The organism is Algoriphagus aquimarinus, assembly GCF_007997215.1.
Taxonomy (GTDB): Bacteria; Bacteroidota; Bacteroidia; order Cytophagales; family Cyclobacteriaceae; genus Algoriphagus; species Algoriphagus aquimarinus_A.
Genome location: NZ_VORW01000020.1, coordinates 1 through 81814 on the forward strand (window position 1 = coordinate 1; position 81814 = coordinate 81814).

Genomic DNA, 81814 nt, shown 5'->3' on the forward strand with positions numbered 1-81814 from the left:
TGAAAGCCAACCAAACGGCCCTATTTCCAACCTAGTGGGCTTACATTCCAATTTCACCCAAAAATCTCCTCTGATTAAGTTCTTTTCAACCTCTCTGAGAAATTCTTACTTTAGTCGGACACTAGTGATTTTTTATCTAAATTTAAAGTGTATTAGTACATTTAGAATTTTATGAAAGACGATTTTAACGCTGAAGATATATTGAATAAGCTGTTTCAACCTGTACCAATCAAGGTTGAGGAAAGTTTAGAGGAGATATTCATGGAGAGGATTGATAGTCTAAAAGTAAAAAAGACTACTGCTTTGAAAATGATGGGAATGACTGTTAGGACGCTGGATGGTATATTGTCAGGTGAGCAGAAAAAGCTTGATTACATCCAGTTAATTAGGCTTTCTAATTTTTTAGGTATTCCTGTGGAGAGAGTCGCTAAGCTCTACATAGATAAATTAAGGCAGGTTCATGAAAATGAAATTAATGAAGAAAAGACTGGTGACCTCATAAGTTTCATAAATGAGAATTTCAATTTAGCTGAATTACGAAAAGTAGGGTTAATAGATTCTTTGACAGACTATTCCCAAATTGTCAAATCAATATGTAAGTATTTTGGACTAAAAAAAATTGAGGATTACAAAGAGCCTGAGATGAATATTGCTTTTAGCGCTGGAAAGCAAGCTAAGTCAACTTATGGTTTAAAAAATTGGGTTTTTCTTTGTGAACAAATTTGCATTGAACTGAGGAATCCATATGAATACAATAGAGATAAACTTGTAGAATATTTTCCTAATATAAGATGGTACAGCACTGATGTATCGAATGGATTGGTGACGGTAATTAGTCAATTATTTCAATTAGGAATTACGGTAGTATTTACTCCATCATTTCCTTCAATGCATATAAGGGGGGCGACATTTCAAGTGAACAATAAGCCATGTATTGCGATTACAGATTATAAAGGGTTCTACCCAACACTTTGGTTTGCACTTATCCATGAACTCTACCATGTATTATTTGATTGGGATGAGATTCTCTTATCAGACTACCATTTGTCTCTGGAGAGGGATGAGAAAATCCCAACAATCTCAAAAAATGAAATTGATGCTGATGATTTTGCAAGAGAATATCTATTCTCTAAATCTAAGACTAGGTATATAAGTACTTTTATAGATAACGACAATGCTGTAAAATCATTTTCACTTGAGAATCATATTGACCCTAGTTTCGCATATGTTTTCTCTGCATTTGACAATGGTAAAACTAATAAATATTCATGGGGAAGAGCTCGAAATAAAAACCCAAACATAAATCCAATATTGCATAAATTACAAAACAAGTTTGATACTGGTTGCTCATTTGACAGCCATATTAAGGGGCTTCGAACTAAAATTTATAACTAATGAAAACTAAATACACAGAAGAGGAGCTAAGACAATTGAAAGTCTTACAAGATGAGAAGAATAAGAAATTCTTAAAAGATTTCATCTTACAGAAAACTGATGCTAAAATTGAAGTAAAAGGTTCAGACACAAATCTTGATAAGGAGCTTGAGAAACAGCAACTTCTTGAAATTGTATCACATTATTGGCAAATTGAGAGTATTGGAGAAAGTATTCTTGCTTGGCCCTCAGATTATTTTAAGATCTTCCCACAGGATTATTATAGGGAGATTTATAGATTGCATAAGTGGGAGATTCCTGATGTTATTTCTGATAAACCATGGATCGTAGGAAAGTACACTAATGAAATTATTTACTACCGTTTTTCACATGAAGTGCTACCATTTCTTAGGATAATAAATCCTTATAAGATACCTGGAAAAAGGGAGTATAAACATCATCAGTATTTGACTGACGGTGCTAGGATTAAACTATCACAATTCATTAATGATGCAATTGAGGAAATGAAAAATCATGAGGATTGGAATAGTTTTAGAATTGATTACTGTAAAAAGTATAAAGTCCCATACCAACTAAGGTTGATCTTCGCATAAATTTGTAATTTAATAACCTCTTTTTCTTACTTCTCACTTCTATGTACTTCAGTAAAAACATCTACCTAACTCACGTTCGTTAGACAGGTTTGCATCCTGGCCAAACCCATTTCCAGTAGATGAGAATTCAAGAAGGTACTGTATTCCAGATATTCGTATGCTAAAGTCCTGCCGTATCGATCATATTTCTATACATCTTATTTCAAGATTACCTTCTTTCCCTTAAGGAGATCCTTCACATATTCTGAAGCTGCTTTCCCACCTTGTTGTTCTTCAGTCAATCTTCATAGTTTTTAAATCTGTGCATATAAAAAAACCCTTCCCCAATTCTTGGAGAAAATCACGATAATTACCAAAAACTGATCAAGTTCATTTTTTAAAGTGATGGCTTGGGTAAGGGAATTCATTTCTATCTTTCCTTGATTATTATTGGCTTAAATAGGGTTTGTCTCCTTTAAATCAAATTTTAAAGTTCTATTCCTGTTTCTCGGATTCAGGCATTGGTTGGATTACATCCCCATCTATTAGCTTATTCAAGTTAACAGTAGGGAGGATGAGCCGGTTAAATTCAGTGTTTTTAGTTTCTGAATGAAGAATGCCTCTAGCCGATCCAATAGTCAGGGACATCATGTGGTGGGCTGTACTTTTTGGGAGCGTTATTTGATTAGTTTTCATGTCAATCAAATGATCCCAGGATTCTTCCTCTACTTCAAAATAGACAGCAACTTCAAGAATTAAGAACGGAGATGTTTTACCTTCATATTTAATTAAAGAGGAGCAGCAGATTATTCTTTTTTCTATGTCTGGAAAAGAGAAGTTGATTCCAAAAGAATATTGAAATTTTTCCGCACTTGAGTCATAGGCCTTAGGAAGGATTGCATATTGCAGTGTATCAATTTCTCGAAGACCGAATTTTATATTTTCCATATTAAATTTCTTCAGCGATAAAACTTTCAGGGTCCACCCACGCTACTTTTTTTGGACTGGATTTATGCTTTAAATCAACAATACAAACTTCACTTTCGAAATGGAATTCTTGCTTAAGCATTTCAAACCTTTCATGTGCTCGCTTAATAGCCTTTTGCTTCATTTGCTCGTAATATCCATTAGCAAAAGAAGGGAGTGGAGAATTACTTAATGTACCTCCATAAAATCCTTTTTTAGCATATGATTGATAAGAAGGTTTTTCTAATGCATACCCAATTAAGCCTGTACCTAAGTCTATAGCCATAGAGGAGCTTTTTGGTGCTTTAAAACCCTTGGAATTAAGGTTTTGTTGTGACTCTAGATTGACAGTTTTTATTAAATCAATATTAAGAGCAGACTCAATTTTCTCAATAGTACCTAACGTAAGATTCTCCCTTCCTTTCAGGATTTTGCTGATCTGCTGAGGACTGACACCTACCAGCTTACCCAAATCAGTCTGTGAAACACCGTTGGTCTTCATATAAAAAGCCAATTGAGTTGCTATCATCCCTGATTTCCGTGATTCTTGGCGAGCTGATTTTCTTTCCTCCGCTTCTTTTTCCCACTCCGTATCTTTTTTTGAGTTTTTAAGGATATTTTGAATATGTGGTGTAAGTTTCATAGCACTAGGTTTAACCTTCCAATTTATCTAAGAGATCAGGATCGATCTCAGGGTCGTTAAATAAATAATTGTAAACTTTTTGGAGCTTGATCAATTCAAGATCAAGGTCTTCTGACTCTTGCATTTTCTTTGATAACTTTATTCCACCTCCGGATATGAAGTAAAGATTCTCACTATATCTTATAGCATAAAATCTAAGCCAACTGTTTTCGTAAATACCATAGGCTTTGAATTCGGCATTGTCCGATTCTTTTCGGATTTCTTTATGGAGTGGTTTAAAAATATCATCTAAGGTCTTTCCCTTTTCAGTCCCGCTTGCCAACTTCAAGATTTCCTCTTCGAATTCGCTGGCTTCTTCGATTGTCCAATTTATAGCTTTGGTAATTTCTACGTTAACGGCTGGATCTCCGTTGATTATTTCATTCCAAAAACGGCTTTGTAGCTTTTCTTGGTTTCTTATGAAGTAATCAGCCAGGTATTCTCTATCAGTCCAATGATTAATAAGTCTTCTGAATTCATTGACTCTCTCATAACTGGTCTTATCAAAGACTGCTGCATAAAGAACTCCCTCAAGAATTTCAAATGTATCTATTAACTTCACTATTACAACTTATAGGTTTAAAAAATTGTTCACAAAAGTAACTTTTTTTAAGATAATCCTCATGTTTTAAAGTATTATCGATTCGAAACAGGTAAAATTTAAAGTACCTGAAAATTTACATTTTTAAGAAATCAGAAAGTGAATTACTGAAAACTGATGATTTCTTTCCATGAGGAGTGCCTTTCACGACTTTTGCCTCCTTCGTGAGGAACAAAATTTTGCTATCTAAGGATTTATGGATTTTGTAATAGCCAATCGATTCAAATAAAATAAGTGCGCCTTATATGGTATTTAGGAAAGTGATATTTCTATTTGAAATGAAGATTAATACTCTCCTATAACCTTAACTCTGATTTTGACTATTTGAATTTTTGCAGCTCTTTTTTTAACTCATCATTTTCAATCATTAACTTCTCAACAATCTCTTTGAAGCCGTAGCTGTTATTATAAGTTGTAATAGGTCCACTGTGAGAATTTGCCCCATGATTATAGTTAGTGACAGAAAGTCCCTTCAAAAAGAATAGTGCTGGGTCAACTTTGTAAAAATCTGCCAGTCTTGCGGCTTGTTCTGTTGTTAAAATTTGATCACCAGATTCAATGCGATTATACTCTTCAACTGAAACGTCCAATTCGGCGGCTATATGTTCTGATGCATAATTATGACTTGTTCGAAATGAACCGATTACTGTATAACTCATTTTTTTTGTGTTAGTTCTTGAATGATTGAAGTTAGCCTTTCAACGTGGCTTTCTAATTTTGAAATGCTATTATTTTTATCTTCCAGCATTTTTTCGTACACAGATCTTATAAAATCTACTTCCCCAAAATTATTGTTGTAAGTTTCAAAATTCCCCCCGTGACTATTTGGCCCAGTATTGTAGTTGATCACTGGCAACTCATCAGAAAGGAAATAATCAGGCTTTACATTATAAAGCTCTGCAAGTTTTTGAATACGCTCGACTGTTAATTTTGATTTGCCAGCCTCGAGGTTCGAATAAGTTTTTTGGTTAATGCTTAGGACATCAGCCACATATTCTTGAGAGTAATCTTGTGATTCTCTCAATATTCTCATGATTTTGTGGGATTGTTCCATGGGATTGAATTTACTACTGAATTAGAATCTATACTACTAATCTAGTATTTTTTTACTAGTGAAAACTGGATAATATACCAATATTTGTTTGTAAGCGAGTCTTAGTTCAAGATAGTCAAGATTTCATTTGCTTGTAGTTCAAAAAACATAATTCATATATTATAGATGTCTCAAAATCAAGAAATATTGAATAAAAAGCTTCACCTGAGTGATTTGATGTGCTTTGTCAATATTGGTTTTCAAGATGATATATATTGTGCTCTCGCTTTTAAACTACAAAAAGAGGAACTCGGCATCGCCGCGATAGATCGCCTGTATCCTCTGAAGCCCAAGAATCCGATCTAAGGATTAACCTACTTTTTCTCCCTGATTGCTTCCGCAGGCATTTGTACCCGTCGAAGGAACAACCACATATAATCAGGGAGTAGCGTTTTCTCAAATCTAACTATAGTTGCCCACAGCGGCATGGTGGAAATACACGCTATTTCTTATTTCGTATCGAATTCTTTATTGACTTCACTATAAACCCAAATAGTATGAATTTCATTTTCCCAGCCATGATTTACCACATGCCTTTGAAGATCGGTAGCCGTATATTTCTTACGTTAGGTTTTTCGCTCAAGCAGCTCCAGAAAAACCTGATTAAAAACCCTACCTAACCTACTTTTTCTCTCTGATTGCTGCCGCACGTGCGGCACTACTACACAGATCAGGGAGTGATGTTACACGATGATGGAGATCATCTGCTGCAGCAGGTCATCAGCTCCATTACTATTTATTCTTATTCATTATTTGCTGGTTCGGCAGATTCACCATCAGTGGTTGGTCAGTTTGGACAGGGTGGGAATGGTATGTCTTGTTTAGAGACAAGAATCTAGATTTCGTGATTCTACTTTCAGATTTCAGATTCAAGTTTTCAGGATGCCCCCAGATCTCTTCGAGTACAAGTGTTAATCCGCTTCGACTTCGCTCAGCATGACATGCATCGGACACCGGTCATCCAGCAACAAACATCTAAAAGCATGAAAAAACACATACTTACATGCTTCCTGGGACTGCTATGTCTCATCGGAAGCGAATTAATAGCAAAAAGTAAAGTTGTGGATTCACCCACAGAGCAGGAGGGCGCAAGCACTTCTGCTCACTCGCAGGCCTTGATCTATGGGGAGATAAGCAATCCTGATTCACTGGGGCCATTGATCCTGACTTCTTCTCCCTTCTTTGTGGATGCAAAGTCAAATTTTGGCAAGAGGATCAATGAGCTGGAGACTGAAGGGGGGAATTTCTTTGATGGGATACTAAATCCCAGGGCCCGTAAATTCAGTGCATCGGTTCCGTTGGGGGATCGTGCGGGTTATTTCAGCCTTGCTGTTGGGACGCGGATGTTGCTTGATCAGTTTTTGGTTTTACCGGGTGACAGCCTGAAGATTAACCTGGATCTGGCGGGGTTTGACATCAGTTTCGGTGGGCCGGATGCATGGTTCTATGAAGCACAATATGCGATCCGAAGAGAGCGTGAACGGGTGGTGTTTGATGCTCCCCGACAACTGGTGCTGAGTAGTAAAAGCACCATCATGACCCGTGACTCCAACCTGCAGTTGATGGCTGAGGAAGAGGGGAAGTTTGGGAGTGAACTGTTGGTTCAGACAGGCAGGACTTCCTTGGAGCGGGTGGTGGAGGAGTTGTCTTACGCAGACCGGGAGCTGGCCTCCACATTGGATTTGCTGAATTTCTATTCTCCTTATCTCGATGTTTCGCAGGTGGACTTGCTAAAGTTGGAGCTGTATAGTCAATACTATTTCGGGAAACTGAAGACGATCAGAAACTTCCATTATGAGAAGCTGGATTCCTATTATACTGAAGCTGAGAAAGCTGCCTTTTTGCAACGTCTGGATAGGGCATTGGTACAGATTTCTGATGCTGGGTATACGGACAATTCAAGACTGGTTTCGGCTTTTTTTCTGGAAATGACTGTGGAAAAGATCATGCTGGAATCCCTGATCAAGAGGGTTGGGTTTAAAGCACAGGTGATGGAAAACTATCAGGGTGAACTGGCAGACCGGGTATTGGCTGGTTTCCTGTCCAGCTACCTGGGTCAGTACCCTAACCCGGAGGCCGTGATCGATGATTACCTGAAGTTGATGGAAGAGAATATATGGAGGTCCCGGGTGTTGAGTCTTCGGAATGCCCATGTGCCGGGAGAAGAAATCATGGATATGGAAATGATCAATCTGGATGGGGAGCGTGTGACTTCTTCGGTCTTTGAGGGTAAACCCACGGTGCTGTATGTTTACTTTTCCAGCTGTACCCATAGTTCGGAATACTTCCAGTCCTTTCTATACCCCATGTATGACTCCCTGAAAGCCAAAGGCTACCGCCTGATGGCGCTTTCGGTGGATGAGGATGAAGCACTCTGGCGTTCGCAGATTACCCGCTTTTCAAATCCTGAGCTGACCAACCTGAATATTTCAGGAGCAGGGCGGGAATCCTTTATTCATTACTACGAAATATTTGCCTTTCCCAAGACCATTTTACTGGATGGGGACGGCAAGATTCGCTCGCTTCATTTGGATGGGAAAACTGCCGAAGAGCAGAAATCCATGCTGTTTAACACGCTGGATTCCATGAAAGGGGAGAGTGAAATTTTAAAACCATTAACGGAAACAAAATGAAGAAATTTATATATCTATTGGCAGTTGCCCTGCTGGTTAGTGTAGGCTGTGTATATGCACAGCAGGTAAAAATCATCTCCGGAAGAGTAGTCAGCACCGCTGATGGAGTTGGTATTCCCGGTGTGAACATCATGCTCAAAGGAAGCAGTTCAGGAGTGATTTCCCTGGCGGAAGGAGCTTTTGAATTGGAGGTTACCGAAAGCCCGGTGACATTGATTGTTAGCTTTATTGGGTTTAAGACTCAGGAAATTCAGGTGGAGGCACCCAAGGAAAATATGGTTGTTTCACTGGAGGAAGATGAATTCGCACTGGAAGGGGTTACGGTTCTTTCCACCGGATTTCAGGAGTTGCCCGCGGAACGGGCGACGGGATCTTTTGCAGGACTGGATCAGGACATGGTAGACAGGCGAGTCAGTACCAATATTGTGGACCGGCTGGAAGATGTGACACCGGGTCTGTTATTCAACAGGGATCAGAGTAATGTGGGACCCGGGGAAAGTATATCCATCAGGGGTACGGCTACTTTGCTCTCCTCCCGGGAGCCGCTGATCGTGGTGGACAACCTGGCCTATGACGGTCCGCTTTCGGGCATCAACCCAAATGATGTGGCAAGTGTCACCGTATTGAAGGATGCCGCTGCAGCTTCCATCTGGGGAGCAAGGGCCGGCAACGGGGTGATTGTGATCACGACCAAAAAAGGAACCTATGATTCACCTCTTCGCGTGAACCTGACGGCAAATGTGACTTCATTTCAGGAAGTGGATCCTTTTTACGATCCGAAGATGAAGATCAGCAACCTGGTGGATAAGCAGATTGAGTTGTATGAGGCGGGTTACTATAAAGGGCAGTTGGGGTCACGAAGAAACCCGCTGGTAGCACCTGTAGCAGAATCGCTTTATGCCTTTGATAAAGGGTTTATATCCGAGCAGGAGTTGGCCAGTCAGTTGGAAGCTTACCGGAATTCAGATGTCCGTCAGGACCTGCAAGACCAGGTGAACCGTAGGGCCCTGAACCAGCAATATGCGGTAAACCTAAGTGGAGGCGGACAGCGCAATAAGTATGTTTTTAGTCTGGGTTGGGATGATAACCTGAGCTCCAACGTAGCCAATGACAACTCCCGCCTGACCCTGTCCACCCAGCAAAACTGGAAGCTGGCGAAGGAAAAATTGCAGGTAGGGGTAGGCATGTATTGGGTTCAGGCTAAGTCACATAACGGGTTGCCGAATCTCTCCAATTTCTTTCCATACGACCGCCTGGTCGATGGGCAGGGAAATCACCTGGCAGTACCCAAAGGTTATAGTAACCGATTTAAGGAAAGTGTTTCGGGATTGGGGTTACTTGATTGGGATTATGTTCCCCTGGATGAAATTGGTCTGGTAGAAGTGGATACCAGAAGCAATGACATGCGCATGAATGCCAGTCTGGGTTACCGGATACTCCCCGGCCTGAATGCCTCCCTGAATTATCAGTATTGGACAAACAGCCGTAGAACAGAGGAGTTGGCGCCTGTGGAATCCTTTACTACCCGGGACCTGATAAATAATTATACAGAGATCGGCCAGGATGGGGGGATGACCTATCATGTTCCCCTGGGTGGGGTATTGGATCAGGGTTTTTCGGATTCCTACAGCCATAACCTGCGTGGACAGCTGACCTATGAAGAGCAATGGAACGGCGGACATCAACTGAATCTCTTTGGTGGATTTGAAGTGAAAAGTCAGAAGGGTGGGAGTTACAGTACAAGGAGCTATGGCTACGATGATGTGACAGGCACTTCCCAGCCGGTGGATTACCTGACCCGTAGGGTTCAGTTGGCCAGCGGATACAGTAGGAATATCCCTTTTTCCGAAGGGTTCTCAGGAACCATAAACCGCTTTGTTTCCGGGTTTGCCAATATGGGATATACCTATCAAAACCGATACCTGCTTAATGCCAGCGTGAGAAAGGACGCTTCCAATCTCTTTGGTGTGAACACCAACCAAAAGGCGGTACCGCTTTGGTCTGCAGGATTGGGCTGGATTCTATCTGCGGAAGAGTTTATGAAAAGCAGTCGGGTAGAGTTTTTAAAGCTGAGAGCAAGCTATGGTTTTAACGGCAATACAAATCCTAATGCCACCGCATTGACTACTGCGTACTATTACGGGGCAGGAACAAACACACTTGCAGGGCTTTCTTCATTGAGGATTACCAGTCCTCCCAATCCGCACCTGCGCTGGGAGCGGATCAAGATAGTCAATGTTGGACTGGACTATGAACTGCTTTCCGGGAGATTGTCCGGATCAGTGGAGTATTATTCCAAGCAAGGACTTGATCTGTTGGGAGCCAGACCCTTATTTCCTTCATCCGGTCTGATAGAGGCAACACTGAATTATGCCAGCACCCAGACCAATGGCTGGGATATAGTTTTAAACAGTAAGAATCTGACCGGGGATTTTTCCTGGGAAACGGCCCTTTTTTATAGCGCTGTAAATGAAAAAGTCACCGCCTTTGACAGGGAACCCACCGCCAGTCAGTTGCTGAATTATTCCCCTGATGCACCCACACCTTATCAGGGTAATCCTTTGTTTGGGATCTACAGCTATAGTTTCGCAGGTCTGGATCCGGATACGGGAGATCCGCTGGGTTACCTGGATGGGGAACCCAGTGCAGACTATGCCCAGCTGATTAACCTGGCTACTCCTGAATCCCTCGTATTCCATGGGAGTGGAAGACCTACCGGGTTTGGGGCGATCAGGAACACCTTCCGCTATAGGGGATGGGATCTTTCAGTGAATATCTCTTACAGAATGGGCTACTACATACGAAGGGGAGGGGTGAGTTTCGATGATCTAAACCGGGGAGAACTGGTACATGAAAACTATGAAAAGCGATGGCAGAATCCCGGGGATGAGCAGTTTACCCAGGTTCCTTCCGACTCTGGGGGAGTGAATAGCCTAAGAAGCAGATTTTATCTGCGTAGCTCCTCGCTGGTGATGAAAGGTGACCATGTGCGGCTTCAGGATATCCGGCTGGCCTACAGCTGGGGAAGTACGGGGACTACCGGATTGGTCAAAAATATGGAAGCCTATCTCTATGTGAATAACCTGGGGATTCTCTGGAAGGCTGCTGATGAAGTCAGAGACCCCGATTATCCGAGCAGCCAGGCACTGGGGTCTGCTTCCCTTGGAATCAGAATGTCATTTTAACTATCAATCCATGGTTCATAGGGTAAAAGGATCTCCGAGAATAGACAACGCTTTCTTCATAAGGTATCGGTTTTCCCGGCAGCTGGTTACTGCCACCCTCTGGGCACTTTTAAATCAAATTTTACGATGAAAAAACATATTTTAGTACTTGTAGTGATCTGTACGGCTCTGATGCAGGGTTGTGCTGATTTTCTGGATGAAAAGCCAAGTAAAGACTTGGTTGTTCCCACTACCCTGGATGACTTTCAGGGATTGCTGGATGCAAAATTACAGGGAATGAACTGGTTTCCGCTGGCCGGAAACCTAGGTTCAGATGACCTGTTTATTGGGGATGGGCTAGCCAATTCCCTTAATTACAATCTGAATGCCACCTATTTTTGGCAGAAGGATATGAATCTTCCCGATGTGGTGGATATTAATTGGTATTATGCTTACCTGAAAGTTTTTTATGCCAATGTGGTGCTGGAAGGGTTGAAAGCCTACGAACCGGAAAACCAGATGGAGCAAAGTAGGGTGAAAGAGCTGGAGGCAATGGCTCGGTTTTACAGGGCACAGGGACATTTTGAAGCACTGATTCATTATTCCGAGCCCTTTGATCCATCCAGATCCGATCAGCTGGGGGTACCGATTCGCCTGATTTCCGATGTGACAGTTCCGATTGGTCGATCAAGTATGGTCAATGGCTTTGAGCGGATTCTTGCCGATCTTGAATTTGGCTTGGAGGTATTGCCCGATAAACCGACGGTACCTACCAGACCATCTCGCTGGGCGGCAGAGGCCATGCTCAGCCGGGTGTATCTGAACATGCATGATTATGAGAAAGCCTATGTACACGCCACCGATGGCCTGGGGATTGACAACAGCCTGATGGATTATAAATCTCTGGATTCCACCTTGCCATATTCCTTTGCTATTTTCAATGAGGAGGTTATTTTTTATCAGGAGCTCTTATTCAATGGCTACATGTTCAATGGGCAGACTTACGTCAACCCTGACTTGGTGGCACTGTATGATTCCACAGATTTAAGGCTTCACTACCTTTTTGAATCCAGTGCAGGAGAAGAAGGAAGGATGAATTTCAAAGGAAATTATACCGGTGATTTTTACCTGTTCGGAGGGCTTGCCGTGGATGAGCTACTGCTGGATTTTGCGGAAAGTGCTTTCAGGATAGGTGAGGAGGAGCAGAGTTTGGAAGCGCTGAATTACCTGTTGGAAAACCGATATGATGAAGGATTTACACCGGTGACAGGGTTATTGGGGGAAGCGCTGCTGGAAAAGATTCTGACAGAAAGAAGAAAGGAACTGGTATTTCGGGGTAACCGCTGGATGGATCTTAAACGATTGAACAGCTATCCTGAACTGGCAGTGAATCTTTCCAGGTCAAGGAATGACAGGGAAGCCAATTTGCCTGTCAATGATCCAAGGTATGCCCTTGAGATTCCCCCCTTAGAAATCAGTCTTAATCCCATGGAGCAAAATATCAGGTAGTTGATTAAGCTAAGGGCAAGTGGGGATAAAAAAAAGGAATGCAAACCTTCGGGTCTGCATTCCAACTTATAGAGCAAATGCTTAAGGAGCCGGAGGTAAGGATCCCTTTTTCACAAACTCACCACTCTCTACCTGATTAGCGCTTATAGAAGGCATTTCATGGGAGCAGGTAATGGAAGGGTTGATGTCACAGTTGTAGGTGCTCGAGCCCGGAACAATATCGGTCAGGTCATACCATACTTCGGTGTCCACATCCTGAGCATAGCGCTCTGTTGGATTGTCAGTAAAGTTCATGGCCATGGCCAGTGTTGCTCCGAACACCAATCCCAGTGCAGGGAGCAGATTTTTAAATAATTTCATAGTTGTGTTGGTTTGTGGGAGTTCCCTCCCGGTTAGACATTGAATTGAAACTGTCCCAAGTCTCTCTTATGAATATTTTTCTTCGTGAGAAAGCTATCCTATGGCTTGGTTCAGAGGTTGAACCGTCAGGGTTACCCCTTTTTGGGAGCCGGTTCTGCTCCCTGCGCCGCCGAGTGTTGACTGGCATCTCTACTCCCAGTCTTTAGAGATGGACGGTGCGTAATGATTAATGTATATCGATTGACTAACGGTCTAGGGATATGCAGTTATAGTTATTTTTTGCAGCCCCGCTTTAGATATTTGGGCTGTGGGCGGCGAATCCACCTTCGCCGCCTATTTATTTTATTGCTAATGATCTGTGAAACTTGTTTTGACTGCTTAGTGATTTAGTTTAAATTTGTGGAGTAAAAGCCGTAGGTTTTTGCACTAATTATAGCTTATCAACCTGTTGAAAGCCTGAGGCAAATCATGCCTTGGGCTTTTTTAGTGGAGTTTGATGTAGACCAATGATAGCCACTACAATGAACATCGAGTTGGTTATAAAATGCTCCGCCCAACCCATGCTGTTGATTATTCCTGCACAGTTGCAGGGGACTCTTGGGAAAGCTCCTACCCAGATCAGTCCCACGTAAGTGGTGAAGACGGTGAGTAGGAGGATACTGGAAAGATATCCCCACCATCTGCTGATTGTGAAGAGTAGGAGTCCGGCGATCAGCAACTCTATGATCGGTACCGCATAGGTCAGAATTTCGGCCAATTCTTCCGGGAAGGTTTGGTTGTGAAAAGCCTTTCGGCTGTCCTCCCAGCGGATCAACTTGTCCATACCTGTATAAACCCATAGCAGGATTAATAGGGCTGACGGTATTTTTGAAACTTCGTTCATTATCGTTGTGGTAATTCATGGTAACTGTGATGGGATCTCTGTACCTATTGACTTCTCAAATTAGTTTGGAGTAAACTGTCTGATTATTAAGTCGGTAGAAAATAGTCTGCTGTGCTTGAATAAATGTCAGGAGAAATGGAATTCAAAAACAAGGAAAGGGTGAACACAACGGGATATTGGTGAAATCCGCAGTCAGATGGGTGATATTTGTGAGTTATGATCTCAGATCACTTGGTTTTTCATATAGTTATACATCATCTCAATCAGCTTTTTTGGGTAATTAGGGTGTTTGTAATACGTTGGGGATATGGGGCTTATAAGAAATTGGGATTAATTACTCCAGTATTGCTAAATCAGTTTGAATGATTATCTTAGTTTATTCTAAAGTATTAGTACTTTTTTTTGGCGGGTCATGAAATAGTAAGGTGGACTTCTATGTCGTGATCAGATGGTTCTATTTGAAGTGTTTGGTGTTGTCTGCTGGAATCAACTGTATAGGCAGATAAAGGCTCAAAAATGAAAATCTTTGATAAAGTAATTTTTAGATTTTCCCATGAGGTTCATTAAAAGTGGTGGGCGATTTTAGGCCGAGACTTGAAGGGTTTAAAATCGAGTAAAAAAAAGAACCTGCACACAGGCAGGTTCTTCGCAACCGGAAAATTAGTAGTAATAACGTTTAAAATATCCGGTACAGTTTCCAGACTTCAGCAGAAGTCTTACTAAAATCAGATCAATTGGACCTTACCGATTAAATACGTGTAATGGTAGTTAGGCACTCCCTAAAAAAGCTACCGGTAACCTGGCTTTCCTTGGTGTTGCTCTTTTCTTGATAACTGATTTTTTTGATGGATTGCAGTGCCCGTTGGCATTCCTCCAAAGCTTGCTTATTTATCATATTGTTTAAGTTTTTGTACCATGGAAACTAGTAATTCTTGGAAGGGATTTGACCGTTTTGGTGAAAACCGCAGGGGTTCAGGTGTAATTCACACGCTTGTGAACCCTGCTGAAAAACCTCTTTACCTTCTCTTCCTTATTTTTTTATTGTATGCTTTGGTTGACTTGGTTTCTACCTTTATACAATTCGGTAAAATCGACGGTTGGGAAATGGCACTTTTCCATTTTATAGCTGGGTATCTTATGATTTCGCTCTATTTCACACTGGTTTTACCCGAATATTTTCGCAATAAAAGAAGGTTTCGAGCCGTTTTTTATTTTCTGGTTTTACTATCTGTACTAGTACTTGTGAAGCTGCTGGTCTATAATCTGTTTGTAGGCGAACTTTCCCTTTCCAAGAATTTCCTTGTAAATGAATTTAACAGGGTATTCCACTTTCTGATCATTACCTCTGTGGTATGGACCTACTATAACAACCTTAAATTGGGTCAACGGAAGTATGAAGTAGAAATGGATCATGAGCAGCTAAAGGTGATGCACCGCTCCATGCAACTGAGTTCCCATTTTGTGTTGAATTCATTAAGTGTATATATGGCCAGGATTATCAAATTATCACCGGATTTGGCAACAGAGTTCTCTTACCTGACCTCCCTTCTTAGGTATAGTTTCAAAGAATTTGGGGAGCCTAATTTCCTGAAGGAGGAAGTGAAAGCGGTGGGAAATTACCTTCAAATTCAGGAAATGAGGTTTTCACGCCTTTCCCTAATAGCAGAAATAGAAGTGCCTTTTATAGCAGAAAAACTACCGATGCCCAAGTTATGCCTATTGACCTTAGTTGAAAATGTGTTTTTCCACGGCGCTTACACCGATGCAGACCATCCCTGTATGATTAAGTTCCTGCTTAATCCGGAAGAATCAACAGGAGATTGGGTATTTACGGTTAACATAGCCAATAAAATACAGGGGCTGGGTGTAAAGCCACGTTCAGGATTTGGTGCCTCTTCCGTTTTCCGAGTGCTTAGTAATGAATTCGGTGATGGTTTTCAATATAAGGTTGAATCAGATGAATCTACTTATTCTTTACTAATAATCATACATTATGGAAAAGCGGTACAAAATAGGCCTGATTGACGATGAGGAAAATACCCTGGAATTACTGGCTAGGGAAATTTCCATGCTCCCGGGGTTTGAGGTGGGATTTTCAACTGTCAATCCGGTCATGGGTTTGGAGTACGCCCGGAGCGGTAAGGTGGATATCCTGATTACAGATATTCTGATGCCTGAACTGGGTGGACTTGAATTATCCCGAAAACTGATAGATTCCGGTATTCCGGTGATAATCTGTTCGGGGCATTCCAAATATGCTGTGCAGGGGTATAAGGTGGAGGCCCTTGGCTTTTTGCAAAAGCCAGCTGATCCGATTGAGCTGGCAGAGGCGCTGGAAAAGGCTAGAAAGAAAATGGATTCTCTATACTGGGTCAAAAAAGAGGTAGATGAGGATTATGTGGTGGTGGGGGATAAGTTGGGACATGTGCATCAGGTAGTGAAGCCATCTGAAATCTTATATATGGAACAGCAAAACAAAAAATCCATAGTCAAAATAGATGATGGGAGTGAATTTATTCTGGTGTCCCCTTTTATGGAGAGTTTGAAGAAACTCAAGTCCAGGTATATGGTGAGAGTGCATCAGTCTTTTGCGGTTAACATCCTAAAGGTGAGAAAACTACATTCGGAGGAATGCGAGCTTGTATCCGGGGATAGGATATCCACGAGCAGAACCTATAGAGAAGAATTGAGACGGATTTTTGAAAATAAAAGGATCAATTGATTGACTTAAATTAGTTGCTGGAAATGAATTCGGCTTTTGGCCGGGATGCTGTAGTTGCTCTGGGGATACTATAAATCTGTTTTCCCAGTTCCCTATAGAGCCTGTATCTGATCCTTCGCTCATGATGTTGGGTTTGTAAAGGAAAGAAACGGTTGATCATCATGTGCAAATGGTTTAGTAGGAAATGGATACCTGATTTTCCCAGGGCATTAAAATACTCATGGGAGTGAAAGTTGTTGAGGTATAATGTTATAGGGAAGGATTCTTTGTCAACTTTTGATACATAGTCAAAAACTGCTTTGTAAGTACATACTTTGTTTGAGGGCATACTTTTGACATCATTTTTGAGTTCATCAAAGAGCTGCCTGTAGTTAAGGGACTGGGTTAATAGGGTTGTCCACAGTCTGATAATGAGGTTTTCTTTTTCACTTGGAGAATAATTCATGTGAAGATTACCACGGGTTTTAGACGCCAGGAATTTTGATTCCAGATGGAACAGCCGATGAGAAATTTTCAAGTATTTAACTCCATATTTGGAGTTCTCAGGGAAATAGGAAACTGCTTTCCAATCCAATGCCTCTTGACAAAATAGATTAGAAAATGAGGCCAACAATACATTCTTTTCCGCAGCTGCTATATCCAACAGTCGTAGGCGGATTTCAGAAGCTCCGTTTTTACTATAGTTGAGAAAAAACCAACAGGGAGCGTGTCTGCGAACTTCCGGTTTTTCAAGGTGACTAAACAGATATTCCAAAACTTCCGGGACGTCTGAATCGCACAACGTAAGGGTGAAGCAGAGGCAGTTGTCTTGGGCTTCAGCTATCGGGTTGAACTCTCCTGCTGATTTGGCTACATGCTTGGACCTTGAATATTGGAAAACCAGCTGGGGATAGGCTGCCGTACCATCCGCTGAGCGGAAAATACCGGAAGGGTACCAGGATGGATCACAGAGTGTAAGGGTTTGGGAGCGTTGAAGTTCCTGCCAGAGTATCTGCAGATCTTCCTTGTTAAACCGGTTAAGTAATAGCTCCCTGTCTGCATGTCCAGCAAGAATGTGCTGGGGGATGTCCGTTTTATCCAGTATTTTTTGGAGCTCATGTATATCAGGAAAATTTTCCCTGGCCAATCTCCATCTTCGACTCTGAAGACAGATTTTTCCCCAGTTTAGTTGGGGACAGAAAGGAGCGTTGGAGAGGGTTTCGCTTTGGTAGGGCATGAACCTAAACCTTTCCTGATGTGCAATTTCCCACAACAATCGCAGGATGGGATGGGTGATCTGTTCTCCGTTTAGGGGATGCATGACCACGGGTATCACCCTTTTTCCACTGGCTTTATGGAAGAGATGGATTTGGTTATTGCTGATTCCTATGTACAGTTCATCAAATCCTAGTTGTTTTTTTGTCTTTGGTATGAAGGGTGTTATTTCATATTCAAAGATGTTGCGGACATTGAAAATGTGCTGTTTGGAATCGGATTCCTTTAGCGCTATATGTGCATAGATCACATCCTTATCGGTATAGATTTGGTTTTTGATGGTTTGGCTGTGGGCTTCTATTGCTGGATCTCTGTTGAATCTTCCCGTATATACAAAGGGTCGGTTGCACACGATGTTTTCTAAGACCGGGTTTCCTAAAGAGTCAAGCCGGAAAAGAAGCTGGATATCGTGAATTCTTTTATCCAGTTCTTTTTTAGGGAAAAACCCCTGAAGGTCTAAAGAGTGTTCGGTTTGATTCCCCAGAAGTATCGGAGCAATATCGTTTTTCGTGAAATTGTTAGGCTGCAGGAATTGTCCGGATAGAAAGTCGCTCTGGGATAAGAGGGTCTGTAGCTTAAGGTAGCGGTCATCAACCTGGTTGGTAAACCAGATTTTAAAGTCTCTGATGTAAGTGCTTTCTTCCTTGGTAAACAGAGCTCCTGCTGAATCAATACACTGCTGGAGTTGCAGTCTGGTAGTTTCCGGGATTTCGAGGTGATTATTCACCACCATGTCCTTACCTGAGTTTTGGGATTTTATACCATAATCAGGGGTCAGGAATCCTGTTTCCAGAATCTGTTGCCAAAGGATTATTGCATGCTCCGAATCACTTGTTGATCCCTCTGGATTAAGCAGCTGTTGGAATGCATTGAAGTCAATTGGTTGCTTTGATGCATATTGGATCAGGGTATTAAAGACGCTGTTTACAGGGAGCTTGCATCCTTTCCAGTGTTTGTTTTTAAAATCAAAGATCAACGCATGGTAATACCCTAGTTTTTTATGGATTCCTGGAATCAGCCGGTAGTTGCCGTCCAACGGGTTTTTAGCTGATTCAGTGAGCGTTGAAGAATTAATTCTACTATTAGGGTCAATTTCTTCTGCCTGAAGTGGAAAGCTGAGATCCAATTCAGTTCCCCATTTTCCCAATCCTACTCCGGCAAACTTTCCAAATGGGGTAGGGCGGAAACGGCCGCGAAGCAGGTACTTCCTGAGCTTAATCCTGAGTTTGGAATCCAGTTCCGCAAAAGGTTTTCCTTCCAGTTCCCTGTAGAAAGCTGTGGAAGATAGTTTTATAGCTTCCAAGATGACTTCCCTGTGCTGTTCTAACGTTGCAGGGTCTTCATGATCAAAATGGAATAGGGGGAGTCGGTATAGCAAACACATAGGGATTGTTTTTTCCTTCAATCCTAGCGGTATTTGTGATTGAGATGATGATTCGGGTGTAGCTATGGGGGATTCCGGTGAAATTGACGTCTGGAATTGGATAGCTGGTAGAATTTTCGTTCTAGTTATTCTTTTTGGCTTGGAAATAGGGTGTTTGTAGGAAGATTCAATTGAATTACTGGAAGTTTGACAACTTTTGGCTGTGATTATAGTGGTCTCATTTATTGTTGTCCTAAAAAAAAATAAGGATGAAATTCAGTGATGAGGAACTGTTGGTAACGGGACCAGTTTAGCCACTATTCTATCCTTACGGGCTGAAAAAAGGAAGGAGTTGGCGAAGTCAAAAAAGAGCGACTATTGTTTTTAATAATGTTAACCTGATGAATTAAAGTATACTTATTAAATAAGTTTTTATGGGGTTCACATGCTTGCCATTCTTTGATTTATCATTTATCTGGGATCAAAAGTGAAAAATCATTTTTAATTCTATTTGTTATGAATTCCGGAATTCCCAGTTCGTCTGCTTTATCAATCCAGAACGGTATAGTGGATTGTATTTCAAGAATTATCTGTTTATAGTTTTTAATGGTGAATTCCTCTGCAACTGCCTTTACATCTTCAAAGGTGATTTCATTTTTTTTGCTATTGACCGAAAGGACTCGAAAGGTCTTTGTAAAGTTTATGAGTGGGTTAAGGGAGTATGTAATGTCATAAGCCGGAGCGAGACCCCAGCTATCTTGCAGTTCATCATAAATAAGGCTTTGATTTTTAAAATGGTCGTCTTTGTTGCAGAATATGATGTTAAATACCATCCTTTTAAATAGTTGTACCGAATCTGCATGTGGCACATTAAGGAAAGGTAGTAGTTGAAAAAGATGCTCATAGGAGGACTGTTCGGATGTGGTTTCAGTGTAATCCCAGCCAGTAAGACCTGTAATGGTGAGTACATGTTTCTTTTGGCCATTTACCCTGTCGAATCGTTTGGTTGCGAAATGCTTTCCATCAATCATTTTGGAATCCATCATTACAATTCCGGCTTCTTTTGCGGTTAGGAAATAACAGTATTCAATCAGTTCCCTGTTGTAGGGGACTTCATCTAAGTTGAGTTTAACTAGGTAATGATTGTAGTTGTCAGAATAATTAAGATCACCTGGTGTTATTGTTCGGTCGCCCTTATGTTCGGAAACAAGAATTTTTGGTCTTGCACCTCCGGCTGAGGATCCGATTTTAAATAGGGTTAAGAGGGATTCATGGTTCAGGTTTATGGCTGCTGTTCTTTCTTTGGTGTCCATTACTTTTTTCAGTACCTGGACAATGTCTTCAATTACGATGGTAGCATTTTTCGGGATTTGTTTTTCGGGTCTGAATTCCAAGGCACCCATGCCTCGATTGGATACATAAGCCAGTTGTTCCAACACAGTGATTTTGGAAAAATCGTTATGAGTGCTTTCCAGCCATTCTTTAAAAATGATGTTACCGAACATATCAGGTAGGGAATCTGCTATCATCGGTGGTAAGCTCCTGAAGGTGTTGCCAGAATAGGTCTTAAATACCTGCTTTTGAGGGATTCTTTGGATAATCCTTGTCTGAGGAGGGAAAAGGTTTTTCATCATTCCTGATTCCAGGAAGGACTTGCTGTATTGAAAATAGGAGATACCTCGGTTTTCGTCAAAGCCCAGCCTACCAATTTCCTGCCCAAAGCAGTAAATAGTTATAAGTTCATTTTTAGCCATTAGTATAAGGAATCCAGGTTATCATATTCCTCCGATTTTACTTTAATGTATGTATTGAAACTGTCCAGTTCATTAAAGTGCTGGAGTATTAGCAATAAGACATCAATAGTAAAGTTCTTACCTGACTCCACGTTTTGGATCGTAATTCTGGAGAGGTTTAACAGGTCAGCAAGTTGTTGCTGTGAAAGGCTATTTGTCTTGCGCATTTTACGTAATAATGTGCCTATCTCGTTTTTTATACCGCTGACATTATTTGAAGAGAATGTGAACATGATTTTGTAATTTAGCCTAATAATATATGCAAATATGTCTAATTATTCATTAAATGAATAATATAATATGCTTTTTTATTAATGATCATAGAAAATGTTTTTTTGCAAAGTATAATATTCATTTTTATACTTAATAACGTATTTGCATATTATTTTGTTCAAAAATACGATGATTTATATTCTTAATTCAACGTTTGATCCATTCTTTGAATTTTGCCGCCTTACTCTGGCTGACCGCTATTTCTTCAGGATAGGTGGGGGAAAGTTTCAGCAGGAGTTTGCCATGTCCGTTTGATCGGAAATGCTGGCAGGCCTGGTAATGAATGATCATTTTTCTATTTACTCGGAAAAAGTCGTGTGTGGGCAGTTTTTGCTCCAGTTCATCGAGTGTTTCATTGAGAAAGTAGCTGGTTTGGTTAGCTGTGATCAGGTAGTTGATTCTGTCCTGATGGAATATATAGCGGATATCCTGAAGTTGGAGTGGGATGGTTTTGGTTCCCTGCTGTACCAGTAGGATTTCCCGGTTGGTTAGGTTGGATGTTTTGGCTTCCTGATTTCTTAGAATATGGTAATAGAAAAGGTAGTAGATGTTGAATAGGAATACCGGTAATGCCATTATGGGGAAGGAGCTGTGGGCGCTTGGATTTTCATGGGCTGTATTGATCCCAAAATACCATTGATAGATCGAAAGAAAGAATAAATCGATGATTCCGGGCAATAGTACTCCTAGCGTAAACTGTAAGGCGAGCCGGGCCAGGGGTTTTTCTTTCCAGTCATAGGTCTTGTCCAGTTGGACAGTTACCCTGTGTACAAACTCTATGAAAAAACATGCGATTAAAAAAGCAGCCAGAAGCTTGATGAAAAATGAGCTCTGGGAAAGTGAATCCAGGTAGCGGGCACCTGTGCCATACATAGCCACGAGAATAGCGGCGATGATACATAGCAGTATCCGCAGAACTTGGTCATTGTATCGTACCGGTAACTTCTTTTTAACCAAAACTCAATCATTTACTGCCTGCCACCCGGATTTATTTTGGGATTGAATGGTTTTTGATGGCCTCTGAAAACGGATAATATAGGTAGTTAAGTTAATAAACTCTTCCTAAATTCTAGGATACTGCGGTTTTTCATCGTTTTTTCCTGCCGTTTCATCCCGAAATTCACCTGATTCAAGATTTACAGACCTGTGTTTTTCCACTTTCCATTTTTCAAAATTTATGTTTGTGATGTGCCCTTTCGGGTGCTTAGTCTTATTTTATATTCAGCCCGCGGGCAGTTTTAACCGGGGATATCCCCATTTAAAATTGTCAGATTATGAATTACAATGAACAGTTTAAGGAGCTATTCCTTCAGATGAAAGGAGAGGTGGCAGCTATTGCTTCAGCTTCTTCCAACCGTCTGCGTACCGTGCAGGAATCTTACCTTCTGGTAAGTAACTATTGTGAGCAGGTAAAGGCAGCATCCAAATTTGAATCACCCGAGCAGGAGGTGGAATTCTTTAAAAAGATCAGACCGGGGTTTGAAGCCGAACTGATTTATTTTGGGGAGCTCTATTATATCCTCTCCAGTCTTCCTGAAAGAAGAAGGGATGCCATTCGTTTTTTGTTAAAACAGTATGTGCCGGTACGGATTTACTCCAGGAGGTATCAGTTGCTCTATGAGTATTGGTGTCTGGGTAGGTCTGAATTTGACGGAGACCTGTTTATCCGTTCTGATAAGAATAGGACGTTAATGCTGACTTGCCCATTACCCATAGGAGATCGTCATGCCACTCCTGCGGGAAAGGTATTTGCAAAGTTTCGTGCCTATGATGAGCTGCATGGTTTTCTGGAAAAGGAGATTTCCCGTCTTAAAAACAAGGAGGATAAAGGGAGTTCTGCCATCCAATGGACCGCGACAAAAGCAGCTTTGGTAGAACTCGCTTATGCCCTGAAAGCATCTGGAGCTATTAATAACGGCAATGCAACCATTCGGGATATTGCCACACATCTGGAGCGGGCTTTCCAGCAGGATCTTTCCCAGTTTTACAGAACATTTCAGGAAATCCGAATTCGCAAAAATAGCCGTACCACATTCCTGGACCGATTGAAGGAGAAATTGGAACGTTGGATGGATAATACGGACTTGAACAGCAAAGGGGAGGGAGAATAGCTCAGGGTTTTTTAGGCCACCTTCGGTTTTCAGTGTGAATTTTTTTACGGATTCTGCCCCAGGTTTGTAGCAACAAAATCACACAAACATGCTTGATACGATCTCATGGGGAGAATTTTTGAAAGGTATTGGAACGGTTCTGATTCTCTATTATGGAGTGGTGTTTATCCGGTACTTCCGATCTGATGTTTCCAGTTTTCTAATCAAGGTAAGCAGAAGAGAACAGCCATGTAGCTTCGGCAGAAGTGAAAATGGAACTGGGGCTTCAGCAATGCAGCGGGTAGGAGACTTACTCCTGGAGATTGATCAGGAGATCATTCCCAAAGCTCAGACTAAGCAGGAACTGATCGAACATCTTCGATCCATACTGCTCCGCTCAGAATTACCCGATGATCCTCACATCCGCGGAATACTGATCAGTCATATGCTTCTCGCATCCAAAGTTAGACACTTGGAAATTACCCAGGAGGAGCTGTTGGACTTGCTTAGCAAACCTTAAAACTGATTATCCTAACCAATTTAACTACAACACAATGAACAAGACAACACAATGGATTATTGCAGCCCAACTTTTCCTTGTTGCAGGAATGGTTAATGCTCAGGACGGAAATGCAGGGATCAACGAGGCTACCCAGCAGGTACGGGGATACTTTCAGTCGGGTACTGGATTGATGTATGCAATAGGTGCCATTGTTGGACTCATTGGCGCAGTCAAGGTTTTTAACAAATGGAATAATGGAGAGCCGGATACAGGAAAAGTCGCCGCAGCCTGGTTCGGATCCTGTGTGTTTTTGGTGGTAGTGGCCACAGTCCTTCAGAGTTTCTTTGGAATCTGAAAAGTTGGTTTATATGGACCTACTCGAACAGCGTAAAAAGGGGATACTTCCCCAGATCGACATCGCAGGTCATCGGTATACCGTGGACATCCGACTCAATGAACTTAGAAACTCGGATTTTCCCAACAAAAGGCTCGGGCTGGATGAAATGGTGACTTCTCCGGATGGACGCCACTACCTGTTTTTCTATAACCGGGAAAGCAAGTCCATACTCCATGCTTCTGTTGACATGGTTGAGGTGCCGCAAAAAGCTGTGCTGGTTGAAATACCTGATGAATTGGGGCTTGATCCTGTAGGTATGGCAAGAAAGTACGGGTTGAGAGATGAGTATTTTCTCAAAATGCATCCCTATAAGGAAGGGCTAATGGCCAGAATCACTTCGATTGAAAAATCAGGACTTCCTGAGTATGTGGCTAACAATCAAAAGCTGGAGGGACAACCCCAACAGGGCATGAAATCCAGAAAACTCTGAGAGGTTTTAAGGGATAGGTAGTGTTGATTCTCCCGAGTTCCTTTTTCCGCTTCTTCCCATTAATAAAGACTGATATGATCAAGTACACCATCAATAAAGGGATCAACAAACCCATTGAGTTCAAAGGGCTGAAGGCTCAGTATATCGGATATCTCGCGGCCGGACTGGGGTTTACCCTAATAAGTTTCGCGGTCGCTTATGTTATGGGGGTATCCATGTATTTGTGTTTGGCCATCTCGGTGGTGCTGGCGACAGCCAGTTTTATTACTGTATTCAAGTTGAGTGCTACCTATGGCGAACATGGTTTGATGAAGAAAATAGCCCAAAATCAGGTGCCTGACTGTGTGGTAATGCGTAGCAGAAAAACCTTCTTAAAGCTCCTTAACTACTAATCATGGAACTCGATCAACTATTTCCTATTTACAAAGTGGAGCATCATCTGATCCTTTCCAGACAGGGTGATATGACTATGGCTTTTGAAGTTGACTTGCCTGAGCTATTCTCCCTCAATGCTTCCGGGTTCGAAGCCGTTCATGCAGCATGGAACAAAGCTGTGGGGGTACTGGCAGGAAATACAGTACTCCATAAGCAGGATTGGTTTGTGGATCGTTTGTTTCGTGGTGAATTTGCCGGGAATAGCCATTCTTTCCACTCCATGGCCAGTGAGCGTTTCTTTACCGGGCGAGCTCATCTTGACCACCACTGCCGTTTATTCATTACCAAGCGTCCCAGGGGAAGTAAACTAGGGAGTTCTGCCTTATCTAATCTGCTAAGAAAATCCCCTGTTCCGATAGAACTGCTGGAGCGGGAAACGCTGGAAGAGTTTCAGAATGTAACCGGACAGTTTCGTCAGATTCTCCTGGATGCCAGGATTGAATTACGGCAGCTGACCGGGGATGAAATCGTGGGAACAGCAGTAAAGGCTGGGGTTTTGGAGGAGTACCTGAATCTGGGTACTGCCGGTGTGCTTCAGGATATTCAGTTTACCCCGGAATGGAAGATTGGGAGTAACTATGTTCAACTCTACACCATGGGGGATGTGGAGGATCTGCCTTCCACAGTGAGTCCTCATGCTACTTATGAGCCCTATGGAACTGACCAGACGAATTTCCCTGTCGGTTTTTCTACTCCCGTCTGTGCACTACTTCCCTGCAACCATATTTATAATCAGTTTCTTTTTATTGAGGACCATCAAAAGAAATTAAAGGACCTGGAATCCAAACGGCTCCGACTGGAATCACTTTCCAACTATTCCAGAGAGAATGCCATCGCAAGAGATGCCACGGCTGAATTTCTCAATGAGGCAATTTCAACCGGAAGAAAGGCGGTAAAGGCGCATTTCAATGTGATGACCTGGACGGATCGCAGGGAGTATGTTGGCCAGTTGCGTAATCTTACGGCTGGTGCATTGGCGAAAATGAATGTGGTACCCAAGCAGGAAACGGTAGGGGCTCCTCAGATTTTCTGGGCTGGACTTCCCGGCAATCAGGCGGCCTTCCCCGTGAATGAAACCTTCGATACGTTTATCGCACAGGCAACCTGTTTTTTTAACGTGGAAACTCAGTACAGAACCTCAACCAGTCCCATTGGAATCCGCTTAGGCGACAGAATTACCGGGTATCCTGTCCATGTGGATATTTCAGATGAACCGATGAAGCAGGGCCTGATCACGAACAGAAACAAGTTTGTGTTGGGACCCTCCGGCTCCGGGAAATCTTTTCTGACCAATCATCTGATGCGATCCTATTATCAGCAGGGTACACACGTGGTATTGGTAGACGTCGGGCATTCTTACCGGGGACTATGTGAGCTGGTCGGTGGCTACTATTTTACCTATGAGGAGGATAATCCTATCCGGTTCAACCCCTTTCATGTGGAAGGAAGAAAGCGGCCGGAAACCGAGAAAAAGGAAAGCCTGAAAACTTTGCTTCATGCTTTATGGAAGAAAGAGGATGAAACCTTCAAGCGCTCAGAGTACGTGGCGTTGTCCAATGCCTTGTCAGGATACTTTGACCGCTTGGAAGAGAACCCGCAAATCTTTCCCTGCTTCGATACCTTTTATGAGTATCTGAGGGATGAATTCCGAGATGTCTTAAAGCGCGATGGGGTTAGAGAGCGGGATTTTGACGTGGATAATTTAATGTATGTGCTCCGTCCTTATTACCGTGGAGGAGAATTCGATTACCTGCTGAATGCACGTGATAACCTTGATTTGCTTCACCAGCGGTTTATCGTCTTTGAACTGGATAATATCAAGGATCATCCCATACTCTTTCCGGTAGTTACCCTGATGATCATGGAGATATTCATTTCCAAAATGCGAAAGCTTCAGGGAATCAGAAAGATCATCCTGATTGAGGAAGCCTGGAAAGCTATTGCAAAGGAAGGGATGGCCGAGTACATCAAATACCTGTTCAAAACGGTCAGGAAGTTTTTTGGTGAGGCCATTGTAGTGACCCAGGAGGTAGAGGATATCATCTCCAGCCCGGTTGTCAAAAATGCCATCATCAACAATGCGGATGTCAAGATCCTGCTGGACCAGAGTAAGTATCAAAATAAGTTCAAAGATATACAGGAACTGCTAGGGCTGACCGATCAGGAAAAAGCCATTATTCTATCCATGAATAAGGCAAAGGAGATGGGCAGAAATTACAAGGAGGTATACATCAGCATCTACAAAAAGGTTTACCGGGTGGAGGTGAGTGCGGAAGAATACCTCACCTATACTACCGAGGAGCAGGAAAAAATGAAGGTGGAGGAATACACCAAGAAATTCGGCAACCGCAAAAAGGCCATTGAGGTACTGGCTGAAGAACTCAAAAATCAATACGCATGAAAATCAGAAGAAAAATCCTTACGCTCATTGTATCGCTGACTGTGGGACTGACTGCATTGCCGAGCCAACAGGCTTCTGCCATACCCATCAACGTAATTATTGAGGTCATCAAAGCAGCGGTGAAAAAAGTCATTCAGGCGATTGACTTAAAGATTCAACGCCTGCAAAACCAGACCATCTGGCTCCAGAATGCGCAGAAGGTGCTGGAAAACAAACTAAGCAAACTCAAGCTTCAGGAAATTTCAGAGTGGAGTGAAAATCAGCGGAAACAATACGATGCTCTCTTTGAAGAACTATGGGCAGTGAAAAGCATTATTTCACAGTTTCAACGGGTGCGGGATATTGCCGAACTGCAAAAACAAATAGTCCGGGAGTATCAACAAGCATGGGGCTTGGTCTCTACCTCTTCGGTACTTGGACTGGAAGAAAAGCAGCTTATCAGCGGCGTTTATCAAGGTATACTCGAAGATTCTCTGGAAAACCTTACTCATTTAATGGGAGTGATGACTTCGTTTACCTCCCAGATGACTGATGCAGATAGATTGGCATCACTTCATTTAGCAGAGGCAAGAATCCAAAAGAACCTGAGTGACATTCGGCAATGGAATGTCCAAAACCTTAGCCTGATCAATTCCAGGGAATTACTGCCTCTCAACAACCTAAAGCAGAATTATCATGTGGATTAGGCAGAACAGAGATAGGATGTGGAGCAGTGTAAAATCCCTAGCCGGTGTAGGATTGCTATGTCTGATTTCGGTTGGAGTAAAAGCCCAAACGGCGCAGGAATGGACGAACCAAAAACAACTGCAAACTGCCTATAAAATCAATCAGATTGTTGCGCTTAACGGGTACTTGGAGGTGGCCAAAAAGGGCTACCAGATAGCTCGGGTAGGATGGGGGGTAGTCGGCGGTATTCAGCAGGGAGAGCTTTCACTGCACCAGGATTACTTCGCTTCCCTGTCAGCGGTGCACCCGATTGTATCGGAATATCCCCAAGTACCCCGCATGCTTGAAATCCTTAAGCAGATCAATAGGGAAGTAGCTTGGATGGATGCATACCTAAGGGAGGTTAATGAGTTGGAGAGCTCGGAGAAATTAACTGCTTCTAGGCTTAATCAATTTACGCTTCACTATTCAACCCGTATCGTCAGCCAACTCGAAGTGATTTTGAGCGCTCATTCCTATGAGATGAATGATGGGGAACGATTGGCTGCACTGGATGAACTCCATAGGGAAATGGTCAGCCTATACCAGTCTTTGAAGGCTCATACTAAACGTATCCGATTTTTGAAATGGAATCGGAAAAGGAATGAAATAGCTACCCGTCAATTTAATGCGCTCTATGATGTCAAATAGAATTAAACAAGTCATGTGGATAGGTTTGATGTTGATTGGGCTATTACGGCCAAGTACTTCAAGAGCTCAGGCTCATGAAATCACTCAACTTATTCTCAATTATGAGAAGCTCATGCAACTGGAGAAAATTCTGGAAAACATGTATGAAGGCTACACCATCCTAAATAAGGGGTATAGTTCGGTGAAAAACATAGCAGAGGGTAATTTTAAACTCCACGAGGCCTTTCTAAATGAATTGCTTCAGATAAGTCCTGAAGTCAGAAAATATTACCGGGTTGCCGAAATTATCCAATACCAGCAGCGGATTCTTGGCGAATATAAATCCACTCACACCTGGTTGAAAAAGGAGGAGACTTTCTCCTTGGATGAACTGGCCTATTTGGGGGAAGTGTATGAAGGACTGTTTAAGGCTTCTTTACGGAATCTGAATGAACTGGCCATGATCCTAACCGCAGGAGAATTACGGATGTCGGATTTTGAAAGATTGGAAGCAATAGATCGGCTCCACACGGAAATGTCCGGACTGTTGGTGAATCTAAGGCAGCTGAATGGAAAGGTAACCACCCTGAATAATCAGCGACAGCGTACGGAAAAGGCAGGCGAATTTATCTTGAAACTTAACAGATTAAACCCATGAGTAAACCTACTATTATGCTGTTCACGGTATTTCTTGTGACAGGAAGTGCTCAGGCTCAAACTATCTCTGGAAGTGTGGAAGGATTGCATGAGGTATTGAATCAACTCTATGATGAAATGATCCCATTGGCCAATGAGCTGATCACAGTTGCACGAGCGTTGGCAGGATTTGCAGCCATCTGGTATATCAGCATGCGGGTATGGGGTCATATCGCACGCTCGGAACCGATTGATATGTACCCATTGCTACGCCCTTTTGCAATAGGTTTAGCAATTATGCTTTTCCCGCAGGTATTGGCGGTGATCAACGGAACCATGAACCCAATCATTAGGGCTACCTCTGAAATGGTGGAAGGAACCAATGCAGCTATTGCCAAGCACATCTATGAAATGGAAGCGGAGCAACTCGAACCCTATATCAACCATGTCCTTGAAAGCGGAGAGCAGAAATATCCTGAAAACCTGAAAGATATGGGTGTGTTTGAGCGGATCGCAAACGAAGTTTTCGTCTTTAACCTGAAAGCTATTGTCAGCAAGCTGATTTCGGAATTCTTGCAGATGCTGTTTTTTGCAGCGGCCCTATGCATCAATACCATCCGCACCTTTCAGCTGATAGTGCTATCCATCTTAGGTCCGATAGTGTTTGGTCTGTCTGTCTTTGACGGGTTTCAGCATACTATGGCGGCTTGGTTTGCCCGCTATATCAATATTTCTATGTGGCTTCCTGTTGCCAATATCTTCGGGGCGATCATCGCAAAAATCCAACTCAACATGATGGTACTGGATGGTGATTTTACCTCATCGATTGGTTATTTGGTTTTCATGGTCATTGCCATTATCGGTTATATGACGGTGCCCAATGTAGCGGGATTTATTGTACAGCCCGGAGGTCGGGATGGTCTGCTCAACAACGCCACCAATGCTGCCAAGGCAAGTGCTTCTGGCGGGACCCAGGTTATTCAACAAGTCATTAAATAAGCTCCTATGTTTCAAAACTTAAAGAATTTGGATACGGCTTTTCGCCATGTGAAATACCTCTCTTTTACTGTTGTCTTGGGTTCATTATGCTTTGCTGGATACCTGGGAGTGAAGGCAATTCAGGCAACTCAGGCAGCACAGGAACGCGTCTATATATTGGCTGAGGGCAAAGCATTGGAAGCCTTTTCGGCTACCAAAAAAGATAACATTCCCGTAGAGGCAAGGGATCATGTGAAAATGTTTCATCACTACTTCTTCACGCTAAGTCCGGATGAGAAATTTATCAATGAGCAATTGGTGAAAAGTCTCTACCTCTCTGATGGTTCTGCCAAGAAAGTCTATGATAATCTAAAGGAGAGGGGCTATTTCACGGAAATTGTATCGGCTAATATAAACCAGACCATAGCAATGGACAGTGTGAGCATTTCCATTGATTCCTACCCCTATGAATTCCTTTATTATGGCAAACAGCAAATCATTCGCCCAACATCGGTGGTAACCCGAGGGCTTATTACAAAAGGAAGATTACGCCACATTGATCGCACAGACCAAAACCCACACGGCTTCCTGATTGAACATTGGGAGACGCTTTCCAATGAAAACCTAAACGTGGAGAGCCGATGAGAATACTTGGGATTCCTGTCTATATCCAAATCCGGAAAAGTGCATTAATTGAAAAACATGTAAAGCAGCTTTCCTACCTATTCAACAAAGGCTCCGATCATACCAAAAAGCAAGTGGTGTTTGTATATATCCTGCTTTCTGTCGGGATGTGCAGCGCATTGTTGATTAAGGGGCTCTCAAAAGAACCTATGTCGGTGCTGCAGATTCCTGAATGGGAATCTCCTCTCATCCTTCACGACTCACTATACAATAACTCACAAACTAAACGAGCATATGAAACAGACAACTGAAAAACAGAAGAGGGAACGAAAGTTCCTGATTGCACTACCTCTTTTAACCCTGCCATTCCTGTGCCTGACTTTCTGGGTCTTGGGAGGAGGAAAGGGAGTGCAACAAAGTGAACAGCAAATCGGATTAAATATGATGCTGCCTGAAGCTAGGATTGAAGCTACTTCTCCGGATAAAATGGAATCCTATAAGCAGGCAGAGCGTAAGGCCTCGCAGGTAAGGGAGCAGATTCGCATGGATCCTTTTGCGAATGATCTACCCGTAAAGGTGGATACTTTGTTGAATTTCCCCTTGGGTTCTGAACAAAAGAATACCCTGCTGGAAACAGAAAATGCAGTACAGGAGAAATTGGCTGACCTGCAAAAATTGATTGATCAGCCTGAATTAAATGAAGTGACTGCTGGAAAGGAAAACCAGCCAATACAAAGGGGAATCAGTCGGGAAGCGATTTTGGATGATCCTGATCTTAACAGATTGGAATCCATGATGTCAGCTGTTATGGAACCTGAAATGAAAGATCCTGAAATGGAGCGGATTGATTCCATGCTCGATAAACTGCTGGATGTGCAACATCCCCAACGGGTACAGGAACGGTTGTCCGAAACAAAAGCATTGAAGCGGGAAGCTGTGTTTGCTGTTAGTTTAGATCAGGATGTGCCTCAAGCTGAAGATTTATATGAATCGGACAATCTTCTTGGCGAGCAAAATGGCTTTTATGGTCTTGACAGTGAAAGGAAAACGCCTTTCTCCACTATCCTGCCAGCCATCACTGCACAGGTAACCACCGATCAGGAAGTGGTAAGCGGAGCCTCTATTGAACTGGAACTTACCCAGTCGGTCTTTATCCAAGGGGTCGAGTTCCCAAAAGGCACCAGAGTAACCGGGATTTGTTCCCTGAACGGTGAACGGCTGAATATAGAAGTAGCAAGCATTCGCTTGGATAATTTGATTATTCCAGTAAGTCTACAGGCAGTAGATCTGGATGCACTTGCTGGTATTAAAATTCCCAACGCCATTACCCGGGATGCAGTCAAGCAGGGAGCAGGAGATGGCATCCAGTCTTTAAATACGATGGGCATGTCATCTTCCTGGGAGGCACAGGCTTCCATGGCGGGAATGGAGACTATCAAAGGTATACTTTCAAAAAAAGCGAAGCTGGTCAAAGTAACCGTCAAGGCCGGGCATCCACTGCTCTTGGCAAATCTGTCCGGTAACTAACTATTCACTTTCTAAATCATTCTTTATGAAAATTTCAATGTTGCTGATAGCGCTTGCGCTATCCCGAATTTGCTGTGCCCAATTTGTAGAGGAGGCACAGGTAGAAATCTATCCCATCCAGATTGGTTGGGACAAAACTACGGTCCTTGTCTTTCCTTTTGAAGTGGTCAGCGCGGATTTTGGTAGTCCTGCTGTGTTGTCTCAAAAAGACAAAGCTGCTCCCAACGTGCTGAAGCTAAAAGCCGGACAAAGACACTTTGCGTCAACCAGCATGTACGTCATCACAACTGAGGGTAAGCTGTATCCTTTTTCGGTGGGTTACACCGAATACCCGGATGCCAGACCAATCGACATGGGAAGACAAAAGGAGGTAGAGCATGCCAAAGTAATGCTGAAAGAATCCTCCATGAATCCCGCTTACCTGGCTGCTGTACTGGATGAAATGTCGCAGAGAATTCCTAAAGAACTTTCCTGGGGGAAAAAGAGCGGATTGGTCCGTTTGGGGTTGGGAAAACTGGTTGAAAAAGACGGAGTACTGTTTTTTCAACTGGCAGTTGAAAACAAAAGCTGGGTAGATTACCTACCTGAAAAATGGGTATTCACCATTCAGGACAAGCGACAGGCGAAACGCACGGCGATCAGACAGTTGGCCATGGAGCCGGTTTCCTTTACAACTTTTAAAGGAGTAGGCGGTAGGTCGTCTGCCTTGGGGGTATTTGCATTTCCCAAGTTTACCATCTCCGATGCCAAGGAACTGACCATTCAGGTGTTTGAAAAGAACGGGGATCGAAACCCGGTGCTATTGATCTCCGGAAAGGAATTACTTCAGTCCGATCCAATACTTATTTCTAACCATAATTTGAACAACCATGACTAAAAAGCAAAACATAGAGGAACTGCAAGACCGGATGAAATATTCAGGCTTTGGCGAGACACTCAACCAGGAATTGGAGAAGAAGATTAAAGCAGGAATAAGCGATTTTGAATTGGCAGTAACCAAGGAGGTCGGGGAGAAAAAGCTTGACTATGGACTTCATTTTCGAAAATCAGATGAAGGGAAGTATTATTACAATGGCTTTGATGCCAAGCTGACTAACCCGGACGGAAAGGAGCAGTCTCAACGATTTTACCAAAATCAGGGAATCTCAGCCAAAGAGGCTTTCAATCTATTGGAGGGAAGAGCTGTATTCAAAAGTCTGTTTAACAAGGAAGGGGAAAGATACAATGCTTGGCTACAACTGGATTTGGGGGCGAAGGATGAAAAAGGACAGCATCCGGTAACTCAGTACCACCAGAATTATGGATTTAAACTTGAGGATGCAGTAAAGGAGCTTCCTTTAAGAAACATGAATTCACCGGAACAGCTTGATCTTTTACTTTACAGCTTGAAGAAAGGAAACCGCCACGAGGTTGACATTGAAGGGAATGAGTCGAGAGTTCTGCTGGAGGCCAATCCCAAATATAAAACAATGAATGTATATGATGGAGAGGGGAAGCGCATGAAATCTAGTGTCATGAAAACAGCCCAAGAACAAGTAAAAGCTGAAGCCAAAAAGAATCATCAGGCAAAGAACAGGTCAAAAGGAGTGAAGGTGTAAGCATATGAATAGTGTGTTGGTGAATTTTTTTAATTCTTAACCCGGTGTAAAAGCCGGGTTTTGTTTTGGCAAATGTTTAGAAAACCCAATCAACTTCTTTGCCCCTTTACAAGGATTGAAATCTTTGACTAAGACCGTTTTCGCTCCTGAAACTGATGGTGAGCAGTGTGAAATGGGAAGGATTATTCCACTGTTATTTTTTAAAATCAACGGCAGAAAAGCGCAGCGAATATAGGGCCGGTATAGTTTCGCTTTTACAAAAGGGGGACAAAAGGGACGGCATAAAGCCGCTTGCTTCGCTTTTTATTCCGTTTCCTTTATGTCCCATGTACCGCCCCTGTCTTTCGTGCTTTCTTTTTTGCCGTTTTTTCTTTTAAAAAAATGTTTTGCAGCATCTCGCAGATTTAAGGGCAAATCAGAATTGAATCAAAGTTCAATCCTTAAACACTAACATCATGGGACACAACATTCATTTCAACGAACGAACAGGAAAGCATGCATTCTTTTCTGTTAAACAAGCAGCTTGGCACAAGCTGGGACAGGTAATCGAAAACTATCCATCCAGTGCCGAAGCGCTCAAATTTGCAGGGCTGGATTATCAGGTAATCAAATCCCCGATTTTCACCAAACCGGAGGGTTTGCAGGTATCGGAAAGCGGAGACTTGGATCGGATGGATGAAATCCAAGTCAGTTCTCATTTTGTGACGCTCCGAACTGATCTCAATATCCCCTTGGGCGTAGTGGGGAAGGACTATAAAATTATCCAGAACACGGATGCATTTGCTTTTTTTGACGCAATTGTGGCAGAGGGAAAAGGGATAAACTATGAAACCGCAGGAGCGCTTGGCCACGGTGAGCGGATTTTCATCACAGCGAAGCTTCCCCAAGGAATTACCGTCGGTAAGGAGGATTTGATAGATCAGTATATTTTTCTAACCACCTCCCACGACGGTACAGGAAGTATACTAGCAGCTTTTACGCCAGTTCGTGTGGTCTGTCAGAATACCCTTAATGCTGCCATGGGCAAACTTTCCAATGTGGTGAGAATAAGACATACCTCTGGAGCTGAAGAGCGTCTGAAGCAGGCACACCAACTCATGGGCATGGTTTCCAAATCTACCGAACTGACTTCAGAGATATTCAACCGCTGGGCTAACATCAGGATTTCTGATAAGGAAGTGAAAAAGCTGATTGAAATGGCACTGGCTCCCACTAAGCAAATACTTGAAAAAGTGCAACTGGGTGAATACGAGGAATTGAGTAGCAATTTCAAAAATCAGACGGAACAGGCCTTTGCCTATGCCATGATGAGTGAGACTCAACTGCTCCCGACCACAGAAGGAACATTATTCGGAGCCTATAATGCAGTAACAGGATACTTTCAGAATGTACGAAACTATAGAACAGATGAGGAAAAAATGAAGTCGATTCTGTTTGGCGGCACCGCCCAAACTAAAGGGCAGAATGCATTTGATCTGTGTCAAACTATTGCAGCTGATGGTATGGGCTTATTAAGATGTAACTGATCCATCATAGGCGGGCGTTCTAGTCCGCCTTTTGGTATTTCGCTGAAATCATTTCTCCCTTGCAAACTCGAAGTTGGATTTAAGTGACTGACCTCAAAAATGGATAGTCATCTACTTTTAGGAATAATTTTTTTTAGTTTTTATTATTTCGGTACAAAGCTAGGCGTTCCGGTCGGGGCGATCAGCAGACTACGGCATAAAGCCGCTGCGCTATTTATTCCGTTTCCTGCTTCCTTGCTCCCGAAACACCTGGATTCAGCATCCTAAATAATTTCTAACTTAAATGTATTTATCATGGAAGCTGTAAATCAAGTAATCAACCTTCATCAGGTAGCGGAAATCACGCTGGGTTATCATCCAAAAGTAAAATCAAGCCAACGTCCAAAGGTGGGTTGCTCCAGACAGGTATATGAAGTCCTGTATAATTTTTGGGATAAAGACACGCTGGAACTGGCTGAACATTTTCAGGTGATGCTACTTAACAGAGCCAATAGGGTGCTTGGGATTTGTACGATTTCAAAAGGTGGAACTGCCGGAACAGTGGTAGATGCCAAACTGGTTTTTGCTACAGCACTAAAGGGATGTGCGCAGTCAATAATTGTGAGTCATAACCATCCTTCTGGAAACCTGATGCCGTCTGAACAGGATAAAAGAATGACCAGAAGATTGGTTGAAATAGGTAAGGCTTTGGATCTACCTGTTTTAGATCATGTCATTGTCACTGCAGATGGGTATTATTCTTTTGCTGATGAAGGGGAGCTTTAGGGCTCTCTTTTTTGATGATTATTGTTTAAAAAAGAGTGTTGAAGTGTTCCATTTATTCTCTTAAAACCTGGCGATTATAGTTTTTTTTAAGTCAATAGTTCAAAAGTTTATTTTTAGTATTTTTTACTAAAAACAAACTTTTGAACTAAACTAACTTGAGTTAAGACTTTACTAAGATTTTGGAATTAACATTTGTATAAATTAAAGAAATAGTATTAAGGATGAATTTACTTAAAAAAGTAAATTTTTCTTAATTTTTGGAGCGCCGTTTTACTTAAAATATACAGAATATTGGATTTTGATACTTTGTATTTTTATTACATAACAAAATTATATTTTTCATAACAGTATTTTATAAATATAAAATACCATGTATAGGGTATTTTTTAAAATAAATATTTTTTAGTCATTTAGGGTTATTAATTTTATCTATCAGTTATGGCGCTAAAAATTTTACTCAGAGGACCCCTTCTTTATCTTCTCTTTTTTATTGGGTTTGTTACAAATGCTTTTGGCCAGTTGCCTGGGGATGTTTCTTCTCAGGTTCAAAAATTAATACCTAATCCATCTCAGCAGTCCCCAAATGCTGCCGCAATTCAAAAGTATGGGGATTATAATGTAAACCTTTACACTGGCACGCCAGACATAAGTATTCCCCTTTTTGAAATTCAGTCCGGAGCAATTAGTGTCCCGATCGTACTGTCCTATCATTCCAGTGGAACCCACTACACTGATAGAGCTTCCTGGGCAGGATTAGGCTGGTCAGTGCAAGTAGGAGGACAGGTTTCCAGAACTATTGTCGGGAAGCCGGATGAAAGCAGTTTTTTGACTGGCACTAATGATTATACAGTGGGCACGTATGATTTTTGTACTAATTTTTATTACAAAGAACAGACGGCTTCTGGTTCTAATGACCGTGAGCCTGATTTGTTTTCCTATTCCTTTCCTGGAGGATCCGGTCGGTTTGTACTTCAGCAGGGTGGATTACCCCCGCTACTTTTTCCTGAAAGTGCTATAAAAATCACACGAAATCCCAACTATTACGACATCACAGATACTAAAGGCACAATGTACCGCTTCGGGTCTAACTGGGCTGGGAACGTTAATGCAAAAGAATCAATGAGTTCATATGGGGCAGCTGTTACTTCAGGTGTGGTGAATTGGTACTTACAGGAAATTAAATCACCTAATACGGATGATTATGTGACCTTTAAATATCAGGATGTAGGTTCTTACATAGTTTCAGAAATTGAAAGCAATATTACGCTCATGGACAATTGGAATACTGCAAGTGCTGAATTTTTACCATGCAACTCCTATAATCCAGTTGAAACTCTTATTTCTACTACCAATACATCAACCCAAATGGGTATCGATGAAATATTCTTTAATACAGGAAAGGTGAAATTCATTATGGGTACGAGTAGAACGGATGTCCCGGGAGGAAGTAGCTTAAAGAAACTCGATAAAATCGAGGTTTACTCCAAAGTGAATAGTAGTTACATTCTCATCAAATCTTATAAACTGCTTAACAGTGGATACTTTAAACTTGCTGTAAATAATACAGACGCTAGATTGAAATTGGACGGAATAGAAGTTAGAGATGGCGCAAATACACTGATTAATAAGTACGGCTTTAGCTACAATACCACTACTTTTTCCTGGGACAAATCAGAAGGATCATACAGAAGGGATTTATTTGGTTTTTACAACGGAAAAACTGCCAATACCAATTTGATCCCACAGGAAACAGTACAATATCGCGCACAAAGTTACCACTCACCGACTAACCTAACCATTGGAGGTGCCGATAGAAGTACTGATACCACCATTTATAAAGAGGGAGTCTTAAAAAGAATCACTTTCCCGACAGGAGGATATACTGAGTTTCAATTTGAACCCCATAAATATTCAGATGCTGGAGTAACTAAATATGGTGCTGGTCTTCGAATCAAAAAAATAGTCAAGAATGATGGTCTGAATACCTACTCCACACTGTACAAATATGGGAGCAATGATGATGGTATAGGACACAAGAACTTTGATGTCAGGAATTTTCATTTTATGAATACCATATATAAGCGTGATATTTCTTATATGACGGGCTTTCCGCAACGACAATATACAGTCCGTACTTGGGTGTCCAATTCTGTCGTCGGACCGGGATTTGATGATGCTCCAGTAGTTTATACCAATGTATCTGAATATGCAAACAGTACCAGCGGCAACGGTAAGACTGCTTATGAGTTTGATAATAATCTGCTTATCTCAGACGGTGTTTTTGCAGTGCCTTATTCCAATAAAATCTGGCGAAACAAAAAAAGTTGGCAGCGGGGAAAATTGACTAAAGTCACTAAATATGATAATCTGAATAATATTAAGGAAGTCACTACTAAGAGTTATACTAAGTACAAAGGTCAGACATTAAAAGTAGGCCAGGCAGCAATACAGACAATTGTCGGGGAGGAATCTGGTAATTATTTCAACTACTGCGCAGGCACTGGAGGTGGGCAGGCATATGACGGACATCGTTACATGATTTCAACTATTGAGCAGGATGTGGGAGTGTTCTTGGAAACTTCTAGTATAGTTGAATCGCAATATGCTACAGGCTCTATTCAGACAGTAACCAACAAGGCATACCATGCTAACTACCTTCAGCCTACATATGAAGAAGTTATATCCTCCGGTAATCCAGGGACAGTAAGGACAAACTTCAGATATAATTACGATGTAGTAGGTACAGGAACTACCTATACGGGCTTGCCGGATGCTCTTAAACAAATGCTGTTAAAGAATATGATTTCCAGTCCTGTAGAGCAATACACTTGGGTAAAGGAAGGTGCAGGTGCAAGCGAAGTGATTTCCGGGCAGGTTACTGAATATGCACTCGTTGCTGGCACTTCGCTTTATGTACCCGCTTCTGTATATTTTTTAGAGACAACATCCCCGGTCACTACCTATACACCACTAGCAGTATCGGGTACAAATGCTTTGACTAAGGATAGTAGGTACAAATTGAGGATGAGTATGCAAGGATTTGATACCCGAGGAAATCTATTACAGTATGAGATGACCAATGGTCCAGTCACTTCATTCGTCTATGGGTACGATGGCAAATATCTTATTGCAGAAGCTACAAATTCGATTGTAGGAAATATAGCCTACACTTCTTTTGAGACGAATGAAAAAGGAGGTTGGACATATACTGGAGCCGAATCTCCAGTATTGTCGGGCCAGGCAAAAACTGGAAGCAATGTGTATCTCCTTAATAATGGTCAGGTTACAAAATCAGTTACAGGTGCTTATAAGCTCAGTTTCTGGGTAAGAAAAAATGATGCCACTGCCGCCTCACTTACTATCAATGGAACAGCTTACGCAGGTACCATAGATGATACCTGGAGGCTAGTGGAAGTATCAGGCTCAAGCTCCATTACAATCAGCGGATCAGGTACAATCATCGATGAGTTAAGGGTACATCCGCCAACTAGCCAAATGACAACTTATACTATAAAGCCGCAGATCGGTATGTGGAGCCAAATGGATGCTAAGAATCACGGCAGCTATTACCAATATGATCCTTTTGGCAGGTTAGAAACTGTCAAAAATGAGGACGGGCATATCCTTAAGCATTTTGAATATACCTATATCAAACCCTAATCCATCTAATTTTTAACGATATGAAATCGAACACGACTATTAATTTACGCAGATGGATGATAATAATCCATGTGAGATTCCATGTGGCCAATAAAATTAAATTATAAACACATGAAAACATTGACTAGCCTGCTGATTCTTATGGTGATAGGACTCAGCAATCTTTCAGCTCAGGACTTGATTTTGTCAGATTCCTTGTCAGCAGAAGAAATCAAATTGGTAGGGGTGTGGAAAGTAAATCTGCCAGAGCAGAAAAGTAAACTGGATGCTGAATCCAAGACTAAGGTGAACCAATTGGACAGCAAGGGGCAGGAGGGATTTTGGAACGCAACGGAATCCAGAGTGTATGCTCTGGATGGGGAAAGAAACTTTGTAATGACCTGGGTTTCTGAAGGATCACACAATGAAGTGATTGGGAAATGGAAGTTGGAGGCTAAGACAGGTATTCTTAAGTTATTTGGAGAGCATGAGCTGTTTGAATATCAAGTGGAATTTAAAGAGAAATCACAGATTTGGATTCCAATTACCAAGTCTAAGGAAGGCCTGAATGTTCTTTATATTAAAGGGTTGGGATTATGAGAAAAATTGTAATACTCCTAATCCTTTGGATTGTGGTACGTCCTGTTTCCGCTCAGATTGTTTCCACCTCTGCCTGTGTCTCGGTAATTCCTTCTGCACCTTCAATTGTTATCACCACTAGTCAAGCAGTTACACTCACAGCAAATGCAGCCCCGTCAGGTTTTAGCTATCAGTGGTATGACGGGGATCAGACACCCATTCTACCCAGTAATCAAAGCCTACCTACAGGGACATTAACTGGGAGCAAGACTTTTTATATTGCTTACCGTCATACTTCTTCAGGTTGTATGACCTCAATGGTTCCTGTAAGAGTTAATTTTTATGCCGAGGATCGTAACTGGACTAGGGAGTATACTTCTAGGGATACACTTACTGCGGATTTTGCGTTGAGGAATTCTTCACAACAGGCATCCTATAAACAGACGAGTTATCATGACGGGTTAGGAAGAGTAAACCAACAAGTTGCAATTCAGGCTTCGGTAAATGGTTCTGATATCATTACCCCGGTAGTTTATGATACCTACGGTAGACCTTATCGTGATTATTTGCCTTTTCCAAACAATACCACCAGCCAGAGACTCTATCGTTCTACAGCAACAGATCTTCATAGCAGTTACTATACGGCAGAATATGCAGATAGTAGAGGATATGCAGATAAGAGCTATGAAGCCTCACCACTCAATAGAGTATTGCAACAGGCTGTGCCTGGGACTGCCTGGGTAGGTCACGAATTGGAGTATTTAGAGGATATCAATTTAGCCCAGGATCAGGTGAAGATATGGACTGTAAATTCTTCGGGTCTTCCTGTAGATGCGGGATTTTTTGCTGCCGGAGCTTTATCAAAAGCTGAGATGTATAATGAACAAGACCAACGGACGATAGAATATAAGGATAAGTTAGGGAGGTTGATTTTGAAAAAAGTGCAAATCGATGCTGTTCCTACTGCACATCATGTTGGATGGATGTGCACCTATTATATTTATGATAAATTGGGCAAACTTAGGGTAGTCATGACCCCAAAAGCTGTTGAAGCAGTGGTGACAGGTGGGCAAAGCTCAACCTTGACCACTATCAGTGATGGACTCTACTACCTCTACTCCTATGATGAGCGAGGAAGGATGATTACTAAGAAAATTCCGGATAAAGGAACCGAAGAAATGGTGTATGACCTTCAGGATAGATTGGTAGCATCACGCGATGCCCTCTTGATGGCCCAAGTTAAATGGTCATTTGCCAAATACGATGCTTTAGGCAGGGAGGTAATGACCGGACTAGTGGCTTATTCAGGAGCCAGAACAACTTTACAAACACTTGTAAATGGATTGGGATCCAATAATGCGGTAATCAATTTCACATCTGGAAAAACAGGGGCTACCAATGCAGGTGGTTTTCCTAGAGTTGCCGATGGAGGGGAGGCAGATGTACTAACTGTGAATTACTACGACAATTACGCATTTCGAAAATCCACGCTCACCTATGTAAAGCCCACAGGCTATCATGACAGCAGTACCAAAACCACTGGTTTATTGACGGGTACTCTGGTAAAAAACCTGGGCAATAACACCCGGTATGAAACTGCCGTTTATTACGACTCGCAGGGAAGATTAATCCAGACCATTTCTGACCATCATTTGGCAGGGACAGTCAGGATTTCCAGTAGGTACGATTTTGAAAATAAACCAGTTGAAACGATTACCCAGCATACTACACCAAGTAGCTATACCATTACCAAAGGGTATGTCTATAACGCCGCAGGAGCCTTAAGCCACATTACTCATAAGATCAATTCAGGTGGAGTAGTCACATTGGCAACTCATACCTATAATCAATTAGGAGAACTTACATCAAAAGCTTATCCTGTAGCGGGGGATGCGGTGACCAGTTTTACTTATAATATCAGGGGCTGGCTGAAGAAAATCAATGATCCGCAGGTTAGCAATTCAGCATCCAAAGTTTTTGCCCAGGAATTGTTTTATGAGACGGGTGGTACTGGATTATATTGGAATGGCAATATCGCAAAGGCAGAATGGAGAGGACAGGATGATATTAAGAAAATCTATAATTTCACTTATGATGCAGCGAATAGAATAAAAACTGCCCAATACACAGTACCAACCAATTCGGTTCATAACGGAAGATATAACTTGGGCTATATCAATTACGACGCAAATGGTAATATTACCACCTTGCAGCGGGTGAACCAGCAAAATTCAAACATTTGGGCATTAGTGGATAATCTAGCTTATACCTATCAAAACAACAGCAACAAGCTAATAGGGGTGGAAGACTACCAGGGTGTTACCACTTATCTATCTAAAGATTTTAAAGATAATAATACTGCATACTATTCTTATGATGCAAATGGCAATCTAACTGTGAATGGGGATAAAGAAATCACCTCTATTACCTATAACCATCTAAATCTTCCCCTCACCATTACTTTTTCTGGAACAAATAAGAAAATCGATTATTGGTATGATGCGCAGGGAGTGAAACTCCGTCAGGTCAATACGGATGGAGCCACAGTTAAGACCTTAGATTATCTGGGAGAACTCGTATTTGAAAATAATGCGATATCCTATGTCCTGCATGAGGAAGGAAGAGCTGCGTATGAGAATTCTGCCTTCCAGTATGAATTCTTTGTAAAAGATCATCTGGGAAATGTAAGGCAGGTGATTCGTGCTCCGATATCCGGAGCCAGAATAGCCACTATGGAACCTGAGAATGCAGAAGAGGAGGAGAAAGAATTTAAAGGAATCAGAGAATCCCGTCAGGGAGCCGGAGAGCACAACAAAACTCCGGGAGGATATGCCACGGCTTGGCTGAATGCTGGTAGAAACCGTATTCTTGGCCCTTCCCGTTCTCAGGAAGTTCAGCAGGGTGACAGTGTGGAACTAGGGGTATTTGGTAAGTACGTAGATCCAAAGAAAATCAGACTTTCTCCGGCCAGCTTTGTACGCACGGGTATGGATAAGAAGCTAATCCAGCAACTCACCGAATATGGTCAGAACCTCAGTGCAGGGGGAGTGAATGAAATCGCTATTGCCAATGTGATCGCATTGGTGATCACCGAACTACAACAGAAGCCTGTCCCGGAAGCCTACATGGGCTATGCTTTATACGATAGTGATAGTACGCTATATGAGCAGGGAAAAGTAATCCTATCTAAAAAAGCGAGAAATAAACATGAGGAGCTTATTGAGAAAATAGCAATAAAAAAGGATGGCTATATTGAGACTTATTTGGTCAATGAAACTTCTGATGATGTGTGGTTTGATCAATTTAGGATTCTGAGTACAGGGCCGCTCATCGTCCAAGAGACGCACTATGATCCCTGGGGAGTGGAGCTTTCTGGTTTGGGGTATCAATATGGAGGAATCAAAATAAATCCGTATTTATACAACGGCAAGGAGGCAAACGGCCACATCGGAGTGAATCTGTATGATTATGGAGCTAGGTTATATGATCCGGCAATAGGTAGATGGTTTGTATCGGATCCTATGGCGGAGAAGATGCGGAGACATTCTCCTTACAATTATGCCTTTAATAATCCGCTGAGGTATATAGATCCAGATGGTATGGAACCATACGAGGTGATGGGTGCGGTAACTCAAGGACCACCTGATGCTGAGGATCCAACGCAGAAGAGTGTGTTGAATGGGGAGGAGAGTGCTCCTGGAAATAACTGTGAAGGATGTATGATGTTACCAGAGGTAGTTGTGGAAGCACCTAAAGTAGATAAAGCTCTGGCCATACCATTCCCTTTGTCACCAAGTCTAGGTATAAATCCTGTTACTGCTTGGGCTGGAATATCATTAGGTGCAGCTTATGTTGCATACGATGCAGGGATAAATATAGAAGCAACTACTATTTCAATAGCTAATCTATTGCATAGATTAGGGGTTCCTGAACATGTGTTACATTCAAAGGGAGGAAGAAGAAATATTTGGCCTGATCAATACGGTACTCCACCAAAAGTTGGAGATATTGATTGGAATAAGTCAGATTCGCAATTAGCAGATAAAATATCTAACGGAGCTGGAGATAGCAAGCGTGGGCCAACTTCCCCAAATAATCAATTAAAAAAATGGTTTAGAGATAAACGTCCTAAATAATTATAAATATGAATGCGTCAGATAAATACAGGAAATACTTAATTAGTATCCAATTAACTGATAAAAGGTTGTTTGCAGTTTGGGGTACTGATTTGTCGGACGATGAAAGAGATAAGTTGATAATTTCCAATGCTGGAATGATTATTTGCTCGGTAGATTTTAGAGCTTTTAAAGACTATTTATTGAAAAATGTAACTTCTTTTTTTGATGTAGATAATTTGAGTAAATGGCTATTGGAGGTGGGTTCGGCTGATCTAAGTGTTTCATATGATTTTAATAATATTCGACGTTTTATAAAAAATAAGAATAAAATTAGTGATGTTGAGAAGGGTGAGTTAATTGAAATTGTTGATTTTTTAAATATTGCGTTAGATTATTCAACTCAGATAGATAGTATGTATTTGAATTCTAGGTTAAATGAGAGAAATGTATTAATGTTTAAAGATTATGTCTATAATAATTTTATGTGGAATTCGGATTCAAATCAAATAGATTCTCGGATGGATAATGAATTTGATTTGAAAAAATTCCACATTCATTTACTGGAAATATTGGATTCAATTAAAGTGAGTTTACTAGAAGTATGAATTTATTGAGATCTCAGTAAAGATGTTAAATCATAATAAATCTGGTTTCTATGCAGAGGTAAGAGGTAGGAGGTAGAGTTTCTGAATTTGGGTTCTCAAGAAATAATTTGATTGAATCTAATTTTCCACATAACAGTCCACTAAACAATAAGAAGTTGTCTAGCCTCTATGGCTTGCGATTAAAAGGCTTTTTTGATAAAAGGAGTAGTAACATTGGAACCTTACGGTTTAGTGATTCAAGTGTGTTCGAAAACTTTTATAACACAGTATTAAAAGGAAAGGGGTTTTGAAAATTAAATTATGTTCAGTTTTAATTATCCTAATTATATCAGGCTGTTCAAAGAGAATAACTTCAAATGAAGTTATTGGAAATTGGTGGTCTATTAAGGTTGATTCAAGCTACTCTGAAACTTATGTTAATGAAGTTGAATGGGTGTATAATCATGAGGATTTTGGGCCATTTTCATATAAATATACTTTCTATTCAGATTCAATTTGCATTGGGGTTAAAAAGTGGGCTCTAAATGTATCTGATACTAGTTTGGTGTTAAGTGACCATCAGGAAAAATTTATTTTATATAAATTACCTCTTAAGGAATCAATTTTTGAATCAAGGAAGGATAGTTTAGCCTATGAGAATTTTCAAGAAGAATTTAGGAAAAGGTATTTGAGTAAGCTAAAAATAGAAAAATAGATTAGTTATACTAGTAATTTATAATCATTAAATTTCTGTTGGACTAGCCTCCTATTGGATACCCCCCATAATTTCGACTTTCTCAGGACAGGCACGGATAAAAAACTAATCCAGCAACTTACTGAATACGGTCAGAACCTAAGCACAGTTGGGGTCAATGAAATCGCCATTGCCAATGTGATCACATTGGTGATCACCGAACTACAACAGAAACCAGTACCGGGACTATATGGGTTACGCATTGTATAGCCTGTCCCAATGAGCGCAGCGATATCGGGAATGAAGATTCTACTTTATAGAGGAATAGGGCTGAGCGTAAAGAAACAGCCCAGTGGACTGTTTTAGCTAAGAGCCAGGCTGTGGGTAGGAAATCCCCACTGAGTGAAGTATAACGGTGGTAGTACCTAGGTGTAATTTGTAATTACACCTTCATATCCTTTAGAATTTGTAATTCTAGTCCTTTATAAGGATCAGACTAAAGCACGAAGACACCAGGCGGCTATGCCTCGGCTTGGCTGAACGCTGGAAGAAACCGTATTCTCGGCCCTTCCAGATCTCAGGAAGTACAGCAAGGAGACAGCGTGGAGCTTGGAGTCTTTGGCAAGTATGTCGATCCCAAAAAACTCAGACTTTCTCCTGCCAGCTTTGTACGCTCAGGAATGGATAAGAAGCTTATCCAGCAGCTCACCGAATACGGTCAGAACCTAAGCACAGTTGGGGTCAATGAAATTGCTATTGCCAATGTGATCGCATTGGTGATCACTGAACTGCAACAGAAGCCTGTCCCGGAAGCCTACATGGGCTACGCGCTGTATGATTCAGATTCTACGCTCTACGAACAGGGAAAAGTCATCCTATCCAAAAAAGCGAGAAACAAACATGAAGAACTGATCAAAAAGATCGCTGTACCAAAGGACGGATACATAGAAACCTACTTGGTCAATGAGACTTCAGATGATGTGTGGTTTGATCAGTTTAGGATTCTCAGCACCGGACCACTTATCGTACAGGAAACCCATTACGATCCTTGGGGAGTGGAGCTTTCAGGTTTGGGTTACCAGTATGGAGGAATTAAAGTGAATCCATATCTTTATAACGGAAAAGAGGCAAACGGCCACTTGGGAGTGAATCTATATGACTTCGGAGCCCGACTATATGACCCTGCTATCGGTAGATGGTTTGTGTCGGATCCGATGGCGGAGAAGATGCGGAGACATTCTCCTTATAATTATGCTTTCAATAATCCGCTGAGATATATTGATCCAGATGGGATGGAGCCGTATGAGGTGATGGGAGCTGTTACTACTTCAGGTGAGAGTATGAGTCAGGAGGATGAGACTCAGAAGAGCGTAGTGAATGAGGAGGAGGTGATGATAGATACTGGGTATGGTCAAATGGTCAGCTCAAGAGATCTTCTTGGAGGAGTTGACTATGCTGGGAACTTCGAGACTGCTAAAAATAACAAAGCAGAATCTCCCTTTACTTTACATAGTAATAGCGTCTCATCTAAACCATTCACTGGATCAATGCGTGATAGATCAACTTATTTCGAGGGGGTCAGAGTTTATACTACGGAGGTAGGAGATATTGGACGGGGTGCTGCAGGAACTTTACCAGGAGTAGGTATTTTTGTTAATCCTAATGATAAATTTAATAAAGACCTTTTAAGACATGAATTTGGTCATATTTTACAAGCTAGGAAATGGGGAATGGATTTTTTTTACGGAACTATTGTTTCAGAAAGTATTAAGAGTGCAAATAGAGCTAATGAAATTAACGACCCTTCAAAATATAATCATCATGACTCTTGGACAGAATGGACTGCTAATTTTCTTTCTTGGCATTATTTTGGAAAACCATCTAATTGGAATCCTTCTTATCAACTTTATCCAAGTAACATAAGATCTGGTTCGCTACAACCTATGCTTCCATCCAAACTTTTTATTGATCTAGAAAAAAAGAAATGATGTTAAATACCTTAAATCGAAAAAACAAATGACAATTCAACTAAAAATCGCTTTAAAATTTCATTGTATGTTTTTTTTAGCTTTCTTTTTACTTTCCTGTGACTATTATGATGGGAGGCTGGAGGTAATAAATAATAGAAATTATACTATAGCAGTTGAAACATTTTTGGATAGTATTCCTATTCACTCTGAAATAAAGCCAGAACCTTACTATATTAGTAATCAAATTTTGCCAAACGAATCGATACGATTGATTGAACTGGGTAGTACAAGAGGTTGGTCTTCTCGAATTAACAGAAGTTATAATCATAAGTTAAATCTATTTGTTTTTAAAATAGATTCCTTGAGAATCTATGGAATAGATTCTTTACTCACTATGGGTCTTTATGATAAATACATTTTATCAGAAATAGAATTGGACAAAAGAAACTGGAAAGTAGTTGTTAATTGAATAAGACAATATTGAATTTCCTAGGATCGATTGTCTCCTGTCAGCTTCATTCGGACAAGAATGTACAAGGAACTGATCCAGCAACTCACCGAATATGGCCAGAACCTCAGTGCCGGAGGAATCAACGAGATAGCCATTGCCAATGTGATCGTACTGGTGATCACCGAACTGCAACAGAAACCTGTTCCTGAGGCCTATATGGGCTATGCTTTATACGACAGCGATAGCACACTTTATGAGCAGGGAAAAGTTGTCCTTTCCAAGAAGGCAAGAAACAGGCACGAGGAACTGATCAAAAAGATCGCTGTTCCAAAAGATGGTTATATAGAAACCTATCTTGTCAACGAGACCTCTGACGATGTATGGTTCGATCAGTTTAGTATACTGAGCACCGGTCCACTAATAGTTCAAGAAACCCATTATGACCCGTGGGGTGTGGAGCTTTCAGGTTTAGGGTATCAGTATGGTGGAATCAAAATAAATCCGTATTTATACTACGGCAAGGAGGCAAACGGCCACTTGGGTGTGAATCTATATGACTTCGGAGCCCGACTATATGACCCTGCTATCGGTAGATGGTTTGTGTCGGATCCTATGGCGGAGAAGATGCGGAGACATTCACCTTATAATTATGCTTTCAATAATCCGCTGAGGTATATTGATCCAGATGGGATGGAACCATACGAGGTGATGGGAACCGTCACTACTTCTGGAGAAAGTGAGAGCCAGGAGGACGAAATACAAACTGATGCTTCAAATGGCATGTTTGAGTTTGTTAAAGGAGGATATGGAGAGTTAATCGAGAGAGGTAGTGTAATTACCACAGGAGGCACTTATGATAAGGATGGTAGAGCGATTAATCCATCACAGACAGTTTCAGTAGATTTTGAAGGTGGTAGCAATATTTCAGTTACGACTAAAAGAGGACCTAGAAATGATCAGGATGGACTACAAGCTTTAGCAAATATGTTTGCAAATGCCAAAGCAGGAGATAATTTGAGTGATTTCTTAGATTTTGATTTTTTCAATGATTTTAAAAAAGTTAGTGATCTAGGTGGAGGATTCAGGAATGAGGGAAAAATAAACAATACAACTATAAATATTTTTACAGGCACAAATATTATTTTTAATAGATTTGTTTTCTATGCAGAGGGAAGAGGTAGAGGTTCTGAATTTGGGTTTTCAAGAAATAATTTGATTGAATCTAATTTTCCACATAACAGTCCACTAAACAATAAGAAGTTGTCTAGCCTCTATGGCTTGCGATTAAAAGGCTTTTTTGATAAAAGGAGTAGTAACATTGGAACCTTACGGTTTAGTGATTCAAGTGTGTTCGAAAACTTTTATAACACAGTATTAAAAGGAAAGGGGTTTTGAAAATTAAATTATGTTCAGTTTTAATTATCCTAATTATATCAGGCTGTTCAAAGAGAATAACTTCAAATGAAGTTATTGGAAATTGGTGGTCTATTAAGGTTGATTCAAGCTACTCTGAAACTTATGTTAATGAAGTTGAATGGGTGTATAATCATGAGGATTTTGGGCCATTTTCATATAAATATACTTTCTATTCAGATTCAATTTGCATTGGGGTTAAAAAGTGGGCTCTAAATGTATCTGATACTAGTTTGGTGTTAAGTGACCATCAGGAAAAATTTATTTTATATAAATTACCTCTTAAGGAATCAATTTTTGAATCAAGGAAGGATAGTTTAGCCTATGAGAATTTTCAAGAAGAATTTAGGAAAAGGTATTTGAGTAAGCTAAAAATAGAAAAATAGATTAGTTATACTAGTAATTTATAATCATTAAATTTCTGTTGGACTAGCCTCCTATTGGATACCCCCCATAATTTCGACTTTCTCAGGACAGGCACGGATAAAAAACTAATCCAGCAACTTACTGAATACGGTCAGAACCTAAGCACAGTTGGGGTCAATGAAATCGCCATTGCCAATGTGATCACATTGGTGATCACCGAACTACAACAGAAACCAGTACCGGGACTATATGGGTTACGCATTGTTATAGCCTGTCCCAATGAGCGCAGCGATATCGGGAATGAAGATTCTACTTTATAGAGGAATAGGGCTGAGCGTAAAGAAACAGCCCAGTGGACTGTTTTAGCTAAGAGCCAGGCTGTGGGTAGGAAATCCCCACTGAGTGAAGTATAACGGTGGTAGTACCTAGGTGTAATTTGTAATTACACCTTCATATCCTTTAGAATTTGTAATTCTAGTCCTTTATAAGGATCAGACTAAAGCACGAAGACACCAGGCGGCTATGCCTCGGCTTGGCTGAACGCTGGAAGAAACCGTATTTTTGGTCCTTCCAGGTCTCAGGAAGTACAGCAAGGTGACAGCGTGGAGCTTGGGGTATTTGGTAAGTACGTAGATCCAAAGAAATTCAGGTTGTCTCCAGCCAGCTTTGTACGATCAGGAATGGATAAGAAGCTAATCCAGCAACTCACCGAATATGGTCAGAACCTCAGTGCGGGAGGAGTGAATGAAATCGCTATTGCTAATGTGATCGCGCTGGTGATCACTGAACTACAACAGAAACCTGTACCGGAAGCCTACATGGGCTATGCATTGTATGATTCAGATTCCACCTTATATGAACAAGAGGGCTGAGCGTAAAGAAACAGTCCAGTGGACTGTTTTAGCGAAGAGCCAGGCTGTGGGTAGGAAATCCTCTCCAAAAAAGCAAGAAACAAACACGAGGAGCTGATCAAGAAGATTGCTGTACCTAAGGATGGGTATATAGAAACGTACTTGGTCAATGAGACTTCTGATGATGTGTGGTTTGATCAGTTTAGAATTCTGAGTACAGGGCCGCTCATCGTCCAAGAGACGCACTATGATCCCTGGGGAGTAGAGCTTTCTGGTTTGGGGTATCAATATGGAGGAATCAAAATAAATCCGTATTTATACAACGGCAAGGAGGCAAACGGCCACTTGGGAGTAAACATCTACGACTTCGGAGCTCGACTGTATGACCCTGCTATCGGAAGGTGGTTTGTGTCCGATCCGATGGCTGAGAAGATGCGTAGGCACTCACCTTACAATTTTGCGTTTAATAACCCACTGAGATATATTGATCCAGATGGGATGGAGCCCTATGAGGTGATGGGAAGCGTCACTACTTCTGGAGAAAGTGAGAGCCAGGAAGATGAGACAGAGAAGAGCGTGGTGAATGAGGAGGAGACAGCGCCGGACAATGATTTTCTTTGGTCAGATGGATATAGTTATCAAAGTGCTAGGAATTCAATAATAGGTAGGGATTCTTTCAATGGTAGTTATCAGAAATATGTTGTTGGCGCTGACCTGAAAGATAATTCTGATAATTTATTTGAAAATCTTTTAGCCATTTATGATTATTTAATGTTAAACAATGGATTAACTAGAACAAAGGGAATTAAAAACGATCGAAATATTTATTTTCATATAACAGATTTTATTAAAAACATACCAATTCATCAAAAAGGAGATAGTTATACGCAAACGATCACTAGCGAATCAAAATTTACAAGTCAAGGCATCAAATACAGATATTCTATAAGTCCTGCTCAAGTTGCTAATCCCGGACAATATTATAATATGGGATATATATCTAAAATATTATCTAATAGTAATGGGAGTTTAGGTCAAATTTCTTTAATGAACGGAAATAATACACTATTTACATTATCAATTTATGGAAGACAGAACTTTGTTGAAAGATTTAATAAAATATATAAAGGAAATAAGATTATTCAATAATTTGTTTTTGCTGTTTCTTATTATTAATTCATGCATTACTCCTAAGGATGAAGTTTTTGAAGGGCAGGAAGTCTTAAAAGAGTTTCAGGTGATTTTCCCTTATTTAAGTATAATTGATTCAACTTGGGATATAGTTTATCTTTTTAATGATGAAGATTTAGTTCAGTTTGAAGCATCGAAAAATGACAGTACTTTGAAATTTAACTATGTTAAGTTGACAAAAATACCAGAAGAAAATTGGGGTTTCCCTTCATCTAGTTTTTCTTATTGTTATGATATTAGTAATATTACTTATTCTTGGGAGGATAAGGAAAAGGATACTTATATTCATTACACCGCAAAGCTAGATACTATATATCATTTTTATTGGAATACTGGATATAGTTGGACGGGTGATCCATTTTTTATTAAAGGGAAATATACCTATTTGTATGAATACAACAGACTTACTCCTGATCAAATGAGGTATTATGAACAAAATAAGGATTCTTTAACGAGAGTTTTAGGGGATGATTTACCCGATTTACCTTCCATCGAAGCAGTGAAAAGTTCATTGTGAATAGGTGAAATGTTCCTATGGCGGATATCATGACTAGGTACTGACCCTCTACTTGCGCTCCTCTTGAAGGGATGGGGTATGCTATGATGTTATAAATGACCTGATCTAAGGAAATACAGCATGGAGACGATGTGGAACTGGCGATTCCCGTACATCAGTCGGGAGGAAAATACGTAGATCCTAAGAAAATCAGACTTTCTCCAGCCAGCTTTGTACGCACAGGTATGGATAAGAAGCTAATCCAGCAACTCACCGAATATGGTCAGAATCTCAGTGCAGGGGGAGTGAATGAAATCGCCATTGCCAATGTGATCGCGCTGGTGATTAACGAACTACAACAGAAACCGGTGCCTGAGGCTTATATGGGCTACGCACTCTACGATGCCGATTCAAACCTTTACGATCAAGGAAAAGTCATCCTATCCAAAAAAGCAAGAAACAAACACGAGGAGCTGATTAAAAAGATTGCTGTACCTAAGGATGGTTACATAGAAACGTATTTGGTCAATGAGACTTCTGATGATGTGTGGTTTGACCAATTTAGGATTCTCAGCACTGGACCACTGATCGTGCAGTAAACTCATGGAGCCTGTCCCGATGAATGAAGCGAAGCGATATCGGGAAGCCTTGGGGAGTGGAGCTTTCAGGGCTTGGTTACCAGTATGGAGAGGGCGGAGCGTTAAGAAAATGTCCTGTGGACATTTTTAGTGAGGAGCCAGCTTGCAGGGCGGGAGGCAAACGGCCATCTTGGAGTGAATCTGTATGACTTCGGAGCCAGAATGTACGATCCAGCTATCGGGAGATGGTTTGTGCTGGATCCGATGGTACGTGAGTTTCCTTAGAACAGTACTTATGGACAACTGAAATAAAAACATCAGAAGGTTAATGTTTTATTACTTTTTCCTTAGTGTTAGCCACAATTGCACCACTAGTTTTCTAATTCCCCTTCCTTAAAAACATTTCCGATATGTTCGGAGATAGCACTTCTTCCTTTTCAAAAAAGTGCCGCAATTTGTTCTTGGGAAAGCTAAACTATTTCTTGATCAGACATCACTTCAATTTGAGTTTAGCCATCATCGCCTTTAAATATTTCGAATTGATTACTATGTAAGGTTATGATTATAAAACCTCTTTGTCTTTCATGGGGTATTTTTTACTAGAACTTTTTCCATTTTCGACGATCTTTCTTTAAATCCCATATCCATTGGTCAAGGATATACTTCCAGTTTTTGATTGGAACACCGGTTTTGGTTTGCCAGCCATTTTTTTGGAAGTGAGTAAAAAACAGGAATGCCTCTTTTTCCTCCAGCTCCTGTTGATCAAAGATGATTTTTACATGAGCTAATAGTGGAGGAACTTCATTACTGAATCCCAAATTTGATTTATGATTTAACTCTGATTTCTTATATTCCATTTTCAGGAAACTTATTTGACTTCTTATTCTCTTCAAACACTCTGGTTATATCGGCATGATCGTAGTAGATGATTCCTCCGATCTTTGTGTATGGTATGGTTCCGCTGACGCGCATGTGTTGCAGCGTGCCGGGAGAAATGGCCAATAACTTTCTAACCTCATGGGATTTCAACCATTTCTTGGCCGGCTGCCCATTGAGGCTAGAAAGCATCTTTTTTATCTCTGATTTCAGTTCAGTTCCAAATTTCTCCAAGTCATTTAATGTGATGATTTCTGTTGGCATTTGAATTTGATTTTGGTTTACATTTCCAAAAGTCAGTCTAATGTTAGAAAGAAATTCACATCACAATCAGAAGTTGGTACTAAGGTTATTTTGCTTTACTAAGCTTCCTTCGAAGCTTTTTCATGTCATCACTTACTTTTTTCTCTACCACCTTAGCATATATCTGCGTGGTTTTAATGCTTGCATGTCCGAGCATTTTACTCACTGTTTCAATTGGGACACCATTTAAAAGCGTAACGGTGGTGGCAAAGGTGTGCCTAGCCAAATGGAAAGTCAGGTTTTTGTCAACATTACAAATGATTGCAATTTCCTTCAAATAGGCGTTTAGCTTTTGATTGGAAATCAATGGAAAAATTTTCCCTTTGGAGTAAGGCCTGTCTTTGTCCTGATAGAATCTGATGATATCCAGAGCCTCAGGCAAAAGTGGAACTTTTGACTTTTGTTGCGTTTTTTGTCTGCTTATCGTGATCCAATACTCTCCATCCAACCCCACTACAATATCATGGAGCATTAGGTTCATGGTGTCAATGTAACTAATACCGGTGTAGCAGCTGAAAATAAATAGATCCCTGATGTACTGTAATCGCTGGATATCGATTTGCTTTTCTTCTATTCTCTTCAACTCAGCCGGAGTCAGACAGGTTCTTTCAACTTTTTGGTAACGAAAACTGAACTTGGCAAATGGATCCTTGACCATCCATTCCATCCTTAGGGCTAAATTGATCACTTTCCTAAACCTTTCCAGATGCTTCATGATGCCATTATTTGCCAAGGGCTTGTGATGATCCTGAGGCTCATAGTTCACAAGGTATAATTCAAACTCATTTAAAAAACGGTAATTGATGTCCTGTAGGAAATAATCTTCTATGCCATACTGCGACTTGGCAAAGGCCATTACATATTTTTGGGTAGTGAAGTAATTTTTGAGAGTGCCCCAAGCCAGCACATTTCTGTACTTCTCATTGTGATATTCAAAGAGCATAGAAACGGTATGTTCTTTTGTATTGGTGCCTAAAAGCTCGTGTTTGATTGAATCAGCAGTAATAGTGGTTTTTTGAAGCTGAAACTCCTGATAAATCTGGATAATCCTAGCTTCTAATTCTTTCAAATAGTGATTTAAGGATTTGGAAGATTCTTTGGATCCTTTAGCCGATCCTAGCACATGATTCCAATCGTTGACATTTATTTTTCTCTTTAAAGAGATGTCTACTCGGGTTCCATCAACAGTGATCCTCACGTAAAGAGGGATTTCTAAATCGTCTGTGGAGTTGTTTTTGAGGAAAAACCTGATTCCAAATGTGTTAGTTGTTTTCATGATAAATGAACTGTTTTAAAGGTTTTTACATCACTTTAAAAAAGGTCACCGAATAAGACACAGCAAAATCGCGTCAAAATGCATCAAATAAGGTTTAATTACTTTAATACAAAAATTTGATTGACAGAGAGATAAGTCACTTTCTGTGCGTGAAATTTAAGCATTAAAATAGGTCACCGAATAACGCACATTTTCTTTGCTATTTGTTGATATGAACTAAAGGCTAAAAAACAGAAAAGCCTGTAAATCAGTAGATTTACAGGCTTTTGGTTTCCCTTGGAAAGGGTTCTGTCGGGGTGGCAGGATTCGAACCTACGACCTCCTCGTCCCAAACGAGGCGCGATACCGGGCTACGCTACACCCCGAGGTGTAACTGGTTTTTTCAATTTTTGATCCCTGACTTGCTCATGAATCGGTTGCAAATGTAACAAAATTTATTTCCGACAAACACTTTTTTTGAAATGATATTGAAAAAAATATCGGATTAAATTGATGGTATTTGAAGTGTAAGTGAAAGTGTATTGATTATGAGAGGGATATATTTTTTTTGATGTAAATAAAATCTTTCAGGAATTTCAGCTTATCCTTTTTTACCTGCCTGAAAGAATCTTTCCTTAAAACTCCTTCTCACCGAATTCACTCTTGATAAACTTGGAGTTGTTTTTCAATTTATTGAAGGTGTAGCTGATATTGAACTGGATTATATCTACCTCATATACATAGTTTGTGGTAGTATAGAACACTCCGTCTCTCCAGGTGGTGATTCGTTGCTCATTCGTAGGAAGTAGTCCCATATCGATATTTAACCACTGAAGTGTGGTGCTCAATCTTCCCTCAAGGAAGGTCTTTTTGATGTTGAGATTGGGTGAAAGAAAGCTTGAATCTTCGCCCTGTGCGGTGTTGGTAGGAGAAATATAGTTCACTGCCAGCTGAGCTTCCCAGTTTTTACCAAAGCTAAAGCTGGTGTTTGCATTGATGGAGTATATCCAGCTTTCGGTATTGATAGGTTTGTTGTCAAACTCACCTGCAATGGAATAATTATACACATTTGCGCCAGCGAAAACTTGCCACCAATCGGTTGGGTTTAGCTCCAATCCTGTTTCCAAACCTATAGACTTTCCTGTGCCTACATTGGAATAAATTCGGTTTAAAATGGTGTCGTTAAAGACTGTGTTCACACGATTGACTAAGTTCTGTACATTTCTAAAGTAGGTAGTGGCGGTGAACGAATTGTTGTTGAAATTTTTCACCAAACCTACTTCCACCAGGTCTACAAATTCTGGTAGCAGGGTAGGATCACCTTGTTCCAGTGTTTCGGAGTGCTCTCTTTCTGGGAAGGGATTCATCTTAAAAGTAGTCGTTCTTTCTACTCTTTTGGAGTAAGATGTTTTGATTTGAAGGTCATCGTTTACCGAATAGTGTAAACTTGCCGAAGGGTACCACTTCACAAAATCATATAGGTAAGTAGTATCAACTGTCCCGGCTTTGTCGGTAAGATAGAGCGTTCTATCCATGATCTCCACCCTTGCGCCAGCCGAATAGCTCCATTGTCCCTTCTTACCGCTTAATTGTCCATATCCTGAGTGCAGTGATCTACTTAAGTCCACGGCACTTGAAAACTCTGGAATCAGCTCAAATTCTCCTGTTTCATTGTTTTTTCGCTCATAGACAAAATCTCCGGTATGGTTGAGATACCTGTACTGATAGCCAAATTCCAAGATGCCAAATGGTTTTGGAGCAGCCTTGTAGTCCACTTGTGCTCTAGTGCCATGAAGCGGATTGTCGTTGGTGTTATACTCGTCCTGGTAGATGAGACTTGTGTTTGGGTAGCCCAAGTTCCGGTTGGTTGTAGGCCCTCCAAGCATGGTGTATTCATAAAGAAACGAGCCTGAGAGTTGGGATTTATTTTGGAAAATATGCTTGTAATCCAAGCTTCCCAACACGAAGTCACCACGTCTAATTCTAAGGTTCTCGTTGTAATACTGCATGGTATAAAGACGCTCTCCATTGACCTCTGCATGGTTGTCATTATAAAGGATGTCAGCAGTTCTGTCGGCAGTCTTTTTGCCAGCATAGAATCCCAAACTGAAGTCATTGGACTCATTTGGCGCAAAACCAACCGTAACTCTACCAGAGTAGGTTTTAGCATCTGTACTTCTTTCTCCGTCTGAAGGGAAATAGGTGGCGGTATCTCCGCGTGTGATATAGACATTTCCTTCTCTTCTACCGTTGATATCACTTCTTTGGAAGCTTCCGCCTAGGGAAAGATCCCATTTATCCTTTTTGTGATTTATAGTGAAGTCAGCTCCATAGCGCTGAGGGTTGTCCTTATTGTCATAAGGCTCTATACTCGGCATGCCGATCTTGGTATTCACTTGCACAAATGTGCCATCAGTCACCCCTTTCTTCATGATGATATTGATGATTCCAGCCTTTCCTTCTGGGTCGTATTTAGCAGATGGAGATGTGACCAACTCTATTTTTTCTACTGCATTTGCTGGAAGTTGTGAAAGCAAAGCCTCAGGGCTGGATTGGGTTGGTTTGCCATTTACCATCACCACAAAACCTGTCGTTCCCCTAACTGATATTTCACCTTGAGCATTGATGCTGACAGAAGGTAGGTTTCTCAACACATCGGTTGCTGTACCGCCTTGGCTTGTCAGGAAATTCTCAGAATTGTAAACCTGTCGATCTACTTGATTCATGGTGGTAAATTTCCTTCCGGATACTTCTACCTCAGCTAGTAATTGCTGATCTGGACTTAGAAAAATAGTACCTAGATCCTGTACTTGATTCTTCGATACCGTGATGTCTGAAATGACTTTGTTGTCATATCCTAAAAATTGTGCTAGTAGATAATATTCTCCTGATTTTAAGTCATCTAAAACAAATGCACCATCTTGATCGGTCACTACCCCAGCTACTAGTGAACTGTCTTTGACTTGGTAAATGGCCACACTGGCATATTCCAAAGGATTGTTTTCGGATTGGTCAATTAATTTACCCTTTACACCAGTTTGAGAAAAAGCTGTTCCAGCTAAAAAAGCAAGAAAAAGCAGAGAAAATAATCGATTCATTTGAGGTTTGTTAATTCCTCACAAAGAACTAGTGCTTTTGTACTATTTTACGGTATAAAAATACCGATAATGGTATAATCAGACTTTTATTTTGGATCTATACTCTAGAGGAGTCAGGTTAGTCTGTTGCTTGAAGAACTTGACGAAATTTGATGAGTCTGAAAAATTCAACGAATAAGCAATTTCTGTTACCTGATTACTGGTGTGTGTAAGTGAGTTTTTAGCCTCTATTAAAATTCGTTCTTTGATGACTTCCCGTGCATTAGTATGAAGGGTAGTTTTGCAAATGGTGTTGAGCTTTCTCACTGAGATTTTCATCCTATCTGCATATTCTTGAACATTCTTCAAATGCGCATAATGCTCGTTTATTAGTCGTTTGAAAAGTGCCAGTTGGTCAATGACTGTAGAATCTAATTTTGGGGCGGAAAAGGGGAGGTTTAGAGTGCTGAGGATAAGTAGATTGAGATGAGCTGCAAGCACATCTAGAGAACTTCCTCTTTTATATTCTCTTTGAAAAGCCTCTAAAAGTGTAAATATCTGCTCTTCTGAGTCGACTATTTCAAAAGTCTTAGTCAATTGAAAGAGGCTATTGATAGCATTGGGGTATTGGGCCAGGACTTCTTCTTTGAAAAGAATAACATATCCATCAGGGATCTTACTGAAATCCCAGCAATGCACCTCGCTAAGTCCGAGGTAATAGCCCGTATTAGGGGTCACATCAAATTTTTCATCACCTATTGTATGAAATCCAGCTCCTTTTGAAAGAAAAATCAATTCATGATAGCCCGCGTGTCTATGAGGAACGGTTGGTTTGATGACTGGTTTCATCCGAGAGACTTTTAAAAGAATCTCACTTTCAAGCTTTGACTTTACTCCAATTGACATGTCGATTTGGTAAACAGGGGTTGTTTGTGTGCAAAAATTGTAAAAAAGCCATAGATATAGATTGCCTTTTATTTAAAAGGCAGTGGAAAAGCGAGTATGGAAGAAAATAAATATTTTTTATAAGGTTTAAAGTCCATTTATAAAAAAATAGAAGAAGCTGATCTTCGTGTTTTCAAATGGCTATTAGATAGTTGTAAGGTGTTATATGCCTCAATTTATGCTGAAAATGGCGTTTATTAGGAAATAAGCTTGGTTAAAAATAGTTTTCATCTCTTTTTGGATTGAGTCTGAATAGGGAAATTAGAAGGTTTGGAAAGAAATAATTTTGTTATTTTATGGGTAGAGGGATTGAGTTGTGTGAATACTACAAATCGATCTTTCTTTTTGAAATTGAATCAGATCAATAAAGTAAATTCTATCTCATGAGTTTTCAAATCAAAAATTCCGGTGAAGCCTACGATGGTATAATTGTTGGTTCTGGGGCTGGGGGAGGTATGGCCTCCAAAATTCTATCCGAGGCAGGTCTTTCCGTAGCTGTTTTAGAAGCAGGAGACGATGTTGATAAGGCTATTGGAGGCGGGGATATTGATGGTGAACCTTATACCCGAAAGAAGGATACAGAGTTCGATTGGTTCTTTTCAAGAAGAAAGTTTCTAGCGACTACTGCAGCATTAATTGCTTCTCCCTTATTGTTGAATATTCCTGCCTTCGCAGGTAATTCAGATAAAAAGCTCAGACATGTTTGTGTCGGCGTGGGAGGAATGGGCGGACATGATCTGCAGCGTTTTATTGCTCATCCAGATGTCGAAATTATTGCTATTTGCGATGTGGATGAAGAAAGGTTGCAAAAAGCAGCCGAATTGGTTCCTAATGCCCGCAAATACAGTGATTGGAGGATTTTGCTAAAAGAAGAATCCGATAATTTTGACTCGATAAATGTCAGTATTCCTGATCACAACCATTTCGCTGTGTCTATCAGTGCAATCAAAATGGGAAAGCATGTCTATTGCCAAAAGCCCATGTGCCATGACGTGTCCGAAATTAGGAAATTGACCAATGCAGCAATAAAAGCTGGAATCGTAAGCCAATTGGGAACTCAACATGCTTCTGGAAAAGGTGATCGTACAGCTGTCCAATGGATAAAAGAAGGTCATATCGGAAAAATTAAAAGAGTTTACCTCTGTTCAAACAGACCTGGTGCAACGGAAGCCTATAGGTTTCCAGGACCTCGTCCAGTAGACGGGCAAGATCCGCCTTCAGAATTAAATTGGGATCTTTGGACAGGCACAGCACCACTTCGGCCTTATAATCCGGCTATTTATCATCCTACGAAATGGAGAGCTTGGCAAGACTTTGGTACAGGATGGTCTGGAGATATCGGGTGCCATATTTTTGATGCAGTCTGGAAAGGGTTAGGGCTCCAATCACCGATTTCTGTTCAAGCCAGAGTTCAAGAATCTTGGGAAAATTCTCCCGAAAGAAGAGCCGATACCTGGCCACAGAGTAATCATTTGACCTGGGTATTTCCTGGAAATGAAATGACCGAGTCGGAACAACTAACTGTTGAATGGTTTGATGGAGAATTCTACCCTCCTGAGGAAGTCAGGGCTTTATTTTCAGTGGAAAATTACCCTGCTGAATCGGCTATGCTGGTCGGGACCGAAGGAGCTTTATTGATTCCACATACAAAATTGCCTGTCCTCTTGCCAGAAAGTAAATTCCAGCAAGTGCAATATCCGGAATTGGAGGAACGAGATCATTACCATCACTTTGTGGATGCATGTCTAGGCAAAACAAAAACCGAAAGTCACTTTGCACAATCTGGACCCATGACGGAGGCTATTATTCTGGGTACTGTTGCCATCAGAGAGCCTCAAAAAGTCCTTAACTGGGACGCAAAAAAGATGAAAATTTCGAATCACCCAGAAGCAGAGAAATACTTGAGCCGCAAATACAGAAAAGAATGGGAAGTTTAAGGAATATAAAAACAGTAAGCTTTTGATAGTAATTAGTATTCCGTTAGGATATTTCTCTGAGGAATTATTAAAATCATATAAAATTATTAAAACATGAGTTTTCAAATAAAACCAAGTGGGGACTCTTACGATGTCATTATCGTGGGTTCTGGAGCTGGGGGAGGTATGGCCTCCAAAATTCTATCCGAGGCAGGTCTTTCCGTAGCTGTTGTAGAAGCAGGTGGTGATTTTGACCCCGCCAAGGAGGAAGATCGCACACAACTTAGACCACCATGGGAATCTCCAAGAAGAGGCGCAGGCACACAAATCCGTCCATTTGGAGATTTTGATGCTGCTATTGGTGGCTGGGATATCGATGGAGAACCCTATACCCGAAAGAATGGAACTGAGTTCGATTGGTTTCGATCTAGAATGGTCGGTGGAAGAACAAATCACTGGGGAAGAATCTCGCTAAGATTTGGGCCTAATGATTTCAAACGTGCCAGCATTGATGGACTAGGGCATAACTGGCCTATCGGGTATGATGATTTGAAACCATACTATGATAAGGTTGATAAGTTGATTGGTGTTTTTGGCACTAAAGAAGGTATATATAATGAGCCTGATGGATTTTTCCTTCCTCCTCCAAAGCCTCGACTGCATGAGCTTTACATGAAAAAAGGCGCGGATAAAATGGGTATTCCTATGATTCCTTCGCGTCTATCTATGCTCACCCGTCCTATCAGCAAAGAAAGAGGCGTTTGCTTCTTTTGTAGTCAGTGTAATAGGGCTTGTCAGGTTTATGCGGATTTCTCTGCTGGTACTTGCCTGGTTCATCCAGCTATGAAAAAAGGTAAAGTAGATCTTTACACGCATTCCATGGTAAGAAAAGTAACTACTGACGAAAGCGGTAAAGCCACAGGTGTTTCTTTTGTGAGCAAAGTGGATATGAAAGAATACAAACTCAAATCCAGAGTGGTTGTCCTAGGTGCATCAGCTTGTGAGTCTGCTAGAATCATGATGAACTCTAAGTCAAAATCTCATCCAGATGGTATCGGAAATAGCTCAGGCATGGTAGGTAGATACCTACATGATTCCACGGGAACGGATCGCATGGCGATTATGCCAAGTATGATGGATCGTGAGCGCTACAATGAAGATGGTGTAGGTGGTTTGCACATGTACACACCATGGTGGGGTGATAATAAGAAATTGAATTTCGCCAGAGGATACCATATCGAATACTGGGGAGGAATGGGCCAGCCAGCCTACGGAACCGGTGGAAGTATGGATTCGATGAGAAAATATATCACAGATGAATTTGGTGCGCCAAGTCCAAATGGTGGCTACGGAACTGGTCTGAAAAAAGACATCAGAAAAATCTACGGTTCTACTATGGGTATGTCGGGCAGAGGTGAAAGTGTACCTATGTATGACAACTACTGTGAAATCGATCCAAATACAGTAGATAAATTCGGTATTCCGGTACTTAGATTTAATTACAACTGGACTGATCAGGAAGTAAATCAGGCGAAACACATGCATGATACTTTTGAAGAAATCTTGACTGAATCAGGCGGAATTTTGCTTGGGTCAAAGCCAGGACCTGAGACCAAATATGGTCTTTTGGCACCAGGAAGAATCATACACGAAGTAGGAACTACCCGAATGGGAGACAATCCTGCTACTTCAGTATTGAATTCAAATTGCCAAGCGCATGATTGCGATAACCTATTCGTAGTAGATGCTGGGCCTTTTGTGTCTCAAGCTGATAAAAATCCAACTTGGACCATTTTGGCCTTGGCTTGGAGAACTTCCGATTACATTGTTTCTGAATTGAATAAGAAAAATATCTAAACCATGAACAGAAGAGAAAATCTTAAATTACTCTTTACCGGCTCAGTCGGTACAGGTTTATTATTGACAGGCTGTTCACCAGAGCAGAAAGCTTTACCTGCCAAGGATGTACTATCTGGCGGTACCATCGGTGGAAGAACTGTAGAAGAAAAGCAACGCGATCAAGCCTTGCTTTCAGACACATTCTTCACAGATGACGAACGCAAGAAGCTAAGTACTTTGGTAGATATCATTATGCCAAAAGATGATGAGTCACCTGCAGCTACTGAACTAGGTGTAGTCGATTTCATGGAGTTTATGATGAAAGATCAGCCAAGTAACCAGACACGCATGCGTGGAGGGTTGATGTGGTTGGATTTTGAGGCGGATGAAAAATTCGGCAAATCATTCAATGAACTCAGTGAGTCAGAAGTAATCACTATAGTGGATGAAGTAGCTTGGCCTGATAAAGCACTGCCTGAATATGAAGGTGCTGTTCGCTGGTTCAATATGCTTCGCAATCTTACTTGCTCAGGTTATTTCTCTACCCCAGAAGGTTGGAAGTACATGGGCTACGTAGGAAACACTCCAAATGCTTGGGACGGCGTGCCGCAGGAAGTAATGGACAAGCATGGCGTGAAACTGGAAGAAAAATACCTGCCGCTTTATCTCAAGATGGAGGACCGTGGTACTATCATCGAATGGGATGATGATGCTAACATAATTGGGTAATTAATTAGTGCATATTTTCAATTTCAAAAAAAACCAATGGGTGTAAGCTCATTGGTTTTTTTTATTTACCCATAGGGGTACTTGGTTGTGCAGTGCAGAGCAGGAGACTCAAGCGATTTTTTATATTGTATTTATAGGTGTGAAGTTCATAGTAAGAAGGCCCGCAGAAATATTTTAGAATATTATGGGGTCATTTTACTGTTTGACTTACTCTTAATATTAGAAAGGAGAAGAAATTCAGATTTTCAATGAACAATAGCCCAAAAGAACAGTCTAATTGCACTTTTATCCCTGTTAAGCATCTGGAAACAATCAAAGTTTTTGAGAAAAAGTCTGATTGTGACATATGGAATGCATTTAACAAGGGGGATGAAATGGCATTTAATTATTTGTACAGAACCTATGTGCACAAGCTTTTCCAGTTTGGTAGTCAGTACTCCCGTGATTCCAGTTTGGTGAAAGATAGCATACAGAATCTCTTTATTTATCTGAGAAAAAAGAGAGGATCTCTTGGTGAAGTGACCAATATCAAAGGCTATTTATTTAAATCTATCCAACGGGAAATAATAAGGAATATCAAATCAAATACCTCATTTGAGGGCTTTGAGGAAAATTTCCTGGAAAGCCATTTCCAGCTGGAAGTATCGCCAGAAGTCAGTTTTATTAAAAACGAATCAGAGGACGAGCGAAAAATTCAAGTACAGCAGGCCTTGAACCAGTTGACTACAAAGCAAAGAAAAGCCATACTTCTATTCTATGAAGAAGAGTTGAGCTACAAGGAAATTGCTGAAATCATGAACTTCAGTGAAGTGAAAACTGCCAGAAAATTGATCTATCGAGCCTTAGCAAGTCTCAAAAAATATATTAAACCAACGAGTTATTAAAGTAATGTCTAACTACACAAATCATAAAAAATATGAGGACTACGAGTTCGAAGATTTTCTCTCTGATGAGTTTTTCGTACAGTGGGTAAAATCCCATAGCGAGAACAATTTGCATTTTTGGGAGAAGTGGTTGATTTCAAATCCTCAGAAAAGAGAGATGGTGACAGAGGCGGCTAGTTTTGTCAGGTCTATTCAATACAAGGAGAATTTTGAGTTTACTGATGAAGCATATATCGAGGTCTTCGAGAATATTTTGAAAGTGGACTTAGAGACTCCAAGTATAAGTTCTACTCATTCTAAGAAAGAGGTGTGGTATTCTTTTTTTTCGGTTCGTAGGGTTGCGGCTATTTTATTGATTGGTTTTTCGTGCTGGGCCCTATTTGAGACTCAAAATTTTTCAGAATCAGAGAAAGCTCCGATTGAATGGATTACCAAGGTGAATGAAGCGGGGAAGAAAACTGTCATCCATTTGAATGACGGCACAGTTATTCATCTCAATTCGAACTCCAAGATATCGTATCCAAAGACGTTTACGGATTCTATTCGTGTGATTTCTATGGAAGGAGAGGCCTTTTTTGATGTAGAGAAAGAAACCCGACCATTCATAGTAGAAGTGAACGACGCGAAAGTAGAGGTATTAGGCACGAGCTTCAATGTCAACAGCGTAGTGGAGGGAAAGCTAGAAGTAGCTCTGGTATCAGGCAAGGTGAAAGTTAACGACAAGCTAGGAAATCAAGTAATGCTGGATCCTATGGAGATGATTGTGCTGGAGGATAACGGGAAAATATACAAGCAGGATTTTGATGTAAGATCGGTCACTGGCTGGAAGGATAAGTACTTAGTCTTTACCGACGATGACTTCGATACAGTGGTGCGGAAAATTAAAAATTGGTACGGAGTAGAGATCAGCACATCTGGCAAATTCAATACTCAGTGGGCTTATACAGGTCAGTACTTTGATGAGTCTTTGGAGAATGTCTTGGAAGGAATCGCTCAGACGTCAAAAATCAAATATAAAATCAAAGGTAAAGAAGTACAAATAACTCATTAACCCAAAAGCAACCATGGATATGATACACAGTCCTTAAAAAAAGGCAGAAGAAATTCTGGGGAGAATTCCTATCTGCCTAATTCAACTTGCCTGTAGTAGCGCTAACCATTTCAGGCAAAAATTCAAGCGAATCATCACTTAAACCATTACAATAGTATGAAAAAAAATATACGTGGACAACTCATTATGTTATCTAAAAGATTACTCTACGGGTTTATTCTTCAGCTGATTTTCTGCACAGTTTTGCTCGCTAATACCGGCAATGCTCAGCGAAAAAACATCGAAAAGATAAGGGTAGGGATGAGTGTAGAAAGCACTCCACTTGATAAAGTATTTAAGGATATAGAGAAGCAGACTGGTTTAGCTTTTACATATAATACTGGAAATGTGGATGTAAAGCAGAAAGTTGATCTAGATGTTCAAAACAAAACTGTTTATGATCTTTTATTAGATTTGAACAAAGATACTGGGCTTAGATTTATTCAGATCAATGACAATATCCATGTTAAGGCCTATCAAGCTGGAATTAGTCAGGGAGTAAGCATCGAGGAAGCAATTTCAAAGGATGTGTCAGGGAAAGTAGTAGATGAGACTGGGCAACCAATACCAGGAGTTACCATAATCGTGGAAGGAACAACTAGAGGATTGGTTACTGGCCTTGATGGTGATTATACCATTTCCGTGGAAGAAGGTGATGTTTTGGTCTTTTCTTTTATTGGGTTTAAAGACGAAAGAGTCAGTATTCTGAATCAAACAACTCTAAATATTACGATGATTGAGGATGAAAAATCACTCGATGAAATAGTGGTAGTAGGATATGGTGAGCAGAAAAAAGTGAATACCACTGGAGCTATTTCTACAGTTAAGTACGATGATGAGTTAAATAATAGACCAATTACTAATGCTTCCCAAGCTTTAGGTGGAACCGCCTCAGGAGTTTGGGTAAGTCAAAATTCTGGAAAGCCAGGAGATGATGGTGCTCAAATTAGAGTAAGGGGATGGGGTACGCTTAACAATTCTAATCCACTTATAATTATTGATGGAGTTGAAGGTGATTTTAGTCAGATAAATCCTGCTGATATTGAAAGCATGACTGTATTAAAAGATGCTGCTAGTGCTGCGATTTATGGTTCAAAAGCTGCAAATGGAGTTGTCTTGGTGACGACAAAAATGGGTAAGAATAATGAGAAAATGCAGGTTTCTCTAAACTCGTATTATGGCATCCAGTCCTTAGGAAGGAAATACAACCTAATCAACAACAGTGCTGCTCACATGGAGCTAAGCAATCAGGCTTTGATGAATGATGGCTCTAGTCCGCTTTTTTCTGATGCATTAATCAATGCTTTCAGAAATGGGACAGATAAATACAAATATCCAAATACTGACTGGTTTCAAGAACTGTTTCAGTCAGCGCCTATTCAACAGCATAATATCTCAATTACAGGAGGATCCAAAAATGTTTCATCGTACTTGTCTTTAAATTTTTTGGATCAAGATGGCATGGTCGCAAATACTAAATCAAACCGATATGCGATCAGGGCAAATGTAGAGTCAAAAGTGAATAAGTGGCTTACTGTAAGTGGAAGGCTGAATTATTTAACGAGAAAGTCTGAAGAGCCATATGCTGATGTTACATATGGATCTCTAGGTAGAGTTTTTGAAATGCTGGGTGGTGCAGCTCCTTACATAGCTCCGTATACGAGTGATGGTAGATTTGGCTCGGTTCAGGCTATTTCTGGAAATGGGAGTTTATTGTATGATAATAGGAATCCTCTAATAGATGCTGCAAATGGTAAGACACTTACTGAAGAACATATAATTACTGTTAATACTTCAGCAGAAATTAGGTTTTCTGATTATTTATCCTGGAGAACAACGTTTGCTACAAACGTTAATTTTAATATAATTGATCGCTATAATGGTAGTGTTTTTGGATATACTGATACAGGTATAGAAACAATTACAAAAAACTATAATCGTGAAGGTTTAGAGATAAATAGAAGTAATCTTATTGGTGTTCATAATAATTTATATTCAACACTAAATTTCAATAGGACATTAAATGATATTCATAATTTTTCAGCTATTGCTGGTATGCAAGTCGAGACAAATCGAATAAGAAATACCTATGCTAGAAGATCGCTTCCTCCTAAGGAAGGTCTCACACAAGTTGATGCTGGTACCTCGGGAATTCAATCAAATGGTAATTTGAATAGTTTTAAAATGCTGTCTTATTTCGGTAGGATTAATTATTCTTTAAGTGAAAAGTATTTGTTTGAAGCTAATCTTCGTGCAGATGGCTCTTCTCGATTCAAGGAAGGAAATCGTTGGGGAGTTTTTCCGGGGTTTTCTGCCGGTTGGAGAATAATTGATGAGGGATTTATGGCCGACCAGTCCGTGCTTTCAAATTTGAAGCTTAGAGCTTCTTGGGGTAAGTTGGGTAATCAGAATATTTCTAATTATTGGCCTTATTTAACGGTAATTGCTCAGAATAATAACCTTAGCTATAATTATGGTGGATTGTTTGCTGCTGGGGCAGCCGTTACTTCTTTAGTGGATGATAACATTACTTGGGAAACAACAGCGACTTTAGATTTTGGTCTGGAACTTGGTTTTATGGATGATCAAATCACGGTTGAAGCAGATTATTTCAAAAAGAAGACCGAAAATATTATTGTTCAACTTCCTGTACCAAGCCTTTTAGGAGGTCTTACCCCTCCTTTCGAAAATCTTGGAGAAATGTCAAATGAAGGGTTCGAATTTATTTTTAACTACAATAATTTCAAGTTTAACAGAGATCAACTTGGCTTTAATGTTGGCTTTAATTTTACTTATATCAAAAATGAAGTAACAAAATTTTCCGGAGGGAAATCGCCAGACCAATTGTATTTGATTCGAGAAGGCTACGCTTTTAGAACACTATATGGATATAACGCAATAGGTATTTATCAATCAGATTCTGAAGCATTGGAACATATGTTTGATAATGGATTCAAACCAAAGGCTGGTAATTTGAAATTTGAAGACGTTAATGGTGATGGTAAGCTAAGTTTCGAGGATAAAAAAAGCCTTGGAAATACAATTCCAAAAGTGACTTTTGGGATATCTCCTAGCTTTAAATACAAAGGATTTGATTTAAACCTGCTATTTCAGGGTGTTTTGGGTGTGAGTGTTTACACACAGAATAACTTCACTAACCTAACTTTTGAAAATAGGGTAATCTCTGAAACATGGTTGAATGCCTGGACACCGGATAACACAAATACTTCTGTTCCTAGTGCTAGGTTTGATAATTCATGGGATCAATCCCAGTCGTCATACTGGGTTCAAGAGCTAAATTATATCAAGCTTAAAAATGTCCAACTTGGATATGCCCTGAGAGAGGAAGTTGTTTCTAAAATTGGTCTTCAAAAAGCATATGTTTATGTCAATGCACAGAATGTATTTACATTGGTAACAGATGATTACGAGGGGTTTGATCCTGAAAGAAATACCTTTGATTCAGGGTATAATTATTATCCAGTTCCGAGAATTATATCTCTTGGTGTTAACCTTAATTTCTAAAATAATGAAGACTAAATATATATTGATAATAGTGTTCTCATTGCTGTTGACAGGTTGTGCAGATGAATTTTTGAATGTGTTACCAGAAGACAAGATTACGTCGGCAAATTTCCCTGAAAACGAAGCTGATATTAAATTGGCTTTGAACGGGGCTTATGCTATGATTAGAGAAAACTCTATTTATAACCAAGGTTTATTTGGTTTTGGGATATTAGATGGAGCTACGCCTAACGCATATAATTGGGGTAATACACCAATAGCAAAAGCGGGTAACGGTCAATTATCATCAGGCGATGGTGATATTGTTACTTTTCGATGGACTAGATGCTATGGGATTATTTATAGAGTAAATTACTTGTTAAGTATTTTGGATCTTGTTGATCTTGATCCGAACGCAAAAGCTTTATACATAGGTGAAGCACACTTTCTGAGAGGGCTCGCATATTCTTTGTTGGCTGATAGTTATGGGGGTGTTCCTTTGATAAAAGGTTCAATCAGTGCCGAAGAAGCTAGGAATATTTCCAGAGCGAGTCTTGAAGATACTTGGAGTCAAGTGATCTCCGATTATGATATGGCGATATCAAACCTCCCAAATGAGGCACCTGAAAGAGGTAGAGCTACTAAGGGTTCTGCACTTGGATTAAAAATGAGGGCATATTTATATCAAAATAAGTATGCTGAAGTCTTGAGTGTAATAAATGAAATAGAAGCGCTTGGTAAATATAATTTGTATCATAGCTATGAAGGATTGTTTCAGCCTGAAAACGAGAATAACCAAGAAGTGTTATTTGACATTCAATACATCTCGGGCGAAAATTCACAAGGATCGTTCATTGATCAATATTGTGGGACAGGAACAGGAAGTTTTACCCGAGGTACTAGATATGTCCCTACAGATGATTTGGTGAATGCGTATGAGATGGTAGATGGGTCAGAAATTAATGCTAGTAATCCGTTTGAAGGTAGGGATCCACGGCTTGAATTTACAATTGTTATTCCAGGGTCATATATTTTAGATCATCAATTCCCTAATTATACCTACCCTGGAGGTGCATATAATCATCCAGGGAATAGGTTAAAACACCTAAGTACCAGAAAATATCGAACACAACATATGAGCGATTTACCTCCATCTGGTCAATCCTATCTTAATAATATTGTAATGAGATATGCAGATGTTTTGCTTGCCAAGGCCGAAGCAATCATAGAGACAAATGGGAATATTGATGAGGCGATTCAGATTGTAAATAGAATTAGGACTGAGAGAGAAGATGTGAAGATAAGTCTATTGCCGATGGGAATGTCACAAGTAATGGCGAGAGAAAGGCTTAGAAAAGAAAGAAGGATTGAATTTGCTTTGGAAGGTCTTTATTGGTCAGATATCAGACGTTGGGATATGGGTGAAGAAATTTATCCTGTAGAGGTTAGAGATCATGAAGGAGGATTAATCGAGAGAAAATTCCCTAATGGCTATTTGAAATATTACGACCTATTGCCAATACCAGTAAGTGAACTTTCACTTAACGATCAGCTAGTTCAGAATCCAGGATGGTAAGTTTCAATATTAAATTACATTCTTTAAAAGTATTTAATAGAGAGTTAAGTATTAATGTCTCAATATTAAATCGATTTAAGATAACGGGGAAAGCACTTCTGCTTTCCCTAATTCTAGGATTGGTGCTAATAGAATCAAATGCCTCTGAATCATATAAAAGTATGGAGGGTGAATATCCAAATGTGATTATCATCTTCAGCGATGATCTTGGATATGGAGATATTGAACCCTTTGGAGCTCAGCATCATCGTACTCCTAATCTTTCAAAAATGGCCTCCGAAGGGATGAAGTTTACAGCCTTTTACGTTTCGAGTGGTGTGTGCACCCCTTCTCGGTCTAGTCTGATGACTGGTTGTTATCCCAGAAGAGTAGATATGCATGAAAATGCTTTTCCACCAGGAGATACTGATATGAGACAAGTTCTTTTTCCGGCAGCTCATAAAGGGTTAAATCCCAATGAAATAACTATTGCTGATCTTTTAAAGGAAAAAGGATATGCTACTGGTATGATAGGTAAATGGCACCTCGGAGACCAGCCAGAGTTTCTTCCTACAAAACAAGGCTTTGATTTTTATTTTGGAATTCCATATAGTAATGATATGGGATCTAATCAATTTGGAATCAACCCTCCTCTACCACTTCTTCGAAATGAAGTAGTGATAGAAGCACCTGTAGATCAAGAAAATCTTACAAAAAGATATACTGAGGAGGCGTTGAAGTTTATTATTCACAATAAGGATAAGCCTTTCTTTTTATACTTCCCACATAATATGCCCCATAATCCTGTTAATGCCAGTACCAATTTTAAGGGGAAATCGGCTAACGGATTATATGGAGATGCTGTTGAGGAAATAGATTGGTCTTTAGGACAGATAATAGATTTACTGGATAAGTTGGGTCTAAGTGAAAATACTCTTGTGATTTTCACATCAGACAACGGAGCTGCTAAGAATTTTGGGGGTAGTAATTCTCCATTATCAGGTTACAAGGGGAGTGTGATGGAAGGTGGTATGAGAGTGCCAGCCCTTATGAGATGGAAAGGTAAAGTTGCTGCTGGATCTGTGACTGATCAACTTGCGACGACCATGGATATTTTGCCGACTGTGGCTTTTCTTACAGGATCATCTTTGCCGGAGAATGATATAGATGGAAATAATATTGCTCCAATTTTATTTCAAGAAAAAGGGGCTAAATCTCAATATAAAGCCTTTTATTATTATCAAGTAGGTCAACTTCAGGCGATAAGAGTTGGAGATTGGAAACTATTTCTCCCATTGGAAAAAAGGCGCATGTATGTACACAATAATGAAGTGGAAAAATCACAAGCACAGCTATATCATCTAGCAACTGATATACGAGAGATGAATGACATAGCTGATGATTTTCCTGAAAAGGTTGCAGAGCTGATGAAATATGCTGAACGTCCCAGATTAGAATTAGGTGATGACGAAAATAAAGGTAGTAAGCAACGTCCAGCTGGATTAGTGACAAATCCCAAACCATTGATTATGAACGTCAATTGATTTTAATAATAGTTTTTTAGCACCTTATTTTCATGCAATAATGAACAACTATATCTATGTATTCTGTCTTGTACTTTTATCCCTAAGCAACCAAAGTATTGGGATAAGTAAGCAGCTACCTAAAGAAAAACCAAATATATTAATCATTCTCACTGACGATCAAGGATATCATGATGTTTCATATTATGGAACAAAGGATATCAGAACACCAAATATGGATGAGTTATGTAGGGCAGGTATGCGTTTTGACAATTTCTATGCAAACTCCCCCGTATGTGCTCCTACACGTGCTGCATTAATGACAGGTAAGTATCCTGATCTTGTTGGAGTACCAGGGTTGATTAGATCACATCCGGAGGATAATTGGGGGTATTTAGATCCAAAGGCTGTGACTCTCCCTCAAAAACTTAAACAAGCTGGATATAATACAGCTCATATAGGGAAATGGAACTTAGGATTAGAGAGCCCCAATCTACCTAATGAAAAAGGTTTTGACCTATTCCATGGCTGGCTTGAAGATATGATGGACGATTATAATGCCCATACCAGGTTTGGGAAAAATTATATGAGGTTAAATGAAAAAGAGATAGACCCGATAGGGCATGCAACTGACTTATTTACTTCATGGGCCTCTGATTACATCATATCTCAAGCCAAGGAAAAGGAGCCATTTTTTCTATACTTAGCATATAATGCTCCACACTTCCCCGTACAACCACCCCAAGATTGGAAAGATCGAGTTAATAATCGTGAGCCAAACTTACCAGAAAAGAGGGCTAATCTGGTCGCTTTTATTGAGCATCTAGATGATGGGATTGGAAAAGTAATCAAGTCATTAAAGCAAAGTGGTCAATATGAAAACACCATAATCATTTTTAGCAGTGATAATGGCGGGCACTTGCCTGATATGGCTAATAATGGTGCTTTAAGAGATGGAAAACAAAGCATGTATGAAGGAGGTCTTCGAGTTCCCACTTTTGTGACTTGGCAAGGAAAAATAGCCCCAGGCACATCTTCATCACAGGATAATTTGTCAATGGATATCTTCCCGACACTAATGGAACTTACAGGAACAGCTATTACTACCAAAGTTGAAGGGAGAAGCTTTCTGAATACACTATTAGGTATCAAAAATACCGAGGAAGACAGGGAACTGTATTTTGTAAGAAGGGAAGGAGGATTAAAATATGGAGGTAAGGCCTATCATGCTTTAATACTTGGAGATTGGAAGCTTCTGCAAAACACGCCGACACAACCAATGGAGCTTTATAATCTTGGAATTGATCCAGAAGAAAAAATAAATGTGATCGAAGAAAACCAAGTGATCTTCCAAAAATTGAACAAGATTCTTATGCGCCACATACAAGAAGGCGGAGCCGTTCCATGGCAGAAACCAATGCACTCATACTAGAATATTATTTTAAAACAATAGCCTGTCATGAAAAATATATACAAGTCCAGTAATACTGGTATAGTAATCTTCTTTATCCTTTTTATTGGATTAAGCTTTCAAAACTTTTTAACGGCCCAAGGGGCTAAACCTAATTTCATCATCATCTTTACAGACGATCAGGGGTACGGAGATTTGGGGACTTTTGGACACCCTACTATTAAAACTCCAAATATTGATCAAATGGCAGAGGAAGGCCAAAAATGGACTAGTTTTTATGTCGCTGCAAATGTATGTACACCTAGTAGATCAGGAATTCTGACTGGAAGATTGCCTGTGCGAACAGGAATGTATAGTAACAAAAGGCGAGTATTGTTCCCAGATTCTGATGGGGGACTTCCCGCGTATGAAAATACAATTGCAAAGCTTCTTAAAGGGGCTGGATATTCTACTGCTGCAATTGGGAAATGGCATTTGGGTCATTTACCCCAATATTTACCTACCAGCCACGGCTTCGATTCATATTATGGAATACCTTACAGTAATGATATGGATCGAGTAAATGATATTGCTTACAAAGATATTTTTATCGACCCAAAATTTCAAAATTTCAATGTTCCTCTAATGAAGGATACTGAGATTATCGAACGACCAACGGATCAAAATACTATAACCAAGAGATACACCCAGGAAGCTATAAAATATATCAACGAGAATAAGGATAAGCCCTTTTTTCTATATTTAGCGCATTCGCTTCCTCACGTGCCTCTTTTTGCCTCGGATGATTTTAAAGGCAAAAGTGAACGCGGATTATATGGTGATGTAATTGAGGAAATTGATTGGAGTGTTGGGGAGATTCTCTCTACACTGAAGAAAAATGGACTTGAAAAAAACACCTATGTAATTTTCACTTCAGACAATGGGCCTTGGTTGGTTTTTAACGAACAAGGAGGGAGTGCAGGATTGCTTTTTGGAGGAAAAGGAACAAGCTATGAAGGAGGAGTGCGTGTTCCTGCTGTTTTCTGGGGGCCTGGGAATGTTAAGCCTGGAGTTATCTCAAAAATGGGGAGCACACTGGATATTTTGCCTACTATAACTAATCTTGCTGGTGCGAAATTGCCTCAAGATAGAGTATATGATGGGTATGATTTGGGACCCGTATTGAAAGGTGAGAATAAAACGCCAAGAGATGAGATGTTTTACTACCATGGAGATCATTTATTTGCTGTGAGAAAGGGGGATTATAAACTATACTTTTACAGCAATAATCCTGCAGGATACCCTGAAAGGCTAGAAAAGCTAGAAAAACTCACCTTATTTAATCTAGGACATGATCCTTCTGAGCGTTTTGATCTGGCAGATCAGCATCCAGAGATCGTTAAAGAAATCCAAGAAATCGCCAAAAAACATTCGGCAGAAATGGTGTTTGGAGCAACGCAGTTGGAGAAGAGAATAGGAGGTTAATATTGTGATTTTTATATAGTTGGATATAGTATTCTATTTGAAAACACATAAAGTATGATTGGACTAATTGGGCTTTTTTCAATTAAAAATTTTACAATTATGAAAAGAAGAAAATTTATTCAAAATAGCCTGCTGTCTGGAGTTGCCACTTTAGGAGTAGGGATGTCTTCAATGGCTACTCCCAATTCTTTGGAAAATCATAAATCAAGAAAATCCTTTAATTTAAACTACCTCTCCAGAATCATGACAATTCAGGGGAGAAATCCAGTTTCTTTTCAACCAACCTGACACTTAAAAAGAACCTCATGGGCGGGCGGATATCCTTAGGGCTGCACTGGAAAGTCATTGGCATGAATTGGCTGGGATCAAACAGGCAAACGATTGTAGGCAGTGGTGAAAGATTTTTCACCACCACCGATTATATACAGGAGCGGGACATGGTGGTGCTGACGGTATCCTATAAATCTATCGGTTGACCCGGTTGACCAAAAACAGTTGACCAAAAAACGTAATTTTAATAAAACCGAATTTTGTATTCTGGAGTTTTAAATCAACCTGCTCAAACCAATATAATATGATAATGAGTCAATATCGACTGGGAAAAGTTGGATTCCTTGATTTTCAATTCAAAGGACTGACAATGTTGTTGGTCATATTCCTGGCAATAAGCTGTAACTCCAAAGTTGATAATGGAGAGGTAGAAAAACATGTTTCACAAGTGTCCAATACTCTTAAATCTGACTTACCGTTGGGGGAGATGGTCCTTATACCTGAGGGAAATTTTGAAATGGGGGGCAACAACGAACAGGCTGATCCTGACGAATTTCCCAAGCATAGCGTAAAGGTGAAGAGTTTCTGGATGGATGCCCATGAAGTGACCAACCGCCAGTTTATGGAATTTGTACAACAGACGGATTATATAACCGTAGCCGAAAGGCCCATTGATTGGGAGGAACTGAAGAAGCAAGTGGAACCAGGAACCCCCAAGCCTTCAGATGAAATCCTGCAACCCGGGTCTATGGTTTTTCAACCGACCAATGGGCCGGTCCCTATGAATAACCCGGGACAGTGGTGGCATTGGATTTACGGGGCGAATTGGAAAAACCCTGACGGGCCAAACAGTAATATTGACAGTAAATTGGACCATCCGGTAGTCCATGTTTCCTATGAAGATGCTAATGCCTATGCCAAATGGGCAGGTAAACGATTGCCAACCGAAGCAGAATGGGAGTGGGCAGCAAGAGGAGGCTTGGAAGATCCTGTTTATCCCTGGGGAAATGAACCTGCAAAAAATGCAAGCAGTAAGGCGAATTTCTGGCAGGGTATGTTTCCTTATGAAGACAGAGGAGAGGATGGTTTTAGAGGAACCTCACCTGTAATGAGTTTTGTGGCCAACGGTTATGGCCTATATGACATGGCCGGGAATGTTTGGGAATGGTGCGAAGACTGGTATCATTTTGAGGGCTATAAGATGAAAGAGAAAGACGGGTCCAGGGGTCCAAGCGAATCGCTGGATCCCCAAGAGCCAAGGATTCCCAAAAGAGTTGTCCGTGGGGGATCGTTTCTTTGCAATGATTCCTATTGCAGCGGTTATAGAGTTTCAAGAAGAATGAAATCAAGTGAAGATTCAGGCCTGAATCATACAGGGTTTAGGTGCGTCAAGGACTGATCTGCAACAACTACATTCGAAAGACTTACCACCTATAAACGAATAATGTTTAGAAATACCTTAGCAGCTCTTGCATCGAATTCCAGACTTCTTTCGGCGTTCTTTCAAGTAAATTTTACAGCTTTCCTCGTCAGGAAAATGGTTGATAAAGTCAATGTTATTCATTCTCTAATTTTAACCAAGAAACACCAACCTGAATAGCATCACATCTTGAGGCCACAACCTGTCCTTCTTTGGTTACGTGCAGGTATCAGAATACACATAAAAAAATAAATTTTAGAAATAATTCATTCTGGTTCCCTAGAGTAATACCAAAAAAGTGACAAAATTTTGAATCTTATTGGGGTCATATATGTAATTAAGTTACTCTATAAAGTAGATAGTTGAATAAAGAATACTATTTAAGTATGAATCAGGGTAGGTTAATAATTTAACCTATAAAGAATTTAATTATATAAGTAGAATTGGGTTATTGTTAATTGACAAAACCAGTCCGGGTTCCGGGCTGGTTTTGTTCGTCAATACTTGTCGGATTTTCCAAACAAGAATCTCATAGTGTTCTTTTGTCATTTATTGCAATATGTGTATCCTCACGGCTGCACTTAGCCAAATAATGACAGGTCGTGACATTAAGTTGCTGGGTCAGATTAGTGGATGTTACTTGGGTAGGTATGCTACTTCTTTTCGATTGATGTATAAGATTAGAGTATATATGGGTAAGCGTGAAGCACTTTATACACTTTCAGATATGGTTGGATACGATGATTGCTTTGTTACCGTGGCTACCAAAAGGGCAGAGATCGGTAAGCTGAAAAGAGGTAAAGGAAGCCAGCGGAAAGCATCAGTGGCAGTAGCTGCTGAATCCGTTCCGGTTGAAAACCCAGAGACCGGGAAATTCGGGAAAGTCTGCAGCTACTTCAAAATGGAAGTACTGGGGAAGGTGGACAGACATCATGTCAACCGTTTTATCAAGAAAAATACCGAAGGGGATTTTGCGCTTTTTACTGATAAAAACACAGCCTACGTTGATATAAAGGATATTGTGGCTACCCATTTCACAGTAGTATCGGGAAAAGAAGCAACCAACGACACCCTGAGATGGGTACACAAGGCAATCAGTAATCTGAAGAGGAAACTGCTGGAAATAAACCACATGATCACCTACAAATACCTCCAGAACTACCTCAATGAGTTCGTATACAAGCTCAACAGAAGATATTTTGGTGATAGGCTGTTTGATAGATTAGTTCTTACCTCAATTTATCCTTACGTGCAATCATGCGGATACACATATTAAATATATAATGGGTTTATTAATGTTTAAAAGCTACCTCAAACTTTGAGGTAGCTTTTTTTGATAAAGCAATTTGGATCAGGTGACTTTTTGCGGTATATACGAAGCCTTTTATCCTTTTTCATAAGGATAAGTTGAGCATACTATACATATTTACTTTTAAACCCACCTAACCCATGAAACGCAGATCTGCTGTCAAGGCCATGGCCTTAACTTCTTTTTCGACTCCTTTTTTCTTTTCCCAAGGATTTACCAGTATCAAAAAACTACTTGCTAGCGCCGATTCAGGCTTCAAGAGTAACTGGGAAAACTGGCCGGATATGAAGTGGATTGGCCCTGAGTTTTGGGGTAATAGATTGCAGGATTGGGAAATCATTGATGGTAAAGCAGTTTGTACTATTTCAGGCCCAAATAGAGCCTTACATATTCTTACGCACCAGTTGGGATCTGACAATAATGATTTTCAGCAGTCGGTAATTATCGATTGGAATAATAGAGAATTGGCTGGAAATGCTGGGGCTTATGCTGGTTTTAGATTGGGAGCCAAAGGTATTTTTGATGACTATCGCTCTGCTGCTATTTTTGGTAAAGGATTGGATGCAGGGATTACTGGCACTGGCCAACTGATGATTGGGGAAAAGCTGAGTGAAAAGAGATTGGATTTAACCAAACCAGTTACATTAACCTTGAAAAGTTCTTTCAAGCAAGGCAAGTACAATTTGACGCTTTCTGCTTCAACTAGTAAAAACGATAATAATCCAGTTGTCTTAACTGCTGAAGGAATCACTCCTCAGGATTTGCAAGGGAATCTTGCTTTGGTAGCTAATTGCCCCAATAAGGAAGAGACTACGAGCAGTTTGGGGGCATTTTCAGACTGGGTTTTTCAGGGAGATAAAATAGTTGAAGCAGCCGATCAGGTATTTGGACCAATCTTCTTTGCGCAATATACCCTGCACAAAAACACACTTAAATTAACAGCACAGCTTGCACCGCTTGAGTTGATTTCTGATTTAAAGGTGGAGCTTCAGCTCAAAAAAGGATCAGGATGGAAAACTGTTCAGACTTCTAACCTTGATCCAAATGGAAGAATAGCCAAGTTTAGAATAGATGGTTGGAAGCATGAGGAAATGATCCCATATCGGGTTCATATAAATGTTCCTCTTAAGGATAAGACTCAGGAATTCTCTTATTACGGAGAAATCGCTGCTCAGCCGAAATCTTCTGAGAACTTGAAAGTAGCAGTCTTTAGCTGTAATGCAGATCACGGTTTTCCTGATCAGGAAGTTGCCCTTCATGTGAAAAAGCACAAGCCTGAAATGGCATTATTTCTTGGAGACCAATTCTATGAGGGTACCGGTGGATTTGGGATTCAAACCAGCCCGCTGGAAAAATCCTATCTGGATTATTTGCACAAATGGTATATGTTTGGCTGGTCATACCGTGATATTTTTAGAACCATTCCTGCTGCAATTATTCCAGATGATCATGACGTATATCATGGCAATGTATGGGGTGAAGGAGGTAAGCATGCCCCAACCGATGAAGGATGGGGATATGTAGCCCAAGATCAAGGTGGCTATAAAATGCCTCCGGAATGGGTGAACATGGTTCAAGATTGTCAGACAAGTCACTTGCCTGATGCGTTTGACCTAACTCCGGTGAAGCAGGGAATTAATGTCTATTACACGGATTGGGAGTATGGAGGAGTGAGTTTCGCGATTTTAGAAGATAGAAAATTCAAATCAGCTCCGCAGAATGTCCTTCCTAAAGAAGCGAAAGTCATGAATGGCTTTATTCAAAACCCAGATTTTGACATCAAAAAGCATTACAATATTGAAGCTGAGCTACTAGGAAAAAGACAACTCAATTTCTTGGAAAATTGGTCAGCACAATGGAATCCAGGAGTACAGATGAAAGCCGTTTTGTCTCAGACGAACTTCTGTACAGTAGCTACTTTGCCGGAAGGAAGTATCATAGATAGCATGGTGCCTAGTTTGCCTACACCTGAAAAAGGCGAATACGTAGTTGGTGATGCGCCGACATCAGATATGGATTCGAATGGCTGGCCTCAAAAGGGCCGCGATGAAGCCGTGCGAATTATACGGAAAGCATTTGCATTGCACATTGCGGGAGATCAGCATTTGGCAAGTACCGTGCAATATGGTGTAGATGAATTCCGAGATTCAGGCTTTGCATTTGCCGGCCCGGCGCTAAATAACCTCTGGCCTAGACGCTGGTGGCCAAAAGTACCTGAAGGTCATGAGCCTTTTCCAGGTGGGACCAAAAACACAGGAGATTTTGAAGATGGTTTTGGCAATAAAATGACCATTATGGCTGTGGCAAATCCATATAAATCAGGTTTTGAACCAGCCAGAATATATGATAGGGGAACGGGCTATGGGATAATTACTTTTGACAAAAATGAGCGTACGATGAAGATCGAATGCTGGCCTAGAAATGTAGACCCAATTGCAAATCCTGATGGACAATATGACGGTTGGCCATTGACAGTTTCCCAAAAAGATAACTATGCAAGAAAAGCTGTTGGCTATCTGAATACCTTAAATTTGGAAGGAGTGCAAAACCCGCTAGTTTCAGTCTATAATGAATCCACCGGTGAACTTGAATATGCTATACCAGTGAATACGAAGAGTTTTCAACCAAAAGTGTTCTCGGCTGACAAACACAGAGTGGAAGTGCGTGATCAGAATAAGGGATTGATGAAGACGTATGCCGGACTTGTGATAGAGAAAGATCAAAAGGGAGTGATTCAGGTAAATATGGCTGAATAATAGATGTTTGAGGTTCCTGTTGGAGCCCTTTGTTCTAACAGATTGCTTCGTTCCTACCAATGACGATGAAGTGCCGATTGACGCACTCTTCATTATTCAAAATTCATCATTCTACATTCGAAATCACTACTGTCCGAGAAACGGTTTAAAATTTAGGGGAAGCTTCGTTTGAGAAGCTTCCCCTTTTCTGTATTTTCAGTTTACCACAACCAATAAATACAGCAGATGAAAAATACACATTTCTTCGGACA

72 protein-coding genes, 1 tRNA gene and 2 pseudogenes are annotated in these 81814 nt (G+C 40.6%); 57 read left to right on the forward strand and 18 right to left on the reverse strand.

Features of this window, described 5'->3' with window-relative positions; all coding sequences use genetic code 11:
* Positions 1–171: 171 nt before the first annotated feature.
* The gene (locus ESV85_RS18520) at positions 172–1395 is read left to right on the forward strand and encodes an ImmA/IrrE family metallo-endopeptidase (protein WP_146920254.1); all 1224 of its coding nucleotides are present in this window, start codon (positions 172–174) and stop codon (positions 1393–1395) included.
* Positions 1395–1988: a P63C domain-containing protein gene (locus ESV85_RS18525; RefSeq protein ID WP_146920256.1), complete on the forward strand. Its 594-nt coding sequence runs from the start codon at positions 1395–1397 to the stop codon at positions 1986–1988. The genes ESV85_RS18520 and ESV85_RS18525 overlap by 1 nt, the downstream gene beginning before the upstream one ends.
* A 65-nt stretch (positions 1989–2053) precedes the next feature.
* Here ESV85_RS18525 and ESV85_RS22790 read toward each other — a convergent pair.
* The 6 genes and pseudogenes from ESV85_RS22790 to ESV85_RS18555 form a co-directional block, all read right to left on the reverse strand.
* A pseudogene (locus ESV85_RS22790) lies at positions 2054–2158 on the reverse strand (nuclease); the annotation flags it as partial.
* 304 nt (positions 2159–2462) lie between these two features.
* A complete protein-coding gene (locus ESV85_RS18535) occupies positions 2463–2915 on the reverse strand; it encodes a hypothetical protein (RefSeq protein ID WP_146920258.1) in 453 nt (150 codons plus the stop codon).
* Between the two features lies 1 nt (position 2916).
* Complete coding sequence (locus ESV85_RS18540; RefSeq protein WP_146920260.1) at positions 2917–3576, reverse strand: helix-turn-helix domain-containing protein; 660 nt, start codon at positions 3574–3576, stop codon at positions 2917–2919.
* A gap of 10 nt (positions 3577–3586) precedes the next feature.
* Entirely contained in the window at positions 3587–4177 is a 591-nt protein-coding gene (locus ESV85_RS18545; RefSeq protein ID WP_146920262.1) for a hypothetical protein, read from the reverse strand.
* A gap of 359 nt (positions 4178–4536) precedes the next feature.
* Entirely contained in the window at positions 4537–4875 is a 339-nt protein-coding gene (locus tag ESV85_RS18550) for a helix-turn-helix domain-containing protein (protein WP_146920264.1), read from the reverse strand.
* Positions 4872–5249 carry a helix-turn-helix domain-containing protein gene (locus ESV85_RS18555; protein WP_223276039.1) on the reverse strand — a complete coding sequence of 126 codons (378 nt, stop codon included), beginning with the start codon at positions 5247–5249 and terminating at the stop codon, positions 4872–4874. Before ESV85_RS18555 ends, ESV85_RS18550 begins: the two co-directional genes overlap by 4 nt.
* Before the next feature lie 557 nt (positions 5250–5806).
* Between ESV85_RS18555 and ESV85_RS22670 the strand changes: the two genes are divergently transcribed.
* From ESV85_RS22670 to ESV85_RS18575, 5 genes are all read left to right on the forward strand, one after another.
* Positions 5807–5929 (forward strand): hypothetical protein, encoded by a 123-nt coding sequence (locus ESV85_RS22670; protein WP_262713340.1) that lies wholly within the window; start codon positions 5807–5809, stop codon positions 5927–5929.
* A 60-nt stretch (positions 5930–5989) separates the two neighbouring features.
* Complete coding sequence (locus ESV85_RS18560) at positions 5990–6148, forward strand: hypothetical protein (protein ID WP_191322055.1); 159 nt, start codon at positions 5990–5992, stop codon at positions 6146–6148.
* A 144-nt stretch (positions 6149–6292) separates the two neighbouring features.
* The gene (locus ESV85_RS18565; protein ID WP_191322056.1) at positions 6293–7942 is read left to right on the forward strand and encodes a TlpA family protein disulfide reductase; all 1650 of its coding nucleotides are present in this window, start codon (positions 6293–6295) and stop codon (positions 7940–7942) included.
* Positions 7939–11127: a SusC/RagA family TonB-linked outer membrane protein gene (locus ESV85_RS18570; RefSeq protein WP_146920272.1), complete on the forward strand. Its 3189-nt coding sequence runs from the start codon at positions 7939–7941 to the stop codon at positions 11125–11127. Before ESV85_RS18565 ends, ESV85_RS18570 begins: the two co-directional genes overlap by 4 nt.
* Before the next feature lie 126 nt (positions 11128–11253).
* The gene (locus ESV85_RS18575) at positions 11254–12615 is read left to right on the forward strand and encodes a RagB/SusD family nutrient uptake outer membrane protein (protein ID WP_146920274.1); all 1362 of its coding nucleotides are present in this window, start codon (positions 11254–11256) and stop codon (positions 12613–12615) included.
* An 81-nt stretch (positions 12616–12696) separates the two neighbouring features.
* Here ESV85_RS18575 and ESV85_RS18580 read toward each other — a convergent pair whose 3' ends face one another.
* Together ESV85_RS18580 and ESV85_RS18585 are read right to left on the reverse strand one after the other, a co-directional pair.
* Positions 12697–12975, reverse strand: coding sequence for a DUF6520 family protein (locus tag ESV85_RS18580; RefSeq protein ID WP_146920276.1), 279 nt, complete (start codon positions 12973–12975; stop codon positions 12697–12699).
* Between the two features lie 466 nt (positions 12976–13441).
* Positions 13442–13858: a MauE/DoxX family redox-associated membrane protein gene (locus ESV85_RS18585; protein ID WP_146920277.1), complete on the reverse strand. Its 417-nt coding sequence runs from the start codon at positions 13856–13858 to the stop codon at positions 13442–13444.
* A 915-nt stretch (positions 13859–14773) separates the two neighbouring features.
* Between ESV85_RS18585 and ESV85_RS18590 the strand changes: the two genes are divergently transcribed.
* Both ESV85_RS18590 and ESV85_RS18595 read left to right on the forward strand, forming a co-directional pair.
* The gene (locus tag ESV85_RS18590) at positions 14774–15883 is read left to right on the forward strand and encodes a histidine kinase (protein ID WP_146920279.1); all 1110 of its coding nucleotides are present in this window, start codon (positions 14774–14776) and stop codon (positions 15881–15883) included.
* Positions 15852–16580: a LytR/AlgR family response regulator transcription factor gene (locus tag ESV85_RS18595; protein ID WP_146920281.1), complete on the forward strand. Its 729-nt coding sequence runs from the start codon at positions 15852–15854 to the stop codon at positions 16578–16580. Before ESV85_RS18590 ends, ESV85_RS18595 begins: the two co-directional genes overlap by 32 nt.
* A gap of 10 nt (positions 16581–16590) precedes the next feature.
* On the opposite strand, the gene ESV85_RS18600 is transcribed toward ESV85_RS18595, so the two are convergent.
* From ESV85_RS18600 to ESV85_RS18615, 4 genes are all read right to left on the reverse strand, one after another.
* Entirely contained in the window at positions 16591–19212 is a 2622-nt protein-coding gene (locus ESV85_RS18600) for a lantibiotic dehydratase (RefSeq protein WP_191322057.1), read from the reverse strand.
* Between the two features lie 452 nt (positions 19213–19664).
* Positions 19665–20951, reverse strand: coding sequence for a type II toxin-antitoxin system HipA family toxin (locus tag ESV85_RS18605; protein WP_146920285.1), 1287 nt, complete (start codon positions 20949–20951; stop codon positions 19665–19667).
* Positions 20951–21223, reverse strand: coding sequence for a helix-turn-helix transcriptional regulator (locus ESV85_RS18610; protein ID WP_146920287.1), 273 nt, complete (start codon positions 21221–21223; stop codon positions 20951–20953). Before ESV85_RS18610 ends, ESV85_RS18605 begins: the two co-directional genes overlap by 1 nt.
* Before the next feature lie 187 nt (positions 21224–21410).
* Entirely contained in the window at positions 21411–22220 is an 810-nt protein-coding gene (locus ESV85_RS18615) for a LytR/AlgR family response regulator transcription factor (RefSeq protein ID WP_146920289.1), read from the reverse strand.
* Positions 22221–22537: 317 nt separating this feature from the next.
* Between ESV85_RS18615 and ESV85_RS18620 the strand changes: the two genes are divergently transcribed.
* The 33 genes from ESV85_RS18620 (at position 22538) to ESV85_RS22365 (ending at position 53646) form a co-directional block, all read left to right on the forward strand.
* Positions 22538–23374 carry an RteC domain-containing protein gene (locus ESV85_RS18620; RefSeq protein ID WP_146920290.1) on the forward strand — a complete coding sequence of 279 codons (837 nt, stop codon included), beginning with the start codon at positions 22538–22540 and terminating at the stop codon, positions 23372–23374.
* Positions 23375–23462: 88 nt separating this feature from the next.
* A complete protein-coding gene (locus ESV85_RS18625; RefSeq protein ID WP_146920292.1) occupies positions 23463–23873 on the forward strand; it encodes a hypothetical protein in 411 nt (136 codons plus the stop codon).
* A gap of 34 nt (positions 23874–23907) precedes the next feature.
* The gene (locus tag ESV85_RS18630) at positions 23908–24210 is read left to right on the forward strand and encodes a DUF4134 domain-containing protein (protein ID WP_146920294.1); all 303 of its coding nucleotides are present in this window, start codon (positions 23908–23910) and stop codon (positions 24208–24210) included.
* Positions 24211–24223: 13 nt separating this feature from the next.
* Positions 24224–24682, forward strand: coding sequence for a hypothetical protein (locus tag ESV85_RS18635; protein WP_146920296.1), 459 nt, complete (start codon positions 24224–24226; stop codon positions 24680–24682).
* Between the two features lie 74 nt (positions 24683–24756).
* Complete coding sequence (locus ESV85_RS18640; RefSeq protein WP_146920298.1) at positions 24757–25074, forward strand: DUF4133 domain-containing protein; 318 nt, start codon at positions 24757–24759, stop codon at positions 25072–25074.
* A 2-nt stretch (positions 25075–25076) separates the two neighbouring features.
* Positions 25077–27518, forward strand: coding sequence for a TraG family conjugative transposon ATPase (locus tag ESV85_RS18645; protein ID WP_146920300.1), 2442 nt, complete (start codon positions 25077–25079; stop codon positions 27516–27518).
* Positions 27515–28204, forward strand: coding sequence for a conjugal transfer protein TraI (locus ESV85_RS18650; protein ID WP_146920302.1), 690 nt, complete (start codon positions 27515–27517; stop codon positions 28202–28204). Before ESV85_RS18645 ends, ESV85_RS18650 begins: the two co-directional genes overlap by 4 nt.
* Entirely contained in the window at positions 28194–28874 is a 681-nt protein-coding gene (locus ESV85_RS18655) for a hypothetical protein (protein ID WP_146920304.1), read from the forward strand. The genes ESV85_RS18650 and ESV85_RS18655 overlap by 11 nt, the downstream gene beginning before the upstream one ends.
* Positions 28864–29511: a TerB family tellurite resistance protein gene (locus ESV85_RS18660; RefSeq protein WP_223276040.1), complete on the forward strand. Its 648-nt coding sequence runs from the start codon at positions 28864–28866 to the stop codon at positions 29509–29511. The genes ESV85_RS18655 and ESV85_RS18660 overlap by 11 nt, the downstream gene beginning before the upstream one ends.
* Complete coding sequence (gene traJ, locus ESV85_RS18665) at positions 29508–30488, forward strand: conjugative transposon protein TraJ (protein ID WP_146920307.1); 981 nt, start codon at positions 29508–29510, stop codon at positions 30486–30488. The genes ESV85_RS18660 and traJ overlap by 4 nt, the downstream gene beginning before the upstream one ends.
* 6 nt (positions 30489–30494) lie before the next feature.
* Positions 30495–31112, forward strand: coding sequence for a conjugative transposon protein TraK (gene traK / locus ESV85_RS18670; RefSeq protein WP_146920309.1), 618 nt, complete (start codon positions 30495–30497; stop codon positions 31110–31112).
* Entirely contained in the window at positions 31109–31402 is a 294-nt protein-coding gene (locus ESV85_RS18675) for a hypothetical protein (RefSeq protein ID WP_146920311.1), read from the forward strand. The genes traK and ESV85_RS18675 overlap by 4 nt, the downstream gene beginning before the upstream one ends.
* Positions 31386–32618 carry a conjugative transposon protein TraM gene (gene traM, locus ESV85_RS18680; RefSeq protein WP_146920313.1) on the forward strand — a complete coding sequence of 411 codons (1233 nt, stop codon included), beginning with the start codon at positions 31386–31388 and terminating at the stop codon, positions 32616–32618. The genes ESV85_RS18675 and traM overlap by 17 nt, the downstream gene beginning before the upstream one ends.
* 25 nt (positions 32619–32643) lie before the next feature.
* A complete protein-coding gene (locus tag ESV85_RS18685; protein ID WP_146920314.1) occupies positions 32644–33495 on the forward strand; it encodes a DUF4138 domain-containing protein in 852 nt (283 codons plus the stop codon).
* Positions 33488–34216: a hypothetical protein gene (locus tag ESV85_RS18690; protein ID WP_146920316.1), complete on the forward strand. Its 729-nt coding sequence runs from the start codon at positions 33488–33490 to the stop codon at positions 34214–34216. Before ESV85_RS18685 ends, ESV85_RS18690 begins: the two co-directional genes overlap by 8 nt.
* Before the next feature lie 455 nt (positions 34217–34671).
* Positions 34672–35742: a DUF932 domain-containing protein gene (locus tag ESV85_RS18695; protein ID WP_146920318.1), complete on the forward strand. Its 1071-nt coding sequence runs from the start codon at positions 34672–34674 to the stop codon at positions 35740–35742.
* A gap of 294 nt (positions 35743–36036) precedes the next feature.
* Entirely contained in the window at positions 36037–36507 is a 471-nt protein-coding gene (locus tag ESV85_RS18700) for a RadC family protein (RefSeq protein WP_146920320.1), read from the forward strand.
* Between the two features lie 438 nt (positions 36508–36945).
* Positions 36946–40167 (forward strand): hypothetical protein, encoded by a 3222-nt coding sequence (locus ESV85_RS18705; RefSeq protein WP_146920322.1) that lies wholly within the window; start codon positions 36946–36948, stop codon positions 40165–40167.
* Between the two features lie 111 nt (positions 40168–40278).
* Complete coding sequence (locus ESV85_RS18710; RefSeq protein WP_146920323.1) at positions 40279–40746, forward strand: hypothetical protein; 468 nt, start codon at positions 40279–40281, stop codon at positions 40744–40746.
* Complete coding sequence (locus ESV85_RS18715) at positions 40743–44861, forward strand: DUF6443 domain-containing protein (protein WP_223276041.1); 4119 nt, start codon at positions 40743–40745, stop codon at positions 44859–44861. Before ESV85_RS18710 ends, ESV85_RS18715 begins: the two co-directional genes overlap by 4 nt.
* Before the next feature lie 8 nt (positions 44862–44869).
* Positions 44870–45448: a hypothetical protein gene (locus ESV85_RS18720; protein ID WP_146920325.1), complete on the forward strand. Its 579-nt coding sequence runs from the start codon at positions 44870–44872 to the stop codon at positions 45446–45448.
* Between the two features lie 286 nt (positions 45449–45734).
* Positions 45735–46142, forward strand: coding sequence for a hypothetical protein (locus tag ESV85_RS18725; RefSeq protein ID WP_146920327.1), 408 nt, complete (start codon positions 45735–45737; stop codon positions 46140–46142).
* A 54-nt stretch (positions 46143–46196) separates the two neighbouring features.
* Positions 46197–46391, forward strand: coding sequence for a hypothetical protein (locus tag ESV85_RS18730; protein ID WP_146920328.1), 195 nt, complete (start codon positions 46197–46199; stop codon positions 46389–46391).
* A gap of 332 nt (positions 46392–46723) precedes the next feature.
* Positions 46724–48109, forward strand: a complete 1386-nt coding sequence (locus tag ESV85_RS18735) for an RHS repeat domain-containing protein (protein WP_223276042.1) — start codon at positions 46724–46726, stop codon at positions 48107–48109.
* A 28-nt stretch (positions 48110–48137) separates the two neighbouring features.
* Positions 48138–48560, forward strand: coding sequence for a hypothetical protein (locus ESV85_RS18740; RefSeq protein ID WP_146920330.1), 423 nt, complete (start codon positions 48138–48140; stop codon positions 48558–48560).
* A gap of 60 nt (positions 48561–48620) precedes the next feature.
* Positions 48621–49937 carry an RHS repeat domain-containing protein gene (locus tag ESV85_RS18745; RefSeq protein WP_146920332.1) on the forward strand — a complete coding sequence of 439 codons (1317 nt, stop codon included), beginning with the start codon at positions 48621–48623 and terminating at the stop codon, positions 49935–49937.
* Positions 49934–50341: a hypothetical protein gene (locus ESV85_RS18750; protein WP_146920327.1), complete on the forward strand. Its 408-nt coding sequence runs from the start codon at positions 49934–49936 to the stop codon at positions 50339–50341. Before ESV85_RS18745 ends, ESV85_RS18750 begins: the two co-directional genes overlap by 4 nt.
* A gap of 54 nt (positions 50342–50395) precedes the next feature.
* Positions 50396–50641 (forward strand): hypothetical protein, encoded by a 246-nt coding sequence (locus ESV85_RS18755; protein WP_146920334.1) that lies wholly within the window; start codon positions 50396–50398, stop codon positions 50639–50641.
* A 282-nt stretch (positions 50642–50923) separates the two neighbouring features.
* Entirely contained in the window at positions 50924–51193 is a 270-nt protein-coding gene (locus ESV85_RS18760; RefSeq protein ID WP_146920336.1) for a hypothetical protein, read from the forward strand.
* Between the two features lie 165 nt (positions 51194–51358).
* A complete protein-coding gene (locus tag ESV85_RS18765) occupies positions 51359–52321 on the forward strand; it encodes an RHS repeat domain-containing protein (RefSeq protein ID WP_223276043.1) in 963 nt (320 codons plus the stop codon).
* A complete protein-coding gene (locus ESV85_RS18770; protein ID WP_146920339.1) occupies positions 52257–52880 on the forward strand; it encodes a hypothetical protein in 624 nt (207 codons plus the stop codon). Before ESV85_RS18765 ends, ESV85_RS18770 begins: the two co-directional genes overlap by 65 nt.
* Before the next feature lie 131 nt (positions 52881–53011).
* The gene (locus tag ESV85_RS18775) at positions 53012–53458 is read left to right on the forward strand and encodes a hypothetical protein (RefSeq protein WP_146920341.1); all 447 of its coding nucleotides are present in this window, start codon (positions 53012–53014) and stop codon (positions 53456–53458) included.
* A gap of 23 nt (positions 53459–53481) precedes the next feature.
* A complete protein-coding gene (locus ESV85_RS22365) occupies positions 53482–53646 on the forward strand; it encodes a hypothetical protein (protein WP_191322058.1) in 165 nt (54 codons plus the stop codon).
* 390 nt (positions 53647–54036) lie between these two features.
* Here ESV85_RS22365 and ESV85_RS18780 read toward each other — a convergent pair whose 3' ends face one another.
* The 6 genes from ESV85_RS18780 to ESV85_RS18805 all read right to left on the reverse strand — a co-directional run bounded on the left by ESV85_RS18780 (position 54037) and on the right by ESV85_RS18805 (position 59854).
* Complete coding sequence (locus ESV85_RS18780; RefSeq protein ID WP_146920343.1) at positions 54037–54294, reverse strand: hypothetical protein; 258 nt, start codon at positions 54292–54294, stop codon at positions 54037–54039.
* Positions 54284–54577: a helix-turn-helix domain-containing protein gene (locus tag ESV85_RS18785; protein WP_146920345.1), complete on the reverse strand. Its 294-nt coding sequence runs from the start codon at positions 54575–54577 to the stop codon at positions 54284–54286. Before ESV85_RS18785 ends, ESV85_RS18780 begins: the two co-directional genes overlap by 11 nt.
* 85 nt (positions 54578–54662) lie before the next feature.
* Positions 54663–55892: a site-specific integrase gene (locus ESV85_RS18790; RefSeq protein ID WP_146920347.1), complete on the reverse strand. Its 1230-nt coding sequence runs from the start codon at positions 55890–55892 to the stop codon at positions 54663–54665.
* Between the two features lie 291 nt (positions 55893–56183).
* Positions 56184–56257, reverse strand: a tRNA-Pro gene (locus tag ESV85_RS18795).
* A 249-nt stretch (positions 56258–56506) separates the two neighbouring features.
* The gene (locus tag ESV85_RS18800; protein WP_146920349.1) at positions 56507–58969 is read right to left on the reverse strand and encodes a TonB-dependent receptor domain-containing protein; all 2463 of its coding nucleotides are present in this window, start codon (positions 58967–58969) and stop codon (positions 56507–56509) included.
* 78 nt (positions 58970–59047) lie between these two features.
* A complete protein-coding gene (locus ESV85_RS18805) occupies positions 59048–59854 on the reverse strand; it encodes a helix-turn-helix domain-containing protein (protein WP_146920351.1) in 807 nt (268 codons plus the stop codon).
* Between the two features lie 422 nt (positions 59855–60276).
* On the opposite strand from ESV85_RS18805, the gene ESV85_RS18810 reads away from it, so the two are divergent.
* The 15 genes and pseudogenes from ESV85_RS18810 to ESV85_RS18875 all read left to right on the forward strand — a co-directional run bounded on the left by ESV85_RS18810 (position 60277) and on the right by ESV85_RS18875 (position 81563).
* Entirely contained in the window at positions 60277–61830 is a 1554-nt protein-coding gene (locus ESV85_RS18810) for a Gfo/Idh/MocA family protein (RefSeq protein WP_223276044.1), read from the forward strand.
* Between the two features lie 93 nt (positions 61831–61923).
* A complete protein-coding gene (locus ESV85_RS18815) occupies positions 61924–63666 on the forward strand; it encodes a GMC oxidoreductase (RefSeq protein WP_146920353.1) in 1743 nt (580 codons plus the stop codon).
* 3 nt (positions 63667–63669) lie between these two features.
* On the forward strand, positions 63670–64377 hold the full coding sequence (locus tag ESV85_RS18820) for a gluconate 2-dehydrogenase subunit 3 family protein (RefSeq protein ID WP_146920355.1): 708 nt from the start codon (positions 63670–63672) through the stop codon (positions 64375–64377).
* A 248-nt stretch (positions 64378–64625) separates the two neighbouring features.
* Complete coding sequence (locus ESV85_RS18825; protein WP_146920357.1) at positions 64626–65261, forward strand: RNA polymerase sigma factor; 636 nt, start codon at positions 64626–64628, stop codon at positions 65259–65261.
* A 4-nt stretch (positions 65262–65265) separates the two neighbouring features.
* Positions 65266–66312: a FecR family protein gene (locus ESV85_RS18830; RefSeq protein WP_146920359.1), complete on the forward strand. Its 1047-nt coding sequence runs from the start codon at positions 65266–65268 to the stop codon at positions 66310–66312.
* 156 nt (positions 66313–66468) lie between these two features.
* On the forward strand, positions 66469–69876 hold the full coding sequence (locus tag ESV85_RS18835; protein WP_223276045.1) for a SusC/RagA family TonB-linked outer membrane protein: 3408 nt from the start codon (positions 66469–66471) through the stop codon (positions 69874–69876).
* Between the two features lie 4 nt (positions 69877–69880).
* Positions 69881–71431 (forward strand): RagB/SusD family nutrient uptake outer membrane protein, encoded by a 1551-nt coding sequence (locus tag ESV85_RS18840; RefSeq protein ID WP_146920361.1) that lies wholly within the window; start codon positions 69881–69883, stop codon positions 71429–71431.
* 122 nt (positions 71432–71553) lie between these two features.
* Complete coding sequence (locus ESV85_RS18845; RefSeq protein WP_223276046.1) at positions 71554–72954, forward strand: sulfatase; 1401 nt, start codon at positions 71554–71556, stop codon at positions 72952–72954.
* A 40-nt stretch (positions 72955–72994) separates the two neighbouring features.
* Positions 72995–74365 carry a sulfatase gene (locus ESV85_RS18850; protein WP_146920363.1) on the forward strand — a complete coding sequence of 457 codons (1371 nt, stop codon included), beginning with the start codon at positions 72995–72997 and terminating at the stop codon, positions 74363–74365.
* A 27-nt stretch (positions 74366–74392) separates the two neighbouring features.
* Entirely contained in the window at positions 74393–75808 is a 1416-nt protein-coding gene (locus tag ESV85_RS18855) for a sulfatase (RefSeq protein ID WP_146920365.1), read from the forward strand.
* Between the two features lie 99 nt (positions 75809–75907).
* Complete coding sequence (locus ESV85_RS18860; RefSeq protein ID WP_146920367.1) at positions 75908–76096, forward strand: hypothetical protein; 189 nt, start codon at positions 75908–75910, stop codon at positions 76094–76096.
* Positions 76097–76113: 17 nt separating this feature from the next.
* Complete coding sequence (locus ESV85_RS22370) at positions 76114–76284, forward strand: hypothetical protein (RefSeq protein WP_191322059.1); 171 nt, start codon at positions 76114–76116, stop codon at positions 76282–76284.
* Between the two features lie 104 nt (positions 76285–76388).
* Complete coding sequence (locus ESV85_RS18865) at positions 76389–77477, forward strand: formylglycine-generating enzyme family protein (protein WP_223276047.1); 1089 nt, start codon at positions 76389–76391, stop codon at positions 77475–77477.
* Positions 77478–78138: 661 nt separating this feature from the next.
* Positions 78139–78774 (forward strand): annotated as a pseudogene (locus ESV85_RS18870) (IS1595 family transposase); the annotation flags it as partial.
* 173 nt (positions 78775–78947) lie between these two features.
* Complete coding sequence (locus tag ESV85_RS18875) at positions 78948–81563, forward strand: alkaline phosphatase D family protein (protein ID WP_146920374.1); 2616 nt, start codon at positions 78948–78950, stop codon at positions 81561–81563.
* Positions 81564–81814 lie beyond the last annotated feature (251 nt).

Bases quoted from the DNA above. Each gene is read 5' to 3' on its own strand.
- ESV85_RS18520 (WP_146920254.1), top strand. From the start codon at position 172: ATGAAAGACGATTTTAACGCTGAAGATATATTGAATAAGCTGTTTCAA.
- ESV85_RS18525 (WP_146920256.1), top strand. From the start codon at position 1,395: ATGAAAACTAAATACACAGAAGAGGAGCTAAGACAATTGAAAGTCTTA.
- ESV85_RS18535 (WP_146920258.1), bottom strand. From the start codon at position 2,915: ATGGAAAATATAAAATTCGGTCTTCGAGAAATTGATACACTGCAATAT.
- ESV85_RS18540 (WP_146920260.1), bottom strand. From the start codon at position 3,576: ATGAAACTTACACCACATATTCAAAATATCCTTAAAAACTCAAAAAAA.
- ESV85_RS18550 (WP_146920264.1), bottom strand. From the start codon at position 4,875: ATGAGTTATACAGTAATCGGTTCATTTCGAACAAGTCATAATTATGCA.
- ESV85_RS18555 (WP_223276039.1), bottom strand. From the start codon at position 5,249: ATGAGAATATTGAGAGAATCACAAGATTACTCTCAAGAATATGTGGCT.
- ESV85_RS22670 (WP_262713340.1), top strand. From the start codon at position 5,807: ATGAATTTCATTTTCCCAGCCATGATTTACCACATGCCTTTGAAGATC.
- ESV85_RS18560 (WP_191322055.1), top strand. From the start codon at position 5,990: ATGTTACACGATGATGGAGATCATCTGCTGCAGCAGGTCATCAGCTCC.
- ESV85_RS18565 (WP_191322056.1), top strand. From the start codon at position 6,293: ATGAAAAAACACATACTTACATGCTTCCTGGGACTGCTATGTCTCATC.
- ESV85_RS18570 (WP_146920272.1), top strand. From the start codon at position 7,939: ATGAAGAAATTTATATATCTATTGGCAGTTGCCCTGCTGGTTAGTGTA.
- ESV85_RS18575 (WP_146920274.1), top strand. From the start codon at position 11,254: ATGAAAAAACATATTTTAGTACTTGTAGTGATCTGTACGGCTCTGATG.
- ESV85_RS18580 (WP_146920276.1), bottom strand. From the start codon at position 12,975: ATGAAATTATTTAAAAATCTGCTCCCTGCACTGGGATTGGTGTTCGGA.
- ESV85_RS18585 (WP_146920277.1), bottom strand. From the start codon at position 13,858: ATGAACGAAGTTTCAAAAATACCGTCAGCCCTATTAATCCTGCTATGG.
- ESV85_RS18590 (WP_146920279.1), top strand. From the start codon at position 14,774: ATGGAAACTAGTAATTCTTGGAAGGGATTTGACCGTTTTGGTGAAAAC.
- ESV85_RS18595 (WP_146920281.1), top strand. From the start codon at position 15,852: ATGGAAAAGCGGTACAAAATAGGCCTGATTGACGATGAGGAAAATACC.
- ESV85_RS18605 (WP_146920285.1), bottom strand. From the start codon at position 20,951: ATGGCTAAAAATGAACTTATAACTATTTACTGCTTTGGGCAGGAAATT.
- ESV85_RS18610 (WP_146920287.1), bottom strand. From the start codon at position 21,223: ATGTTCACATTCTCTTCAAATAATGTCAGCGGTATAAAAAACGAGATA.
- ESV85_RS18620 (WP_146920290.1), top strand. From the start codon at position 22,538: ATGAATTACAATGAACAGTTTAAGGAGCTATTCCTTCAGATGAAAGGA.
- ESV85_RS18625 (WP_146920292.1), top strand. From the start codon at position 23,463: ATGCTTGATACGATCTCATGGGGAGAATTTTTGAAAGGTATTGGAACG.
- ESV85_RS18630 (WP_146920294.1), top strand. From the start codon at position 23,908: ATGAACAAGACAACACAATGGATTATTGCAGCCCAACTTTTCCTTGTT.
- ESV85_RS18635 (WP_146920296.1), top strand. From the start codon at position 24,224: ATGGACCTACTCGAACAGCGTAAAAAGGGGATACTTCCCCAGATCGAC.
- ESV85_RS18640 (WP_146920298.1), top strand. From the start codon at position 24,757: ATGATCAAGTACACCATCAATAAAGGGATCAACAAACCCATTGAGTTC.
- ESV85_RS18645 (WP_146920300.1), top strand. From the start codon at position 25,077: ATGGAACTCGATCAACTATTTCCTATTTACAAAGTGGAGCATCATCTG.
- ESV85_RS18650 (WP_146920302.1), top strand. From the start codon at position 27,515: ATGAAAATCAGAAGAAAAATCCTTACGCTCATTGTATCGCTGACTGTG.
- ESV85_RS18655 (WP_146920304.1), top strand. From the start codon at position 28,194: ATGTGGATTAGGCAGAACAGAGATAGGATGTGGAGCAGTGTAAAATCC.
- ESV85_RS18660 (WP_223276040.1), top strand. From the start codon at position 28,864: ATGTCAAATAGAATTAAACAAGTCATGTGGATAGGTTTGATGTTGATT.
- traJ (WP_146920307.1), top strand. From the start codon at position 29,508: ATGAGTAAACCTACTATTATGCTGTTCACGGTATTTCTTGTGACAGGA.
- traK (WP_146920309.1), top strand. From the start codon at position 30,495: ATGTTTCAAAACTTAAAGAATTTGGATACGGCTTTTCGCCATGTGAAA.
- ESV85_RS18675 (WP_146920311.1), top strand. From the start codon at position 31,109: ATGAGAATACTTGGGATTCCTGTCTATATCCAAATCCGGAAAAGTGCA.
- traM (WP_146920313.1), top strand. From the start codon at position 31,386: ATGAAACAGACAACTGAAAAACAGAAGAGGGAACGAAAGTTCCTGATT.
- ESV85_RS18685 (WP_146920314.1), top strand. From the start codon at position 32,644: ATGAAAATTTCAATGTTGCTGATAGCGCTTGCGCTATCCCGAATTTGC.
- ESV85_RS18690 (WP_146920316.1), top strand. From the start codon at position 33,488: ATGACTAAAAAGCAAAACATAGAGGAACTGCAAGACCGGATGAAATAT.
- ESV85_RS18695 (WP_146920318.1), top strand. From the start codon at position 34,672: ATGGGACACAACATTCATTTCAACGAACGAACAGGAAAGCATGCATTC.
- ESV85_RS18700 (WP_146920320.1), top strand. From the start codon at position 36,037: ATGGAAGCTGTAAATCAAGTAATCAACCTTCATCAGGTAGCGGAAATC.
- ESV85_RS18705 (WP_146920322.1), top strand. From the start codon at position 36,946: ATGGCGCTAAAAATTTTACTCAGAGGACCCCTTCTTTATCTTCTCTTT.
- ESV85_RS18710 (WP_146920323.1), top strand. From the start codon at position 40,279: ATGAAAACATTGACTAGCCTGCTGATTCTTATGGTGATAGGACTCAGC.
- ESV85_RS18715 (WP_223276041.1), top strand. From the start codon at position 40,743: ATGAGAAAAATTGTAATACTCCTAATCCTTTGGATTGTGGTACGTCCT.
- ESV85_RS18720 (WP_146920325.1), top strand. From the start codon at position 44,870: ATGAATGCGTCAGATAAATACAGGAAATACTTAATTAGTATCCAATTA.
- ESV85_RS18740 (WP_146920330.1), top strand. From the start codon at position 48,138: ATGACAATTCAACTAAAAATCGCTTTAAAATTTCATTGTATGTTTTTT.
- ESV85_RS18745 (WP_146920332.1), top strand. From the start codon at position 48,621: ATGTACAAGGAACTGATCCAGCAACTCACCGAATATGGCCAGAACCTC.
- ESV85_RS18770 (WP_146920339.1), top strand. From the start codon at position 52,257: ATGGAAGACAGAACTTTGTTGAAAGATTTAATAAAATATATAAAGGAA.
- ESV85_RS22365 (WP_191322058.1), top strand. From the start codon at position 53,482: ATGAAGCGAAGCGATATCGGGAAGCCTTGGGGAGTGGAGCTTTCAGGG.
- ESV85_RS18780 (WP_146920343.1), bottom strand. From the start codon at position 54,294: ATGGAATATAAGAAATCAGAGTTAAATCATAAATCAAATTTGGGATTC.
- ESV85_RS18785 (WP_146920345.1), bottom strand. From the start codon at position 54,577: ATGCCAACAGAAATCATCACATTAAATGACTTGGAGAAATTTGGAACT.
- ESV85_RS18790 (WP_146920347.1), bottom strand. From the start codon at position 55,892: ATGAAAACAACTAACACATTTGGAATCAGGTTTTTCCTCAAAAACAAC.
- ESV85_RS18800 (WP_146920349.1), bottom strand. From the start codon at position 58,969: ATGAATCGATTATTTTCTCTGCTTTTTCTTGCTTTTTTAGCTGGAACA.
- ESV85_RS18805 (WP_146920351.1), bottom strand. From the start codon at position 59,854: ATGTCAATTGGAGTAAAGTCAAAGCTTGAAAGTGAGATTCTTTTAAAA.
- ESV85_RS18810 (WP_223276044.1), top strand. From the start codon at position 60,277: ATGAGTTTTCAAATCAAAAATTCCGGTGAAGCCTACGATGGTATAATT.
- ESV85_RS18815 (WP_146920353.1), top strand. From the start codon at position 61,924: ATGAGTTTTCAAATAAAACCAAGTGGGGACTCTTACGATGTCATTATC.
- ESV85_RS18820 (WP_146920355.1), top strand. From the start codon at position 63,670: ATGAACAGAAGAGAAAATCTTAAATTACTCTTTACCGGCTCAGTCGGT.
- ESV85_RS18825 (WP_146920357.1), top strand. From the start codon at position 64,626: ATGAACAATAGCCCAAAAGAACAGTCTAATTGCACTTTTATCCCTGTT.
- ESV85_RS18830 (WP_146920359.1), top strand. From the start codon at position 65,266: ATGTCTAACTACACAAATCATAAAAAATATGAGGACTACGAGTTCGAA.
- ESV85_RS18835 (WP_223276045.1), top strand. From the start codon at position 66,469: ATGAAAAAAAATATACGTGGACAACTCATTATGTTATCTAAAAGATTA.
- ESV85_RS18840 (WP_146920361.1), top strand. From the start codon at position 69,881: ATGAAGACTAAATATATATTGATAATAGTGTTCTCATTGCTGTTGACA.
- ESV85_RS18850 (WP_146920363.1), top strand. From the start codon at position 72,995: ATGAACAACTATATCTATGTATTCTGTCTTGTACTTTTATCCCTAAGC.
- ESV85_RS18855 (WP_146920365.1), top strand. From the start codon at position 74,393: ATGAAAAATATATACAAGTCCAGTAATACTGGTATAGTAATCTTCTTT.
- ESV85_RS18860 (WP_146920367.1), top strand. From the start codon at position 75,908: ATGAAAAGAAGAAAATTTATTCAAAATAGCCTGCTGTCTGGAGTTGCC.
- ESV85_RS22370 (WP_191322059.1), top strand. From the start codon at position 76,114: ATGGGCGGGCGGATATCCTTAGGGCTGCACTGGAAAGTCATTGGCATG.
- ESV85_RS18865 (WP_223276047.1), top strand. From the start codon at position 76,389: ATGAGTCAATATCGACTGGGAAAAGTTGGATTCCTTGATTTTCAATTC.
- ESV85_RS18875 (WP_146920374.1), top strand. From the start codon at position 78,948: ATGAAACGCAGATCTGCTGTCAAGGCCATGGCCTTAACTTCTTTTTCG.